Genomic DNA, 115,343 nt, shown 5'->3' with positions numbered 1-115,343 from the left:
TCGGCCACAATGTGTTTGAACACTTCAGCAAGCGGTTGCTCGTCACCAAAGGCGGCCGCCTTGTTGGCCTCGTTCCAGCGGGTGTTATCGACCTTGCTCCAGTCGATGCCGTAACCTGCGTGCGTCAGCAGTTGCTCGAAGAAAATTCGCTGCGCGCGTCCGCTGCCGTAACGGAAAGGATGCAGCAGGTTTATTTCCGAATAATAGTGTGCAAGCCGCGAATACAGTTCATCCTGCGGCAAATCGCGCAGGTACGCTTCGTTCTCAAGCGCCTGCATCAGAGTGTTGCCTTCGCGCTCAATGTAGTCGAAATGGCAAAACGGCGTGTCTTCCTTGAAGATATCCACTTCGCGCAACTCGCCCGCCCAGTCGAACAGGTCCTGAAACAGGATTTGATGGATGGCGCAAAGGTGCGGCAACCCCATTTTCGGCGGACCCAGCTCGATGGTCGCCGCGCGCAGCGGCGTCAGCGCAAGTTCGGCCTCGCGCAACTGATTGGCATTCTTGAGGTTGAAACGGTTTTTCAGCACGTCCTTTCCGGGATACAGATAAGGATCGTCGGCCACCGACAGCAGTTTATCGCTCATATTTCCCCCTCACTTCTTCAAGACGTGCTGCAATCTGCTCATCCGTTAAATCAATGAGTTCGAGGGTCAGTCCATCCAGCGCCGTGCTGCCTTGAAAGTTGAGGTTTCGTCTTTTGCGGTAGAACTGCTCTTTCTGTTTATCGGTCAGCTTCGTCGCCATACGGCTTCTCCCTTGCGCCAAGAACGTGGAGTTTAAGTATAGACAGGGACACTGATTTTGCCGTTGGACGGGCGGGAATTGCGGATGCGGCTGCCCAAAACGCGTCGTGGGCAGCCCTTGTCAACGCGAGGAAGCCGTTATGGCAGCACTTTGGCGGAAAGGATAACAATCGGCGTCGCCGGCACATTCTCGTACGGCCCGACATTTGTGGTTTTAACGGAAGAAATCTTGTCTACCACGTCCATGCCTTTGATAACCTTACCGAATACGGCATAACCGAAATCGGTCTGCCCGTGGTCGAGGAAAGCATTATCCGCCACGTTCAGGAAGAACTGGCTGGTCGCGCTGTCTTTATCGGACGTGCGTGCCATCGAAATGGTGCCGCGCAGGTTACGCAGTCCGTTGTCCGCCTCGTTCTTGATCGGCGGGTTGGTGCTTTTCTGCTGCATATTGGCGGTAAAGCCGCCGCCCTGAACCATAAAGCCCGGGATCACGCGATGGAAAATGGTGTTGTTGTAGAAACCACCCTGCACGTAATCGACAAAATTCTTAACGGAAACCGGTGCCTTCGCATTATCGAGTTCCAGCTCGATATTTCCCGCCGAGGTGGTCAACATCACATGGGTATCCGCAGCCTTGGCTGCAAATGCTGCCGGTGCCATCGCGGTGAGGGAAAGCAAAGCAGTGAAGGTCACTAAAGTACGTTTAAACATAACGGTTCCTTTCTCCAATAGACAAGCCACAAAACGCATTGATTCTAAAGACCCTCACCCCTTCGCGCCAGCCCTTTACCGTTATTTACGCAAAGTCCGCGGTGAGGGGTAATTCAGCGTGTAAAATCAACGGGTTCAGCCTTATCGAGATGTATTGTGCTCGAGGCGGGCCGAGTCTCGGCAATCACCCTGCCGTGACGAATCGAATAGCGGACCGGAACCTGTCTGCGCACGGCATCGAAGCCGCTGTCGGCAGGCAGAATAATCAGGTTGGCGTCGTGCCCGCTCTTGATGCCGTATTCCGGCAGATTCAGGGTTTTGGCGCTGTAGGTCGTAATCAGTTTCAGTCCGTCATTTATCTGCTCATACCCCATCAACTGACAGACATGCAGCCCCATTTGCAACACTTGCAGCATATTGCCGGTGCCCATCGGATACCACGGGTCGAAGACGTCGTCGTGTCCGAAACAGACGTTGATCCCGGCTTCCAGCATCTCTTTCACCCGCGTAATGCCACGGCGTTTCGGATAGGAATCAAAGCGGCCCTGCAAATGAATATTGACCAGCGGATTGGCGACAAAGTTGATGCCCGACATTTTGAGCAGCCGAAACAGTCTTGAGGTGTAGGCGCCGTTGTAGGAGTGCATGGCCGTAGTATGACTGGCCGTGACCCGCGCCCCCATGTTTTCGCGCAGCGCCAGCGCCGCCACGGTTTCCACAAAGCGCGACTGTTCATCGTCGATTTCATCGCAGTGCACATCGACCATACGCTGATATTTCTGCGCCAGCGCAAAGGTTTTGTGCAGCGACTCGACGCCATATTCGCGGGTGAATTCGAAATGCGGAATCGCACCGACGACGTCCGCGCCCAGCTTCAATGCCTCTTCCAGCAAGGCTTCGCCATCGGGATAGGAGATAATGCCCTCCTGCGGGAAGGCGACGATTTGCAGCTCCACCCACGGCGCAACTTCCTGCTTCACTTCCAGCATGGCTTTCAGCGCCGTCAGCGTAGGATCCGAGACATCGACGTGGGTGCGCACATGCTGAATGCCGTTGGCAATCTGCCACTTCAGGGTCATCCACGCGCGTTGTTTTACATCGTCGTGAGTCAGCAGCGCCTTGCGTTCGGCCCAACGTTCGATGCCTTCAAACAATGTGCCCGAGATATTCCAGGACGGCTCACCGGCAGTTTGCGTGGTATCGAGATGAATATGCGGCTCGATAAACGGCGGCAGCGCCAGACCGCCCTGCGCGTCCAGCACCTCTGCGCTGTCTTGTCCGCCGTGCGGCTGCGAGGTTATCTGTCGAATCTTGCCGTTTTCGATATCGATTTGCCACAGCCCCTGTGCATAGGGCATGCGTACGTTTTTGATGGCCCGCAGGCTGGATTGCGTCACCTTTACCTCTCTTTGCCGTCTGTGGTTTTTTTAGACTACTGCAAAACGTGGCCGATGACGCGATGCATACAAAAAAAGCATGAATCTTTTGTGCTTTATTAGCAGCATACCGGTAATGACAAAGGTTCTTATCGATCTGCAATCCGGCACGCAAAGCATGACCAGACAAATTCAGGACAAAAAAACCACGCCCTAAAGCATGGTTTTTTGTTTTGCCCGGTGGACGAAAGAATCAGGGTGCTACAAAACCAATGGCGTCATAGACCTTGCGGAGCGTCTCCTGCGCACGGGCGCGGGCTTTCTCGGCACCTTCGCGCATGACCTGCTGCAGATAGGCTTCGTCCGCACGGTAGGTGTTGTAGCGTTCCTGCAAGGTGGTCAGCATGCCGGTAACCGCTTCGGCAACCGCGCCTTTCAGGTGGCCATACATCTGTCCTTCGAATTCGGCTTCCAGCTCGGCAATGCTTTTGCCATTTACGCCAGAGAGGATATCGAGCAGGTTCGAAACGCCCGGTTTCGCAGCCTGATCGTAACGAATGACCGGTGGCTCTTCGGAATCGGTCATCGCGCGCTTGATCTTCTTGGTCACCGATTTCGGATCTTCCAGCAGGCCAATCACGTTGTTACGGTTGTCGTCCGACTTGGACATTTTCTTGGTCGGATCCTGCAAGGACATCACACGCGCACCGGATTTCGGAATAAACGGCTCGGGGATCTTGAACACGTCACCGTAAAGCGCGTTGAAACGCCCGGCGATATCGCGGCTCAATTCCAGATGCTGCTTCTGGTCTTCACCGACCGGCACCTGATTGGTTTGATAGAGCAGAATGTCGGCGGCCATCAATACCGGATAGTCGAAAAGCCCGGCGTTGATGTTGTCGGCGTAGCGCGCAGACTTGTCCTTGAACTGGGTCATACGGCTCGGTTCGCCGAAATAGGTGTAGCAGTTCAGCGCCCAGCCCAGCTGGGAATGCTCGGCAACGTGGGACTGAACGAAAATGGTGCTCTTTTGAGGATCGATCCCGCAGGCCAGATACAGGGCCAGCGTGTCGAGGGTCGCTTTGCGTAACTGAGCAGGATCCTGACGTGCCGTGATTGCGTGCAGGTCAACGATGCAATAAATGCAGTCATAGTCATCCTGCATTTTAACCCATTGACGCAGAGCACCCATGTAGTTACCAATGCTCAATTCACCAGAGGGTTGTGCGCCACTAAAGACGATGGGTTTACTCATTTTTTATGCTTCCTGATCCTTTAAGGGGGATAGCCCGAAGGTGGGCAAAAGGTCGGCAAAGCGTTCAAGAACCCGATCGGGTTGACTCTGCGCAATGGCTTCGCCGTAATTATAACCGTAGGTCATGCCGACACAGCAACATCCCGCTGCCTGTGCCGCCTGAATATCGTTGCGCGAATCGCCGACGAACACCAGTTCGCTGGCGCGCAGACCCAGATTGGCCAGCATCAGATACAGCGGCGCAGGATGCGGTTTTTTCTGCACTACGTCATCGCCGCCCAGAATCTGCGTAAAGAGTCCGTCGAGACCCAGAGAAACCAGCAACGGCGCGACAAATGCCGTCGGCTTGTTGGTAATCAAGCCAAGCGGAATGCCTGCCGCAGCCAGCGCGGTCAGGGTTTCTTTCACCTGCGGATAAAGCGTGCTGCCACGGGCGGCGGTCTGTGCATAATAACTGTCAAATCTGCCGCGTACCTGTTGCAGAAACGCCGGGTCGAGAGAACCTTCGGCCCAGCGCACGGCGCGCTCGACCATGACGTCGGCACCGTTGCCTATCCAGGTGCTGACGCGCTCGACGCCTGCCGCGGGCAGTCCAACATCGACCAAGGCCTTGTCGACCGCCTCGGCCAGACCCGGTGCGCTGTCGACCAGCGTTCCATCAAGGTCGAAGGCCACGCCCAGCGGTGAAAGCGGCTTAGCCATGAGACACGCTGGCCAGCTCGCTGCGCATCTTGTCGATGACGGCGCGGTAGTCTGGCTGGCCGAAAATGGCGGAACCCGCAACAAACATGTCGGCACCGGCAGCGGCTATCTCGGCGATGTTGTCGACCTTGACGCCGCCGTCGATTTCCAGACGAATGTTGTAGCCGCTTTCATCGATACGCTTGCGCACTTCGCGCAGCTTATCGAGGGTGCCCGGAATAAACGACTGACCGCCAAAGCCCGGATTGACCGACATCAGCAGGATAACGTCGAGCTTGTCCATCACGTAATCGAGATAGCTCAGAGGGGTCGCGGGGGTAAATACCAGACCCGCCTTGCACCCGTGCTCACGGATAAGCTGGAGAGTGCGGTCAACGTGGAAAGAAGCTTCGGGATGGAAAGTGATGTAGGTCGCACCCGCATCGGCAAACTGCGGGATCAGGCTATCGACCGGCGTAACCATCAGGTGCACGTCGATAGGTTTGTTGATCCCCTTCTCTTGCAGATACTTGTGCAAGGACTGGCAGACGTTTGGACCGATAGTCAGGTTCGGCACATAGTGATTATCCATGACATCGAAATGCACGACGTCACCGCCGGCTTCCAGTGCTTTCACGGTGTCTTCGCCCAGGCGGGCAAAGTCGGCCGCAAGAATGGATGGAGCAATCAAAAAATCTTTCATCTGCTTCTCCTACGTTGAAAATTCCTTAGCTATACAACGCTAATAGCTCGGTAACCTTGCTGCGCTGCAATATGTTGCTGCTGATGGTTCTCCGCGCCGTCACGACGTGCAGGTCGGCAGCGGCATACCAGTCGCGGGTCAATTCGGTATCATGATTTGAAATCAATACCGGTACCCGCTGGTTCTGCCAGCAACTGTTCGGCCAGACGGGCCAGATTTTGCTGGTCGGCCAGACTGAAGCTGTTGGTATGGTAGGCGGTAAAATTCGCCGTGGCAGAAAGCGGTACATAAGGGGGATCACAATACACCACGGATCCGGTCTGCGCCTTCAACAGAGTTTGCTGGTAATGCTCACAGACAAACTGTGCATTCTGTGCTTTTTCGGAGAACCAAAACAGCTCTTCCTCAGGGAAATACGGTTTCTTGTAACGTCCAAAAGGCACGTTGAAGGACCCGCTGAGGTTGTAGCGACAAAGGCCGTTGTAGCAGTGACGATTCAGATATAAAAACAGCAGCGAGCGACGATAGATGTCCTTGCAGGCATTGAACTCGTCTCTTAGCTGGTAAAATCGCTCTGACTGGTTGAATTCGGGAGTAAAAAGCTCTCGTGCGTCGCGAACGAACGCCTCGTGACGCGTTTTTACGATGTTATACAGGTTGATGAGATCGCTGTTGATGTCGGCCAGAATATAGGCGTCATAATCGGTGTTCAGAAACACCGAACCCGCACCAACAAAAGGCTCAATCAAACAATCTCCCGCTGGCAGATAACGTTTGATGTCATCAACCAGCGGATACTTGCCACCAGCCCATTTTAAAAAAGCGCGGTTCTTCTTCATGCCGTCAGTTAGCTACTTATACAATTCACAGCCGCGGATTGTACCCTGTTTTAGACAGCACATCGCGTACAGCTCAGATTCATTTTTTCAGGTCTTGCTGTACCTGGTGTACAGGCTTGACCCACGGTTTTTTCGCTTGAACGTCGGCAGGTAAACTGGCTATCGCGCGTTTGGCTTCCGCCGAGGACGCATAATTGCCGCTGACCAGAACAAACCAGGGTTTGCCGTCGCGTGCGGTTTGATAGACATAAAAGTTTTTAAGCCCCTGCTGACGAGCAAAGGTGTTCAAGGAGTTGGCTTGTGAAGCGCCACTGAGTTGCAGGGTGTAATGGCTGCCCGGTGCAGTTTTCAGTGCCGAGGCGCTGCCCGATTCCACGGCGACTTTCGCTGGTGCGGCGGTGTGACGTTCGGCTTCTTTACGCGTTTCAGGTTTACGTGCCGGTTCGGACGCCTTGGCGACGGGCGTTCTTGCCGGCGTAGTGTGTTCGTTGCGTGACGCACTGCGATGCTCCGCAGACGGCGCTTTTACCGGAGAACGCGGCGCAGCGGTAACGGCAGTGCTCGCCGGTGCGCGACCTTTGATGCTGCTGTTGACCGTTGCCGGACCGGTTGGCAGTGACGTCAGAGACTGCGTTCCTTCCTGCGCGGCGGCATCGACCTGGCCCTGCTGCTGGGTCAGGGCATCGTTCATGTCACCCGGTAAGTCGACCCGCTCTTTTTGACCGTTGTTGACTTGAGGCTGCGCCTCGGTCGGCGTCGACGAAACCGGCGGTAAACCAATGCTTTTCGGCTGATTACCGGCGGTCTGATCAGTATTTGCAGGCGTCTGGGCGTTCGGAGCCTGTACCGGCGCGGCTTCGATGCCAACTGCGGCTGAATTGCCCGCCGCAGGCGTGCTGTCACCGCCCGAAAGGCTGATGTCTTTTGGACCGTTTGACGGCGCGGAGGCAGTGTTTGAAGACGGTGATTTCAGCGCAGAACCGATTCCGAGAATCAGCAGGAGCAACACGATAATGCCGATGCCCATCATCAGATACTGCCGGGAAACCGGGAGTTTTGGCGCCGGTGAAGACGGCTTGCGCGAGCGCGGCGGACGGCGGTCGCTGGTATCTGGTTTAAGATCGTCTTCCGGTGGTAAATCGTCCATCTAAAATCCTCCAACCCGTCTAGATGCCCGTTCGGTAGCGAAGGGGCCGGCAAATATCCACTGCGGCGCTCTGCTGCCAAAGCGCGGGGAACTCAATGATTCAATGACGCAGAGAGGCGTTTTACGGCGTCTCGCAGTCTCTGATAGAGGCAAGCACCATGTCATGAGGCACGCCTTTACGTACTTCAGACTGCCCGACCGCCGTCGGCAATACCAGACGTAATTCGCCTGCCAGAACCTTCTTGTCACGCATCATGTGCGGCAGATACGCTTCGGCGGCCATCTCTTTCGGCCCGCTGACAGGTAATCCTGCGCGTACCAGCAAAGATTTGACGCGGGTAATGTCTTCCAGACTGAACTGGCCCAGACGGTGCGCGGTATAACAGGCCATAACGATACCGGCGGCGACGGCTTCGCCGTGCAGCCAGTTGCCGTAGCCCATGGCCGCTTCGATAGCATGACCATAGGTGTGGCCGAGGTTGAGCAGCGCACGCATGCCGTGCTCGTGTTCGTCGGCGGCCACAACGTCGGCTTTCAGCTCGCAGCAACGACGGATGCAGTAAGCCAGCGCGTTCATATCAAGCGCCAGCAGGGCATCCATGTTGTTTTCGAGCCAAACGAAGAAATCGGCATCCAGAATAATGCCGTATTTGATAACCTCGGCCAGACCCGATGAAAGCTCGCGGGCAGGCAGAGAGCGCAGGCAGTCCAAATCGACCACAACCGAGGCAGGTTGATAGAACGCCCCAATCATGTTCTTGCCTAGCGGATGGTTAACGGCTGTTTTGCCGCCAACGGAAGAGTCAACCTGAGAGAGCAACGTGGTAGGCACCTGAATAAAGCGCACACCGCGTTGATAGCTGGCCGCAGCGAAGCCGGTCAAATCGCCGATAACTCCGCCGCCGAGCGCCACGAGGGTGGTGTCACGACCGTGAGGTTTTTCCAGTAGCGCAGAAAAAACCTCATTAAGAACAGACAGGGATTTGTACTGTTCGCCATCAGGCAGAATCACCTGATCAACACGAACGCCTGCTTGCTCAAGCACTGAACGCACTTTGTCCAGATAGAGAGGTGCCAATGTCTGGTTGGTAACCAGCATGACTTGATCACCCGCCTTTACAGGCATAAAAGAAGCCGGATCGTCAAACAATCCGGCGGCAATCGTAATGGGATAACTACGCTCCCCCAACGTTACAGTAATCCTCTCCATGTCGTGCTCAATGACCTTTTAACTTGCACCCTCAGGCTGTGGTTGAAAACCAGAGTTAGTTGCTTTCAATCATGTTAATGATTTGATTGGCAACCACTTTGGCGCTTTGATCATCAGTACGGATAGTCACATCCGCAATCTCTTCGTAAAGCGGGTTGCGCTCTGCCGCTAGTGCTTCGAGCACTTCGCGTGGCGGTGAGCTTACCTGCAACAAAGGACGTTTCTTGTCACGTTGTGTACGTGCCAGCTGCTTTTCGATTGTAGTTTCTAAATATACGACGACGCCGCGGGCTGACAAACGATTACGGGTTTCGCGTGATTTCACGGAACCGCCACCAGTTGCCAGAACGATGCCTTGTTTTTCGGTGAGCTCGTTGATCACTTTCTCTTCGCGGTCGCGGAATCCATCCTCACCTTCCAAATCAAATACCCAGCCCACATCAGCTCCGGTACGTCGCTCAATTTCGTGATCGGAGTCAAAGAACTCCATATTGAGTTGTTGAGCTAACTGTCGACCAATAGTGCTTTTGCCGGCACCCATAGGCCCAACCAGAAAGATATTGCGTTTCTCTGCCATGTTTTTCGGTATTACTAAGACAATTCGTTGATGATAACCCGCCCCGCCAATCAAATTAGCGGCGGGACCTAAACTGAAACCTCATGAGCGATAGTGCGAGATCAGATAAAAATTATCTCAACACTCCTGGTAGTTTGGCAACCGAATAAACTGCATGTTAACTACATAGCGCGCCGCAGGAGGGAAACCATACGTTTTTATCGGCGCGTCGGCATTAAAAAAATCTCGGTGCTCAATTCGGTAACCCTTGTAAGCTAAATCGGCGGCAGCGTCAAACTCAGAAGCCTTTCGCCACACAAAAAGTTGCATAAGCTCAACGTATTTGTGCAATTTCAGTCAACAGTATACCCAAACTTTCGGCGTCTAATGGCTGTTGATTAACGTTGGGGTGATAAAAATCACCAATTCGCGACGTTGGTCATGCGTAGACTGTTGTTTGAACAGCCCACCCAACAGGGGAAGATTGCCCAGCCCGGGGACTTTATTCACGGTATTTATACCCTGCTGCTGGAATATCCCACCCAATACCAGCGTTTCGCCGTCTTTTACCGTGACCTGGGTTTTTATCTCCTGTTTATCGATGGACAACGCCTCGCCCTCCGCCTGCTTTATTTTTCGACCAGGCATGTTTTGACTGATTTGCAGTGCAAGCGTAATGGCGCCGTTGGGCAGAATCTTCGGCGTGACCTCCATTCCAAGCACCGCTTCCTTGAATTCGATAGAGGTTGCGCCGCTCGCCCCGCTCGACACCTGATAAGGAATTTCGGTGCCCTGCTTGATGCTGGCGGTTTGCAGGTTGGCGGTCATCAGGCGCGGACTGGCGATAATCTCCACCCTGTCCTTCTGCTCCAGCGCCGAAAGCTCGAGACTCAACAGCTTTTCGCCGATACGCGCCAGCGTAAATCCGGCGCTGATAAATGGATTGTCGACGCCCTGCCCGATATTGACCTCGCTCACCAGCGGCATTCGAGTGGCACCGGCGGGTGTGTTGACGCCCCATTTCACGCCGAGCTCACGAAGACTGTCACGGTTCATGGTGACAATGTGCGCCGCCAGCTGTACCTGCTGAATGGGATAGTCCATTGCCTCGACCCAGCGCCGGGCGTTGTCCAGCTCTGGCCGCGCATCACGGATTAAAAGTTGATTGGTGCGCGTATCGGCGCTGACCAGCGCGCGCAGCGAAAGCAGCGTCCCTTTCTGGGCGTTGAGCTGCGTGGCCACTGCCGTGACATCGGCGTGTTTCAGTCCGAGCGTCAGGTCGTGCAGCGGCCGCGCCTGTTTCTGTCTTTCGGCCTGTTCACTCTTTTTCTGCCGTTGAACCGCCAGTTCGGATTCCGGGAAAATCATTAGCACGTTGCCCTGCTTCTGACTGGTCAGTTTGCCCATGCGCATCACAACCTCGAGTGCCTGCTGCCACGCAATGGCATGCATCCGTAAACTGAGCGAGCCTTCCACGCCGGGGCCGAGCACCAGATTAAGCTGCTGATGTTCGGCAAGCGCACGCAGAATCAGGCTGACGGGTGCCTCATAGAACTCGAGGCTAATCGGCGCTGCCTTTTCTTGATGCGCTGCGCCTTGCGGTTTGGCGGCGGCATGTGCCTGTGTCATTCCACTGCCTGTAAGCAGCAGGCCGACAAGCAATAATAGTGCGCGAACGCGAGATTCATGATGCATCTGAAGGTCCTCCATGACCGGTCTTTGGTAGCGTTTGCCCTGCCAGTGTCAATATTTGCAACGCCTCGCCGCAGCGCGGCTGCGACAAGGTGAGTCGTACCTGATGCGCGCTGACGTCCTCGACGCGGCCGCCATCGTTTGGCAATTTTCTCCCCGGCTGCGCCTTGAACCACTCCCCGCCGACAGGCTAATCCAGCCCGTGAAATTGTCTGCACTGCCGATAATGCCGCTCAGCTGCGGAAATTTTGCCTCTTTGATTGATTCTCGACAGCGGGGCGCCTGACGAAGGGAAAAAGGATCGCGCAGCAGTGCGGCGGAAAACTGACTCTTTACCTGCTCCTTTTGCTGCGCGCTAATGCGCCCGCGATAGGCCGCCAGCCGCAGCGTGACGTCCAGGAGGGATTCCGCGCCGAAACTCTCCGCCGCCGGACTGACGGCCAGCTGTTCAATCGCCACCGGCGCGGAAGACGCCGCCAGCAACTGCTGTAGCATCGACACCAACCCGATATAAGGAAGCTGTAATCTGAACGTGCCCTGCTGCACGGCGCCTTCCGGTGTTGCCAGGTCTTTTTCGGGCAACCAATGCAGCATTCGCCCCCCGGCCGCATTTAGCGGCGCAAGGATATGCTGTGGCAATGGCGGTAGACTTGCCTGTTTCGGCAGGATGTCTGCAAGCTTAGATTGCCATTCGGCCCGTGAACTTTGTCGCAACAGCACCCGCTGCTGCTGACTAACCTGGCGCGTCTGCGTGTGAATCTGCTGTATCAGGTTTTCGGCAGTGACGCGCAGTGGCAGAATCCACAGCCAGTAGCCGCCTGCGGCAAAGGCGCTGAAAACGGCCAGCATCAGCCACGCCATCTGCCAGTGGGATCTGCTCGACAACCGCATGACGAGTTCGCGATATTCCGTTCGCATAATGTAGCCTCATTCGCCCTCTGCGGATTGCAGCGTGGCGTTAAGCGAAAAAGAGAGCTCTTCGGCGGGAAGCTGTTTCACTTCCCGCAGCTGAATTCGAGGAAACAGCGCGTCGTGCGGCAAGGCGCTATCGAGTGCCAGCACCGCTTCATAGTTTGCGCTGCGGCCTTCCAGCACCACGTTGGCTGCGTTCTGACTAAGCCGTGTTGCCCAGACCTGCTGCGGCATCACCTGTGAAAGATGGCGCAATAGCTGCACGTATTGCAGACTGCGGTCGAACCGCTGCTCCATTTGCACATTTATCTGCTCGGCCCGCCGATACGCCAGTTCAAGCGCATTGACTCGCTCGAACTGGCTTTGCAGCGCCGTGCGATAATCGCTTTGCCTTTTCAGACTCAGCTCGCGTTGCTGGTTAAGTTGCCGATGAAAGAAACCGGCCAGCAGCAATGCCGCTGCTATCGCCGCCATCCCGAGCATAAAAACGCGTGTCCATAATCGATAACGCCGCTGGCGCTGCCTTTCACGCCATGGCAGAAGATTTACGCGCAGCATCAGTTATCAGCCGCGCGCACTGCCAGACCGGCGGCAATGGCAAAGGCACCCGGATTCACGGGCAGCGGCGGCGACACCTGTTGAAACGCGTCAAACGCAGACCATCTGCGCATCCCGTCGGGCAAGGGATCATCGCCTGTGCTGGTGAAATAGAGCTCGTCATTGCAGAGTTTCCGATGGCGATAAAGGGTGGCTAGCTTTTCGCGAAGCCGGGCAGGCTCGTCAATGTCTTCATCTTCCAGCAACCCGAACTGAAACGGCAGGCCGTGCGGCGCGACCCACAGCCAGTGTTGCTCGAGACGATGCAGCAGCAAGGATTCGGCCGGCACGCCCGCCGCACTGGCCGCCGCCTGAATCGCGCAGGGCGTAAGTTCGACCGTCTCGGGAAACAGCTTCGCCTGTTTCAGACAATGCTGCCAGGAGTCCAGCTCTTCGCGCCTTGCCGCCGTTACAATCAACTCGGTCGAAGCCGCGGATTCACAGCGGTAGTCGAGCGTTAGAGACTCTACCGCCAGCGGGAGTTGTTTGGCGGCGGAGGTGCGGATGAAGGCGTCGCGGTGAGGTTCCTGCAGCCGGATGTCGGGTGTCGGCAGACGAATCTGAATTATCCGCTCGGCAGGAAGACAGATACGCAGAGAAAAAGTGCCCGGCAAACGGCGTCGCCAACGCGATAAAATGACGATTAATTGTTCAGTCTCATGTAATATTCCTTGCCGCATGACCTCCTGCGGCAACGGCTGCTGCCACCAGTGGCGCAACTGCCATCCGTTACGTCGTTTCTGAACGCCGATAGCTCTGGCACAGCCGTTTTGAATATCCAGACCCACTTGCCACGTTAAGTGTCGCATTGTATTACACTTCCTTGTCGGTAAAAGGATACCCAGCGAGTTCGGTGGGCATATCGCCGAGGCAGACTTGCTTTTATACTCTGCCTTCGACTACCGTACTGCGCGCGCGGCTGTTTATAAACTGCCCAAATGTCATTGAATGGGAAATATCAGGTGAAGTTCGTAAAGTATTTATTGATCCTTGTAGTGTGTTGCATTGTGCTGGGAGCCACCTCGATATATGGACTCTACAAATATATCGAACCACAGCTGCCGGACGTCGCGACGTTAAAAGACGTGCGCTTGCAAATACCTATGCAGGTTTACAGCGCCGACGGCGAATTAATCGCCCAGTACGGTGAAAAGCGTCGTATTCCTCTGAAACTCGACCAGATCCCGCCGGAGCTGGTGCATGCGTTTATCGCCACCGAGGACAGCCGCTTCTATGAGCATCACGGTATCGACCCGGTCGGTATTTTCCGTGCGGCTTCGGTTGCCATGCTGTCCGGCCGTGCAACGCAGGGGGCGAGTACCATCACCCAGCAGCTGGCGAGAAACTTCTTCCTGAGTCCAGAGCGCACACTGACGCGAAAGATTAAAGAAGCGTTCCTGGCTATCCGCATCGAACAGATGATGACCAAAGACGAGATCCTCGAGCTTTATCTCAACAAGATCTATCTGGGTTATCGCGCCTATGGCGTGGGTTCTGCGGCGCAGGTCTATTTCGGCAAAAACGTCGACCAACTGACGCTGAGTGAAATGGCCGTGATTGCCGGTCTGCCGAAAGCGCCGTCGACCTTTAACCCGCTGTACTCGCACGATCGCGCGCTTGCCCGTCGCAACGTGGTACTGGCACGTCTGCTGGATGAAAAATACATCACTCAGGCGCAGTACGACGACGCGCGTCAGCAGCCGCTGGTGGCGAACTACCATCCGCCGGAAATCGCTTTCTCCGCGCCTTATCTCACCGAGATGGTGCGTCAGGAAATGGTGAAACGTTATGGCGACAACGCCTACAACGATGGCTATAAGGTCTATACCACCGTGACCCGCAAAACCCAGTTGGCGGCACAGGATGCCCTGCGCAACAACGTGATGGCCTACGACATGCGTCATGGCTACCGGGGTCCGTCGAACCAGCTGTGGAAAGTGGGCGAGATGGCGTGGGATCAAAAGAAAATCGTTGCCTCGCTGAAAACGCTGCCCGTCTATGGACCGCTGTTCCCGGCCGTTGTTACGCAGATCGATAACACGCAGGCCACGGCTACCATGGCCAACGGCGACAACATCAGCATGCCGTTTAGCGGCATGAGCTGGGCCCGCGCCTTCCGTTCCGATGTCAGTCAGGGCCCGAATCCCAAGAAAGTGGGCGACGTGGTGCAGCCGGGTCAGCAGATCTGGGTGCGTAAAGTCGGCAATGACTGGTGGCTGGCGCAGGTGCCGGACGTCAACTCGGCGATTGTTTCTCTGAATAACGTTACCGGCGCAGTCGAAGCGCTGGTCGGCGGTTTCGACTTCAACCAGAGCAAGTTCAACCGCGCAACGCAGGCGCTGCGTCAGGTCGGTTCGAACATCAAGCCATTCCTGTATACCGCCGCGATGGACAAGGGACTGACGCTGGCGTCAATCCTGAATGACGTGCCAATCACCCGCTGGGATGCAGGCGCAGGCACCGAATGGCGTCCGAAAAACTCACCGGCAACCTATGACGGCCCCATTCGTTTGCGTCAGGGTCTCGGACAGTCGAAGAACGTGGTCATGGTACGTGCGATGCGCGCGATGGGCGTCGACTATGCCGCCGATTATCTGCAACGTTTCGGCTTCCCGCCTGAAAACATTGTGCATTCGGAATCACTGGCGCTGGGTTCGGCCTCCTTCACGCCCATGCAGCTGGTGCGTGGCTATGCTGCGCTGACCAACGGTGGCTACCTGATTGACCCTTACTTTATTGCCAAAATCACCGATGATTTCGGCAAGACCGTGTTTGAAGCCAAACCGCGAATCGCCTGTGAAACCTGCGACATTCCGGTGATTTACGGTAACTCGCAGAAGACGGCAGTGCTGTCGGACGACAATGTCGAAAACGTTGCGGTGTCGAGTGAAGCGAAAAATGACACCGTGCCGAAGCCTCAGCTTGAGCAGGTGACGCCAAATCAGGTGCAGAGCGACAGTGAGCAGCAGTATGCGCCACACGTCATCAGCACCCAGCTGTCGTTCCTGATTCACGATGCGCTGAACAGCAACATCTACGGCGAACCCGGCTGGATGGGCACGGCCTGGCGTGCGGGCCGCGACCTGAAACGCCGTGATATCGGCGGCAAGACCGGCACCACAAACAGCTCGAAAGACGCGTGGTTCTCCGGATACGGTCCGGGTGTGGTCACTTCCGTGTATATCGGCTTTGACGATCACCGCCGTGATTTGGGGCGCACTACGGCCTCGGGCGAAATTGACGATCAGCTCTCCGGCTACGAAGGCGGCGCGAAGAGCGCGCAACCGGCATGGGACGAGTATATGAAAACCATTCTCGACGGCGTGCCGGAGCAGATGCTCAGCCCTCCTCCGGGCATTGTGACCGTCAATATCGACAAGCGCAGCGGCAAGCTGGCTGACGGTTCCGGCGGCAGTCGTGCGGAATACTTCATCGATGGCACGCAGCCGACCGAGCACGCCGTGCACGATGTCGGAACTACCATCATGGATACCGACGGTCAGTCGAAAGAGCTGTTCTAACGCATCCCAGGCTTTTTAACGCCTCATAAAAAAGCCGGACTGAAGATGATTCAGTCCGGCTTTTTCTATTGAGGAATCTGTGTTTTGGGAATCGGAGCGCTTGGCGTCTGTCTTCGGCGCAAATTATCTTGCCTGGCGGGTCAGGAAATCGTGGGCCAGAAACAGCGCGCTAACGTTTCTTGCTTCGTTGAAATCGGGCTGCTGCAAGAGCTCCATCATGCGCGAGATGGGCCAGCGGGTTTGCGGCAGAGGCTCTGGCTCGTCGCCTACCAGACTTTTGGGATAAAGCGATTTGGCGATAACGATATTCATGCGGCTCGAAAAGTACGAAGGCGCCATTGTCAGTTTGGCCAGCACGTCAAAATGCTGCGCGCCATAGCCGACCTCTTCCATCAGCTCGCGGTTTGCGGCTTCGAGAACGCTCTCGCCCGGATCGATAAGCCCCTTGGGAAAGCCCAGCTCATAGCCTTCAATCCCGACCGCGTATTCATGAATCAGCAGCAGATCGTCGCCGATAATCGGCACAATCATCACGGCTTCCCGGTCTGAAGGACGCATTCGTTCATACACGCGCTGTTCGCCGTTGCTGAACGTCAGGTCGACAGACTCGATAGTAAACAAACGGGAGCGAGCTACAGTTTCAACTTTCAGGATCTTAGGTTTTTGCAGATGCTTATCCATATCGTCCCCAATGATAATATCCCCCTCGCTGCGACCAAACCTGACTACAGCCAGCCTTTACTGCCGAACACTTGATAACCCTATAATGCGTTAATGCTCACCCGTATCGCAATCTTTGAAGGTGATTATTCGTCACCCCTGCCTTTTTTGGCGAAATAGCGTAATATCTGGCCGCTTTCGGATGGCCTTTGGGTGATAACAAAAGTTGGCATATTTAAAAATAGGATTATGCCGATACCCTGTCGAGGGAGAATATTGTTATTATTTACAGTGGTATGAACCGATTCGTTCATCCGAATAGTATATTGATTACAATAATAAAACTTCTTCCTGATAAAAAGATACGTTCTAACTATTTTGAACCTTAAATTTCATATTTTTATTATGTGTAGAATTTTCAATCAGATGGCCTAACACATCTGAATCTGAACGGGGATAGGATGAGTACAGTCGTCGAGACGCTGATTTTATTGTGCGCAGTTTTGCTTATCGCGGGCTTTGGCCTGAGATTTGCGTTGCAACGCCGACGATTGGCTTCCTCCAGCATGCATTTCTCGAAACCGAATCAGCGCAAATTAACTCAGCAGGAGCGCGATGCCGTAGAGAAATACTTCCGCCAGAACGATCCGCTTAGCCAGACGCCCATGACGCACCGCAGCAATCTCGTTTTGCAGCGCGACAAGCTGGCGTTGACCGCCAAAAGCGAAAATGTCTACTCCGTGACCCGCGCCATTACCCGCTACGGCCTCGCCAGCGACGATCCCAATAAATGGCGTTATTTCCTCGAAACCACCGAAATTCATTTGCCTTTGTTCTGGGAGCAGTTCATCGCCCAGGAAAATCATGTCGAGCTTATCAAGACGCAAACGATCCCGTTGGTGATTTCACTGAACGGACATTCGCTGGTCGACCATATTTACGACCGCGCTTCGGTGACCTCGGCCGTGATTGCCACGCCGCCGCAAAACGCCTCGATTCGTCCTGAAGAGAACGATCACGTCGAATTGCTCAGTGTCCGTCACGAAACGCGGGAAGAACATCAGCTGACCCAATCGCGCGGATTACGGGAAGCTTTTGCGCTTTCCCTTATCCTTATCCTGATTTTCGCGACATTAGTGGGTCCTCCCGCCATCCTGCCGTGGATGAGCGCCGTCATCGTGCTGCTCGCCCTATGGGTTGGCTGGCGCATGATGTCTGAAAAGCTTGGCCGAAACCGCAAAGAGATCCACTGCCTGCGCGGCATGCCGAAACGCTGGGGTTTGTTTGGCGAGTCGAAGCAGGGCGATATCAGCAATATTTCACTCGGCGTTGTCGACCTGGTCTATCCGCCGCACTGGCAGCCTTTTATCAGCCGCGAACTGGGTCAGAAAACCGACATCGACGTTTACCTGAACAGCCAGGTCGTGCGTCAGGGCCGCTATCTTTCCCTGCACGACGAAGTGAAGCACTTCCCGTTGCAGCGCTGGGGCAGAAACCTGATTTACACCTTGGTGTCGCTGATTTTACTGCTGGTGATGCTGACCTACATTCCGCTAAGTCTGCCGCTCAAGCTAAGCGTTGCCTGGTTGCAGGGTGCGCAGAGTACGCAGGTCAACAGCGTGGCGGCTCTTGAAAAAACGCCGCTGCGCGTGGGCGATACGCTAAAGGTGCAGGGTAATGGCATGTGCTACGTCCCTCCCCGCCTGAGCGCGGCAAACAGTTCGCCGTTTATGCCTTTTGACTGCTCCGCCGTCTATTGGAACGAAGCGGCCCCGCTGCCGATGCCGGAATCCGAGACTATCGAAGCAGCCGATGACCTCTTGGCGACGGTGCGCACGCAGCTGCATCCGGGCAGCAATGGCGTCGAGCAGACGCTGAACCCGCAGCTGGCGACGGCCATCGAAAAATCGGGCATGATCCTGCTGGATGATTTTTCGGATATCGTGCTGAAAACCGAAGCGCTATGCAGCAACAGTGAAGATTGTGTGAGATTGAAGAATGCACTGGTGAACCTGGGCAACGCCGATAACTGGGTGACGCTTGTAAAACGCGCCAAATCGGGCGCCCTTAAAGGCATGAATGTGCTGCTGCGCCCGGTCAGTGCCGATTCGCTCAACGAACTGGTCAATACGGCGACCACCGCCTTCTATTCGCACGAAACCCTGCGCGCCGCCGAAGCGCTCAACAGCCCGCCGCCGGGCGGATTCCTTATCAGTAATGACGAAGGCAAGCAGCTGGTTCCCGAGGTCAAACCGCCGGTGTCGCTGCTGGCCTATAATCCGCTCGAACAGTGGAAACAGCTGCAAACGCTGTCATCCATGCTGCTGCACACCCCCTTCTCGGCGCAGGGCATCATTACCAACATCAGCATCGATGCCAACGGCACGCGGCATATTTCGCTGCACAGCGAACCGGATATCTCGACGCTGTGGCGTTATCTCGGCACCACCATCTTGCTGGTTATCGTGGTCGCCACGCTTATCGTCAACGTGGCGCTGTTGATTAAACGTCGACTCAATGACAAGCTGCGGATGGAAAAAATCCTGGCTTATTACAGTAACTGTTTTAATCCGACACTGATTACCCCGACGCCGCACACGCTCGACTAAGTGCGTCGTCGAATACCGAGTATACTTGCATGACGCTGGACCTGAACTGGAAAGACATCGACACCGTTCTGCTCGACATGGACGGAACGCTGCTGGATTTAGCCTTCGACAGCCGTTTCTGGCTCGAGCAGGTTCCGCTGGCCCTCAGCGAGAAACAGCAGATCTCGATGGCCGAGGCGAAACAGCATATCCATCAGGAATATCTGGCCGTACAGCACACAATGAACTGGTACTGCTTCGACTATTGGAGTAAAAAGCTCGACCTGGATATTTACCGGATGACCACGGAGAGTGGCAGCAATGCGCGTCTGCGCGACGACACCGGCCCGTTTTTACAGGCGTTGCGTCAAAGTGGCCGCCGAACCATCTTGCTGACAAACGCCCATCCGCATAGCCTGGCCGTAAAAATCGAGCACACCGGTTTAGACCAGCACCTTGATTTATTACTTTCCACCCACACATTTGGTTATCCGAAAGAAGATCAGCGCCTCTGGGCTGCCGTACAGCAGCAAACCGGTTTTGATCCGGCAAGAACGCTTTTCGTGGACGACGGCGAACCTATTCTCGATGCAGCGAAAACCTACGGGATCCGCTACTGTCTCGGAATAGAAAATCCCGACTCCACGATGGCGGCAAAGTCATTTCAGGGCCATCCTTCAATCAGTGACTACCGCAGTCTGTTACCTCTAGGTTAACCGCCGCGGCCTCAGCCGATGATGTCCCTGCCGAAACGGGAGGAGTCATGAAGGGAAAAGCACCAGAAAAGGAAGATAACGCCGTTCGTCTCGACAAATGGCTATGGGCTGCGCGTTTCTATAAAACACGCGCGCTGGCCCGCGAGATGATCGAAGGCGGTAAGGTTCATTACAACGGCCAGCGGGGAAACCCAGCAAGCTGGTTGAGCTTAACGCCGAAATCAAGCTGCGTCAGGGTAACGACGAGAAAGTCGTCATTGTTCTGGATGTCACCGATCAACGGCGCAGCGCAGAACAGGCACAGCAGCTTTATCGGGAAACGGAAACCAGCGTGGCGAATCGAGAGAAAATCTCGCAGGCCCGCAAGATGAATGCCCTGACGATGCCACATCCCGATCGGCGGCCCGACAAGAAAGAGCGGCGCAGCCTGATAAAATTTAAATACAGCGATTCTGAATAGCCCCTTCACGCGTCATTGGTGGCAGAACAGCCAAAGGCCGCGGGAATCGCCAAATTAGGAATGAATATGTCTACCCAAGATCAATTACATCGTTATTTATTTAATCATCACGCCGTGCGCGGTGAACTGGTTTCACTGAGCGACACCTTCCAGCAGATAGTGGCAGGCCATGATTATCCGGCCGAAGTGCAGAATCTGCTGGGCGAAATGCTGGTGGCTACCAGCCTGTTGACGGCCACCCTGAAATTCGACGGCGATATCACGGTGCAGGTTCAGGGCGACGGTCCTCTGAAGCTGGCCGTTATCAACGGCAATAACCTTCAGGAGATGCGCGGTGTTGCGCGTTTGCAGGGTGAGATTGCCCCCGACAGTACGCTTAAGCAGATGCTTGGCAACGGTTATATGGTGATCACCATTTCGCCGACCGAAGGCGAGCGCTATCAGGGCGTTGTGGGTCTGGAAGGCGAAACGCTGGCCGAATGTCTGGAAGACTACTTCATGCGCTCCGAACAGCTGCCAACCCGCATCTTCATTCGCACCGGCGAGTCCGAAGGCAAGGCGGCCGCAGGCGGGATGCTGCTTCAGGTTCTGCCTGCGCAGGAAACCGATGCGGAAGAGTTCAGTCACCTGGCGCAACTGACCACGACCATCAAGGCGGAAGAGCTGTTCACCCTGCCGGCGAACGAAGTACTTTATCGTCTGTATCACCAGGAAGAGGTCACGCTGTATGAGCCGCAGGACGTGTGCTTCAAGTGCACCTGCTCCCGTCAGCGCTGCGCCGATGCCTTGCTGACGCTGCCTGATGCCGAAATTCTGGAAATGCTTGAAGAAGATAAGGAAATTGACATGCACTGCGACTATTGCGGCAGTCATTATCTCTTCGATGCGATGGACATGGTGTCTATCCGTTCCGGTGCCAACAGCACTAATGACAGCATCCACTAAGTTTTTGCCGCATAAAAATCCAGCAAAGGAGCAGTTTATTAGCTGCTCCTGTTACACCACCTTGTGCTCTACTTCGCAAATCTACCAAAAATGTCCCAATAGCTTCATTTATTTGGTTACGGCCGTGTAAAACGACTATTGTTCTCCCTACAATATCGCGCAGACAGACGATGTATATAAGGAGCAGGGATATGTCTACTACACCATTTTCGGCCGACGAGCTCACCCAATACGGGATCTCGCAGGCAAGTGAAATTATTTATAATCCGAGTTACGAGCTGTTGTATCAGGAAGAGCAGGCTTCCGGTCTTGAAGGATTTGAACGCGGTCAGTTGACCGAGCTTGGCGCCATCAACGTGGACACCGGCATTTTCACCGGCCGTTCGCCGAAAGACAAATACATCGTCCGCGACGACACAACGCGCGACACCGTGTGGTGGTCAGATCAGGGCAAAGGCAAAAACGACAACAAACCGCTGAGTCAGGAAACCTGGCTTGAGCTGAAAAAGCTGGTCGGCGAGCAGCTGTCGGGCAAACGTTTGTTCGTGGTCGATACCTTCTGCGGCACCAATGAAAATTCCCGTCTCAAAGTGCGTTTCGTCACGGAAGTGGCGTGGCAGGCACACTTTGTCAAAAACATGTTTATTCGCCCTACCGACGAAGAGCTGGTGGATTTCAAACCCGATTTCGTGGTGCTCAACGGCGCGAAGTGCAGCAATCCCAACTGGCAGGAACAGGGTCTGAACTCTGAAAACTTCATCGCATTCAACCTGACCGAGAACGTGCAGCTGATTGGCGGCACCTGGTACGGCGGCGAAATGAAAAAAGGGATGTTCGCGGTGATGAACTATCTGCTGCCGCTCAACGACATTGCTTCCATGCACTGCTCGGCCAACGTCGGCGAGAAAGGGGATGTCGCAGTGTTCTTCGGCCTTTCGGGCACCGGTAAAACAACACTTTCCACCGATCCTAAACGCAAGCTTATCGGTGACGACGAGCACGGCTGGGACGACGAAGGCGTGTTTAACTTCGAAGGCGGTTGCTACGCGAAAACCATCAATCTGAGTCAGGAAGCCGAACCCGATATCTTTGGTGCCATTCGCCGTGATGCCCTGCTGGAAAACGTCGCAGTGGATGCCGAAGGTAAAATCGATTTCAACGACGGCTCAAAAACCGAAAACACTCGTGTGACCTACCCTATCTATCACATCGACAATATCGTCAAGCCGGTGTCGAAAGCGGGTCATGCCACCAAGGTAATCTTCCTGACGGCCGATGCCTACGGCGTACTGCCGCCGGTTTCCTGCCTGAATGACGAACAGACGCAATACTATTTCCTGTCCGGTTTTACCGCCAAACTGGCCGGTACCGAGCGCGGTGTAACCCAGCCGACGCCAACCTTCTCCGCCTGTTTCGGCGCCGCTTTCCTCACCCTGCATCCTACGCAGTATGCAGAAGTGCTGGAAAAACGCATGAAAGCTTCCGGTGCGAAGGCCTATCTGGTCAATACCGGCTGGAACGGCACCGGTAAACGTATTTCACTGAAAAATACCCGCGCGATTATCGACTCCATCCTGAGCGGTGAAATCGACAATCAGCCGACGACACAGCTGCCAATCTTTGATCTGGCCGTACCGCAGACGTTGCCGGGTGTAGATACGCAGATTCTTGATCCGCGTGCCACCTACCCGAGCGCCGACGAATGGCAGACCAAGGCGGAGGCGCTGGCGACGCTGTTCGTCGAGAACTTCAGCAAATATACCGACACCGATACCGGCGCTGCGCTGGAAAGTGCCGGGCCCAAGCTGTAATGGCAACGCTGACAATCCGCAACCTTGATGACGAGGTCAAAGATTTGCTGCGGCTGTCGGCGGCTAAAAACGGGCATTCCATGGAAGAAGAGGCCCGAACCATTCTTCGGCAGGCGCTGCAAGGCAGCCCGCCAAGCTATGGTTTGGGCAGTCGCCTGCAACAGCGATTCTCGCAAAGCGGAGGCGTCGATCTCGCGCTTCCTCCGCGTGGCGAGCGCTCCCCTGCGTCGGAAGAAAAGCCGTGATTGTGCTCGACACCTCGGTCATTGCCGAGTTAGTGCGGCCAAAACCGCACAAGCCGTTGCTGGAATGGCTGGATGCCCAGGATGCACAGCAGCTGTTTTTGACCGCCCTTTCTGTCGCCGAACTTTTCACGGGTATTGAAGCGCTGGCAGAAGGTCCGCAAAAAACCAGATTTCAACGTTATTGCTTGAAACGCTGAATCAGGATTTTGCAGGCCGACTGCTGGCCTTTGACGCACACAGCGCGCTGATTTATGCCCGGCTCTTTGCCGAGAATCAACATGCTCCCGCTCCGCTCAATCAAACTGACCTGCAAAACGTCGCCATCTGCCAGCAGCATCAGGCTCGCCTCGCGACCCAGGATCTTGCCCGCTTCGCATCGACAGGTCTCAGCCTGATTAACCCCTGGGAAAACCGGGGCAGTCCGCGATGGAGAGAAGACTCGGCAGAGTATTTCATCATGAGTCGGAAATCCTGACGCCTTTGCTCGCTTCAAATGCAAAGGGCAGGCACGTTTAACGGTGCCTGCCCTTTTTGCTTTCAACCCAACGCGTAATCTCTTTCGCTAACTGATTTCACTGTTTTTGACCGGATTCGTCGTCGCCGTCGTCGCCTCTTTTACCGAGTGCGGCAGATAAGCCCTAAACCTGAGCCCGCCGCGCGGACTCTTGCCGATATCAAGCGATCCGGCGTGCGCATCGATGATACGCTGCACGATAGCCAGCCCAAGGCCGGTACCGCTGATGGTACGCGCGCTGTCGCCACGAACGAACGGCTGGAACAGGTGCGCCAGCTGGTCCGGTTCAATGCCGGGACCGTCGTCTTCAACCTGGAACCAGCTACGGTTCAACTCGTGACCGCTGCTGACTTTTATCCAGCCATTACCGTAACGCGCCGCATTGACTACCATATTCACCGCAGCACGCTTGATGGACAGCGGATGCACATTTACCAGCACCTCGCCTTCGACCAAATCGGTCTCTATCTCGCGCTCATACCCGCTTTCTGCGGCCACCACTTCGCCAAGAATCGAGTTGAGATCGCAGATTTCAGTCTGCATCTCCTGACCGGTACGCAGATAATCAATAAATTGCTCGATGATGGCATTGCTCTCTTCGATGTCTTTATTGATGGACTCCGCGAGGTAGCCGTCTTCGCTACTCATCATCTCGGTGGCGAGACGAATGCGCGTCAGCGGCGTACGCAGGTCATGACTGACACCCGCCATCAGCAGCGTGCGGTCATCAGCCAGCTGTTTTACGCCCGACGCCATCTGATTGAATGCCCGCGTTACCGAACGGACTTCGGAGGCGCCATATTCGCGTAAAGGCGGCGGAATAATGCCCTTTCCGACTTGCAGCGCGGCGTGCTCCAGCTCCACAAGGGGTCGGTTCTGGATACGGATAAACAGCCATGCGCCGCCTATCGCCAGCAACATAATCGCCAAGGTATAACGGAACAGCGGCGAGAAATCGCCTTGATGAATTTCGGTAAGCGGCACGCGTACCCAGATGTCGGGAGACAACCAGGTCTTGAGCCAGACGACAGGGGTATTCTTGTTGACTTCGACACGGACGTCGGTCGGACCGCCAAGCTGCTGAGCCATTTGCTGGCTCAGAAACTCGTAGTGCTGCGCCCAGCGTAACCCGCTCTCTTCGGCAGCAGAGTTGGTGTACAGCGAGATGCCCAGCTCACGATAGATTTCGCGGCGAAACGCCGGCGGCACTTCCAGCAGTGTGCCATCCTCAAGTTGCAGCTTGTCGGTCATCAGCATACGCACTTCGTAGGCCAGGACTTTATTGAACTGCTGCAAACTTGGCAGAATGGCGAAGTTCAGCACTACCAGATAGGTCGTCACCAGGCTGACAAACAGCAGGGTGACGATTAACAGCAAGGTACGGGCAAAGGAGCTACGCGGTGAGAAGCGTATTTTCCTCATGCCTTACTGCCGTCCGGGACAAAGACGTAGCCAAGACCCCAAACGGTCTGGATATAACGCGGATGCGCCGGATCTTCTTCCACCATACGGCGAAGACGCGAAATCTGCACATCAATGGAACGCTCCATCGCCGAGTATTCACGGCCACGCGCCAGATTCATCAGCTTGTCGCGGGACAGCGGCTCGCGAGGATGGCTCACCAGCGCTTTCAGCACCGCAAATTCACCGCTGGTCAACGGCATAGGCTCGTCTTCACGGAACATTTCGCGGGTGCCGAGATTCAGTTTGAATTTTCCAAACGAAATCACCGCTTCTTCCTGGGAAGGTGCGCCTGGCAGTTCATTCGCCTGACGACGCAGCACGGCACGGATGCGGGCCAGCAATTCACGCGGGTTGAACGGTTTTGGAATGTAGTCGTCGGCACCGATTTCCAGGCCCACGATACGGTCAACTTCTTCACCCTTGGCGGTCACCATGATGATCGGCATAGGGTTGCTTTGACTGCGCAGACGGCGGCAGATAGACAGCCCGTCTTCGCCCGGCAGCATCAGGTCAAGCACCATCAAATGGAAGGATTCACGCGTCAATAAACGGTCCATTTGTTCAGCATTGGCAACGCTTCTTACCTGGAAGCCCTGCTCGGTCAGATAGCGTTCTAAAAGTGCGCGTAGACGCATATCGTCATCAACTACCAGAATCTTGTGATTCTCTTGCATTTTATTACTCCCAAAGGCGCTAATACCCGAAGCTCGTATTGTAAAAAAGCTACGGCTAACAGACAGCTTTTAATGGTATATATTCTAGTCGAAATTGTAACAATGCTTATGCTTTGCCCAATTTATCAATAATTTTTGGTGATTTCAGCCGATCTTACAGCAAAAGCTACGCCCTTTCGGGGTCTGTTCATATCTTTATGCTTTTTACATTTTTTGGGCGACGCTTCCCATATTGATAAGGGGCGGGAATCGGCTATTCCTTGATGTTCCGCGCTGAGTTATTCTGCCCTCATGCTTTATCTCCACCGACCAAAACGAAGAAGCCGATGAAAACCAAGCTGATTACGCGCGAAGGCTACCAGAAACTCAAACAGGAACTCGACTTTCTCTGGCGCGAAGATCGCCCCGAAGTCACGAAAAAAGTCACGTGGGCAGCGAGCCTCGGCGACAGAAGTGAAAATGCCGATTACCAGTACAATAAAAAGCGCCTGCGCGAGATTGACCGCCGTATCCGCTATCTCACCAAATGCATGGAAGAGCTGCGGATTGTCGATTATTCGCCGCAGCAAGACGGCAAGGTGTTTTTCGGCGCACAGGTCGAGATAGAAAACGAAGAAGGCCAGACGCTGAGTTTTCGCATTGTCGGTTATGACGAGATTTTCGGCCGCAAGGATTACATCTCCATCGACTCGCCGATGGCACGCGCCCTGCTGAAAAAAGAGGTCGGCGACAGCGCCATCGTCAATACGCCGGTCGGCGACGCCGTCTGGTATGTCAACGAGATAACCTACCCTGCCGCCGGGTAACCTTCCATCTATCTCAAAACGCCAGCGTCGGCATGGAGATGACTGGCATTTTCAGCGTTCAAAACGTATAACTGTCCCCCTGTTTTCACCTAAAAATTCTCTATAACTATGAATGATCAACTGAGCCGCATCATCGCGACAGAATTGCAGGTACGCCCCGAGCAGGTTGCTTCGGTCGTCCGCTTACTGGATGAAGGTAATACCGTGCCGTTTATCGCGCGGTATCGTAAGGAAGTCACCGGCGGGTTGGATGATACCCAACTGCGTCAGTTGGACACCCGTCTTGGTTATTTGCGTGAACTTGAAGACCGCCGCCAGACTATCCTCAAGTCCATCGAGGAACAGGGCAAGCTAAGCGACGATCTTGCAAACGCCATCAACGGTACGCTGAGCAAGACCGAACTGGAAGACCTTTATCTGCCGTTCAAACCCAAGCGCCGCACGCGTGGGCAGATTGCGATTGAAGCCGGTCTCGAGCCGCTGGCCGACCTGCTGTGGCACAATGCCGACCAGGTGCCGGAAGACGCGGCCGCCCCTATATTGATGCCGATAAAGGCGTTGCCGATACCAAAGCCGCGCTCGATGGCGCGCGCTATATCCTGATGGAGCGTTTTGCCGAAGACGCGACACTGCTGGCCAAAGTCCGCGACTATCTGTGGAAAAATGCTCACCTGACCTCACGCATGGTCGAAGGCAAAGAGCAGGACGGCGCGAAGTTCCGTGACTATTTCGATCACCATGAACCGATTTCACAGGTGCCGTCGCACCGCGCGCTGGCGATGTTCCGCGGCCGCAACGAAGGCGTGCTGCAACTGGCGCTGAATGCCGATCCCCAATTCGACGAACCGCCGCGCGAGAGTTACGCCGAGCAGATAATCATCGACCATCTTGGGCTAAAACTGAACAACGCACCTGCCGACGTCTGGCGTCGCGCGGTCGTGAACTGGACCTGGCGCATCAAGGTGTTGATGCACCTTGAAACCGAGCTGATGAGCACCGTGCGCGAGCGCGCCGAAGATGAGGCCATCAACGTCTTTGCACGTAACATGCACGACCTGCTGATGGCCGCACCGGCCGGCATGCGGGCAACCATGGGTCTCGATCCGGGTCTGCGCACCGGGGTGAAGGTGGCGGTTGTCGACAACACCGGCAAGCTGGTCGGCATCGACACCGTGTATCCACACACCGGTCAGGCGGCGAAAGCGGCGCAGCAGGTTGCCGCACTGTGCATCAAGCACAACGTCGAGCTGGTCGCTATCGGCAACGGTACGGCTTCACGCGAAACCGAACGCTTCTTTATTGAACTGCAAAAGCAGTTCCCGCAGGTTACCGCGCAGAAAGTGATCGTCAGCGAAGCGGGCGCGTCTGTCTATTCGGCTTCCGAGCTGGCGGCGCTTGAGTTCCCTGACCTTGACGTCTCGATTCGCGGTGCCGTCTCCATCGCTCGCCGTTTGCAGGATCCTTTGGCGGAACTGGTGAAGATCGACCCGAAATCCATCGGCGTGGGTCAGTATCAGCACGACGTCAGCCAGAGTCTGCTGGCGAAGAAGCTGGACGCGGTCGTGGAAGACTGTGTGAACGCCGTTGGCGTAGACCTGAACACCGCCTCAGTGCCACTGTTGACTCGCGTTGCCGGATTAACCCGCATGATGGCGCAGAATATCGTTAACTGGCGTGATGAAAACGGCCAGTTCCGCAATCGTGAACAACTGCTGAAAGTCAGCCGTCTCGGCCCGAAAGCGTTCGAGCAGTGCGCGGGCTTCCTGCGCATCAATCACGGCGACAACCCGCTGGATGCCTCGACGGTTCACCCTGAAACCTATCCGGTAGTGCAGCGCATTCTGGCCGCGACCGAAATGGCGCTGAAAGACTTGATAGGCGACGCCAACGTGCTGCGCGGCCTGAAAGTCAGCGAGTTTGCCGACGCGCGTTTCGGCGTACCTACCGTGACCGACATCATCAAGGCGCTGGAGAAACCCGGGCACGATCCGCGTCCCGAGTTCAAGACCGCAACCTTTGCCGAAGGCGTCGAAACCATGAACGACCTGACGCCGGGTATGGTGCTGGAAGGCACGGTCACCAATGTCACCAACTTTGGTGCCTTTGTGGATATCGGCGTGCATCAGGATGGTCTGGTGCATATCTCGTCGCTGGCCAACAAGTTTGTCGAAGACCCGCATACCGTGGTGAAAACCGGCGATATCGTCAAGGTCAAAGTGATGGAAGTGGATCTCCAACGCAAGCGTATCGCGCTGACCATGCGGCTTGACGAGCAACCGGGCGAAGCCCCTGCGCGTCGAAGCAGCGCACCGTCAGCTCCGGCTGCCGGTAAAGGCCGTGACGCCCAGAAACGCGCCGCACCGGCCGCACCGGGTCGTGGCAACAGCAGTGCGGGTAACAATGCGATGGCCGATGCGCTCGCCGCGGCGGTTCGGCAAGAAAAAGTAAATCTCGCAGGGCGACACAGACCCTTTCTCCTGTATCGGCCCGATGCCGGGCAGCGAGGAGAGCATTACCGTTGCCTCGTTTAATTCGAATCATCGTCTGGACACAGGCGGTGATTTTTTTGCTTAAATTCCTTAATTTTTCCTGATTACTCGCCGAAATCTGCGCTGCGTCAATAATCTCTCCTCTTTCACGACTAGGATAGTCACCTCTCGAAACTACCCACACTATCACGCGAAAATCCGGCGGGAATGATTATTATTAACCTTATTATTCAATAAGTTAATAAGATTATTTTTTGCAGCCAGGTAGCCGGTGCCATCAGCAAGAGGATTCACCATGCAGTTTCTGACTCGGCGTAGCTACAAAATCATCGGTTTCTCCCGCGATATCAGCCCGAGTTATCGGCAAAAACTGCTGTCGCTCGGCATGTTGCCGGGCGCGGTGTTTAACGTTATGCGCGTGGCCCCGTTTGGCGATCCCCTGCATATCGAAACCTGCCGCACGCAGCTTGCCCTGCGAAAAAAGACCTGCTTTTCCTGAACCTCGAGCTGCAATCGCCGGGCAATGCTTCCACCCAGGGGCAGCCATCATGACTCTGTCGATGAAAACGCGTGGCCTCAAGCCGCTCACTGTGGGGCTGATTGGCAATCCGAATTCCGGCAAAACGACCCTGTTCAATCGTCTGACAGGCTTACAGCAGCGGGTCGGCAACTGGTCTGGAGTCACCGTCGAGCGCAAGGAGGGCCACTTTTCTACCGGCGCACATCGTGTGAAGCTGGTGGATCTGCCGGGCACCTATTCGCTGACCACGTTATCCCGCGAAACCTCGCTCGATGAGCAAATCGCCTGCCGCTATATTCTCGGCGACGACGCGGACATGCTTATCAATGTTATCGATGCCTCCAACCTCGAGCGCAATCTCTATCTCACGCTGCAACTGCTTGACCTGGGCGTGCCGTGCATCGTGGTACTGAACATGCTCGATATCGCCGCCTCGCGGCATATTAGTCTGGATATTCCAGAGCTTGCCCTGCAACTGGGGTGCCCGGTGATATCGCTGGTGGCGACCCGCGCCAAAGGGATCAATGCGCTGAAAAACGCCATCGACTCGCTGCCCGAGCCGCAACCCCTGCAACGCATCAATTATCCCCCGCGTTGATGCACGGCATGGTTGAACTCGCCGAAGCCATGCCCGAGCACCTTTCGAGACAGCGCCGCGACTGGCTGGCGATTCACATGCTCGAGGGCGACATTTTCAGCGCCGACCATGCCGGAAAGGCGCGTGACGGGTTGGCGCATGTGCAGGGCAAGCTGGCAGACAGCGGCATGTTTGACCTGCCACTGATTATCGCCGAAGCGCGTTTCACGGCCATCGTCACCCTGTGCGACGGCGTCAGTAAAACCCGGGACAGCACGCCGCATCGACTGACACAGAAACTGGACAGCATCGTCCTCAACCGCTTTCTCGGCATCCCCTTCTTTCTGCTGGTGATGTATCTGATGTTCGTGCTGGCCATAAATCTCGGCGGCGCGCTGAAACCCCTGTTTGAAATCGGTTCAACCACGATTTTTGTCGAGGGGATCCAGTGGCTGGGTTTCATGCTGCACTTTCCACTCTGGCTGACGCTGTTTCTGGCGCAGGGCGTGGGAGGCGGCATCTGCACGGTGATGCCGTTGATTCCGCAAATCGGCATGATGTATCTGTTTCTCGCGTTTCTTGAAGATTCCGGTTACATGGCGCGCGCCGCGTTTGTGGTGGACCGCTTAATGCAAACGCTGGGTCTGCCCGGCAAATCCTTTGTGCCGCTGGTAGTCGGTTTTGGCTGTAACGTGCCGTCGATCATGGGCGCAAGAACGCTCGAAGCGCCACGCGAAAGGTTGATTACCGTAATGATGGCGCCGTTTATGTCCTGCGGGGCAAGACTGGCTATTTTTGCGGTGTCTTCGGCGGCGTTTTTTGGTCGGCAGGGCGCGAGCATCGTGTTTTCGCTCTATCTGCTGGGCATTGTGGTCGCGGTGCTGACGGGGCTGCTCATGAAACATACGGTCGTGCGGGGTGAAGCATCGCCCTTTATCATGGAACTGCCGGTTTATCATGTTCCTCAGTGCAAAACCTTGCTGTTGCAGACCTGGCAGCGGTTGAAAGGTTTCATCCTGCGCGCGGGCCGCGTCATCGTGATTGCCTGCGTGCTGATTGGCGCGCTCAACAGTTTTTCACTCAAAGGCGACATCGCCACAAACATCAATGATTCGGCGCTGGCGAGCGTAAGCCGCGTATTGACTCCGCTGCTTTCCCCCTCGGCGTGCATCACGATAACTGGCAGGCTACGGTCGGCTTGATAACGGGCGCAATGGCGAAAGAAGTCGTTGTCGGCACCTTGAACACGCTGTACACCGCCGAACAACTCAAACAACGCCCTTTCAATCCGGCCGAATATCACCCTCTCGCCGCCCTTCGTGGCGCGGTAACGGCAACGAGTGACAGCCTGCTTGCCACCTTTAGCCTGCGCGTGCTCGCCAATCCCATCCTCGCCAGCAAGGGCGAGGGAGAAATGGCGGTCGGCGCAATGGGGGTAATGAGTGAAAAATTCGGCACGGCGATTTCAGCCTACAGCTACCTTATTTTCGTGCTGCTTTACGTGCCCTGCGTTTCGGTCATGGGCGCCATCGCACGGGAAACCCATCGCCGCTGGATGATATTTTCGATTTTATGGGGATTGAATGTGGCGTATTCGCTGGCGACGCTGTTTTATCAAACGGCAACGTTCTCAAGCCATCCGCAGCAAAGCCTGATAACCCTGGGCGGAGTCTTGCTGGTTAATGCGCTGATCCTTATGGGCCTTCGCGGTTCGCGCAGCCGCGTTTTGTCAGACTTGATGATGGTGTCGCAAGACGGGTTATCAAAGGGGCCGATATCGGCAGGAGGATGCAAGGGCTGTGCGGCGGGCAAGAAGTGTGGAATATCCTGAGAGATAACAACGCGATGAAATGAGGGTAACCTTGCGGGCTACCCTCACCTTCAGGCATGGCGCTTTATTTGAAAGCTTCGGCAGTTGCGCTGATTTTGTTGTCGTTATTAGCTTCGATGACAACGTAATATTTACCGCCCTTCTCTTCCACCAGCTTGTTGATGGCGCGTTTGGCATCCATCGGCGCGGTTTGTTCATTAGAGATAGAAACGGTGCCCAGACTGGTATAGTTGTGTTTTTTCGCTTCTTCTCGACTAATTTCCTTGGCCGCCATGGCGCCCGCAGAGAAAGTGCTGACTAACAAAGCCGCGACAACCATTTTTTTGTAGTTCATGACATTACCTCTTTTATGCGTGATTTATTGTAATAGCAGTCAAGATAGCTAACGCCGGATTGTTGCGTCGGTAGTGAACTTCCTGCTCAAATACCGCAATGTTTCCCAGAGACGCAAACCTTCGACCTAGTCTGATTTATCAGGCTTATCGGTCTACAGGCGTTACCTTATTGAGTATTAATCACCCTTGGGAATAATCCATTAAAGAGGTTGAAAGCCGCCAATTAACCTTCATTTTGTGATGCCACTCACTTTTTATTTACCGGTCAAAATATACTTACATCAAATCATGGGCGCCGAGGAAATCTTCTATCAGTGAGCAGAACGCATCGGGATGGGAAATAAAGGGCGCATGAGAGGATTTGGCAATAATCGCCGAGCGCGAACCGCGGCCATTTCTCATCCAGCATCGGCACAATCTTGCGCGGCACCAAGCCATCCAGCGCGCCATAAAGACGCAGTAACGGCAGCGTCAGTGTTTGCATAGACTGCGTTAAATCCACATGATTGAGAATATCCAGGCCCCCACTTAGCACCTCGACCGGCGGAATCGCCAAATCCAGCACCATCGACTTCAACATTCTCGCATCCTGCCGCGCGCTTTCACTGCCCAGAGTTTGCAGCGCCAGAAAACGCTCGACGGTACGCTGAAAGTCTTCGCTCAGTTGATGCTGAAAGCCCTGTAACACGTCAGGGCGAATGCCCGGCCAATCGTCATGCGCGGCAAAACACGGAGAAGAGGCAACGGTGATGAGCGCCTCGACCCGCTGCGGCGCGACAAGTGCCGCCTGACTGGCCACCAGCCCGCCGAGCGACCAACCCATCCACACGGCTTTTTCGGGTGCCTGCGCCAGCACAACCTCTGTCATTTCCGGCAACGACAGCGCGCCAAAATCCTGACTGCGGCCATAACCCGGCAGGTCGAGCAGATGCAGACGAAAATGCGGCGTCCATCGCTCGGCAATGTAACGCCACACCTCGGCGTTCAGTCCCCATCCATGAAGCAGCACAATATCGCGCGATCCTTCACCTAAAGTCTGCCAATAGAGGCGTTTCATCATGTAATGTCCATGTTGGTTATCGTTTATTTCCCTTCCCGGCACGGGATGCCGTGAGGTCTTTTCAGAAGGAGCGTTACCTTGTTGGCCGCCATTTTACCTGCGCACTCTACGCCATGTTAACCATCGCGAGCCGTTGCTGGCTGTGTCAGCAGGCATTGCGTCTTGCCCGGCACGGCCTGTGCAGTCTGTGTCTTCGCCATCTCGCGCCTATTCCTCCCTGCTGTCCGCGCTGCGGATTGCCGAGCCAGAGTCATGCTTTACCCTGCGGCCGCTGTCTGTACAAGCCACCGCCGTGGCAGGCATTGATCTTCGCGGGGGTATATCAACCCCCTCTTAGTGACCTGTTGTTAAGGCTCAAGTTTTCTTCGTCACCGGAGCTTGCCGAGCCGCTGGCGAGGCTGCTCCTGCTGCGCTGGCTGGCGCGTTATCGCGAGGGCAGCGTGGTAAGGCCGCACATCCTGCTTTCCATTCCGCTGCATCGACGACGCTATCGTTCGCGAGGCTATAATCAGGCCGAATTGCTGGCGCGTCCTCTGGCTCGCTGGCTGGGTTGCGACTATCTGCCCTTTGCCCTTGAAAGAACGCGCGCCACGCCACCGCAGCAACGGCTTTCCGAAACGCTGAGAAAGCGCAATCTGCGGCAGGCGTTTCGCTGTACGCAAACGTTGAAAGATAAACATATTGCGTTGATTGATGACGTGGTCACAACCGGCAGCACAATTAGCGAAGTCAGTAAGGTGTTGAATAAAAAGAACATTGCCTCGTTACAGATTTGGTGTATTTGTCGCACCTTGTAGTCAGTCTGTTAAAGGGCGTATTATAACCAACTGGAGAAGTCAACTATTGAGCCAATGCCATGATCATTATTACCGATGCTGCCCAAGAGCACTTTGCCAAACTGCTGGCAAATCAGGAAGCAGGCACCCAGATCCGCGTATTTGTGATTAACCCAGGTACGCCTACTGCGGAATGCGGTGTTTCCTACTGTCCACCGGATGCCGTGGAAGCCACGGACACCGAGCTGAAATTCGAGAAGCTGTCGGCTTTCGTCGACGAGCTGAGCGCGCCTTATCTGCAAGATGCAGAAATCGACTTCGTGACCGACCAGCTCGGCTCACAGCTGACGCTGAAGGCGCCGAACGCCAAAATGCGTAAAGTGTCCGACGATGCCCCGCTGATGGAGCGCGTCGAGTACCTTTTGCAGGCACAGATTAACCCGCAGCTTGCCAGCCACGGCGGCCGCGTGTCACTGATGGAAATCACCGACGAAGGCATGGCTATCCTGCAATTCGGCGGCGGCTGCAACGGTTGTTCAATGATTGATGTGACGTTGAAAGACGGCATCGAGAAAGAGCTGCTGCAAGCCTTCCCTGAACTGAAAGGCGTGCGTGACCTGACCGAACACCAGCGCGGCGAGCACTCCTTCTACTAAATTGCCTTCCTAACCTCGTCAGTTTCACGACCTGGTTTTAAAGCCACTGCGCCGTCCCGTCGGCACAGTGGCTCTCTTCCCTACTCCTTGCACGCCTTCCTGCGCTTATCCAGATCCTTCAACACCTGATTGATTCTCTCATCGCCAAACATTACGTTCAGCGGCTGACTCAGCTTGCGTCGCCAGTTGGGGTATTCTTTATCGGTACCGGGCACGTTAACCGGCGTATTCATGTCCAGCCAGTCTTCCGGCTGAAGCCCCAGCAAGGCGCTGGCGCTGGCGGCCAGATAACGCTGCAACCCCAGATTCAGGACAGGATTCATCTCCATTCCCTCGGCCTCAACAGGAAAATCTGTGGGCACGCAGTGCTCGCGATGCAGCGCGTCGAGCAGCGCCTGCCGCGTTTTGGCGCGGTCTTCCCCCAAATCCGCCAGCACCTTGGCATCAGGATAAATGCCCAGCGTTTCACCCAGCGTTAAATCGTCTGCCTGCCAATAACCGCGCAGCGTCGGCAGGTCGTGCGTGGTGATGGTCGCCATCGCCTGCTCCACGTAATCCTCCGGCGCGACAAACACCCGTTTTTTATCGTGCTCGAAATACAGCACTTTATAGGAATAAACGCCGCTGTCCCGCAGGCTGGCGACAATCTCCTTCGGCACAATTCCGAGATCTTCGCCGATGACCATGCACTGATGGCGATGACTCTCCAGCGCCAGCACGGCGAGCAGGTCGTCGAGCGGATAACTGACATACGCGCCTTTGTCTGCGTTTTCACCTTTCGGGACCCACCACAGGCGAAGCAGACTCATTACATGGTCGATGCGCAATGCGCCGCAACTGCTCATGTTGGCACGCAGCATATCGATAAACGGCTGATAGGCTCTGGATTTCATGATATTGGGGTCCATGGGCGGCAATCCCCAGTTCTGCCCCTGCGGCCCTAACTTGTCGGGCGGTGCGCCGACTGTCGCGCCAACACAATACAGTGCGCGATTGCACCAGGTTTCCGCGCCGCCTTCGGCCACGCCTACCGCCAAATCCCGATACAGGCCGAGCGGCATGCCCCGATCGACGCCTGTCTGATAGCATTGCGCAAACTGGTCATGTGCCAACCACTGCAACCAGAGATAGAATTCCACCTCGGCGGCATGTTGTTGGCAAAACTCGGCCACTTCGGCGCTTTGCGGATCCTGATACGCCTCGGGCCACGCGGGCCATCCCCATTGATCGGCTGCCGATCGGCTGAAAAAGACGTGCAGCGCATCGAAAATCGCCTGCTGCTTCAGGCTCTCTCCGCCCAGCAGGGCAAAACTGCGGAAATCCCGTTTGCGCTGGCTGGCTTCCGGTATTTGCCGAAAGGTCTGCCATGCCATGTCGAGTGCAGGCAGTTTCAGCGCCATCACCTGTTCATAGCTGACATAATCCAGCGCGCGCGCCTCGGCGAGTGCCTGCTGCGTGGCGGGTAACGCCCACCAGCGCTGCGCCTGTTCACTTTCCTGAAATTCCTGTACGGCATTGACGTCAATATACGTCACATTTAACCAGCGGCGAGAAGAGGGACTGTAAGGGCTGGCGCTCTGCGGATTGGCGGGATACAGCGCGTGAATAGGATTCAGCCCGACAAAGGCTCCGCCGCGTTCGCCCAGCGCCTTGACCATCTGTTTTAAATCGCCAAAATCACCTACGCCCCAGTTGGTGTCGGAACGCAAGGTGTAAAGCTGCACGCACGCGCCCCACAGTTTCTGTTTTTCAAGCAGCGCCTGAGGTTCATAACAACGTGCAGGAGCGACAATGATTCGACAGCCCCAGCTTTTCTGCTGCCAGAAAAGGGTAAGATGATGATAGCCTTGACTAATCTCTGCCGCGAGCGTCAGCGGTGCACCAAATTTTCCGCGCCCTTCCGCGCTGTCGCCGTTTTCCAGCGCCAGTTGCCAATGAAACTCGCCCTCGCCGCGCGGTTCAAGCACCAGCGGTTGACCCACGATAAACACTTTTACCGGCGGCAGCGGGCCGGGATCGGGTTCGTCGTCGGCGCGGCCCATCGCGTCGAGCAGCGCCCGTAAGGTCGCCTCCGAAACCTGCTGTTCTTCATCGTCCATATTGATAAAGCGGCTGGAAATGCCCGCTCGTTTTGCTGCCTGTTCGAGTTGCTCGCCCTGCATACCTGCTCCTTAACGCGTGGCCTGCCAAATTCGCTGTTGATAATCACCAATCGAACGGTCGGAACTGAACATGCCGACGCGTGCGGTGTTGAGCAATGTGCGTCGGGTCCATTCTTCGCGATCGCGATAGAGCGTGTCGATTTTTTGCTGCGCTTCGCAGTACTGCGCGAAGTCGGCCAGCACAAGATAGGGATCGCCGCCGTCAAGCAGGCTGTCCAACAGTGGAGCAAACGCGGTTTTGTCGCCGTTGCTGTAATAGCCGCTGGCCAGTTCATCGATAACCGCCTTGAGTTTCTTGTCTTTCCTGAGCAGCGTTTTCGGCTTGTAGCCTTTTTTCTGTAGCGCTTTCACCTCATCCACGGTAAGCCCGAAGATAACGATATTTTCTTCGCCAACCTGTTCGGCAATTTCGACGTTTGCGCCGTCAAGCGTGCCCACGGTGAGCGCGCCATTAAGCGCCAGCTTCATATTGCCCGTGCCCGATGCTTCTTTGCCCGCCATCGAAATCTGCTCGGAGACATCGGCGGCCGGAATCATCAGTTCGGCCACCGAAATCCGGTAATCGGGAATGAACACGACCTTGATACGGTCGGCGACCAGCGGATCGTTGTTGATCTTCTCTGCCACCTGATTGATCGCAAAAATGATGTTTTTCGCCAGATAGTAGCCCGGAGCGGCTTTTGCGCCGAAGAGAAATACCCGCGGAACCCTGTCCAGCCCGGGGTTGGCGCGAATCTGCTGATAGAGATAAATAATGTGCAGCAAATTCAGATGCTGACGTTTGTACTCATGCAGGCGTTTTATCATTACGTCGAAGATGGCGTCGGGATTCAGGGTGATGCCAAGATGTTGATGAACGTATTCGGCCAGTCTGGATTTGTTGTCGTGCTTTATCTGCCGATAGCGCTTGCAGAATGCCTTGTCTTTTACATAAGGCTCGAGTCCCTTCAGCGCATCAAGATTGGTGACCCATTCGGTATTCAGCGTCTGGTCAATCAGTGCGGAAAGCGCGGGATTGCACTGCTTGAGCCAGCGCCTTGGCGTAATGCCGTTGGTCACGTTGTGAAACTTTTCCGGCCATAGCGCGTAATATTCCGGGAACAGGTCTTTAATCACCAGATCCGAATGCAGCACAGCCACGCCGTTCACGGCAAAGCCTGCCACTACGCACAGGTTCGCCATTCGCACCCGCTTGTCATAATGGACGGCGAGTTTGGCCCACACGGCTTCATCGCCCGGCCAGCGTTGCTCGACCCGCTTCTTAAAGTTGGCATTAATCTGTTTGATAATGGCAAAGTGGCGCGGCAGCAGGCTGCGAACCAGTTTCTCGTCCCAGGTTTCCAGCGCTTCCGGCATTAATGTGTGGTTGGTGTAGGCAAACGTGCGGCGGGTGATGTGCCAGGCCTCGTCCCAGTCAAGCTGATGTTCGTCAGTCAAGATGCGCAGCATCTCGGGAATGGCGATGGTCGGATGGGTATCGTTGAGCTGGATAACCTCGTAATCGGGCAGCTCGCGAAGAGGCCGCCCCAGAAAATGATGGCGACGAAGAATATCTGCAATCGAGCAGGCACACTGGAAATACTGCTGCATCAGGCGCAGGCGTTTGCCTTCTTCATGATTATCATTCGGGTACAGCACTTTAGTCAGCTTTGCGGCGTCGATGCCCTGCTGTTCCGCCTGCAGGAATTTACCGTCATTGAATTTTTGCAGATCAAAAGGATGAACGTGAGTGGCTTCCCACAGCCGCAGCGGTTGGGAAACGCCGTTGCGATAGCCGATAACGGGCAGATCCCACGCCTCGCCGCGCAGCGAAAACTCCGGTTTCCAGTACGATTTCCCGTCTTCGTCCTTGACGATTTTGCCGCCGATCCCCACTTTCACCGCCAGCGCGCTGTTGTGGCGAAACCACGGATATTGCGCGCGATACCAATCATCCGGCGCTTCATGCTGTTTGCCGTTCACGAAACTCTGGCGAAAAAGCCCGTACTGATAATTGAGCCCATAACCCATCGCCGGTTGGCCGACGGAGGCCATCGAGTCAAGATAACAGGCGGCAAGACGCCCCAATCCGCCGTTGCCCAGTGCGGGATCCACCTCTTCTTCGAGCAAATCTGCCAGATTGAGGTCGAACGTTTCGAGAATTTTTGCGACCTTGTCGTACCAGCCGAGATTAATCAGGTTATTGCCGGTCAGACGCCCGACCAGAAATTCCATGGAAATATAGTTAACGTGTCTTTTTGCCTTGGCATTGCCTTTACCGCTGTCCGGCTGCGGTGGAAGCTGCTCGGCAACGGCGGCGCTGACGGCGTGCCACCACTGGTGTCGGGTCATATCCTTTGCCGCAGTCAATCCAAAAGCTTGCCACTGGCGGGTCAAAGCCGCCAAAAAACTGTCCTGTTTAAACGTCTGTTTTGGCATAGGGCTATTGCTTTCCTTTAAGTGAAACTGATTCGAATGCTGGGGGCAGCAAGGCGATTCCAATCGAGCGAGATAAATTCTGGGGAGGTGGAATGTTTCTCTGACACTTATCTTTAACACTTATATATATAAACCCAATATGGCAAAATTGCTCACCGGTTGAGCGGCTAAAAATCCAGACATCGCCTTGGTTTAAGCGAATTTCACGCGGTAATTGGTTACACTGGCCGTAAAATTTATTAACTGACGCATCCCGTCATCACGAGGCAAAGCAGCATGGAACAGTTTGAAGCAATCAGCGTTGAGCAGGCCCGCAACCGCCTGAACGAAGGCACGGGCGTGATGGTAGACATCCGCGATATTCAGAGCTTTAACAACGCCCATGCGCCCGGCGCGTTCCATTTGAGCAATGACAGTATCGGCACCTTTATGCAGCAGACCCCGTCGAGCACGCCGGTGATGGTCATGTGCTACCACGGCATCAGCAGCCGCAATGCGGCGCAATATCTGCTGACGCAGGGATTCGATGCGGTGTACAGCGTAGACGGCGGTTTCGAAGCCTGGTCAAAAACCTTTCCGCAGGATGTCGAAGCCTGATTGACCCAGCCTGGCTTTTTACTTTTACACGAGACGATTAGCGGACCCGCAGAACACTATGATAAGAATTATCAGCCTGTCCAACCCCGCATTGCGCAGGCGTTTGTCGATTACATGGCCACCCTCGGGGTTCAGTTGCAGGTAAAGCATGACGGACAGGACGTCCAGCTCTGGCTTGAAGACGAGTCCAAACTGGACAAGGTCGAACCCGAGCTGAACCTGTTTCTGAAAGATCCCCTACATGCGCGCTATCAGGCGGCGAGCTGGCACACCGGCAGCACGCAGTCCAGTTTGCGCTACGAGCATTACTCTTACTGGCAGCGCATTCGCAGTCAGGCGGGGCCGTTGACGAGTGCGGTCATGATCCTGTGCATTGCGGTGTACATCCTCCAGCAGATTTACGGCGACCCAACGGTCATGGGCTGGCTTGCGTGGCCGGTCGACAGCAGTCAGTTTATCGAGCTTTGGCGCTGGTTTACGCCGGCTTTCCTGCACTTCTCCCTTCTGCATATTCTGTTTAATCTTATGTGGTGGTGGTATCTCGGCGGACCGGTCGAGAAACGGCTGGGCAGCGGCAAACTCTTTACCATTGCGCTTATCTCCGCCTTGCTCAGCGGTTGGGGACAATCTATCTTCAGCGGTATCTACTTTGGCGGCTTGTCGGGCGTGGTGTACGCGTTGATGGGTTATGTCTGGCTCACCGGCGAACTCAAGCCGGAGCGCGGGCTCTCGCTGCCGCGCGGGTTGATGGTCTTTTCCATCGCCTGGCTGGTGCTCGGCTACTTTAATGTGATGGGGCTCGCCATTGCCAATGCTGCACATGTCTTTGGACTGGTCGTCGGCCTTATCATGGCCTTTTGCGATACGCGCACGCCGCGCACGAAACGCAGTTAGGGGATTTGGGTGAAACAAACACAACGTCATGACGCCATTGTCGAATTGGTGCGTCAGCAGAGTTACGTCAGTACCGAGGAACTGGTCGAGCATTTTGCCGTCAGTCCGCAGACCATTCGTCGCGACCTCAATGATCTGGCGGAACAGAACAAGATACACCGTCATCACGGTGGGGCCGCGCTGCCTTCCAGTTCCGTGAATGCCGCCTATAACGACCGCAAAGTGATGTGGTCGGATCAAAAGGCGCGTATTGCCGCGCGCGTTGCGGGGCAGATCCCCGATGGCTCGACGCTGTTTATCGACATCGGCACTACGCCCGAAGCCGTGGCGCACGCGCTGATCAACCATAACGATCTGCGTATCGTGACCAATAATTTAAACGTCGCGACCCTGCTTTCGCCAAAAGAGGATTTCCGTATTCTGCTGGCAGGCGGCGAAGTGCGAAGCCGCGACGGCGGGATTATGGGCGAAGCCACGCTGGATTTTATCTCTCGGTTCCGTCTGGATTACGGCATTCTGGGCATCAGCGGTATCGATATGGACGGCTCGCTGCTCGAGTTTGACTATCACGAAGCGCGCATCAAACGGGCGATAATCGATAATTCGCGTAATGTCATGCTCGTCACCGATCACTCCAAATTTGGCCGTAACGCCATGGTCAATCTCGGCAATATGAGCCTGATAGACTACATGTTTACCGACCAGCAACCGCCGGAAAGCGTAATGGCGCTCATCAAGAAGTTCGACGTGCATCTCGAGCTCTGCTAGGCCAGCAAACTTCCACACCCGGAAAACACCCCCCGTTTTCCGGTTTTATCAAAAGGAATAGGCGGCTGTCGAAAGCGGCAAAGATGACACTCAAGATATTTCTCCCGTCCGCTGTCAATAATCTGCTTTTTAATCCGCATGCTCTACGAGTTAACTATTTAAGTTCTCAATCTCCCCTCCCGCTTTTCGCAATGTTTTCTTTATCTCATTCTGTGGGCGTGCCTCACGCAGTAACGGGAAGACCTCTCTTCTACACAATGCTAAACGCGCAATAACGAAAAATCGGTTTAAAAATTCCACTTTTGGAAGATGATTGCCTGTTAAATCAGGGTCAAAATGTTACCTGCATCACGCATGAATGTTTTTATTTGGTTAACTCTTGGCTTGTTTGTTGGTTTTCGACTACAATCATGAGCGAAAACGAACATTAAAGAGCTATTACGAACATCTGGAGGAAGATGACGTGGAAACCAAAGACTTGATCGTAATCGGTGGCGGCATCAACGGCACCGGTATCGCTGCGGATGCGGCTGGCCGTGGGCTGTCCGTACTGCTGCTTGAAGCGCAAGATTTGGCCTGCGCGACCTCTTCGGCCAGTTCAAAACTGATCCACGGCGGCTTGCGCTATCTGGAACACTATGAATTCCGTCTGGTCAGTGAAGCGCTGGCCGAGCGTGAAGTGTTGCTCAAACTGGCACCCCATATTGCCTTCCCGATGCGTTTCCGCCTGCCGCACCAGTCACACTTGCGTCCGGCGTGGATGATCCGCACCGGTTTGTTCCTTTACGACCATTTGGGCAAGCGTACCAGCCTGCCCGCCAGTAAAGGCCTCAAGTTTGGCGAGAATTCGGCACTGAAACCTGAAATCAAACGCGGTTTCGAATATTCCGACTGCTGGGTCGATGATGCCCGCCTAGTTGTGCTTAATGCGCAGGAAGTCGAAGAGCGCGGCGGCGAAGTCCGTACCCGCACTCGCGTAACGCGTGCATGGCGTGAAAACGGCCTGTGGATGGTTGAAGCGCAGGAAATCGATACCGGCAAGACTTTTACCTTCCGCGCCAAAGGCCTGGTCAATGCAGCCGGTCCGTGGGTGAAAGAATTCTTCGATGACGGCCTGAAACTGAAATCGCCGTACGGTATTCGTCTGATCAAAGGCAGTCATATTGTGGTGCCGCGCGGTTCACAGCGAGCCGCAATCTTACATTCTGCAAAACGAAGACAACCGCATTGTCTTTGTGATCCCGTGGATGGACGAGTTTTCCATTATCGGGACCACCGACGTGGAATATCAGGGCGACCCGAAAAACGTCAAAATCGATGACGACGAAATCAACTATTTGCTGAAAATCTACAACAGCTACTTCAAAAAGCAGCTGACCAGCGAAGACATTGTCTGGACCTACTCCGGTGTGCGTCCACTGTGCGATGACGAGTCGGATTCGGCGCAGAAGATTACCCGCGACTACACGCTCGACGTGCATGACGATCAGGGCAAAGCGCCGCTGCTGTCTATCTTCGGCGGCAAACTGACCACCTATCGCAAGTTGGCCGAGCACGCACTGGAAAAACTGTCTAAATACTATCCGAATGCGGGTCCGGCGTGGACCAAAAATGGTGTCTTGCCGGGCGGTGATTTCAAGGGCGATCGCGATACCTACGCCGCCGAGTTGAGCCGTCGTTACAGCTGGTTGCCGCAAGCGCAGGCACGCCGCTATGCACGCACCTACGGCAGTCACTCGGAGCAGATCCTCTCCGGCGCGACCAGCCTGCAATCGCTGGGTGAGCATTTCGGCCATAACTTCTATGAAGCCGAACTGCGCTATCTGGTCGAGAAAGAGTGGGTTGTGGAGCTGGATGATGCTATCTGGCGTCGTACCAAGCTCGGCATGTGGTTGACGAAACCCGAGCAGGCACGTGTGGCCGAGTGGTTGAAGGAACATCGGCAGGAACGTAAAGGGCTGTCTCTGGCGTCCTGATCCGCGGCATGTTTTGCTCTGAAACCCGTAAGTCGTTCGAATCAGTGAAACCTCTCCCATCCGTGGAGAGGTTTTTTTGCACTTTGCAGAGGGATGTTTTAAAGCCGGACGGGTTTGATATTCCAGATTTTTTCGGCGTATTCGCTGATGGTTCTGTCAGACGAGAAATACCCCATATTGGCGATATTCAGCAGGGCGCGACGTGACCATTCGTCCGGCTGTTTATAGAGTTCGTCCACTTTATCCTGCGTATCCACATAGCTGCGATAATCCGCCAGCAGCTGATAGTGATCGCCAAGATTGACCAGGCTGTCGAACAGGTTGTGATAGCGTCTAGGATCCTCCGGGCTGAACACACCCGTTGCTATCTGCGTCAACACCTTGTGCAATTCTGGATCCTTGTCGTAATACTCATGCGCGTTGTAGCCGTTTTTACGCAGCGCCTCGACTTCGGGCGTCGTATTGCCGAAGATAAAGATATTTTCCTCGCCTACATGCTCCAGCATCTCGACGTTGGCACCGTCCAGCGTGCCGATAGTCAGCGCACCGTTCAGGGCAAACTTCATGTTACTGGTGCCCGATGCTTCCGTTCCTGCCAGTGAGATCTGTTCGGAAAGATCCGCCGCCGGAATAATAAGCTGCGCCAGACTCACACTGTAGTTTGGAATAAACACTACTTTCAGTTTGTGCTGCATGCGGGGATCGTTGTTGATCACGTCGGCGACGTCGTTGATCAGATGGATTATCTGTTTCGCCGCGTAATAGGCCGAGGCCGCCTTGCCGGCAAAGATAACCGTGCGCGGCACCACGTTGGCGTCGGGTTCGTCAATGATGCGGTTATAACGGGTAATCACGTGTAACACGTTGAGCAACTGGCGTTTATATTCGTGAATGCGCTTTATCTGCACGTCGAACAGACTGTGCGGATCGATAACCACGTTCAGCTTTTCGCCGACATAGGCCGCGAGACGCTTTTTGTTTTCGTATTTGGCCTTTTGCAGCGCCTTGAGGAAGCTGGGATAGTCGATATCCTGCTTCAGTTCGGCAAGCTGACTGAGATCGGTACGCCAGGTGTGGCCGATAGCGTCGTCCAGCAGCGCGGCCAGCGGCTTGTTGGCCAGACCCAGCCAGCGGCGCGGCGTCACGCCGTTGGTCATGTTCAGGAAGCGGTCAGGATAGATTTTGGCAAAGTCGGCAAACAGCGACTGCACCATCAAATCAGAGTGCAGCGCCGAGACGCCGTTGACTTTATGGCTGGCAATCACCGCCAGCCACGCCATACGCACCTTGCGTCCGTTGTACTCGTCTATAATCGAGACGCGGGATTTCAGGGCATCGTCGCCCGGGAACACCTCTTCGACGTGGTTGAGGAAGTGTTCATTGATTTCGAAAATAATCTGCAGATGACGCGGCAGGATCTTGCCGAGCATATCTACCGGCCAGGTTTCCAGCGCCTCCGTCATCAGCGTGTGGTTGGTGTAGGAGAACACGCGGCTCACCGTGTCCCATGCCGACAGCCAACTCACCTTGTGTTCATCCACCAGCAGACGCATCAGTTCGGGAATGGACAAGACCGGGTGCGTATCGTTGAGGTGAATGGAAATCTTGTCGGCCAGATTATTGAACGTTTTGTGGGTGTTGTAGTGACGGACCAGAATGTCCTGCACCGTCGCCGACACCAGAAAATATTCCTGCCGTAACCGCAGCTCGCGGCCCGAATAGGTCGAGTCGTCGGGATACAGCACGCGCGACACGTTTTCGGAATGGTTTTTGTCTTCCACGGCGGCAAAATAGTCGCCCTGATTAAACTTGCCGAGGTTGATTTCGTTACTGGCCTGCGCGCCCCACAACCGCAGCGTGTTGGTGGCATCGGTATCAAAGCCGGGAATGACCTGATCATAGGCGACCGCGACCACCTCTTCCGTCTCCAGCCAGCGGGTTTTCGAGCCTTCATGCTGCAATCTGCCGCCGAATCTGACCTTGTAGCGGGTATTATAACGCTGGAACTCCCAGGGATTGCCGTATTCCAGCCAGTAATCCGGCGATTCGCGCTGTTCGCCGTTTACGATATTCTGCGCGAACATGCCGTACTCATAACGAATACCGTAACCGCGTCCCGGCAGCGCCAGCGTCGCCAGCGAGTCGAGGAAACAGGCAGCCAGACGCCCAAGGCCGCCGTTACCAAGCCCCGGATCATTCTCTTCACCAATCAACTCTTCGAGGTCCAGCCCCATTTCGTCGAGCGCCTGCTTGATATCATCGTAGATACCCATTGAAAGCAGCGCGTTCGACAGGGTCCGCCCGATTAAAAATTCCATCGACAGGTAGTACACCTGTCGCACATCCTGTGAAAGCTGCGCGCGATTGGAACGCAACCAGCGCTCGACCATGCGATCGCGTACCGCAAACAATGTGGCGTTCAGCCAGTCATGCTGGTTGGCAACGGACGGATCCTTTCCAAGAATAAACATCAGCTTATAGGCAATGGAATGCTTAAGCGCCTCAACGCTGACGGTCGGCGAGGTATAGTTAATCGGTAAAGTCATAGCGTTACGTTCCCAATTCAAGGTGGTTCAGAGACGTTGATAGAGACTTTTATACGCCTGTGCGGCCACTTTCCAGCTGAAGTCGATACCCATGGCATGCTGCTGCACATGTTTCCAGTGCTTGGGACGTGTCCACAGCACAAAGGCTCGTCGAATCGCGCCGCCCAGCGCCTTGCCGGTGCTGTCTTCAAATACAAACCCGCTGGCAGTGCCGTCGGCCAGATTTTCCAGCGAGCAGTCGGTAACGGAGTCCGCCAGTCCTCCGGTGCGGCGGACCAGCGGCAGCGTGCCGTATTTCAGGCCATACAGCTGAGTCAGGCCGCAAGGCTCGAAGCGGCTCGGCACCATGATGACGTCGGCACCGGCAATAATGCGGTGCGAGAAGGCTTCGTGATAACCCAGCTGCACGCCGACCTGACCCGGATGCTCGGCGGCAACGGCCAGAAACGCCTGTTGCAGCACGGCGTCACCTGCGCCCAGCACCGCCAGTTGCCCGCCCTGCTCCAGCAGTTCCGGCAGACCTTCGAGTACCAGGTCCAGCCCTTTCTGGCTGGTCAGGCGGCTGACGACGGCAAACACCAGACGCGAGCTGTCGACATCCAGCCCCATCGCGCGCTGTAAATAGGTTTTGTTGATGGCTTTGGCGCGCAGATCTTCCGCGCTGTAGCGCGCAGAAAGCAGCACGTCATTGCTCGGCTCCCAGATTGCCTCGTCGACGCCGTTGAGTATCCCGGTCAACTTGCCTTCGCTCTGTCGTTCGAGCAGCAAGGATTCCATGCCATAGCCAAACGCCGGCTGGGTTATCTCTTTGGCATACGTCGGGCTGACCGTGGTCACGTGATCGGAGTAGAACAGTCCGGCCTTGAGGAACGAGATCTGCCCATAGAATTCCAGCCCGTGCATCTGGAAGAATTCCTGGGGAATTTGCAGCTGCTGCAGGTGCTGCGCATAGAACAGCCCCTGGAACGCCAGATTGTGAACGGTAAAGACCGTTTTTGCGGGACGTCCGCGCGCCACGATATAGGCAGAGGCCAGACCCGCGTGCCAGTCGTGCGAATGCACAACTTCGGGCCGCCAGAACCCGTCCAGACCGCAGGCCAGCTCACAGGCTATCCAGCCCAGCAGCGCGAAACGCAGATGGTTGTCCACGTAGGCGTTGGAAGACTGATCGTGATACGGACTGCCCGGACGATTATAAAGTTCAGGCGTATCGATGACGTAAATCCCGACGCCCTCAAACAGCGCGTAGCGGAGATCGACATGACCGGCAAAGGTATCAATCGACGCAACCAGCTGCGTATCCCCGATGCCCTTTTTGACATCCGGGAAGCCCGGAATCAGTACGCGAACGTCATCACCCTCGGCGATTTGCGCCGCAGGCAGTGCGCCGGCCACATCGGCCAGCCCGCCCGTTTTCAACAGAGGAAACAGCTCGGAACAAACATGTAAAACCTGCATTCTCGCTCCTGAATTTTCATCGCGCCAGACACCTCGAATGGCGCGAACTGAAATAAGTGAATAACTCCATCGGATGGCCGGCTTTATAGTTTCGCCAGCATGCTGCGGGTCACCAGGACAATCCCGCTCTCCGATCGATAAAAACGCTTGCTGTCTTCCTCTGCATTCTCTCCAATCACCATGCCTTCGGGGATATGGCAAGCCCTGTCTATCACACAGCGACGCAAACGGCAGGAGCGGCCGACATTGACATCAGGTAATAGGATGCTTGAGTCGATATTGCAAAATGAATTAATGCGCACGCGTGGAAATAGCACCGAATGCACCACCACAGAGCCCGATACGATACAGCCGCCCGACACCAGCGAGTTCATGGTCATGCCATGACTTCCGGATCGATCCTGCACAAACTTGGCAGGTGGCAGCGGTTCCATGTGGGTTCTAATCGGCCAGTTGGTGTCGTACATATCCAGTTCCGGCGTTACCGAGGCCAGGTCCAGATTGGCCCGCCAGTAGGCGTCAATCGTACCCACATCGCGCCAGTAAGGCGGCAACTCGCTGTTCGAGGTGACACAGGACAACTGGAACGGATGCGCCCACGCCACGCCCTGCCGCGTAATCTCGGGGATCAGATCCTTGCCGAAATCGTGACTGGACTTGTCGTTGGCCATATCTTCTTCCAGCAGTCTGAAGAGATACTCCGCATTGAAAATATAGACCCCCATGCTCGCCATTGCCTTATCGGGCTGACCGGGAATGCAGGGCGGATCCTTGGGTTTTTCCAGAAACGACTTGATCTGGTAGTCGGCGGTGATGTCGATCACACCAAATTCGGTCGCTTCTTCTATCGGGACTTCAAGACAGGCCACCGTGCACTCGCCGCCTTTTTCGACGTGATCGATAAGCATGCGCGAGTAATCCATCTTGTAGATATGATCCCCCGCGAGGATCACCACATACTCCGCGTTATAGCGACGAATGATATCCAGATTCTGATACACCGCATCGGCGGTCCCCTTGTACCAGTTTTCGGTGGTCATGCGCTGCTGGGCGGGAAGCAGGTCGACAAACTCGTTCATCTCTTCATTGAGAAAAGACCACCCGCGCTGAATATGCTGTACCAGCGTGTGCGACTGGTACTGGGTTATCACGCCTATCCGGCGGATCCCCGAGTTGAGACAGTTCGATAACGCAAAATCGATAATGCGAAACTTGCCGCCAAAATGAACAGCCGGTTTGGCACGGGTATTGGTCAAATCCTTGAGACGTGATCCTCTCCCCCTGCCAGGATCAGCGCTACCGATTTGAGAGGCAGTTGCCTCGCCAACATCATGCGGTCATTGAATTCTAACGTAGCCATAGCTGAACCCTTCCTGATGCCCTGCTAACCTTGGGTCAATACGCAGAGCGTTTTAGCCGTCACTCGCCAAGACGAGCCTTCCCTGACGTTTTGCTGTTCATTGTCAAAAGGCGCAACACACTGCCAGCGGCCCTCTGGTAATGTCATTTCAACGTCATTTAGTGATGAATTGACCACCAGTAACCAGCGATCGGATAAACGAATTTGCAGACACTGCTGTCCGCAGAGTTCCCAGTTTTTTTATTCATCGGCTCACCCGAGCCGTCCAGCCATTGCACATCGTCTGACGTTTCCTGCCACCACTGATTGTTCATCAAGGCCGGAATTTTTTCGCAGGGCAGAGAGCGCGCTGACGTACTCGACGAGAGACGTGTCGGCACTCTGCCAGTCAAGCCAGGTCAGGGCATTGTCCTGACAGTAGGCATTATTGTTGCCCTGCTGCGAATGACCGAATTCGTCACCCGCCAGCAGCATCGGCGTGCCCTGCGATAAAAACAGGGTGGCGAGCAGCGCGCGCTGGCTAAGACGGCGCTGCATCGCCACGGCGTCGGAGACATTCAGTCCCTCTTCGCCATGATTCTGACTGTAGTTGTTGTCATGCCCGTCGCGATTATGTTCGCCATTGGCAAAATTATGTTTGCGGCTAAAACTGAGCAGATCGCGAAGCGTAAAGCCGTCGTGCGCGGTCAACATATTGATGGCGGCGCAAGGCAGGCGGCCATCGTGTCTGAACAAGTCTGCCGAAGCGGCAAAACGCTGCGCAAAGCCGCCGAGCGAGAGATCACCCAGCAGCCAGAATTTGCGCATGTCATCGCGAAAGCGATCGCTCCATTCGGCGAAAGGTGCCGGGAAATTCCCGACCTGATACCCGTTTTCGCCGATGTCCCAGGGTTCGGCAATCAGCTTGCAGCCGCTTAACAGCGGGTCGGCATTGATGGCGAGGAAAAGCGGCGACACTTTGCTGTAGGCTGGCGTTTCGGCCAAGCAGGGTGCCGAGATCGAATCGAAAACCGTCAACGTGAAACTCCTCGACCCAATGGCGCAGGCTGGCTATCGTCCAGTCGACAATGTCCTTGTCCACCAGCCGCATCGCATTGCCGCAACCGGTCATGTTGTTGTCGCTGCCGTCGTCGTTGAGCCAGTACCAGGAACGGTTATCCAGCCCGCGCAGCGACACCGTCGGGCCTTCGATGTCCAGCTCGGCGGTGTGATTGAACACGACGTCGAGCAGCACTTCGATGCCCGCCCGATGCAGCGCCCTGATGGCGGTTTTAAACTCGCGGGCGGCACTCACGCCGTCGAGCTCGCTGGCATAGCCAGGCTCCAGCGCCCACGGCGCCAGCACGTTGTAACCCCAGTAATTACTCAGGCCGAGCCGTTGCAGGCGCGGTTCATCGGCATGATGCTGCACTGGCAGAAGTTCCAGCGCAGTAATGCCGAGTTTCTTTAAATAGGCAATCATGACCGGATGGCCGAGTGCGGCATAGGTGCCGCGAATATCTTCGGGAATATCCGGATGCAGCTGGGTCAGACCCCGTATATGCGCCTCATAAATTACCGTTTCGCCCCAGGGAATCTGCGGCGCAACGTCGTTTTGCCAGTCAAATTCCTCATGGGTGACAATCGATTTGGGCACCGCTTTGGCACTGTCGCGCGGGTCCGGTTTGTCGATACCGCCGTTTAACCGCGGATCGTTGCGCAGTTGGCCCTCAAGCGCGCGGGCGCTCGGGTCGATAAGCAGTTTGGCTGGATTAAAACGCAACCCCTTGGCCGGGTTGAATTTGCCGTGAGCGCGGAACCCATAGCGCTGGCCCACTTTGCCGCCCGGCAGATAGCCGTGCCACAGGTTGCCGGTTCGCGCGGGCAGAATATGACGTTTTTCATTGCCCGACGCATCGAACAGGCACAGTTCAATCTTTTCAGCACCGGCCGAAAACAGGCAGAAATTGACGCCTTTTCCGTCAAAAAGTGCGCCAAATGGCGTGGCTTTACCGGGCTGAAGCGTGGTCATTACCAGTCCTCCCGTCGCAGGTAAATCGTGGCCAATGGCGGAATGACCAGCGAAATGGAGTGCTCGCGGTGATGACTCGGCTGCGGCTCGGTTTGCACTTCGCCCTGATTACCCACGTTGCTGCCGCAGTAATACTGCGAATCGGTATTGAGGATTTCCTGATAACGCCCCGGACGGTCCACGCCAATGCGATAGTCCTGACGCGGCACCGGCGTGAAGTTGCTGACCACGATAACTTCATTGCCGCTCTCGTCGCGGCGAGCAAAGGCAAAAATCGAGTTCTCATGGTCGTCTACCACCAGCCACTCGAAACCGCGCGGGTTATAGTCCAGCTCGTACAGCGCCGACTGCTCCTGATAACAGTGATTGAGGTCGCGCACCACGTGCTGCACACCGCGATGCCAGCCGGTAGGGTCATCAAGAAGATGCCAGTCGAGACTCTGGTTGAAGTTCCATTCGCGGCCCTGCGCAAACTCGCAGCCCATAAACAGCAGTTTTTTACCCGGATGCGCCCACATAAAGCCGTAATAGGCGCGCAGGTTGGCAAATTTCTGCCACGCGTCGCCGGGCATTTTGTGAATCAGCGAGCCTTTGCCGTGCACCACTTCGTCGTGGGAAAGCGGCAGCATGAAGTTTTCGGTGTAGGCGTAGGCCATGCCGAACGTCAGCAGATTGTGATGATATTTGCGATGCACCGGATCAAGCTGCATGTAGCGCAGCGTGTCGTTCATCCAGCCCATGTTCCACTTGTAGTGGAAACCCAGCCCGTTGGCTTCCGGCGGCAGGGTCACGCCCGGATAGTCGGTGGACTCTTCGGCGAGGGTGACAGCGCCGCCCAGTTCGCGGCCGATGGTCTGGTTGGTATAGCTCAGGAAGGCGATGGCTTCGAGATTCTCGCGTCCGCCGTAATAGTTCGGGATCCATTCGCCCTGTTTGCGGCTGTAGTCGCGATAGATCATCGAGGCGACGGCATCGACACGCAGGCCATCGATGCCGTAACGTTCAATCCAGTAAAACCCGTTTCCCGCCAGATAGTTGCGTACTTCATGACGGCCATAGTTATAGATGAGCGTGTTCCAGTCCTGATGATAACCTTCGCGCGGATCGGCATATTCATACAGCGCAGTGCCGTCAAACTCGGCCAGCCCGTAGGCATCGCTCGGGAAGTGGCCGGGCACCCAATCCAGAATCACGTTCAGACCGGCGTCGTGCGCCGCATCGATAAAGGCCTTGAACTCTGTCGGCGAACCATAGCGGCGCGTTGGCGCGTACATGCCCAGTGGCTGATAACCCCAGCTGCCGTCGAACGGGTGTTCGTTGATAGGCATCAGCTCGATATGCGTGAAACCCATCCATTTGACGTAAGAGACCAGTTGCTCGGCCAATTCGCCGTAGCTTAGCCAGAAATTGTCATCGGTATGGCGACGCCATGAGCCAAGGTGCACTTCATAAACGGAAACCGGCTGATTCAGGGCGTTGGCTTTTTTCGCGCCGGAGAATGGGCAACGGGCGCAGGCAGGTGGCGAATAACCGACGCGGTATCCGGGCGCATCTGCGCCTCGAAGGCGTAGGGATCCGCGCGCAGGCTCATATTGCCGTGGCAGTCGATAATCTCGAACTTGTAGAGTTGGCCTTCTTTCACGGCCGGAATGAACAGCTCCCACATGCCGTTTTCACGGCGCAGACGCATAGGGTGGCGACGGCCGTCCCAGAAGTTGAATTCGCCGACGACGGAAATACGGGTCGCGTTGGGCGCCCAGACGGCAAAGCTTACCCCTTCCACGCCATCGAGTGTAATCGGGTGTGCGCCCAGCTTTTCGTACGGGCGCAGGTGCGTGCCTTCAGACAGCAGCCAGACGTCAAGCTCCTGCAACAGCGTGCCGAAACAGTAGGCATCGTCGATAATATAGGTGTCATCGCCCCAGCGAACTTCCAGCTGGTAGCGGAAAAATTTCCTGCGGCGGCCCATCAGGCCGACGAAAAAGCCGCGAGTGTCGGCGCGACGCAGTTCCGCGACCCGACTCTGCTTTTGGGTATCAATGACCCAAACCTGATCGGCATCCGGTAAAAGAGCACGCACTTCCAATCCTGCGGCGACTTGATGCATCCCTAACAATGAAAAGGGATCCGCATAGCGGCCGGAGATAATTTGGTTAATGACGTGCTGGTCGGGAAGTACTGGCATGGTGTTTCATCCTGTGATTAATTCATCAACAAAACCAATAGCGATCATTGTGTCGGCCCGATCGTGTTTTCCTTTAGCGTCGTGCTTTCATCCTGAAAATAAGCCCATTTGCCAGATTAAACCCGTGAAAATTACCCTTCTCCTTAATATGCTCAGTTTCGGCCAACAATGTCTGCTCTCATTCACAATTTTTAAAAAAACAGACAAATGCCATACTCAAATTCTTAAGCAGCTTCTACTAAGCATAGCCAAAGCTTTCCAACTGCAACGCATGAATTTCAACAAATTTTTATCAAAAACATCACACTGCCAATCGTCTAAAAAACAGACTAAAACACAGCCTTGCGGCAATAAAAAAGGGACACCCCCGGGCATCCCTTTTTCTGGTACTGATTTAAATTTACAGCAGAATACGCAGCATACGGCGCAGCGGTTCGGCAGCGCCCCAGAGAAGCTGGTCGCCGACGGTGAAGGCCGACAGGTATTCTGGTCCCATATTCAGCTTGCGAAGACGGCCGACCGGCGTATTCAGCGTGCCGGTCACGGCAGCGGGAGTCAGCTCGCGCATTGACAGCTCGCGGTCGTTCGGGATCACGCGAACCCAGTCGTTGTGCGTCGCCAGAATCTGTTCGATTTCTGGAATCGAGACGTCTTTTTTCAGTTTCAGGGTAAACGCCTGGCTGTGGCAGCGCAGTGCGCCGATACGTACGCAGAGGCCGTCAACCGGAATAATGTTGGAGGTGCGCAGGATCTTGTTGGTTTCGGCCTGCCCTTTCCACTCTTCCTTGGTCTGACCGTTGTCGAGTTGTTTGTCGATCCACGGGATCAGGCCGCCTGCCAGCGGAACGCCGAAGTTGTCGGTCGGCAAGGTGCCGCCGCGCGTCAGTTCAGTGACCTTGCGCTCGATGTCCAGAATGGCGGAAGCCGGGCTTTCAAGCTCTTTGGCTACAGCGTTGTGCAGCATGCCCATTTGGGTCAGCAGTTCGCGCATGTGACGCGCACCGCCGCCGGAAGCCGCCTGATAGGTTGCAACCGATGCCCATTCGACAAGATCGTTTGCGAACAGGCCGCCCAGCGACATCAGCATCAGACTGACGGTACAGTTACCGCCGACGAAGGTTTTGATGCCTTTGTCGATGCCTTCCTGAATCACGGCCTTGTTGACCGGATCAAGAATGATGATGGCATCGTCTTTCATTCTCAGCGAAGACGCGGCGTCAATCCAGTAGCCCTTCCAGCCGGTAGCGCGCAGCTTCGGATAGATTTCATTGGTATAGTCCCCGCCCTGACAGGTGATGATGATGTCCAGCGCGGCAAGCGCATCGACATCAAAGGCATCCTGCAGCGTGCCCTGATGACCGGCAAAGACCGGCGACGGCTGACCGTGCTGCGAGGTTGAGAAGAATACCGGACGAATGGCGTCGAAATCGCGCTCTTCTGCCATGCGTTGCATAAGCACAGAACCGACCATACCGCGCCAACCGATGAAACCTACATTTTTCATAATTACTGTCCTGCCCTGAGGGTAATAACTGCATGTATTGCGCGTCTGCACCTTTTTGGCTCATTTTTCCGCATTTGAAGAGGAAAAGTGCAGCCTGCTGCCCCGTAAGCGCGCGAGTGTATACCTTACAAAATGTACGCCGGGTGGCAAGTGAATTTAATCGATACCAGCCGCTTTGTTAGCAGCGCTGCTTATATTGAGGGATGAGGGCGGGCAAAATACCCCTCCTCCGCGTCGAAGCGCAGAGGAGGGTAGTTACTCAAGATAAAACACGGGTTTCAGTGCCTGACTGACCGGGCTGTTATCCGGATTGGACGGCATCAGTTCGCTCATCGAAGCCCACCAGCGTTGGCAGACTTCGGTTTGCGCCACGGCGTCCCAGCGCGCCTGCGATTCGATTTCCACCACGGCAAACAGCAAATCTCGGGTGTCATCCAGAAAAATGCTGTAGTGATGCGCGCCGTGCGCTTTCAGCGTCTGTTCAAGCTCGGGCCAGATAGGCGCATGCCGCCGCGCATACTCTTCATGCGCGTGCGGATGAACCTGCATGACGAAGGCTTTACGCAACATGGCGTTTATCCAGATGCAGCGCCTCGGGCCACGGCGTTACGCCAAAACGTTTGCCGAGCGCGATAAGCTCCTGTGTGGAAATGGTCTGCTTCATCCCGCCCATCGAGATGACTTTTACCAGCACTTCCGAGGACTTTTCGGCGGTGTCTATCAGACCAAACGTCTCGTCCAGCGTAGGGCCTGCACCAAAAATGCCGTGGAACGGCCATAGCACCAGACTGTGCGATTTCATCTGCTCCGCGGTTTTCTCGCCGATGCCGTCGGTGCCCGGAACCATCCACGGCACAATCCCCACGCCGTCCGGGAACACCACCAGACATTCAGTGCTGCCTTCCCACAGTTGGCGGGTGAAACGGGCGGCGTCCAGCTCAAGCACATAGCTCAGGGCAATAAAGTTGGTCGCGTGACAATGCATGATCACGCGGTCGCTGCCGTTGGTCAGCTGTTTGCGCACGCAGTGCGACTGGAAATGCGAGGCCAGTTCGGACGTTGGCACGCCGCCGTTCACCAGCCCCCAGTGAATTTGATACGACAATCCGTCCGCGCTGACTTTCAGCAACACCAGACTGTCGGCCGGATCCAGCTGCACGTTGCGGAAAAACTTGCCGGAGCCGGTAACCAGAAACCAGCAGTTGCCCAGCGCGGGCGCAGGCTGGGTAAGTTCGATGCGGCGCGGTTCGGCAACAAAATCGGCCTGGAACGGTGCCACTTCCTCTTCGAGAAGACGCAGGCTGATATTGCCGCCGTTGCGTTCGTCCCACCCCTTCAACCACATATCGCCGGTGGCCTTCACCATTCCCTGCACAAACCACGAAGAAAGAATGCTTTGCATGATAAATCCTTAACGTTGACGGAGTATTTGTTGTTCGTAACGGCGCACATCGGTTATCCAGCCTGCATCGGCGGGCACGTCGTTGCGCAGACAATAGGTTTCCCACACCGCCTGCCACGGCAGCGATTTCTGTTCTTCGAGCAGCGCCAGACGCAGGGTGTAGTCGCCTTCGTTTTCGGCCTTGCGCAGTTGATCGACAGGTTCCAGCAGCGCGCGCAGCAGCGCTTTTTTGGCGTTGCGCGTACCGATGACCCAGGCGGCAATGCGGTTAATCGAGGCATCGAAGAAGTCGAGGCCGATATGGACCTTGTCGAACAGCTGGTTTCGAACTATTTCGTTGGCGATGGCCTGGGTTTCGTCATCCAGAATGACCACGTGATCGCTGTCCCAGCGCACCGGACGGCTGACGTGCAGCAGCAGACGCGGAACATAAAGCATCGCGGTGGAAATCTTGTCGGAAATGACTTCGGTCGGATGGAAATGGCCGGCATCGAGCGTGAGCGCGGTCTGGCGGCTGGCGGCGTAGCCCAGGAAAAATTCGTTGGACCCGACGGTGTAGCTTTCCGCGCCGATGCCGAACAGCTTGCTTTCGACCGCATCGATGTGCTGCGCCGGATCCAGTTTCTCTTTGATTATCTCGTCGAGGGAATTCATCAGGCGCTGGCGCGGACCCAAACGGTCAACGGTCAGGTCTTTCATGCCGTCCGGCACCCAGATATTCATCACCGACGGCGTGCCGAGCTGTTCGCCGAACGAGGCGGAAACCTTGCGGCTGGCCTTGCAGTGCTCAATCCAGAACTGGCGGATTTCCGCGCTGGCGCTGGAAAGCGTAAACCCGTCGGCGCTGTGTTCATGGGAGAAACAGGTCGGGTTGAAGTCCAGCCCGATGCCGTCTTTTTGGCCCATTCGACCCAGTTGCTAAAATGTTTCGGCTCGATATCCGTGCGCTCGACCGGCGAATCACTTTCAAGGTAGATAGCGTGCAGGTTGAGACGTTTGGGACCGGGGATAAGCGACATCGCCTTGTCCAGATCGGCGCGCAGTTCAACGGCGTTGGTGGCACGACCGGGATAATTGCCGGTCGCCTGAATACCGCCGGTCAGCGCGCCCTGCGGATTCTCGAAACCGCGTACATCATCGCCCTGCCAGCAGTGCATCGAGATTGGCAGAGTGTCGAGTTTTGCCAGCGCGGCATCGACATCCACGCCCACGGCGGCAAAGCGTTGTTTTGCCAGTTCAAATGCCTGGTCGATAAGCTTGGTCATAAGCAGAATTCCTTTTGGGTTGGCTCAGCGCCTGAAAACGCGGCCAGTGGGCAGCGAAGACGCTATCGGAATGCGGATAGATTTGATGTGGCGGAAAATGTTCGGCAACGTGCTGGCGGAAGGCGCCGACGTCTTGAATGTCGCCCAGCGCGATAAGCTGACAGCCAATATTGCCGAGCGTCGATGCTTCAATGGGACCGGCCATCACCGGCAGATTGCAGGCGTTGGCGCACAGCTGATTGAGGAAATGGTTCTGGCAGCCGCCGCCGACGATATGCAGCTGGGTAAAGGGTCTGCCGCGCACGATGGCCAGCTCGTCAAGCACCTGACGATAAAGCAGCGCCAGACTGTCGAAGATGCAGCGCGCCAGTTCGGCGGCCGTCTGCGGCTGAGGCATGGCATTTTCGACACAGGCGTCCTGAATCTCGCGCACCATGCTGGAAGGGTTGATAAAGCGGTCGTCGTTGGGATTGACGAGCCAGCGGCAGGCGGGTTGCCGAGAAGCCTCGTCGATAAGCGGACAGAAATCGTCGATGTGCAACTCGTCGCACACGCGCTGCAACAGCCATAGACCCATGATGTTTTTCAGCACCCGATAGCGGCCTTCTGCACCGCCTTCATTGGTGATATTGGCCTCGAGCGCCGCGCGGCCGGTAAAGGGTGCGGGGCTTTCGAAGCCCATCAGCGACCAGGTGCCCGAAGAGAGATAGGCCGCATCGGCTTCCGCGAGCGGCGTACCGAGCACCGCGCTCGCGGTGTCGTGAGTGGCGACGGCAATCACGGGCACTGCCTTGCCGTGCGCGTTGGTCCAGCTTCCTACGGTGTGGCCAGGCTGTGACGGGCGGCCAAACCACGCCGCTTTCGCCCCCGCCCAATGCAGCAGTTTGCTGTCCCATTCGCCGCTTTCGATATTCAGCATCTGGGTGGTCGTGGCGTTGGTGTATTCCCAGCACAGCTCGCCGGTCAGACGATAATGCAGATAATCGGGGATTTGCAGCACGTGCGCGATAGCGTCAACCAGCTCGGGCTGGTGCTGAGTCACGGCACGCATTTGATACAGGCTGTTGAACGGCAGAAACTGAATGCCGGTCTGTTTGTAAATCGCCTCGCGGCTCAGTTCGGCCTGCGCCTTTGCCATTACACCATGCGTGCGCCTGTCGCGATAAGAGACAGCGGGTGCCAGACGCTGTCCATCGGCATCCAGTAACACAAAATCGACACCCCAGGTATCGATGCCGAGACTGTCCAGCGTGATACCTTCGTCGTCCAGCTGCTGCAAACCGGCCCGAATGGCCTGCTCCAGCGCGTCAACATCCCAGCATTCATGTTCATCGATATGTACCAGATGATTGGCAAAACGGCTGACTTCGCGCAGCGTCAGCAGGCCCTGTTCGAGGTCGGAGCGGGCCAGCATGATGCGGCCACTGGAGGCCCCAAGGTCAATAGCAACAATATGGCGAAGGGTCATTGGATTTCTTCCCGGCTGATGAATGACACCAGTCTAAAATCCGCCAGATTTCCCGCCTTTTCGTAACTGCCAATGCACAACACAGGCTGGCAATTGCGCAAAGATAGCCTTGAAGCAGCTCACACTTTTTTCTTTTGCTCCGGCCCCGGCAAGCTGTGACGCTTGCCGCATTTCTGAATCATTTCCCCTGCTTCTTGAAAAATCCGTCTGCCAAGATGATTTCACCGTCAAAAATTCAAGGTAAAGTTCTGCGTGCATTATTACCATCGGTTACGAATTTATTAATGAGGTGTTAAAAATGACCATCTTGCACAGCGTTGATTTTTTCCCGGCCGGTGGATTTTCAATTGCCGTGGAGCCTCGCGCGCCACAGAGCGCCTTTCCCGAACATCATCATGATTTTCATGAGATTGTGCTCGTCGAGCAAGGCAGCGGCATCCACGTCTTTAATGGTCAGCCGCAGACATTATGCGGCGGCTGCGTCTGTTTCGTGCGGGATCACGACCGCCATCTGTATGAACAGACCGACAATCTGCACCTGACCAATGTGCTGTATCGCGGTCCCGACGCGTTCCGTTTTCTTTCCGGATTACGCGACCTGCTGCCGCAGGAAAGTGACGGCAATTATCCGTCGCTTTGGCGAATCAACAATAAAGTGATGGCGCAGGCCAAGGCGCTGATCGCGCAACTGCCGCGCAAGGCGGAACTTTTTCGCTGGAAGAGCAGGCCGAACAGGAGTTGCGCTTTATGCAGTTGCTGGTGTTGTTGCGCCAGGGCCGCAGCATGCAGGAGAGCAGCAATCAGGAGAGTCGTCTGCGGCATCTCCTCGACTGGCTTAACGAACATTACAGCGAAGAGATTGACTGGGACGAGGTCGCGAGCCACTTTTCGCTGTCGCTGCGCACGCTGCATCGTCAATTGAAACAACAGACCGGTAGCACGCCGCAGCGCTACCTTAACCGGCTGCGCCTGCTGCAATCGCGGCATCTGCTGCGCCACAGCGACATGCGGGTGACAGACATTGCCTTTCAATGCGGTTTCGGCGACAGCAACCATTTTTCGACGCTGTTCAAGCGCGAATTTGGCTACGCGCCGCGCAATGTCCGCCAGCATATGAACTGAATGCGAGGCCCTATGACCCTTCGTCTGCCGAAAGCCGACTATATTCCCTCGGACCTGATGCCGGTGGCGGTCGCCGATCGCGCGCCGCAGCCGTCCTTTCCGCCCCACACCCATGAATTTTGCGAAATCGTGATTGTGTGGCGCGGCAACGGCCTGCACGTATTGAACGATCGGCCGTGGCTCGTGACCTGTGGCGATATTTTCTATATTCGCGAGACGGACTGCCACAGCTACGATGCGGTCAATGATTTGGTACTCGACAACATCATCTACTGCCCCGAGCGCTTCAAGCTGGGGCTGAACTGGTCTGAAATGCTGCCTCGCGAGGAGGAGGAAGGTTCCGCACACTGGCGATTGACCACGCGCGGCATGGCGCTTGCGCGTGGCGTGATTTTGCAGCTGGTGCAGGAGTGTCGTAAAACCGACGTGCTTTCCCTGCAACTTACCGAAGCGCTGTTTCTGCAATTGGCGCTGATTCTCAAACGCCATCGCTACGCCGCCGACCGCGCCTATGCCCTGCCGGAAGGGGAACAGCTGGATCTACTGATGTCGGCCATTCAGGCGGACGTCGGCAAAAATCTCTGTCTGGCCACTTTTTGCCGGCAGAATGCCCTATCCGAACGGGGATTAAAGCAGTTGTTTCGACAGCAAACGGGAATGAGCATTGGCCACTATCTGCGCCAGCTGCAACTGTGTCAGGCGAAGCATCTGCTGCGCAGCAGCGAACGCCTGATTGGGGAAGTTGCTGCCTCCTGCGGCTTTGACGACAGCAACTATTTTTCCGTGGTATTTACGCGTGAAACTGGCATGACGCCAAGCGCGTGGCGTCAGCAATTCAGGACGCCATCCCCAGCCCTACTATATTCGCCGCCATCACGATGACCAGACAACCCACGCTCAATACGCCCACCGGACGCTGACCGACGTTTTTCCACTCTTTCATGATCAACCCGACCAACCCGCCACACAGCACATAGAAACTCATGTGCAGCATCCAGCTGATGAAGTCGTACTGCGCCGGAATTCTGGCGTGGCCCCAGGCATAGAAGAAGAATTGCAGATACCACATGGTGCCGCCGAGCAGCGCAAAGCAGACATTCGCCAGCAGCAGAGGTTTCGCCACCGAGAAATCGGCCTTGACTGACAGCTCTTTTTTGGTTGCCAGACGAATGAAGCAGTAGGCCAGATTGACGATGGCCCCGCCGCCCATAATCACCACGTAGCTTGGCAACGCCACATAAAGCGGGTCGATGCCGAGCGCCGCGGCAGCCTCATGCATGGGTTTGGCGGCGTCCATGGCGAAAGACATGCCTGCGGAGAAAATACCGCACAACACCGCGAGAACCAGCCCTTTTTTCAGGTTGAACTCCTGCGCGGTCACGCCCATCGCCCGCTCTTTCAGCAACCCCGCCCGCGAAACGATGGCGACGCCCACCAGAGCAACCAGAACACCCAGCAAGGTTAACCGCCCGCCAGCCGAGCTGAACAGTTCGACAAAACGGCCTTGCAGCAGAGGTGTCATGAGCGTGCCGACCACCAGCGTCACGCCAATCGCGATACCAATCCCCATCGACATGCCGAGATAGCGCATGGTCAATCCGTAATTGATGTTCCCGATGCCCCACATGGCACCAAACAGAAACACCGGCAGCAGCGTGGAAAGGCTGAACGAGCGATAATATTGCCAAAAATCGGGCAGCAGAATGGCGCTGACCGCCCACGGCAGGATGAGCCACGACATGACGCCGCCTACCGACCACATGGTTTCCCAGGACCAGTTGCGTACTTTTTTGAAGGGAGCATAGAAACAGGCCGCACTGGTGGCGCCGATAAAGTGCCACATAATGCCTAGCAGGATTGCGTTATTCATTTTTGTTTATTCCTTCGTAGAGTTGAGGCGAACAGGAAATAAGCGGCTTCCTGCATACGAAGGAGTCTAAGGAGTTGTCACCACGCGCAACCTCTGTATGGTTGCCCACCCTACGATAATTCTGGCGAAATTAACGAGATTTCACCGACAGCGATCACAAATTCTCTTTCTGCCCGTTTTTGGCCGTTTTCAGCTCCCGCCTTGCCCCAAAAGGCCAAAGAGACGTTTTGCAGGGTAGATTGTGCCAACCCGCCCATTTTTGCCATGCTGACCATTTCTGTGGCAATAACGAAAAGGTCGCGCGCCGAAAACTGCGTCATGTTGAAGGAATAAACACCCGCTATCACAGGAGAATCTGCCCATGACTATTATTCAACAGCGCATGTATATCGACGGCCAGTTTGTAGAAAACCAGAGTGACCAATGGATTGATGTGATTAATCCCGCCACCGAGCGTGTTATCTCGCAGGTGCCGGAAGGCCGCGCCGAAGATGCCAGACGCGCCATCGATGCCGCGCACGCCGCGCAGGACGGCTGGGAGGCACTGCCTGCGGTTGAACGTGGCGTGTATCTGCACAAGATTGCGCAAGGCATTCGTCAGCGCGAGGCAGAAATCACCGACACCATTATCGCCGAAGGCGGCAAGACGCGCGGATTGGCGCAAACCGAGGTGCTGTTTACCGCCGACTACCTGGACTACGTCGCCGAATGGGCGCGCCGCTATGAGGGCGAAATTGTTCAGAGCGATCGGCCGAACGAAAATATCCTGGTGTTCAAGAAAGCCATCGGCGTTACCACCGGTATCTTGCCGTGGAACTTCCCGTTCTTTCTGATTGCCCGTAAAGCCGCGCCCGCCCTGCTGACCGGCAACACCATCGTTATCAAACCCAGCGAACCGACGCCGAACAACGCCATTATCTTTGCCGAAATCGTCGACGAGATTGGCCTGCCGAAAGGCGTCTTCAATCTGGTAACCGGCACCGGCCCTGTGGTCGGCCACGAGCTCGCCGCCAACCCGAAAGTCGGCATGGTCAGCCTGACGGGCAGCGTAAACGCCGGAATTCAGACCATGATAGCCGCCGCGCAAAACGTGACCAAAGTTTCGCTGGAGCTGGGCGGCAAGGCACCGGCCATCGTCATGAACGATGCCGACCTCGACCTCGCGGTGAAGGCCATCGTCAGTTCTCGCGTGATCAATACCGGACAGGTATGTAACTGCGCCGAACGTCTATATGTGCAGGAAGAGATTTATGACCAGTTCATGACCCGGTTGAGCCAGGCGTTCGAACAGGTGAAATTTGGTGATACCGCCGAGGAGAACGATCTGGATATGGGGCCGCTCATCAGCGCCGATGCCCTGCAACGGGTTGAGGACAAAGTCGCTGCCGCCGTCGAGCAGGGCGCGAAAGTGCTGCTCGGCGGCAAACGGGCCGGTGACAGGGGCTTCTTCTTCCAGCCCACCATCCTGACCGATGTGCGTCAGGACATGGACATCATGCAGCATGAAATTTTCGGCCCCGTACTTCCCGTCACCACCTTCAAAACGCTCGAAGAAGTGATTACGCTGGCAAATGACAGCGAATATGGCCTGACGTCGGCTATCTACACGCAAAATATCAATACCGCGATGACGGCGCTAAAAAACTCAAGTTTGGCGAAACCTATGTGAATCGGGAAAACTTCGAGGCGATGCAGGGCTTCCATGCGGGCTGGCGTAAGTCCGGGATTGGCGGCGCGGATGGTCGTCATGGTCTGGAGGAGTATTTGCAGACTCACGTCGCCTATCTTCAATATCAGTAGGCTTACGCCGCTACCCGCGCAGCGAGACGTAAAATAGCGGGGGTTTTCAATACGTCAGGTGATTGGCGATTCGAGCGGCCAGACTCTATGATGGGGTCAGCGGCCGCGTGCGATAACATTGTCTTGCAGAGTGCGGCGCAGACGGTGCGGAAAAAGCGCACCGTCATTAATAGTCAATCACAAGGAATCTGTCATGAAGACCCCTGCTTTGTTTGCCGCCTGCGTGGCGTTCGCCTTGACCGGCTGCGCTGCCCCGCGACCCGCGCCGCAAGCGCCTTTTCCGCCACAGGCTACTGAAGTAGCCGCCAAACCGACGCCTGCCCTGACCTGCAAAACCGGCAACCCGATGAGGCAAACCACCCTGTACTTTGGGTTAAGTCGTCATAACGCGGCACCGGTCAGCGCCGCACAATGGCAGACCTTTGTCGATAAAACGGTGACGCCGCGCTTCAAGGACGGCCTGAGCGTGTTCGATGCCAAGGGGCAATGGCTGCGCAGCGAAGGCGTGGTGATTAAGGAAAACAGCAAGGCATTGGTGCTGATTCATGAAGACAGCGCCGAAGCGCAGAAGAAAATCGGCGAGATCCGCGCTCTGTATAAACAGCAGTTCCAGCAGGATTCCGTCATGCAGGTCGACAATTCTGCGTGTGTTGATTTCTAGACAAAAAAACCCGGCGCAGTGGCCGGGTTTTTACTTTATGCCAATAATTTACAACACTAATCCCGCGAACGCGGCGGAGAGCAGGCTGACCAGCGTCGAGCCATAAACCAGTTTCAGCGCGTAGCGAGACACCACGTTGCCCTGATTTTCATTCAGCCCCTTAATCGCGCCCGCCACAATGCCGATGGACGCAAAGTTGGCGAAAGAGACCAGGAATACGGAAAGAATGCCCAACCCGCGCGGCGACAATTCGGTCGCGATTTTCTTTAAATCAATCATTGCGACAAATTCGTTGGTGACAAGCTTGGTCGCCATGATGCTGGCGGCTTTGAGTGCGTCAGGCGCAGGAATGCCAATCAGCCAGGCAAACGGATAAAACACGTAACCCAGAATATGCTGGAAGCTGATGCCGAAGATGGCGGTAAACAGGGCATTGATGGCGGCAATAATGGCGATAAAACCAATCAGCATCGCCATGATGATGACCGCAACCTTGAAACCGGCCAGAATATATTCGCCGAGCATTTCGAAGAAACTCTGATCTTCGTGCAGCTTGTCGAGCTTGATGTCCGGCTCGTCGCCGACAGGCGTCGGGTTGATGATAGACAGGATGATAAAGGTGCTGAACATATTCAGAATCAGCGCAGCAACCACGTATTTCGGCTCAATCATCGTCATATACGCGCCCACGATGGACAGCGAAACGGTCGACATCGCCGCTGCCGCCATCGAATAAAGACGACGCGGTGAAATCTCCGCCAGCACCCCTTTGTAGGCGATAAAGTTTTCCGACTGACCCAGAATCAACGTGCTGACCGCATTGAAGGATTCCAGTTTACCCATGCCGTTAATCTTCGACAGCAACGTGCCGACAATGCGGATGAGCAGCGGCAAAATACGTAAATGCTGCAGGATACCGATCAAGGCCGAAATAAAGATAATCGGGCAAAGCACGCCAAGGAAAATAAACGCCAGCCCCGCCTTGCTCATTCCGCCAAAGACAAAATCGGAACCCTGCGCCGCGTAGGTTAAAAGGTTTTCAAAGAATCCGGAGACGGCGGTGACGATGGCCAGACCGCTGGTCGCATGCAGGAAGAACCACGCCAGCAAACCCTCGATAACAACCAGTTGCAGAATGACCCGCGGACGGATTTTTTGCGATCGTTACTGAAAATGAACGCGAGGAAGAAGATGACGGCGAGAGCCAATATAAAGTGCAAAACGGGGGGCATAGAAGGTTATCCAGCAGCCAATAATAATTTGGCCGTATTGAGCCACAATTTTGAGCGCCTTTCATCCTTCTTGAAGCTTTATTTACTTAATGGCGGGAGACTTAAGGGAGAAGACAGCGTCCTGACGCCAGTAAGGCAGGACAGAACGCTGTCAGACAGACTAGATAATATTGGAAAGTATCAGGCAACCCACCAGACCGGAAACAGAAATAATGGTTTCCAGCACGGACCAGGACTTGAGGGTTTCACCGATGGTCAGGTTGAAATACTCTTTAAACAGCCAGAACCCCGGATCGTTGACGTGAGAGAAAATCACGCTGCCCGAGCCTACGGCAATCACCATCAACTCCGGGCTGACGCCGGTGGTGGCGATAAGCGGCGCGGCAATACCGCCCGCGGTAATGGCTGCAACGGTCGCCGAACCCAGCGCCAGACGCAGCACTGCGGCGATGGTCCATGCCAGCAGAATAGGCGACAGCGTGCTGCCCTGCATCAGTCCCGCGATGTATTTATCTACGCCGCTGTCGACCAGCACCTGCTTGAAGGCACCGCCACCGCCGATAATCAGCAGCATCATGGCAATAATCTTGATTGAATCCGAGATGGTGCCCATCACTTCATCCATCTTGCGACCGCGATTCAGCCCGAAGGTGAAGATGGCGATAAGCACGGCAATCAGCGTTGCCATAACCGGATCGCCGAAGAACTCGGCGTAGGACAGAATCGGGTGACCTTTCGGCACGATCATTTCGGTAATCGCGCGGAAGGCCATCAGAATCACCGGCACCAGCGAAGTGGCAACACTCACGCCAAAACCAGGCATTTCGGCTTCGGTAAACACTTTCGGGTTATACAAACCCTGCGGAACCGGCTTGTCGATACCTTTCAGGAAACGGGCAAACACCGGACCGGCCAAAATAACGGTAGGAATGCCGAGAATGGCGCCGTACAGCAGCGTCTTGCCCATATCCGCGTGGAAAATGGTCGCGATCGCCGTCGGTCCGGGATGCGGAGGCAGGAAACCGTGCGTTACCGACAACGCCGCCGCCATCGGCACGCCGACATACAGCAGCGGCAAACGGGCAGCCGAGGCAACGGAGAACACCAGCGGCAGCATCAGCACGAAACCGACTTCATAGAACCAGCGCGAAGCCGACGATAAAACCGGTGACAACCAATGCCCACTGAATGTATTTGACGCCGAATTTGTCGATAAGCGTGGTGGCAATGCGCTGTGCACCGCCGCAATCGGCCAGCAGTTTACCCAGCATGGCACCAAAGCCCATGATGAGAGCCAGACTGCCCAACGTGCCGCCCACGCCGTTTTTGATTGAAGTAATGACTTTATCTACCGGCATTCCCTGCATCACGCCAACAGCCAGCGCGACGAGGATCAAGGCAATAAAACCGTTTAATTTGAATCGGATCATAAGTAACAGCAGCAGTGCGACACCGACTGCAACGATGACTAATGGCATAACTTTTCCCCTTCCGCCCTTCTCTGTCCCGCCAAACCTTAACGCCCTTCCTTGAAAGCCAAGGCATCGCGGTCCAGATAACAGTGCGCGAGTGATATTTTTTTGTAAGTTTGCGTGTTCAGCGCAGGTCGAATTGCAAGACAGCGCTAAAATTTATACATATCCCTTTGTGATATTAGTCACACCTCCATTTGTTACCGGTATCATGATACCGGTAACATGCTAATATAAGGAATGACCCGCTCGGGTAAATTCTAAATATGGGACAGAGATCAAACTTATGGCAGGACAAAGCATCATTTTGATGGGTGTGTCTGGCAGCGGTAAAACCACCGTCGGCGCAGCCGTAGCACAAGCAATTCATGCTAAATTCATCGACGGCGACGATCTGCACCCTCGCGCCAATATCCAGAAAATGGCCAGCGGCCAACCTCTGAACGATGACGATCGCGCTCCCTGGCTGGAACGTTTAAGTGATGCGGCTTACAGCCTCAAACACAAAAACGAAACCGGCCTGATCGTCTGCTCCGCGCTGAAGCGTCGCTACCGCGATGCGCTGCGTAAAGGCAACGAGGGGATTATCTTTCTTTATCTCAAAGGCAGCGAAGATGTGATCCTGCAACGTCTGAAAGCGCGCGCAGGGCATTTCTTCTCGCCAGATATGCTGAAGAGTCAGTTTGCTGCACTGGAAGAGCCGGGCGAAGACGAGCCGGATGTCGTGCGGGTGAATATCGACCATCAGATTGAAGGGGTGGTGAAACGCTGCGTGACGGCGCTGGAAAACGCACACGCCATCACGATTGCTGCCGAGGCCTGATAGACGCCGACGTCGTGCGGGAGACAGATTAAATACTGCCGCCCGCCGAAATCGTAAAGCCGACATCGACCATTTTTGGCACGACCTCTTCTCCGCGTAGCCGCGCCAGTAAACGTTCGGCGGTTATCTGCCCCATACGTTCACGCGGCGTCAGCACGCTGGCAAGCCTCGGCTCCATGGCCTGACCCATATTGTGGCCATGGAAGCCGGCTATCGCCATTTGTTTCGGAATATGCAATCCCTGCCGCAGACATTCGAAAAACGCCCCGGCCGCAAGGTCATCGTTGGTACAGAAGATGCTGTCGATTTGAGGATAGTCGCGCTGCGCCTGCTTGAGCAGTTCGGCTCCGGCGGTATAACTCGACGATCGCGTCGTCATCACGCTGTAAGGCTGCAACCCCGATTCCCGCATCGCCTGCTCATAACCCTGCTGCTTGATTAAGGTTCGTTCATCCTGACGTGCGCCGAAATAGACCACGTGACGATGCCCGTGGGCAATAATCTGCTGGGTCATTTGTCGTGCGGCTTCAAAGTTGTTGAAGCCTACGGCGAGGTCGACGCAGGGCGAGATGCAATCCATCATTTCAACCACGGGGATCCCGGCGACTTCTATCATCTTCAAGGTTCTTGCAGAGTGATTACGTTCGGAAAGAATCAGCCCGTCGATGTTATAGGAAAGCAGCGAGGTCAGCCGTTGCTCTTCCCGCTCGGCGCTGTAACCGTAGTGCGCGAGCATGGTCTGATACCCGTGAATATCCGTGATGCTCTCGATACCGCGCAGCACTTCCGCAAAAACCTGGTTGGTCAGCGAGGGCAGCAATACGCCGATGGCGCGACTCTTGGCATTGGAAAGAATATCGGGCGCACGATTCGGAATGTATCCCAGCTCGTCCAGCGCAGTGGCTATCTTCTCCTGCAACAGCAGAGAAACCTGTTCGGGGTTGCGTAAATAACGGCTCACCGTCATTTTGGTTACACCCACCCGATCGGCGACGTCCTGAAGCACTGGCCTTTTTTCTTCATTTTCAATGAACTGGGATAGAGGGAACAGGGAGGAATTTTAGCAAGAAATGACACACTTTGGGACAAAAAAAAGCCAGCACCCGGCTGGCTAAAATAATACTGGAAGCAATGTGAGCAATGTCGTGCTTTCCAGGGACCCGTTTGACTATGGTGAATAGCCACCCCGGAACGCATGACAATAATAATCATTATCATTCGCACTTGTAAAGCACTTTTTTCGTTCGATTTTTAAATTGCTTAAATAAAATAGACTGATAAATTAAGAGGTTATTACCCTCATCCCTTCAAGGAGCCGTCGATGAGCCAGATTGAAATCCGCCATGTCGAACCCGAAGATTATGCCCAGTTGCATAAGCTTTATAGTGAGGAACAGGTGTTCGGCGACACGCTGCAACTGCCGTTTCCTGCATCCGGTCTTTGGCAGAAACGGCTCGCAGACATCGCTCCCGGCACCTACAATCTTGTCGCCTGCTTTGGCGAGCGCGTCGTGGGGCAGATAATGCTTCACGTGAATCCTTCAATGCGCCGCCGTCATACGGCAACCTTTGGTATGGGCGTGCATCCTGAATTTCAGGGACAAGGCGTAGGCAGCAGGCTGCTTGCCGCCGTGCTGGATCTTTGCGACAACTGGCTGGGCATCAGTCGCGTGGAACTCACGGTATTTGTCGATAATCCGGCGGCGATTGCGCTGTATAAAAAATTCGATTTCGTGCTGGAAGGCACGTCGGAAGGATTTGCCATGCGCGAGGGCAAACTGGTCGCCGCACACCACATGGGCCGAGTGCGTATCTAATGTGTTCTCCCCCTCTCGCCAAAGCGCAGGCGGGGAAATCACTCCAGGACGCGTGTTTTATCTTTCTGCATCAGACGCGCTACCAGCGCCGCACTGAGCAACACCGCGAAAGCGGCGGCCAGATAAATCGACGGCACACCCGCGTGGGTTATCAGAATTCCCGCCAGCGGGCCTGTTATCCCCAGCGAAAGATCCATGAAAGCCGTATAGGTCGCCAGCGCACTGCCCTGATTCTGCTGAGGCAGACGTTTTACCGCCACGACGCCCAGCGCCGGAAAGACCAGCGAGAAGCCTGCACCGGTCAGCATCGCGCCTGCCAGCGCCATGGGCGGGATAGGCGCGGCCCATACCATGAGGAGTCCCGTCGCTTCGAAGAAGAAACACGCCAGGGCGACGCGCTGCCCGCCGAATCTATTGATAATATTTGGAAAAAGCAGCCGCATGCAGACAAAGGCCGAGCTGAACAGCGTCAGGGCAAAAGCGCCGCCGCTCCATCCCCTCGCATCATAAAACAGCGTGATAAAGGTGGCGATGACGCCAAAACCGCAGGAGGCCAGGCCGAGCACCATGCCATAGGGCAGCACGTTGCCAAGTACCTGGCGGAAAGGAATTACGCTACTTGTGCCACGCTGTACGCCCTCTTTGCTCATCGCCAGCAGGAGCGCCGCCAAGGCAACGCCGATAATCAGTCCCGCCAGCAAGGCGAGGCCGCCGAGGTGAAATATCCACACGCCGAGCGGTGCGCCGACCGCCATCGCCCCGTAGGTCATTACTCCGCTCCATGAGATAACCTTGCCGATATGCAACGAGCCTACACGGCCAATTCCCCAAAGTGTTGACCCCGTACCGGCAAAACTTTGCCCCACGCCCAAAACGCCCCTGCCGATGCACAGTAAAACCAGACTGGTGACTGGCGAATCGGCTTGCCACAGCGCCAGAAGATAAAAGACGCCGCTTAGCAGGCAGCCGGAAAGGCCGATGAGCACCACCTTTTTGGCGCCCAGCAGATCGGCGTAGCGACCCGCGTGAGGGCGACTCAGCAGCGTGGCGAAATATTGCATACTGATGGCGACGCCCGCCCAGAAGGCACTGAACCCCAGACTGTCATGCACATAACCCGGCAGTACCGCCAGCGGCAAACCGATGGTCAGGTAATTGGCAAAATTCAAAACCATAATGCCGAGGATCTGGAGATTGACGTTGGCCGGTCGGGCCGTTTGAGCTGCGCTGGACGACATTGAAATGAGAAATCTCGATTAGATTCAAGACAGTCTGCCGCTAACACTGCCGGCAAACCCCTGATAGCCACTGTATTGAGAATAGATTATTTATTCAACGTCATGCCAATATCGAGCCATTAAACATGAGTATCAGTAACTTATTAATTCAGATTGTTAAGCTGTATTTTAAAAAAGGAATTTTTTAATGGATCGATTAATTCAAGTCCGTTAAGAGAATCATTAATTATTTACATCACGCAAGTTTATATTATTTAATTATTCAACCTCCTTATTTAATTGAATTTAATAACCCCAGCCACATTATTGAGCAACATCACAAATAAACCACAAAGTTCAAAAACAGTTTTTTATATCTCCTGTTTGCCAGTACCGTGGAAGTCCTTCCGGGATAAAAATCTATTTATTTAATTCAATCATTTAAAATAAGGATGAGATAATGACGCGCAAATATTTAGCAGTACTTGTTTCCACGCTATTAATGGGGAATGTTGCCAACGCCGCCGAGATTTATAATAAAGATGCAAATCAACTGGATTTGTACGGAAAAGTGGTCGGGCTCAACTATATTTCGAGCAATGCCGATGCGCATGGCGATAAATCCTATGCACGCCTCGGTTTTAAAGGGGTAACGGAAATAAGTAAAACGTTAAGCGGTTATGGTCAGTGGGAATATAACATCAAAACCAGCGCACCCGAATCAGCGCCAGGCGGCAGTGCAACTCGACTGGCATTTGCCGGGTTGAAGTTCGCCGATATCGCTACCTTCGATTACGGCCGCAACTTTGGCGTGCTTTACGACGTGGAATCCATGACCGACAACAATCCTGAATTCGGCGGTGACAGCTGGGCCAGAACCGATAACTTCATGACCGGTCGCGGCAATAATCTGGCCACCCTGCGCACCAGCAACTTCTTTGGCGCCATCAGCGGCCTGAATCTTGCCCTTCAATATCAGGGTAAAAACGAAGGAAGCAAAGGCACGGAAAACCGAGACACCAGCGTCGAAAACGGCGACGGCTGGGGCGCGTCCACTTCATACGACCTTGGCAGCGGCATCCATATTGCTGCGGCCTATGCAAAATCGGACCGCACGGATGCGCAGTCTGCCGACAAGAATGGCCAGTCTGCCGATGCCTGGACTGCCGGCTTGAAATACGATGCCAATCAACTCTACCTCGCCGCCATGTATGCCGAAACACACAACATGACGCCTTACGGAAAAAATCAGTTTGCCAACAAGACGCAGAACGTCGAGCTTGTCGCGCAATACCTGTTTGTTGACGGCTTCGCAGAAGGTCTGCGCCCTTCAATCTCTTACATTCAGTCAACCGGCAAGGCACTGAATGAAGTGAAAGACGATAAAGATGCCACCAAGAGTTACAAAGGCGGAAAACATGCGTTGGTTAAATATGTTGAAGTCGGCACCAGCTATTACTTCAATAAAAACATGTATACCTACGTCGATTATAAAATCAATCTGTTGAAGAAAGATAACTATACGCGCCTGGCGGCCGTGAATACCGACAATATTGTGGGTGTAGGCCTGGTCTATCAGTTCTAATCTTTTTACTGGTTTACTGTGATAAATCTGCATCACAAAAAATACCGAACCGGCTTGATGGCCTGGTTCGGTATTTTATTATGCCGTATCCACGTTATCTTCACTACTCGGCTAATTTAGTCAACCTTGATTTCAGTGACGACTCCATTTTTTTGAACTCGAGTGCATATTCATAAAATATTTCACCCGCCTGCGTCAGGCTAAAAGGGCGAGTTCTGATGATGAGCTTCTCTCCCATGGTTTTCTCAAGGAACTGACTCGAATGGAAAGCGCAGAAGTGGTGATGTTCAAAATCTTGGCTGCTTTATCAAAATTTCCATTATCGATGATAGCCAGAAACCCATTAATACTCTTAGGTTCTAAAAACATGTTAACTCCTTGTTAGCTTTTTAGGATTGAGATCATTTATCAAGACTTTATCTTGTTTAATAGTTTGTAATACGACATAGAGGGATCATAAAAAGACAAGTTATCTCAATAACTCAACGAAAAATAATTTCAATCACAGCTTTCTTTCTTCTCTGCCATGTTTAAATTACATTAAGATAACAACCATCATTTATCTTCTCGTTACTGGCGGTAAAATTGCCACAAATTAATTTAAAACAATAGCAAATTTCGCTTAAAATTCTTAAAACGAATGAAAACAGGCAGCGAAGGGTTACTTATTAAATTGAAATAAACATTAGAATTGTGGAAAGAATGATAATCTTCATCACTTGTAAATTTAATATAACTTAATTATAGGTGCATAAAAAAATCCTGAATGGACGCCATGCCACGCAGGATTCATATCGCGAGGTAATAATTAAGAGGCTATTTTTTCTATTTTTTTCCTGAGACTGCTCTCAAGATCGCGCAACTTGAGCGCATGATTATAAAAAATCTTACCGCTTTCAGTAAGAATGAACGGTCGCTTACGAATCAACAATTTTTCACCAATGATACGTTCAAGGGTGCTCATTCTTATTGATAATGCAGAGGTAGTGATACCTAATGTTTTCGCGGCGCTGGCAAAACTTCCGTTTTCGACAATAGCAAGAAAGCCTTTAATTCCTTTAGGTTCGATAGTCATAAATAATCCTTGTACTCAATTTTCCTTGGGAGAATATCTCGAATAATATAGTTTTATGTGTATCTATAGAAAATCAACATACCTATAGGGCTTATCCATAACAATATGGATAATATAGATAAAAGCAGAAAATAAACTTTAGAAAGTGTGGATAAATAATGATTCAGATATCCACAACTCAATTGCCATAATACAACACTGAAAGGTCATCTTTAATTTGAAAACGGTAAAATCAGACAGTTTGCGGCATTACCTTCTGCTTTCTCATTCAGACTGCTGATAAGAACACCGCGAACTACAAAAACCCATTGCCAGAAGTAGACTAAATGTCTATTGTGGATAATAATTCCATTAATTAGGAAAGCGTCCATGAAGTGCACCGATATCGATGTGTCACGCCTCGCCGAGGAAATTACCGCTGCACATGCCTTGCTGCGTCCACAGGTTGCTGTTACTGCCCTGACCCACAGTCCGGCGCTGTCGGCGCACACCGGCTGCGAAATCTATCTTAAGTGCGAACATCTCCAGCATACCGGTTCGTTCAAGTTTCGTGGTGCCAGCAACAAAATCCTCAAACTCAATGATTCGCAGCGTAACAAGGGCGTGATCACCGCCTCCTCCGGGAATCACGGTCAGGCGCTGGCGCTGGCGGGCCGTCGCGCTGGTGTTGCGGTTACCGTCTATACCACCACCAGCGCTTCGCCGCTGAAAATTGACGCCATCAAAGCCTATGGCGCGCAGGTGATTTCGCTGGACACCGACCCCCTCTCCGTCGAACTTGAAGCGGCCAGACAGGCGCACCAGCAGGAGACACTGTTCATCTCTCCCTATAACGATGCCGATATCATCGCCGGTCAGGGCACGATTGGCGCGGAGTTGGTCGAGCAATTACCCGATGTGGATGCGGTATTTGTCGCGGTCGGCGGCGGCGGCCTGATTTCGGGCATCGGCGCGGCGTTGTCACAGCGTAAACCGGACACGGAAATCATCGGCTGCTGGCCCGCCAATGCACCTACCCTGCAACGATCGCTTGAAGCAGGCCACATTATCGAGATGGAAGAACAGGAAACCTTATCCGACGGCACCGCAGGCGGCATCGAGCCCGGCAGCATGACGTTTCCGCTCTGCCAGAAAGTGATCGACAGAACCGTGCTGGTCAGCGAACCAGGAAATCCGCGCGGCCATGAAATCCGTAGCGCGACATGAGCGCTGGATGATTGAAGGCGCGGCAGGTGTTGCGTTGGCGGGAGCCATTAAACTGGCAGCAGATTATCAGGGCAAAAAAGTCGCCGTTATTCTCTGCGGCCGCAACATCCTGCTGGAAAAGTTTCTGGATGCCGTACAGTGAAAATCTACAGTCAGACCCAGATAGTCGGCGCAATGGAGATGAACGTCGCCGCACAGCGCCTCGTCGACGGATTTATTGCCTATTCGCGCGGACAGGTACAGGTTCCGCCGGTACAAAATTTTATCTTTGGGCAGGCCAACGGCGACTGTTGTGTAAAATCCGCCTGGATTGAAGGCAGTGAACATTTTACCGTCAAAATTTCGACGGGCTTTTATGACAATCCGGCAAAAGGATTGCCCAGCAATGACGGCATGATGCTGGTGCTGTCGGCCAAAACCGGACAACCGCGCGCATTGTTGCAGGATGAAGGCTGGTTGACCTGCATCCGTACCGCTCTGGCCGGGCAAATTGTTGCCCGCGCGCTGGCGCCACGTGTCATTACCGGCATAGGTATTCTCGGCACCGGCGTTCAGGCGCGGATGCAGCTGGAGCAACTGATGGCGCTGACCTCGTGCCGTCGACTGACCGTCTGGGGCCGCAACCACATGGCGCTCGAGAGCTATCGCGAATTCGCCACTTCACTGGGTTTTGAGGTCGAGACGACGCAGGACGCGGAACAGGTCGCGCGCCATGCCAATCTGATTGTCACCACCACGCCCTCACGCGAGGCGCTGCTGCAACGGGCGTGGATCCAGCCGGGTACGCATATCACGGCCGTCGGCGCAGACGGTGGCGGCAAACAGGAGCTGGATGTCGATTTGGTCGCGAGTGCAGAAGTGATTGTGGTCGACTCAATCGAACAATGCCGTCGATACGGCGAGATTTCCCATGCGCTGAAACAGGGGCTTATCAGGCAGGAACAGCTGATTGAACTGGGTTGGCTGCTGGCTGGAGAAACGCGAGGCCGCGAGAATGACCAGCAAATCACGCTGGCCGATTTGACCGGCGTTGCCGTGCAGGACGCGCAAATTGCGGACTATGCCATGCAAGCCTGCGCCGAGGCACTGCCGGGCTTATAACGAGGAGGTTTCGCGTAGGGCCTTCACATATTTATAGACGGTGGCCCTGCCCATCGACAGCACGTTTGCCACGTAATCGACCGCGCTTCGGCCTTCGAAAGCCCGTTCGTGATACAGCGCTTCAACCAGCTGACGTTTATCCTGTCGACTCAGGCTGTTCAGCGCCAGATTGTTTTTATGCAGCCAGGCATGCAGAAAAGTGTTGATACGCTCCTGCCAGTCGTCACGAAACAGCGCATCGGGTTGCGGCATGAGGCGGCTGGCCTGAAAGAACAGGTTCAGCGCATCGCGCGCCTGTTCCAGCACCGAATAGTTGAGGTTAATGCACAATGCCATCACCGCCTCGCCCTGCTCGTTGCGCAAAATACTGGTGATGGAACGCAGGCGTTGCCCGTCCCAGTTCAGCTTCTCGTAAGGCCCGATGCTTTGCACCGACATCGCGTCATCCGGCAGTTCATCCAGCGCAGAGTCATCGCCAATCTTGCGCTTCGACAGGTTGTTGGCGATGTGTACCACGCGCTGAGTCGCGAGATCATGGAGAATCACTTCGGCGTGCGGAAACAGCAGCGTCGCAATACTGTCAGCGATAACCTGATAATTGACGGGCTGAAAGGCGTTGGCGGTGCTCATAGGCATTTCCGGTTCTGACTGGAGCGCCTGATAATACAGCATTAAGCCACGCCTCGACATCCCCACGGCAAATGCGCAACCGCGCAGCTACTCTTTATCAATCCGTGATTATTTTCATTTTTTGCGTGACCTGCCGCATCCCTAAAAATAACAGTCCGTATCCGCACAGATTATGCCGCCGAAACAATAGGCAAATCGACGGCTTGCTGATAGGTTGATATCTCACTATGTTGCTGAATTTTACACAGGAATTCGCCAATGAAATTAAGCCTTGAAGCCCTGCTGATTCTGGATGCCCTCGAACGTCATGGCTCGTTTGCGGCAGCGGCAGCCACCTTGTTCAAAACGCCCTCCGCGCTGAGTTACACCATTCAGAAGATGGAGAGCGACTTGAACATCAAGCTGCTCGACCGTTCCGGTCACCGGGCGACCTTTACCAGCACCGGAAAACTGATGCTGGATAAAGGGCGGGTGCTGCTTCAGGCGGTGAGTGAGCTGGAGCAGGAAGCCCAGTATGTCGAGAGCGGCTGGGAAAGCAAACTGACGCTGGCGCTTGACGCCTCTGTGCCTCTGTCACTGCTTACGCCGCTCATTGATCTGTTTTATCAGCAACATCAGCACACGCAGCTGCACTTTACCCATGAAGTGCTGGCCGGCACCTGGGAGGCGCTGCTTTATCATCGTGCCGATATCATCATTGGTGCGGTTCGTGAACCGGTCACGCGCGTCGGCATTGGCTGCTTCCCGCTCGGCCTGCTGGATTACGTGTTCGCCATTTCGCCTCGCCATCCGCTTGCCGCTCTTGAAGAACCGCTGGATCGCGAAAATGTGCGCCAATATCGGGCCGTGGTGATTCAGGATTCTTCGGTACACGCCAGCGGCGCAGATTTACGCATTCTCGATCGGCAAAAAATCCTGACCGTGCATGATTTTACCGCCAAAGTGACAGCGCAGGCGGCCGCGCTCGGATGCGGTTATTTACCGCGCTACCTTGCCGAGCCTTATCTGCAGTCAGGAGATCTTGTCGAAAAAACGCTGGATGCCGAATGTCATCAGGACATGGCTTATCTGGCCTGGAATGAAAATTCCTGCGGCAATGCTGCAAAATGGTGGATTGAGCAATTGAAAGACTTCAGCGGCTTCGGCGACATTTATTCACGCCCTGCGTGATGCCAACTCCGGCCCTGGCCTCTCATCTGAAGACGACATTGCCATAAAACGGCCACACGAGATTCTAGATTCCGTCATCCTGCTGAAATAGAAATGTCATTGTCATGTCCTATGGTCGAGCTAATTCAACCGGAGGACATTCTATGTTTAGCATGGACCACGTACTTCAGGATCTTGCCCCGCAGCGTAAAACCCCTTCCTGGCAACTCAATCTGTTAAAACAGCTGTTTCGCGAGAAGGAGTTTCAGCAACTGGCAGAGCATCATCGCCATCTGAAAGGCGTCGATATGGTCGAACAGATTCTTGACCACTTTCAGATCCGCTGCGAACTTTCTGACCGCTGTCTGGAGCAGATCCCGAGTTACGGGCCGGTGGTCATTGTCGCCAATCATCCTATCGGTACGCTGGAAGGTCTGGCGCTGTTAAGCGCCGTCGCCTCGGTGCGCAGCGATGTCAAAGTTGTCGCCAATCGGCTGCTGTCGCAAATTGAATCTTTGAGCAGTTTGATTATCCCGGTCGACAACATGAAAAACCGCACCGGACGCGCGCCCATAGCCACCATGCAGGCACATCTTGAAAATCAGGGCGTACTGATTGTGTTTCCGGCGGGTGAAGTCTCTCGCATGACGTCCAAGGGCGTGCGCGACGGCCGATGGCACAGCGGTTTCATAAAACTGGCTGCCAGAACGCGTGCCGCTATCGTGCCGGTACACATCAGCGGTAACAACAGCGCGCTGTTTTATCTTGGCTCGATGATTTACAAGCCGATTGCCACGCTGCTGCTGGTTCACGAAATGTTCGGGCATCGTGGTAGTACATTGAAATTGCAGATTGGCGCGCGCATTCCCTATGACAGCTGGCATGATGGTCACTCGCGGGCAAAGGATCTCGCCGCACGCTTTCGCAAGCACGTCTATCGTCTTGGTCAGGGAAAATCCGCGCTGTTTCGCACCGAATCGGCTATCGCGCGCGCCGAAGACCGCGCCGTTCTCAAACATGCGCTGGAAGCCAGTGAAGTGCTGGGGCAGACGCCCGACGGAAAGTTGATTTATCTTTATCGTCGTGGCGAGGAAGACTCCGTGCCAATTCTGCGCGAACTGGGTCGTCTGCGGGAAATCGCCTTCCGCGCCGTGGGCGAAGGTAGCGGTCGTCGCCGCGATCTCGACGGCTATGATGACGACTATTATCATCTGGTGCTGTGGGATCCGCAGGCGCTGGAAATCGTCGGTGCCTACCGCTTTATCCCTACCGCCCTGCAGCTCGACCCGCAGAAAGCCGAGGGCATTTACAGTCAGAGTCTGTTTCATTACGGACACCAGATGGACCCGATTCTGGCGCAAGGCATCGAGCTGGGCCGCAGCTTTATTCAACCCGCCTATTGGGGAAAACGGGGACTGGATTATCTGTGGTTGGGCATTGGCGCGTATCTGGCGAAATATCCGCAATATCGTTATCTCTTTGGCCCGGTTTCCATTTCTGGCGGCTTGCCGCTGGCTGCCCGTGACCTGCTGATTGCTTTTTACCGTCTGTACTTTGCCCCCGACCTGCCGCTTGCCACCTCAAGACGTCCTTACCCTGCTTCGCTTCCCGACGTGCTGGCCCAGTTCAGCGGCGACAGTTATCCGCAGGATTTGCAGCGTCTGAAACGCCTGCTCGCCAATTTGGGATGCAGCATTCCGCCGCTTTATAAACAGTATTCAGAACTTTGCGAAACGGGCGGCGTGCAGTTTATCGATTTCGGCAGCGATCCTGCTTTCAATAACTGTATCGATGGCCTGGTGCTGGTCGACCTGGCAAAACTGAAACCTTCGCGGTATGAGCGTTACATCGCGGTCCATCAATCAGGTGCGGTACCGGTGCGTGAGAAGGTCAATAACTAAACAATGGCTCACACAACAACGAATAATAGGTGAATGAATCACGAGTTGGCGGGCGATGGATTGACAGCGTAGAGGTGCGCACTACAGTAGAAAAGAAAGGCATTTTACCGGCTCGATATCGGTTATGCTGGATTTACATGGGGATTCCCATGCTTTGCTTACCTGTGTCTACGCTGGAACTTTAATGAAATTGACTATCCTGATGATGAGTTTGCTCTTGCTTGCTGGCTGCGGCACTGGCGCGGCGGGATCGCTTTTTAAAATCATTCCCGCCAGCAACAACGTTTGCCCACATGGCAACGATGTATTTACCAACCAGTGCAACAGTTAGTGGTTAAATGGCTCTTCACGAGCCAACACTTTATCGATGATTTTCAACACGCCTTCCTCATTGTTGGAAACGGTTGAATAGCTCGCTGCCTGTTTGGCAGCGGGCATGCCGTTAGCCATCGCAAATCCGAAGCCTGCCTGTTTCAGCATTTCGACATCGTTGCCGCCATCGCCGAAGGCCACGACTTCGCTATCCTCGATGCCCCAAATCTCTTGCAGCATACGCAAGCCGTTGGCCTTGTGACGCCCCGGAATGATCAGGTCAGCCGAACCGTGTCCACTGGAAACCGAGGTAATAATGTCGCCCAGCGCCTCGTCGAGAGAGGTCATAAACTTCGCCAGATGCGCATCGTCGATATTGGTCGCGAATTTGAAAATCTGGTCGTCGATTTCCTGATAACTTTCGATTTTCTTCAGGCGGTGATAGTAGTTCTTCATCTTCTGATAAAACGCCTCGGGCTGCGACGCCAGAATGTAGGCGCTGTCTCTGCCGCAAATCACGGTATTCAGGCCCGGCGTGGCATCGATAAACGCGAGGATTTTGGCGACCGATTCGCGACTCAGTTCAGCTACGGACAAGTCTTTGCCTTCGTTGACGATATAAGCGCCATTTTCGGCCACAAAGGCGATATCGGCTTCGATTTCAGGGTAGAAAGACTTCAGCTGGTAGTACTGATTGCCGCTGGCGACCACAAACTTGATCCCCTGCGCTTTGAGTTGATGATATTGCGCCAGAAATTTCTCTTTATTGTATTTTTTACTGTCGTCGAGAAAGGTTCCATCCATATCTACTGCAATGAGTTTTACCGACATAAATCCCTCGCCTTATGTTCAAAATGTAAGCTTCATCATAGGGGCTATCGGTTAAGGTTTAAAGAAAAAGACCAGTCCCAAACGGGATCTGGCCTTGAAATGAGGATAAAAAGCGGAATTTATCGCTGCATATTCAATAAATTGAAACTTAGAAGCCGTAGCGGATGGCGTCTTTGCTTTTTTGCATTAATCCGTCGATTTTATCGGAGTAAAGCTCCAGCCCTTTGCCGTCTCCGGCCTGTGAGCATTCACGCCGTTTGGCGTTATACGCTTTCATCAGTTGTGCCTGTGCAAAACCGGGCTTACCGTAACACGCCATGCTTTTTTCCCAGCAGGCGATCGCCGCATCGGTATTTTGCTGTTCAGCGTAGCTTTTACCCAGTTCATTAAGCGCTTTTGCACAATCGGCAGGGGCCAGGTTTTGAGCAAGAATAGCGTCGATTTCAGTCGTCATGTCAGCCTCCGGGGAACCTAGTGGAAGAAGTTAAGTAAATGACCAAATACCAGCCCGACGCTTATCACGTCCGAGTCGCTGAAGGTCACATTGGATAAACCGAATTTACCGAGCAGCGGCAGCAACAGTGCAGGCAGCAGGGTAATAAACAGCCCGTGGAAGATACCGCCGATAATCGCCCCGCGACGTCCGCCGACCGCGTTACCAAAGATACCGGCGGTGCCTCCGGCGAAGAAGTTGGTCAGCATGCCGGGCAAAATCATCGCCAGACCGATGGTCGGGAACAGGAACATGCCGATAATCGAGCCGATGGTGGTCGAAATGAATCCGATAATTACCGCGTTGGGCGCATAAGGGAATAGAACCGGACAGTCCAGCGCCGGAATGGCATTCGGAACGATGCGCAGCGCAATGCCACGGAAAGCCGGTACGATTTCTGCCAGCAGCAGGCGCACACCGGCCAGCAGGACATAAACCCCCACCACGAACTGTATGGCCTGCAGGAAGGCGTAAACCATATAGTTAACATTATTGGATAATGGCGCAATGACCTCAGGACCCGCCACGGCAGCCGGGATCAGGTAGATAGGGATCATTACAACCATCATCGACAGGTAGGTATCCTGCAGGAAGGAAAAGGCCTGAGGCAGTTCGAAATCTTCGGTGCTTTTACTGACGTCGCCGGTCACTTTCGCCACGCCAGCCTGAATGATATAGCCAATGGTGCAGAAATGGCCGAGGGCGATATCGTCGGAACCGGTAATCTTGCGCACGATAGGCTGCGCCAGAACCGGCATGCCGACCGCCATGACACCGGCAATCACGCCGCCTATCACAATCAATTCGGTCCCGCGCAGGCCGCCCATATAGCCAATGACGGAGCAGACCGTAGCCATCCACAGCGAAGCCTGACCGGTAAGAAAGATATATTTAAAACGGGTAAAGCGCGCAATCAGGATATTTACGATAAAAGCCAATACCATGATTAATGCCGTTTCACGCCCGAGGGTTTGCTGGGCAATACCGGCGATGGAGCCGACGTCGGTTACAATACCCCGCATGTTGAATCCCTTCTGGAATATCTCACCCAAAAAGGTCAATGTATTAACAATAATGCTGGCGCCGGACAGTAAGACTAAAAATCCAAGCAGTGTTTTCAGTGTGCCGGTAATCACTTGCCCCGGGCTTTTTTCAGGGCAATCAGCCCGATCATAGCAATCAGGGATATTAAAATTGACGCCTGGCCGAGTACGTCGTTTACAATAAAGTGAAGGAAAGACATATAAAGTCCCCTGTAGAGTTCACGGTGATCGAGCTATTGGGTAAGATGCTTATATATTATTTTTTTGGCTATCTATTTTAATTAACTGGGTGTATTCGCCATAAGGCCCATTTCTTGCAGCACAGGCGTAATTTTTTCTTTAATTTCATTTTTGTCGACGAGGCGCTTTAAATAGATAATTTTGGCCGTGACATTATAGTGAGCGAACTGCGAACGGAAGTTTTCACCGGTGAAAATAATGTCTGCGCGGGTAGAGGTCGCGCTCGAAATATCGCAATGTGACAGGTCGGCATCAATACCCAAGTCTTTCAAGGCCGCTTCGATACTCATTTCACAGGCAAAACTGCTTCCGAGACCTGCACCGCACACCGCTAGAATTGATAACTTTTTCATGGGTTTTCCTTAGGATAGAAGAGAGTTAATATTGCTCGATAGCCTGCAGGACAGCATCCTTGCTTCGGCAGTTCCTTAACTTTTCCACGACCTCATCATCACAAAACAAGTGTGAGAGGCTGGCTATCATTTCGATATGGGAATTACTGTCGATAGCCGCCAGTGCAAAGACGATATAAACCGGATCGTTATCTTCACTGTGGAATTCAACGCCGTTATTAACAATGACCAGAGATAATGCAGTACGAATTACGCCTTCTTCGGGCCGTGCATGTGGCATGGCGATCCCTTCGCCCAGTACATAATAGGGGCCGATTTCGCGATGCATGTCATAGATGGCCTGAAGATAGCGCGGTTCGACGGCACCGGTTTCTATTAAAGGTTGAACAGCCAATGCGACAGCACTTTGCCAGTCTTGCGTCTGTTCAACGATGCTAATATTACTTTCATTAATCCAGTCAGTTAACATTTTGCCTCTTAATAATCTTTCATTAGAAAATAAAAATGACTTATCTCAGTATCATAGTTAACGCTATTCAAAACTGTGATCCAGTCACGCCTATTTATCATTGATAAAAAATAATAATATGGACTTTCTGAAAATAATGGCATAGCTATCAAAATAAATTGATATATATGTCAGTTAACATAATTAGACAATAACGTAATAATGACTCTATGCGTCTGCACTCGCGGTATTAAGGCAAATTATTTGCAATCCATTCCTTGATGGCATAAATATCTGCCGGACGTTCCTGATCTGAATAATAGACCGGACCCAATTCCATTGGCTGCGCTTTTTCGGCCAGAACTTTTAGTTCGGGAATATATTCCGCGCCTAAATGTCCGGGAAGACGATCCCCTAATCGCGCTTGATATCGTGCACCGGCACTGTCGGGCGAAATCTGGCACCAGATTTCCAGCACCTGCGTAACCCCGGCCTGAGTCAGATACGTTTCCAGTACCTCTTTAGGCTGAAAACCGAACCAGGCATCGACAATAAAGGAAGAACCTTGCGGCGCATCGCCAATAATCGACCAGATAACCTGATAACTGGCTTGACCCAGCTTGCGGTTGAATGCGCGGTCTACCCCTTCGAGCCGTTGCAGAAAAGGATTTTTGACGCCATCCAGCGACAATGACAACCAGCCAGTCTGAGCAGAGAGTTCAACGGCGAGACTGCTCTTGCCGGAAGCAGGGATCCCGTTGACCAGAATGACCCGTTTACCCGCCTTGGTCAGCGCATCGACGTTAAAAACTTCTCTTTTCTCAGACATGTTCCACCTGTTCGGTTGAGGCGTTTTTACCCTTTTGCGCCGCTTTGTAATGTTTCTGAATCACCGCCTGCAACTCTTTCAAACGCGGCACCGCGACCGTTTCCAGTTTGGTTCGGGTTGTATCGTGGTCCAGGGAAATGCAGTCTTTCCACAGTGAACGTCCTGCAATAACGCCCGACGCGCCGGTACTCATGGCGTCTTCGACCTGTTTCAGGAAGGTGGTGTGATCAACCCCTGCCGACAGTACCGCCCAGGGCACGTCGCCCGCAAGCTTGGTGATGGCTGCGCAGGCATCTTTTGAACCCGGATAAGGCAGTTTCAGCACTTTGGAACCGGCTTTTAAACAGATTTCCGTTCCGCCATAAATCAGCTCCGGCACTTTGGCTTTATACTCTTCGTCCGTTTCGCTATCCAGTTTATAGGTCAGAAACTCAACCACCAGCAGCAGATCTTCGCGAGAGAAGTCGTCGATGCACTTATGCAGAATATCAATATTGTGCTGATTGGCTTCCGGTTTATCGGAGCGCAGATACACCATGATTTTTCCGCCGGTGGCACCCAGCTCGCGAACCGCGGCGGGCATCCACATCTTTCGCCAGGCGAGAAAGGCGGTAACCTTCAGGGGAATTATCCCAGCCGGAAGCATCCAGCCCGATGAGCAATGCGGTGTCGCGGGCGATAATGCCATCATCAACCAGTTGTGGAACGGCGCAGATAGGGTCCACCAGAACGCAGGACGCCTTGCTGGCAAGATATTGCGTAATGTCGGCTTTAATCAGGCCAAGCTGTTTTTCGGAAATGGAGGCTTGCTGCTCGGGGTCACTGGCAAGCAGAGTACGCATGCCGCCGCGTTGGTCGCAGGCAATGACCAGCATCGCACCGTTCTGGCCACAGATTTGCTGATAACCGCGTAATTCGGAAGTGGACAACTTTGACATGAAACGCTCCTTTGCGTGAAATTTATTACAGATTAAAAAATCTCGATTACACTGGATGCTCTGTCGTTTCCCCTGTTCGCAAGGGAGGTCGAAAAATCATGAACAACGCCGGTTCTAAAGGGTTTGTGCCCTATATGGAACATTGCTTTATGACCGCCATTGAGCAATAATCCCTCAATCGACGCTTTGAGTGTAATTCATTACTGAAAGGAATTTCAAGCTGAAAGAGCCAATTTTGCAAGATATTGCAGCAACGCGCACATTAATGCATATGGTGGCGAAGCTGCATTACGAGTCCGATATGTCGCAAGTCGAGATTGCCCGCAAGCTGGACGTCTCCACCGCGACGATTTCGCGTTTGCTAAACAAAGCCCGCGCGGCAGGTATTGTTCGCATAGAAGTCATAGGTTTATCTTCGCCGGAAAATATGACGGCCGACCTTGTTCAGCGCCTTGGCTTAAAGCATGCCTATGTCGTCGACGCGCCGCCGAATAACGTGCTCGACTCCCTGCGCACGCCACTGGCGTCTTTGCTGTCTCAGGCCGGATTAAGTGCCGGATCGGTATTGGGTATCGGCTGGGGACGTGCGGTAAGAGAGGTCACACTGGCCGGATTGCCGCGTCTGCCGGGCGTGTTGACCGTCGCGCTTAACGGCGGCATGCAGCAGGCTGCGCCGCATTTTCAGATTACCGAATTTGTGCGCCGTGCTGCCGAGCAAATGGAAGGCACGCCGTATTTCCTGCACGCGCCCTATATTTCGTCTCCTGCGCTGCGCGAGGCGTTTCTGGGTGATCCCAGCGTTCAGGAAATTATTTCTCTTTGGGACAGGCTGGATGTCGCGATAGTCGGTATCGGCCTGACCCATGAACCCCGTCCGAGTGAGAGCAGCACCGCCACGCCGGGCGAGCAGGCGCTCAGCCATGCCACGGGCGACGTGCTGCGCCATTACATTATGGAATCGGGTGAAATTCTGCATTGGGAAGGGGAAGAACGGATGATTGCGGCGTCGGTCGAGCAGCTGCGCCGCACGCCGTTGACGATTGGCGTTGCCGCAACGCCGGAAAAAGCGGCCGGTATTATCGGTGCCGTCCGCTCGGGGATGATCAATTCGCTGGTCACCGACGTCAACACCGCACAGGCCATTCTGGACCGCTTGCCGCTAAATTGAGACCGTGGTGTTTATAGAGGCGCGTAAAACTACGCGCCGAAAAATAGGGCCTTTTGGCGCACGTATTCATTGCAAGACATAGAAATGAGGGAGGGGATCGTGAAAAAAGCAGGAATAAAACAGGAGAGAGTCTGACGTCCTTTGCGATTGGGATTTTGCATTCCACTTAACAATATCAACGTCTGTCATACCCTCAAAAACATGGACATGATGCATATTTTCAATCTGGGCATCAGGTTTTGGGAAATGATTTGCCCTATCTTTACCAAAGAAATCGACGATAGTTTGCTACTGCATTTGAATGGCGATTTCAGGCCTTGGAAGATTTCCCCGCTCACCGCTTAATGTCTTGTAGTTTGTTCGCATAACCTGCGGCTAAAACCCGCACTGACTGCAAAACTGTACATGTCTTACTCGGCATGGGCAAAGAGTCCATCATGAACCTCGCCGGAGGAATGCTTTCAGACTCTTTGCCGAATATCCTTTTACCTTGAGGACGGCTCTTACTCACCGCGTCCGGCAATTAAATCCTGCGCGCAGGCCCAGGCCGAGCTCCAGGCCCACTGGAAGTTGTAGCCGCCGAGCCAGCCAGTAACGTCGACCACTTCGCCGATAAAGTACAGACCGGCGATGCCGTTGGCGGCCATGGTTTTCGAAGACAGCGCGCGGGTATCGACGCCGCCCAGCGTAACTTCGGCAGTTCGATAGCCTTCGGTGCCGTTGGGCTGAACCTGCCAGGTTCTGCAACTGCTCCACCAGCGCTGTCTGCTGCGGGGCATTCAGCTGTTTCAGCGTGACATCCGGAATCTGTCCCAGCGTCTGCAAACATTCGACCAGTCTTTTCGGCAACTGGAGAGACAGGGTATTTTTCAGGCTCTGATTAGGATGGTCCTGACGTTGCTGATTCAGGAAGGCCGCCAAGTCTACGCCAGGAAGTAAGTCAACGCTCACAAACTCACCAGGCTGCCAATAGCTCGACAGCTGCAACACGGCCGGGCCGGAAAGGCCACGATGGGTAAAGAGGATGTTTTCGCGAAATACGGTGCCGTCCTGCGCAGTTAATACAGCAGGCACCGACACACCAGACAGCGTTTGCAAATGCTCAAGCAGCGGTTTATGCAGTGTAAAAGGCACCAGACCGGCGCGCGTGGGCAGAACCTTGAGACCAAACTGCTCGGCAAGACGATAGCCGAAAGGAGACGCGCCAAGGCCGGGCATAGACAGTCCGCCACTCGCCACGACGAGTGAGCGAGTGCTTACTTCTTGACCATTGAGTCGCAAAATATACCCCGACTCGCGCTTCTCGACCTCGGTAATTTCGCTGCGCAGGCGGAAAACCACCTGTCCTTTCTGGCACTCCTGCTCGAGCATCGCCACGATTTGCTGGGCAGAATCGTCGCAAAACAGCTGGCCGAGCGTCTTCTCGTGCCATGCGATGCCATAGCGCGTGACCAAGTCGATAAAGTCCCACTGGGTGTAGCGGGCAAGGGCAGATTTACAGAAGTGCGGATTTTCCGACAGATACGCAGCAGGTTCGGTATAGAGGTTGGTGAAATTGCAGCGGCCGCCGCCGGACATCAGAATTTTGCGGCCCAGCTTTTTGCCGTTGTCGAGCAACAAGACCTTGCAGCCGCCCTGGCCGGCCTGCGCAGCGCAAAACATTCCTGCCGCACCGGCACCAATGACTACAACGTCGTACTGTTCCACATAAACCTCTCAAAATTGGGCACACACAAAGAAAAACACGCTGACAAATGAACAAAAAGCGTTCAAATCAGCTTCTTGCGCGGCCGATTGTAAGCTCTGTAGCGTTGATTAGCCAGAATCCTGCGGATTAATCTGCGACGGTAAACAAATGTTTCAGAAGTAAAATCACATAAAAATCAATAACTTTAAAAACTACGCTTTGCATATCATTGATTTTTCTCCTACGTTTAGACAAAAAAATGTCATATTTTTCTTTTCCACTCACCCTGTTCTCGCAGATAATGCGCGGCGTTCATGTCCACAAACTGGCGTAACAATTATGCTGCATTTATTCGCCGGGTTGGATTTCCATACCGGCCTGTTATTGATACTCGCATTACTGTTTGTGTTGTTCTACGAAGCCATCAACGGCTTCCACGATACGGCAAACGCAGTGGCGACAGTGATTTACACGCGCGCTATGCGTTCGCAACTTGCGGTTGTGATGGCTGGCGTATTCAATTTCTTCGGCGTCATGCTTGGCGGCTTGAGCGTGGCTTACGCCATCGTCCACTTGCTTCCGACCGATCTGCTGTTGAATGTGGGTTCCGCACATGGCCTTGCCATGGTGTTTTCGATGCTTCTGGCAGCGATTATCTGGAATCTGGGAACCTGGTATTTCGGCCTGCCGGCCTCCAGCTCCCACACACTCATTGGTTCCATTATCGGCGTGGGTCTGACCAACGCAATAATGACCCACAGTTCGGTAATTGATGCTCTAAACATTCCGAAAATGATTGGTATTTTCCTGTCGCTGATTATCTCGCCACTGGTGGGGATGATTATTGCCGGGACCATGATTTTTCTGCTCCGTCGCTACTGGAGCGGGAATAAGAAACGTAAACGTATTCACCTGACGCCGGCTGAACGCGAAAAGCAGGATGGCAAGAAAAAGCCGCCATTCTGGACGCGTATCGCCCTGATCCTTTCCGCCATCGGGGTAAGTTTCTCCCACGGCGCGAATGATGGTCAGAAAGGCATTGGTCTGATTATGCTGGTGCTGATTGGTGTGGCACCTGCCGGTTTCGTTCTGAATATGAACGCGACGGGCTACGACATTACACGTACGCGTGATGCCGTGACGCACCTGCAACAGTATTATCAGCAGCACAACCAGGCACTGCCTGAAGTGGTTGCGCTGACGCCGCTGGTGCCCGCTCCGGCGGACAACAACGTGCATGCAACGGTTGATTTCCACTGTAACGACAGTCTGGCCATGGAGGCGATTACTCGCACTCAGGGTCTGCTGACCAACCTGCAAAGCTATAGCGATCTGGCCCCTGAACAACGTAGCCAGATGCGCCGTATGCTGATGTGTGTTGCCGATACCGTGGACAAAACGGCGAAGCTGAGTGAAACCAGTTCTGCCGACAAGCGCTTCCTGAATGACTTGCACGGCGATCTGCTTGAAACCGTCGAGTATGCGCCAATCTGGATAATCGTCGCGGTCGCTCTGGCGCTTGCGCTCGGTACCATGGTGGGCTGGAAACGCGTTGCCACGACCATCGGCGAGAAGATTGGCAAGAAGGGCATGACCTATGCGCAGGGCCTGTCTGCACAGGTTACGGCGGCAGTCTCGATTGGTGTAGCAAGTTACACCGGGATGCCGGTCTCCACCACCCACGTGCTTTCTTCTGCCGTAGCCGGTACGATGATTGTCGATGGCGGTGGCGTGCAGAGCAAGACTATCAAGAACATCGCGCTGGCGTGGTTGCTGACGCTGCCGGTGTCTATCCTGCTCTCCGGTGTGCTGTACTGGCTGGCGCTGAAGCTGGTTTAACTTCCGGCCGGACAACGTAAAAAGGCGGTGCATGAAAATGCGCCGCCTTTATTTTTGCTTTCCGTTTTCCACATTCACTAGGATTTCATGCTCGAAAAGTATTCCGATGTCTCGGTGAACTAATACCACATCAGCATGGCCAGCATGCTGACAAGAATTAATCCACATAGCGCGGTGGTCAGTACAAATTGTCCGCGAACCCTTTCACAGCGCCGAATAAATTCGGGGTCATGATGATCGACATAACGTTGGGCATAGATATAACGCACGAGTCTTATTTGCTTGCTGGGTTGTCCATGCGCCGTAAAAAAACCGCCGCCATCGACATATTGATAAAGTAGCGGATCGCACCCTCGCAATACCACCAGCAATGCACGCAGAGAAGAATAGTAACGCAGCATATTCACTACACAAACTACACACAAAGCCCAAAATAGCGCATTGGGACTGATCATGTTTCCCCCTTAAGGCGACGTCCAAACCCACCCTCTACACGCTGCGAGTTTCCCGCCCTTTCTCTCCGCTTTTACTTATATCCCCTGGGCCTTGTTCCGCCCGCCCCCAGACCCCTTCCGGGCTTGCCACATCCGCCTCTCCCGACCAGTTTGGCAGCAGGTAAACTGTACGCCCGCTTCTTATTGATTGTAGGAAATGAAATAAAATTCGGGGAGCAAAAAAGCAATATTTCTCGCCATAAGTCTGGCTGAACAAAGTGATGCAGGGTATTCGGCGGATGAATGAGGCCATTACGATCGACGTTTTACAGCTATACTTGAGGTATGCTAGGTTTTCAGCCTGTTGTTTATGCAATGATTAATGCAGGCAACGGTACCAGGACGAAACGCAAATAATCCAAACAAACGTTAAATGACTTATGGAAGGAGTTTCTTATGGCTTATAAACACATTCTCATTGCGGTTGACCTTTCTCCAGAGAGTAAATTGCTGGTCGAGAAAGCGGTCTCACTGGCCCAGCCCTACAATGCCAAAGTGTCTCTTATCCACGTCGATGTGAACTATTCAGACCTGTACACCGGCCTGATTGACGTTAACCTCGGCGACATGCAAAAACGTATTTCCGAAGAGACGCACAATGCGCTGACCGAAACTGTCGCAAAATGCGGGCTATCCGATTGCCGGTACATTGAGCGGCAGCGGCGATTTGGCACAGGTGCTGGTTGATGCCATCAAGCAGTATGAGGTGGACCTGGTCATCTGCGGCCACCATCAGGATTTCTGGAGCAAGCTGATGTCTTCGGCTCGCCAGCTGATCAATACCGTGCATATCGATATGCTGATTGTGCCTCTGCGCGACCCGGAAGACGACGACGAATAAGGCTACGCCGCCAGATTGTCACGCTGTGGAGGTGCAAATTTGCACCTCCCCCTCTCCTGTTTTCATCATAAAATGATGTAGCTCAAATTTCGCTTTATTAAATTTCGATCAACTTAAAACCTGCTATACAAAGCCTTTCATTTCCCTTATAGCTAGTGAATCATTTGTGAACAAATGGAATTTGTTAGCCTATGGATACGCAATCTTCCGGCAAAAAATGGCCTCGACCATTGCCACGCCATTACAATATCGAAACCACTGCCCAACTCTGCGGCGTGCTTCCCGTCAACCTTCGCACCTGGCAGCGCCTCGGGCTTATTCAACCTCGCCACGACGAGCGCGGAAGTCGCTGGTACAGCGATAACGATCTCACTCGCCTGCATACGATCGTCAAAACGATTTCAGCCGGTATTCCGATCGCCGAGATCCGCCCGCATGGCACGACGACGGAAGAGACATTGCCGTCCGGCGACAAGGTTGCCCGTCATAACAGCAGCTGGCGCGGTTTGCAGGCGGAAATTCTCCACTGCCTCGGCGAGGGGAATGGCTTCGCCTGCGCCGTCTGCTCTGGCGATTTGGACGAGAGTATCCGCTGACCTATCTGGTCAATCGGGTGCTGCGCCCTATCCGCGCGTTTCTCACCACCAGCAGGCAGCCGGCGCTGATTCAGCAAAAAGGCCTGTTCGACAGCATTATTCTCGAATATGCGACTTACATGATGCGGGTACTGCGCACCAAAACCCGTGCTCAGGTGTTGCTGCTGGCGATGCAGATAGACGATCCGCTGGAGCTGTGGCTGGAGTCGCTAAGACTGTCTGGCGAGGGGTTAAACGTCGAGATTGTGCATGACGAAGTGAAGGAACCCGAGTTGTCGGGCTTCGGGATGGAGCATTATCTGATTTGGTCTGACCGCCCGCTGGACGAAGCGCCAGCAGGCCATCTTTGACTTCTGGTTACAGCAGGGCCTGCCGGTGATGTTGCTGGGCAAGGCCGCGCGCTCTAAAGTGGCGTATAAATATCAAAGCGGTGACTTTTCGTCGTAACCGCCGCCTGCGCAGGAATATCGGCCATGGGCGGCGCGTAGTCGGGGCGTTTCACCACGATACGTTTGGTCGCCAGACGCCGCGCAGGTTCGAGCAGGCCATCGGCATCGTCATCGGCGCCCACCAGTCCCTGAAACACCCGCATCTCTTTCTTCACCAACGCGCTTTTCTGACGATGCGGATACATCGGATCAAGATAAACCACCTGCGGACGCGGCGTGATTTCGCCGAGCGCAGTCAGGCTCGAGCCGTGCAGCAAAGTTAACCTTTCCTGCAACCACGGGCCGATTTCCACATCGCGATAGCCGCGCGACAGTCCGTCGTCCAGCAAGGCCGCCACCACCGGATTACGTTCAATCATTCTGACCCGGCAACCCAGCGCGGCCAGCACGAACGCGTCGCGCCCAAGCCCCGCCGTGGCATCGACCACATCAGGCAGATAGCTGCCCTTGATCCCGACCGCCTTGGCAACCGCTTCGCCACGACCGCCGCCAAAACGACGACGATGCCCCATCGTGCCGCCCACGAAATCGACATAAATCGCGCCCAGTTTGGGTTCGTCCCGCTTGCGCAGTTCAAGTCGCTCGGGCGTCAGCACCAGCGCCATTATCGCGTCGGGATCGGAAATCAGTTTCCAGCGATCGGCCAGAATAGATAAGGCGCCTGCATCGGCGCCTTCTTCACAGGTTAAAAACACACTCACGGGAGGCGGTTATCCTTCAACACTCTGCTCTTTGATATCATAGTGGCGCAGCATAGCATCCAGCTGTGGTTCACGGCCACGGAAGCGTTTAAACAACTCCATCGGCTCTTCGGAACCGCCGCGCGACAAAATATTGTCGAGGAACGACTGACCGGTTTCGCGGTTGAAAATACCTTCTTCCTCAAAGCGCGAATAGGCATCGGCAGACAACACTTCGGCCCACAGATAGCTGTAGTAACCCGCCGCATAACCCCCGGCAAAGATGTGGCTAAAGGCATGCGGGAAGCGGCCCCAGCTTGGTGAAGGCACCACGGCGACCTGTTTTTTGATCTCGGCCAGCGTTTCGAGAATCTGCGCGCCCTTTGCAGGGTCGTATTCGGCGTGCATACGGAAATCGAACAGGCCGAACTCCAGCTGACGCAGAATAAACAGCGCCGCCTGATAGTTTTTCGCCGCCAGCATTTTCTCCAGCATCGCCTGCGGCAGCGGCTCGTTGGTCTGGTAATGACCCGAGATAAACGCCAGCGCGTCCGGCTCCCAGCACCAGTTTTCCATAAACTGGCTTGGCAGTTCGACCGCATCCCACGGCACACCGCTGATACCGGCTACACCCGAGGTTTCGATTTTGGTCAGCATATGGTGCAAGCCATGACCAAACTCGTGGAACAGCGTGGTGACTTCATTATGGGTAAACAGCGCCGGATTGTTGCCGACCGGACGGGTAAAGTTACAGGTCAGATAGGCAATCGGGTGCTGCAACTCCCCGCCGGTACGACGCAGGCTGCCGACGTAGTCATTCATCCACGCCCCGCCGCGCTTGTTTTCGCGGGCATAGAGGTCAAGATAGAAACTGCCGCGCAGGTCGCCGCTGTCGTCAAACAGGTCAAAGAAACGTACGTCTTTGTGCCAGGTATCGACGTTGGTCCGCTCTTTGGCAGTAATGCCGTAGATGCGCTTGACCACCTCGAACAGACCCGACAACGCGCGATTTTCCGGGAAATAGGGGCGCAGCTGCTCATCGTTAATCGAAAACAGATGCTGTTTCTGTTTTTCCGCAAAATACGGCAGGTCCCAGGCATTCATCTCGTCAACGTTGAAATGCTCTTTCGCAAAGGCGCGCAACTGAGCCAGTTCCTGCTCACCCTGCGGACGCGCGCGTTTGGCCAGATCGTTGAGGAATCCGGTAACCTGCTGCGGATTTTCGGCCATTTTGGTCGCGAGCGACATGTCGGCATAAGACTCAAAGCCCAGCAGTTGAGCCAGCTCATGGCGTAGCGCCAACTCTTCCGCCATGACATCGCTGTTGTCCCATTTGCCGGCATTGGGCCCCTGGTCCGACGCACGGGTCGCATAGGCGCGATACATCTCTTCACGCAGCGCGGCGTTTGTCGGCATAGGTCATGACGGGCAGATAGCTCGGCGCATCCAGCGTCAGCAACCAGCCTTCCTGGTTCTTTGGCTTCGGCGAGGGCCCTGGCCGCAGCCAGCGCGCTTTCCGGCAGACCGCTCAACGTTTCGACATCGGTAATCAACTTGCTCCAGCCCATCGTGGCATCCAGCACGTTGTTGCTGTAGGTCGACCCCAGTTCGGAAAGACGGGAGGTGATTTCGCCGTAACGTTTCTGTTTTTCGGCAGACAGCCCGATACCGGAAAGCTCGAAATCACGCAGCGCGTTATCGACTGCTTTTTTCTGTTCCAGTGTCAGACCGGCAAAGTTGCCGCCCTCTTTCAGGTCGCGGTAAGCCTGATACAGTCCTTCATTCTGGCCTGCCCAGGTCGCGAACTCGGACAGCAACGGCAGACACTGCTCATAGGCGGCGCGCAGTTCCGGGCTGTTTTTCACGGAATTCAGGTGTCCTACCGGCGACCAGATGCGGCTAAAGCGGTCTTCGCTTTCGGCAATCGGCTGACACAGGGTTTCAAACGTATAGGGACCCGGCTTGGCGACCACCTCTTCAATGGTTGCACGACAGGTATCAATGGCAGATTTCACTGCGGGAACAATGTGTTCCGGGCGAATGGCAGAGAAAGGAGGTAAATCGAACTGTTCCAGGAGCGGGTTGTTAGACGAATCGTTTTGCGTAGATTGGGTCATAGGGCAGTCCTGTTTATCCTTAGGGGGCCGAGACAGGCGGTGCTTACGTCGACGCGTCCTGCCGCGGTTCTGAATTGGGTGACACCTTCAATATGGCGTAAAAACTAACATGAGGACAAGTCGGGATAAATTCAAGGGCGGGCCGCGGTTATGTCGTTCGAGGCATCGAGACATAATGCCTGTAACTTTTTACCCGCCAAACAGTTTATACTGTCTGTCATGAAGTCCCTGCCGCCGCTTTCTGGCTGCCACTCGCAAACCAGAAAAGTTGCGTAGGCGCGGCATCCTTGCACAGTATAAACTTTCGGTAACCTACTGATTTTACTGTCACTATAAATTATTCGGAAAACGTAAAAACATTATGTTGAGTTACCGTCACAGTTTCCATGCAGGCAATCATGCCGATGTTCTAAAGCATACCGTTCAGAGCCTTATCATCGAGTCTCTGAAAGAAAAGGAAAAACCTTTTCTTTATCTCGACACCCATGCAGGCGCGGGTCGTTATCAGCTAAGCAGCGTTCATGCCGAGCGTACCGGTGAATACCTCGAAGGGATCGCCCGTATCTGGCAGCGTGACGACAAGCCTGCCGAGCTTGATGCCTATATGTCGGCTATCAACCACTTCAATCGCAACGACACCCTGCGCTATTATCCGGGTTCGCCGCTGATTGCCCGTCAGCTGCTGCGCGAAGACGACAAACTGCATCTGACCGAACTGCATCCCAGCGATTTTCCGTTGCTGCGCAGCGAGTTTCAGAAAGACGATCGTGCTCGCGTTCTGCGCGGCGACGGCTATCAGCAGCTCAAGGCGCAGCTCCCCCGCCTTCCCGCCGTGGTCTGATCCTGATGGATCCGCCCTACGAGCTGAAAACCGACTATCAGGATGTGGTAAAAGGCGTTCAGGAAGGCTACAAACGTTTCGCGACCGGCACTTACGCCATCTGGTATCCCGTGGTGATGCGCCAGCAAATCAAACGTATGCTGCGCGACCTTGAAGCGACCGGCATTCGTCGTATTCTGCAAATCGAGCTGGGCGTGCGTCCTGATAGCGATCAGCGCGGCATGACCGCTTCCGGCATGATTGTCATCAACCCGCCGTGGAAACTCGAGCAGCAAATGAAAAACGTGCTGCCGTGGCTGCTCGAAACACTGGTGCCGAATGGCAATGGACATCAGCTGGTAAAATGGGTTGTGCCCGAGTAAATTCCGGCATTAATCCCCGCATAGATTTCGCGTTGCCGTAAAATGGCAGCCAGGAGAATCCCCGGAAACTTGTCCGTTAAGTGGCTGGGGAAAGAACAAAACCTATTGCAATCATCGTTGCAAACTTTGCGACAAAGCCGTTTCTGGCGCTAAACTCTATGCCATCAGATTTTAGCTATCTTGGGAACGCGCTTCCCGGCTTATATCATTCTCAACCTACGGAAAATTCGATGACTAAACATTATGACTACCTGGCCATTGGCGGCGGCAGCGGCGGTATCGCATCAATCAACCGCGCAGCCTCGTACGGACAAAAATGTGCCATTATCGAAGCTAAAGCCCTTGGCGGTACCTGTGTCAACGTCGGCTGTGTTCCAAAGAAAGTGATGTGGCATGCCGCTCAAATTTCCGAAGCTATTCGCAACTACGGCCCTGATTACGGTTTCGATACTCAGGTGAACGGCTTTAACTGGAAAACACTGGTTGCCAACCGTACAGCGTATATCGACCGCATTCATACCTCCTACGACAACGTACTGGGTAAAAACAAAGTTGACGTCATTCACGGTTTTGCCCGCTTTGTCGATGCGCATACCGTTGAAGTCAATGGCGAAACCATCACGGCCGATCACATTCTGATCGCCACCGGCGGCCGTCCGAGCCACCCTGATATTCCGGGTGCAGAGTACGGCATCGATTCTGACGGTTTCTTTGACCTGACTGAAATGCCGCAGCGCGTCGCGGTTGTGGGTGCAGGCTACATTGCGGTGGAAATCGCCGGTGTAATGAACGGCCTGGGCGCAGAAACCCATCTGTTCGTGCGTAAACATGCACCGCTGCGTACTTTTGATCCGTTGATTGTAGAAACGCTGGTCGAAGTCATGAATACCGAAGGCCCGGCGCTGCATACCGAGTCTATTCCGAAAGAAGTGGTCAAAAATGCCAACGGCAGCCTGACGCTGAAACTGGATAACGGCAAAGAGTTTGAAGTCGACTGCCTGGTCTGGGCTATCGGCCGCGAGCCGGAAACCGACAATTTCAACCTGAAAGCCACCGGTGTCAAAACCAATGAAAAAGGCTATATCGAGGTTGATAAGTTCCAGAATACCAACGTCAAGGGCATTTATGCCGTGGGTGACAACACCGGTGCCGTTGAACTGACGCCGGTTGCAGTTGCTGCGGGTCGTCGTCTTTCAGAAACGCCTGTTCAACAACAAGCCTGACGAGCATCTGGATTACAGCCTGATCCCGACCGTAGTCTTCAGCCATCCGCCAATTGGTACTGTGGGCTTGAGCGAGCCGGAAGCCGAAGAGAAATACGGAAAAGACAACGTTAAAGTGTATAAATCCTCTTTCACCGCCATGTATACCGCAGTGACTCAGCATCGCCAGCCTTGCCGTATGAAGCTGGTCTGTGTGGGTAAAGAAGAGAAGATTGTCGGCATTCACGGCATTGGCTACGGCATGGACGAAATCCTGCAAGGCTTCGCCGTGGCTCTGAAAATGGGTGCCACCAAGAAAGATTTCGACAACACCGTTGCCATTCACCCAACGGGTGCGGAAGAATTCGTGACCATGCGTTAATTTCGGGTCATTTTTCTTTCTGAAAAATCTTGTCGGCTGCCGTGTGCTCACTGCAGCCGATTTTTTTGGCTTCTTTTCGTCCTGACGGGCCTGCGCAGTTTGGCCGGAACATATAAAATGCCGTCGTCGTCAAAATAGCGGGATTTAATCACTTCCTGCATATCGTCGATAATCGAACCGCCGAGTTCCATCATCAAAATAGCCTGTGAATCCGGATTTTTCAGCAAGATTTCCCGCCTTAACGCAGCGTCTTCGAAAAAGGTGTTCATCGCCACTCTTTCGCTTTCCGTACCCATTTTTTTCAGAAAATTATTTTTTATTTGCAGGCCGCGATGGTTGGTCAGGAAATTGGTGGCCGGTGTGCCCCGCGCGATTTCCAGCGCTTCATTCCTCTTGTTCAACAGTGCCTCGGGAACATTTTCATCACGGAGATAGAAAAAATCCGGTACGGCTTTCCCGCCTTCTTTGATGGCCGCATGCATTGTCTCGTGCAACAGGATATGTTGCTGTTTTTGCAGGGTCATATCATGGCCGAAGAAACGATCGGCGAAGGACATTACCTTTTTTCCGGGCGAATAATAGGCAGGGACATTGACTCTTTTAGGATCAAAAATCGACACTCTTTCAATGCTGAGCTCATCGTAGAGAAGATAATTAACCTTCTCCTTGAGTGCTTGCAGCGTGGTTTCGACCTGCCTGATTTCCGTTTTGGCAACGCCGATACCCTGTGCATACCCCAAATGCCACCCGACGATGGTTTCTCCTTTAGGCGTTTTCAGCACCTTTTCGGCATCTTCCAGCGTTTGCCTTGCCCGAAAAAGCGTGTCGGTGATGATATTGGCTTCGGCCCGGTTGTAACGGGCAATCGCCGTGTCTCCACGCGCATGCACTTTTGTGGTCCCGCAAAGAATATTCCAGAATCCGCCAGTGCGAGGCTTGGTCGCGGCACCGGTCGCGGAAGGTGAAGGATTCATGTTATGAATTTTTTGCTCGGGCAAAGTGTCCTCGCCGATATCCAGCCCTTTTTTGCCAAAGTTCTCTGCAACGCCTGCCGCGCCGAATAACGCATTGATTCCGCCATCAACAATATGGCCAAAACCCTGATCTCTTTGCGCTTCGGTATCACCATAAATCGCCTGATAGGTTCCCAATTCAGCCTGGACCACACCAATTTCAAATAATGCGAGACTGCCCACGCCGGGCAAGACGACTAAAACGACGTTGGCCATTTCGGCGGCGGGTTTGAGACTCATCAAAATCTTGTCTTTTAATATTTCCCCGTCGCAGGTGGTCAGCGTTTCGACGTCCCGCATCGTCCGCGATTCTGCCTGTGCCGTTATCCAGGAAAACAGGTCCTGATTAATCCGCTGTGGTGTGTCATTGATGTATCGCGTGTCCCACTGATGCCTGCCCAGTCTTTCAAGCGCGGTGCTGACACCCGAAAATAATCTGCTGTCCTGACAATCGATCAGTGAAAAGTGACTTGCCAACGCTTCACGGGTGTCTGCCTGACTGGCTTGCCTCACCACCCAATTTTTGAGTTCGTTGTGGTCGTTGAATTCGAAAAAATTCTGCCCGTCGGAGGGCATATAGAGGATGACTTTGTGGTTGAAGCCATTGATCAGAATCATGTCGGTGGCGATATAGCCGTAAAGGGTAAAAGTGGAAACGCTCAGCGCGCCGCGATCGGAAAAGAGTCTTTCGAGCTCTTCCATCGACATAGTGGTTAAATGGTTTACATCTCCGAGCGTGGCCAACATGACGGATTGCAGACCCTCTTCGGAAAGCGCATTTCTCTCTTCACCCAGCAGCGCAATAAATTGCCCCTTACACATCGTGCGAAAATCTGCCGCGTTGGTATGCCAAAAATCCCCTAGATGACGCAGAAAACGGTGGCTAAAGTTGCTCTCTTTAACGATATTCAGAAAATCTTCGGGTAAAAGGCGGACTTCGTTATTCTTGCCGAAATGATCGGCGGTAGGACCTTCGGTGTAGATGCCCGCATTGAGCTTGAGCACGTCGGCATTGAGTTGGTCACTGGCACTGAAGTTTTCCAGCAGTATTGCCGTCAGCGTTTTGGCCTCTTTAGGCGGCCCCACATGCTCCCATCCTGTAAAGGTTTCAGAGGAACTCGCTGCAAAATCAAAGCGCAGGAACCAGGTTGTGTCGGGGTTGAGTTCGAGGCCATAGCGGGTACGAATCATCATTTTCAGGTATCCGGCGGCCAGTTCGTAAAGCTGCGGATAACCTTTCCTGATTTTATTGACGACATCCTGATAGGCATTTCTATTCTGAATACGCTGTTGTTCGGCATTTATCTCCTGTTGTGCCAAAGACAGGGTGCTGACACTTTCTGGCGATGCAGACCATTGATCAAGGGTATCCAGCTCAATCCCGATGCCGGTTTGCGCCTTTACGCCCTGCCAAGGAAGCATCTTTGCCAATAAATTGTCGAAGCCTTGATCGATAACGTGAAGTATTGCCTGGGGTTGATTAATCTCGGGCGCTTTCATAAACGAAACGCAACTGTCGGGAGTGGGAGAAGCACGTGAAACGCCAGAGTATGGCAAAACGGGTGTGAGCAGGCGAAGTGCGGCTTCAATGGCGCGTACGGGGCCATCAGGTTGCAGCATCAGCGCTGGCTGAGTGGGTAAGAGGCCGTGTCCGGGTTGGAGTCTCGGCGAGATCAGCGCCATTTTCCACTGCTGGCTGGAATGTTGCTCGGCAGGTTTTTTATAGGTCGAAAACATGCATTTTTTATTATTGCGGACTTGCTCAATCGTTAATTGGTTCCTGAGTAATACCTCTTTGTTAATTGGCTGGCTTTTATAACAATAAGTATTTTTTGAAACCGTCATTTTACCCGGCAACATGGATGTCCTTAATTGATTAAATCACTTTTCCGTTACGCCTGGCCCGTGGCCCTGATGCCGCTGACAGCTTATAATTATTTATGGGCACTATTCTTTAGGTAACCACGGTAACCACATGCTGTTATCCGTATTTTTTGTCTCCCACAGGTCGTCTGCCAACTCCATTAATAGCGTCGCTTGGGTATCGGGATTTTTTAGCAGCAATTCACTTCTTAAATCGAGATTGACGAGAAATTTTTCAATGGCTTCTTCAATCGAGCCGGCCGCCATTTTATTGATAAAATAATGATTGTGAGCGGTTCCTCGGCGTCTAAGCAGATAGTCGGCATCGACCCTTGCCTGAGATATTTCCAACTGCTGATTACGCCGGTAAATAATTCCTTCTTCTCTATCGATACGAGAGAGATAAAAGTAATCCAGAACCTTGCCCCCGTTATCTTTGACGCCAGCATGCATCGACTCGTGAATGACCGCATGGAGCCTTATTTTGGGTGCGGCCCGAAAAAACGTGTCATCGAAGGCAATCACATCTTTATTGAAATTGTAATAGGCGTAAGTGTTTACCCGTTCGGGATCGCAAATAGTGACCCACTTGATACCCTTGTCAAAGTTTTGCAGCCACTGACGTCGGATATCCAGTTCGGTAATCGTCTGTTTCATGACGTCGAGCTTTGAAGCGGGCAGCAGGTCGGCATTTTCATAGCCAAGATATTGCGCCACTATTTCTTCCCCGGCTCTGGTCCTGATTTTCTGCCCTGCCAGACGGAGCGTGTTTTCCATATCCGCCAGAGTCGTCGTCATTCTTGCGCCATATAATGCATTTTTGGCATTGAGGGCGGCGAGCCCACGCGCATTCACCACCGACTGCTTGAATAGCCGGTTAATAAAATTCCCACGTGCAGGTAATACCGGTTTGGGGGGTTGCCAGTGTTGCATGCCGCCAAAAAGCCCGCGTTGTGGATAATGGTCGGAATCGCCATCGGCACGCGCAATATTAATCGGTTCGACTTCGCCAGGGTCAAAGTCGGCATCGCCTTCCAAAAACCTTTCACTCGCGCCCAGTCCGCCGAACCAAGGTATTAACGCCACCGTTGAAGATATCTGCCAATCCCATTTTCCTCTGGCGCTCGGTGTCGCCATTAATGGCGAGATCAACCCCTAACCCTGCCTGCGTTATTCCGACCCCCATAAGGACAAGCCCGCCGACGCTTGGCAAAAACAAAGCGCTTAACGCCGCCATGTCTGCGGCTGATTTGAGGTTGGCGAGCAGCTTTTGTTTAAAGACTTCGTTATTGGTGGTGGTCAGCGTTTTTGCATCACTTAGGGTGCGTAATTCCGCTTGTCGGCTTAGCCAGGTAAAAACATCACCCGAAATCGATTGAGGTTCGTAATGAACGTATTTGGGGTCCCAATTTGTGTTGGCTATCTGATGGAGTGCGAAATCAACGCCTGCAAAACTGTAGCCATCCTGCCGGTCATACAATGAAAAATGGTTTGCCAATGCTTCGCGTTTTTCCGGGTCTTTTGCCTGCGTGACAATCCAGTTTCGTAATGTCTGTGTATTGCCAAACTCGATAAAGCTATCGCGGTCGGAGGGACAATATAAAATCATCTCTCCTTTGGCATTATGAATCAGAAACATATCGCTGGCATGATAGCCGTAGATATCAAAGGTCGAGAGCGTTAACCCAGGCCTTCGCAACACCTTGCGTTCGAGTTCGGCTACCGTCATGTCGGGTATCGAACGAATATCCCCTAGCGTCGCCATCATCGTATTATGCAGACCGACCGAGGATAAACGAGAGGTATTCTGACCTAGCAGGGCAATGAATCGTCCTTTACTGACCGTGCGAAAAGCGCTGCTGTTTTTTAGCCAGAACGCGTTGAGCTTGTTGAAATAGAGGCGGCTGAAATCACTCTCTTTCACTAAGTTAAGAAAATCTTTAGGTAATAATTTTACTTCATTGGCTGCGCCAAAAGACTCTGCGTGGCGGTCAGCGGTATAAATACCGGCATTGGCGCTGAGTTCATCGGCGTTGAGTTGATCTTCTGCTCCATAGTTGGCCAATAATCGCTCCGTCAGCGTTTTTGATTCTCGCGGGGAAACATTGTGTTCCCAGCCTGTATAGGTGGCGGAAGACACTGGAGGCATAGTCAAATCGATGAAACCAGGTGCGGTCAGGGTCGACCTCGAGATGGTATTTTTTCAGCAGACTTTTTTTAATATATTGGCTGGCCAACAAATACAGTTGAGGGTAGTTGTCTCTTAGTCTGGCCACCGTTTTGCTGTAATTAACGCGCTCGAAAGCTACCGGCCGTGGCGTTGCGCGAGGCGACAACGGCATGGGTAATACAGGACGAGCCGCGACCCCCTGCCACGGCAACAGGTTGTTGAATAAATGATTTATTTTTCTATCGACATTGCCTAGCAGGGTCTGGCTTCCAGCCGCCAATGCATCGGCGATGCCGCGCCCGTGATAAAGTGTGGATGCCTGAGTCTTTGCCAGAGGTGAAGTCCCGGCATATCGTCCTGGCGTATGAGGCAACAGGCTGGCATAGATCTCAACGAGGCTCGCAAGAAACCTTGGCGCAGTGACGAATAGCGCTTCAGGGCAATGTATTTCCTGCATCACGGCACGATTATCGCGGTGTATCGTCGCGGTGTTTACCCGCGCATTCGCCGTATGCCACGTTATCGCCTGCTGTTTATTTCTCAGCAAGGTTCTTTCTCTACGTGTTAATACCTTATCTTTTTTACCTGATGAGCGAGTCCGATTAGAATATTCGTAATCAGCCGATGAAATCTGTTTTTCACAGTTATCGAGATTATCTAATGCCAACAATGAGGCAAATTTATTGACCACGCCAAACTCATTAACGTTAATTTGAATATTTGGACTCATTGCCGCAACCTTTTCCATCATGACCTAAATCCTTTTAAATTACTTGTCCTAATGGCGTATACATTTAACCGTTAGCGGTGGGCTTTTATTACTTGTTCGTCAAAAAATGAAACGCATTATTATTTATAAATAATGAAGACGATTGTCATAATATTTAGGTGTGAGCAACACGGAAAAATTCATTGAAGAATTCTTTTTAAATAAGTCAGAACGTCATGACCTTCATATTTCGTCAGAGAGTATAAGGCAAAGAAAGCGCCTGTAATTATATAAAGCGCTTCTTTGAATAAACCTTATTCTTTATGAGTGGGATTTCAATCGTGTTTCAAGGAAATCCAGAAAGGCACGAGTGACTTCACTGCGCTGACGATGCTGCGGATAGACGGCACTTAATGTCAGTGGCTCCGGGTAAAAATCTTCGAGTACCGTGACCAGCGCGCCCGTTTCAAGCGCCTCACCAACAATAAATTCCGGCAACAGCGCCAATCCCAGACCGGCCACCGCTGCGTCACGCAGTACCTCGCCATTGTTGCTGACGATAGGCCCATGTACGTCCAGTAACTTGCGCTTGCCTTCCTGCATGAGTTCCCAGCCATTTTGCCCCTCGCGGCCATAACGCAGACAGGCGTGATGCAGAAGATCCTCCGGCAGCAAAGGCGAACCGGCGCGTTGCAGATAATCGGGACTACAGCAAATAACGCGCTTGAGCACGCTGAGGCGACGGGCAATCAACGTTGAGTCAGACAGCAAGCCGATACGAATCGCGATATCAAAGCCCTCGCCAATCATATCGACGTAGCGGTCGCCCAACTCCACCTGAAACTGCACGGCGGGATGCTGACGCAGAAACTCGGCAATCAGCGGCGAGAGATAGCTCATGCCGAATGACATCGGAATACTGACGCGAAAGGATCCTTGCAACTCTCTTGTGCGCTCGGACACCGCCAGTTCCGCTTCGTGAATATCATCAAGAATTTTCTGTGCATGGCGGGAAAAGACCTGTCCGGACTCGGTAACAGACAGCTTTCGCGTATTGCGAATAAGCAGCCTCACGCCAAGCGAATCCTCCAGCGCCGCCATGCGCCGACTAACATACTGTTTGGACAACAGCAGTTGCTCGGCTGCCGCCGTAAAATTTCCCGCCTTTATTACCGTCATAAAGATTCGTAGATCTTCAATTTGCATGGTATTCGCCCGGTTTGTTGTCGCGTCGTTCATTGTCAACCAAAGGGTGACAGTGTTTGTCACTCAAGCCATCTGTTACGCAAATCAGTTTACGTTTAATCTCTTTACATCGGAAGGGCAAACGTCCTTCCCCCAATAACCCAGGAGCACATCATGATTGAGCAAAGACTGTCAGAACAACGCGGATTAGGTGACCACGGCTGGTTGAATTCTCATCATACCTTCTCTTTTGCGAGCTATTTCGACCCGAAACAGGTTGGCTTCTCTGACCTGCTGGTGATAAACGATGACCGTGTAGCGGCCTCTCGCGGCTTCGGCGCTCACCCACACAGCAACATGGAAATCATCTCCTATGTGCTGGAAGGCGAATTGGCGCACAAAGATTCCATGGGTACCGGTTCGGTTATCGTCCCGGGTGATGTGCAGTTGATGAGCGCAGGGTCAGGCGTTACCCACAGCGAGTTCAACAACTCCAAAACCGACGGCGTGCACTTCCTGCAAATCTGGATTGTGCCGTCTGAAAATGGCACTGAACCGGGCTACCAGCAGGTTTCGGTTGCCGATGCCGAAAAACGTGGCAATCTGCGCCTGATTGCTTCTCGGGCGGGCGGTGAAAATGCCCTGCGTGTCCGTCAGGACATCAAGATTTACTCGGGTCTGTTTGATGGTGACGAACAGCAGACTATCGACCTCGACGCTGAACGTTATGCCTATATCCACGTGGCTCGCGGCAGCGTGACGGTCAACGGGATTGCATTCAAAGCCGGTGACGGTGCCCGTGTTCGTAATGAAGCGTCGCTGACCTTCACCGATGGCGATAAAGCCGAGGTCCTGCTTTTCGACCTGCGTCCGGTAGAAGTAAATCACCCAAAACGTTAAACGCTAATTAACATCACTGAATTTAAAGGCCGGGGATAATATCCCGGCCTTTTTTATTTTTAAATTCAACATAAAAAACACGATTTGCTCTCGGCTAAAAATTCATAAACTCCATACATCTTTCAATTTTAATCTCTACGTTTAAGCCGTGAAGACTCGGCAATGTTTTTTTAGGATGAGTGCGAGAGAAAGCTTTTTCCACAGAAAGAGGTCTTGATGCCCTTCCAGTTCCTCTTATCCAGGACGCGCCTTGCGAAAATCATGACGATGCCAGCGTGACCAATGGTTTTTGGAAATTTGATGGCGCGACAGGGACAGAAAAATGTAGCGGGATATCGAAAAGGCGGTCGAGGAATCGATGACTGGCCAAGAGCAGTCTCGGCCCTGAAAGGCATAGGCGGCGACGCTAAATCTCTGACCACTCGCGGAGCAGGTTGTGATAGAGGTTCAGCAATGACAAAACTTCTTCACTTTCGCCGTGACGTGCCTTGAGTGTCTGAATGTTGCTATCGAGCTCAAACAGCATGCCGCGTCTCTTGTCATCGCGAATCATCGACTGGATCCACATAAAGGACGCCACTCGCGTTCCCTGTGTCACCGGCGTCACACAGTGCAGACTGCTTGAAGGATAGAGGATCATATCCCCTGCCGGCAGCTTGACCGAGTGTTGCCCGTACGTATCGTTGACCACCAGTTCGCCGCCTTCGTAGCTGTCGGGTTCGCACAAAAACAGGGTGGCGGACAGATCAGTACGCATCCAGCCTGCTTCACCATTGTTTCTTACCGCGCCATCGACATGAAAACCGTAGGTTTCATTTTGCTGATAGCGATTGAACAACGGCGAGGAGATATTGCGCGGCAAGGCGGCGGCGAAAAAGAGCGGACTGTTTTGCAGCGCTTTCAATACTGTTGCCTGCAACCGCTGATAAATCTCGCTGCGGGTATCAATCTGCTGATTATTCTTGACCTGTGCGCCCTGATTACCGACGGTTGCGCGGCCATCTATCCACGGGGCCTTTTCCAGTTCACGCGCGAAGGCAGCGACTTCGCTGGCGGTCAATACTGCGGGAATGCGGTACATCATAATGGTTGTCTCATGTGAAAATGTGGGGCTGTCCGCCCCACGCTTTCTATTGATGGTCTGGCTTAGAAGTGAACGTTCGCAGTCAGCAGGAAGGTTCTTTCTTCGCCCGGATGGTAGCGATAGCCGCTCTTGTTGATTGAGGCGACATAATCTTTATCAAACAGATTATAAACATTGAGCTGCAAATCTACGTTACGGTTAATGGCGTAACCGACTTTGGCATCCGCTACCCAGTAGCCTTCGGTATAGGAAGGAGTGCCTATTGCGCCATCGGTGCCACGGCTCAAGCCACCCACGTAACGTGCGCCGCCGCCCACGGACCAGGCATCGCTAACCTGATACTGGTTCCACAGGGTAAAGGCGTGTTTTGGCGTGTAAGGCAGAGATGAAGAACCTTCGGCCGTTTCAACTGCGCCGGTTTTCACAGAAGCGTGCTGCTGGGTATATCCCGCCATAACCTGCCAGGCCGGAGTAATATTGCCGGTCGCAGACAGTTCATACCCTTCTACGCGCTTGCTGCCGTATTGGGAATAAGTGCCGTCGTCGTTGGCTTCTACGTCATTATCGATTTGCGTGCGGAATACCGCGGCCGCCAGTTGCAGACGTTTATCCATGAATTCCCACTTCGAGCCCACTTCGGTCGTCTTGGCTTTCTGCGGTTTGAAATCGGTGCGGTTGGCGCTGTTGCCCGTGCCGCCCGCCGCCAGCGCGAAGGTGCTGCCGCCCGGAGGCTGCTGGGAAATCGCGTAGTTGACATAAACGTTGCCGTTTTCGGTCAGGTGATACAGCGCACCCACTTTCCAGTTGACCAGATTGCCGGACTTGTTGGTATCCACGGTGGTAATCGGCGTGTTTTTAGGTACGCCCGCCGGACAGGCCAAGGCTCCGCGTCCGGTCGCGCCACAGGCCGTCGCGCTGTCGTAGGAGGTGTGGTAATTGTCGAGACGCACGCCGCCATTAACCTCAAACGATTTGGTCAGTTGAAGCGTATCAAAGGCATAAACGCCGAAGGTATCAGTGGTGCCGTTGGCGTTTGCGCCATTGCGATCCAGACCGCCGAGGGTGACGTTGCTGTTCGGATGGTAAATATTGACCGACGGCGGCGTCAGCGCATTCACGCCGTAGTTGGTTTGCTGCTCGCGGGTGAATTCCACACCTGCGCTGACATCATGACCAATCGATCCCGTCTGGAACTTCGAGGTAATATTGGTCTGGTTGGTCAGAATTTTATTGCTGACGTCCTTGGTATTCGACAGACGACCCAGCGACCAGGAACCCACATCCGCCGTTGGACGTGTAATGTTACTATCTGCCGCCATAAAGGCGCTTAACAGGTAATCCTGTTTAATCTGCGACCAGCGGGTGGTGTTGCGAATCGTGGTGTTGTCCGAGAAATCGTGTTCGAAACGCATGGTCACGGTGTCAGTGGTCGAATCGTCGTAATCCGAATCGGTTCCGTAGAAGTTGTGGCTGTTGACCTTGCCCGAATTGTTCAGTGCAGCGGTTGCCGCAGACGGGGCCGAATAGCCCGGCAGGCCGATGGTTGGCACTCCGCCGTCCGGCGTATTGTGCTGCGTCACATGCATGTAGTTCAGGAACAGGCGATTGGATGTGCCCAGACCAAAGGCAATGGACGGTGCCACGCCGTAGCGCTCGTTCTGCACTTTATCGCGGCTGGCGTCGTGCGTTTTTTCACCCATCAGGTTCAAACGAAACGCCGTGGTGTCGTTGATCATCTGGTTATAGTCGAGCGTGCTGCGGCGGAACCAGGCGCTGCCCGCACTGACAGAGGCATCGATGCCGGTATCGGTGCGGGGCTGTTTGCTAATCATGTTGATAGAACCGGTCGGCGCACTGCGGCCATAGTCGCTGCCCGAAGGGCCTTTGATAACTTCGACCTGTTCGGTATTGAACGTATCGCGTGACACGCTGCCGATATCGCGAATTCCGTCCACGTAAATGCTGTTGGAGGTATCGACGCCGCGCATGTAAACCGCATCGCCGGTAGACGAACTGCCGTTTTCACCTGCATAGAATGCGCCAACGCCCGGCACGTTTTTCAACGCGTCGGTCAGATTGTTCACGCCCTGATCGTTAAGAACCTGCTTTGGAATAACGGTAATCGTACGAGTAGTATCAATCAGCGGACGGGTAAATTTCGGGTCCGCAGATTCTCCCGGTGCATAAAGCGAAGGTGCCTGCGCTTCAATCACTAACGTATCGTCTGATTTTTTATCTGAATTATCAGCCGCCTGAGAAAAAGCAGGCGTAGTGATACCGATGCACAGACCGGTAAATAACGTAAGCGAATTGAAACTACTGAAAGGCAAGGTGAGATTTTTGTCCATTTTCTTCGTTATAAGTATTTATTAATTAGCCGACTCAACCATCAAGAGCACCTAACCGCCCGAATAAAATCCCTCAGGTAAACAGTTATTCCCGGAAAAACGTGATGGCACATCAAATGATAAAGATAATAGTTATCATTTATGTTCTTATTTTTATCACGAAAAACTTGCGAAAAAAATACATTTCTTTACGGTTTGATTACACTTTGTGCGTTATGAGAACAATTTGAAGTAAAACCGGCGAAAATGGAGGAATTTTAGGAAGGATTGCAGGCTGGCTTTAGGCCAGCCGAAGGGGAAATTACTGATGGACAAGATTCGAGATTTCAATGAGATTGGCATCGGGGTCACGAATATAGACAGATAAAATAGTGCCCTGCGCACCCGTTCGCAGGACAGGGCCCTCTTCTATGGGAATACCGTGTTCATTGAGTTCAACCACAATCTCGTCAACAGGCGTGGCGCTGATAAAACACAAATCCGCCGAGCCTGGCGTCGGTGTTTTGGCCTTGGGTTCAAACTCGTGACCTCGCGGGTGCAGGTTGATTTTCTGCTGACCAAAGGTCAAGGCCTTGCGGTCGCCCTTGAACGTCACCACCTCAAAGCCCAGTACATGTCGATAGAATCTCACCGTGGCATCGATATCCGCCACGGTTAACACCAAATGATCCAGATGGGTAATTTTCATCGCTTTTACTCCTGTAAGGTATCAGGAAGATTAGCAACGCATTTTATTCTTCGCGAAGATCCTGCCAGGCGACGTAGGCGAACGCGCCGACAAGGCCCACATGCTCAAAGAAACCGTTCATGACCATCGCGCGCTCGGGGCCGGAAATCGCCCAGAAGTTGTTGGCCATAAAATTTGCGGCAAGGGTAAAAATTCCCAGCGCGATGGCGCCCAACCAGCGGTAACGTCCCGAAAGAATCAGCAGCGAAGCGCCGAGTTCGAGCACAATCACGGCCGCCGCCATCGGTGCCGCCGGTGAAAGTCCAAAATGCTGCATTTCGGCAACGGCAGACGAAAAATCAAACAGCTTGACCCCTCCCCCTGCAAATACGCGGCGCAGATAGCCAGTAGAGCCAGCCAGCGCACACTGATATACGGCACGGCTGAAGATTTCATTCCGGAAACAGGTAAATTACGCATGGTTCTCTCCCGCCAGACCCGACCTCGCGGCCAGGTTCGGCAACTGGACATGTGGATTGAATAAGTTAGGCCTTACGCTGCGGAGCCTTATGCACCAGCGTATAGGCGTAGTCCACGCCCATTCCATATGCGCCGCTGTGTTCACGCACCAGATCCATCACGGCGTCGTAGGTTTCTTTGCGAGACCAGTCGCGCTGGTATTCCAGCAAGACCTGCTGCCAGGTTACCGGCACCGCGCCAGCCTGCACCATGCGGTCGATAGCGCGTTCGTGGGCGTCCACACTGGTTCCGCCGGACGTGTCGGTCACGACATAAACCTCAAAGCCTTCGTTCAATGCCATCAATGCCGGGAAGGTCAGACAGACCTCTGTCCACAAGGCAGAAATAATCAGTTTCTTGCGGCCGGTGGCGTTAACGGCGGCGACAAAGGCCTCGTCTTCCCAGGAATTCATTGAGGTTCTCTCAATCGGCTTGACGTCGGGATGCACCGCCAGCAGTTCCGGCCAGATATAACCGCTAAAACTTTCTGTTTCCACGGAGGTATAAATCACCGGCACATTAAAAACCTTGCCTGCCTTGGCGAGCGCAACGGTGTTGTTTTTAAGCTGCTGGCGATCGATATTGGCTACGCCAAAAGACATTTGCGGCTGATGGTCGATAAAAATCAGCGCGGAATTCTGTGGGTCAAGCAGTTCGAATCTAGACATGGTCATCGCCTCTCGGAAGTATTGTTAAGTTATTAACTTGTGAAATTTTGTTTGCTTTCGTGTTGCCTGAAATAACAATAAGAGAGATTGGGAGAGGCAGATAGCGGAAAGAATTTGCCAACTTGTTCAAATAATTTTCACAACCGGAATGCATAATTAAAGACTTATAATTCAATGAACTAATTCATATAAATTCTTTAAACAAGTCCGCGGGTTTATTTAAATAATATTGACCCGAGGAAGAGAGGAGCATTTTTTATCGGGTTAATATCCACCGCAATGGGGTATCATTTATTTAATATTTTAAATCGACATTAGTTATCTCACTCCAAACGCTGATTACCCCATGACGCTGACTTCGCACGCCCCGCTTTATCAGGTATTTGATGGTCATAACGATCTCTTGCTGCGCCTTTGGCTGCACGACAACGATCCGGTTGCACAATTTCTCGATGGCACACTCGACGGCCATCTGGATTTAACACGTATGCACCAGGGCGGGTTCGCAGGTGGGCTGGTTCGCGGTGTTTATCCCGCCTGCCTCCTACATGCCGAAGCTGAAACCGCATGCCGCGCCGCAGCCTCATCATCCGCTCGAAATAACGCATCAGCAGATAGCTCTGCTTCAGCGCATAGAGAGTCAGTCGGCGGGACGCGCGCGCATTTGCCGCACGGCAGCCGAAATTGAACAATGTCTCGCACAGGGCGTATTGGCGATGGTGCTGCATATAGAAGGTGCGGAGGCCATCGACGTATCGCTCGGCAATCTGGACGCACTTTACGAAGCGGGACTGCGCAGCATCGGTCCGCTGTGGAATCTGCCCAATCCGTTTGGCGTAGGTGTGACCGGCGATTTTCCGGGTTCACCCGACAGCGGTGACGGACTGACGTTGGCCGGTCTTGGTCTGCTGCGAGCCTGTAACCGGAAAAAATTCTGATAGACGTGTCGCACATGAATGAGAAGGCGTTCTGGCAAACCGCACGCTTTAGCGATGCGCCGCTGGTTGCCACGCATTCCAACGCCCATGCGCTATGCGCCCAGCCCCGGAATCTGACGGACAGACAGCTGGCGGCAATTGCGGAAAGCGACGGTTTTGTCGGCGTGAATTTCGGCAATGCGTTTCTGCGCGCAGACGGCAAGCGCGACGCCGACACCCCGCTGGAAAGAATTGTGCAACATATTGATTACCTGATCGAAAAAGTGGGCGAAGATCGCGTTGGACTGGGTTCCGATTTCGACGGCATCAGCGTTCCCGAAGCGTTAGGTGATGTAACGGGTCTGCCATTACTGTTACAACAAATGAAACATGCCGGTTACAATAATGCGCTTATTGAGAAACTTGCCTGTCGCAACTGGTTAAAAGTATTAAGGCAAACCTGGGGCGAGTAACGCAGGAATGCCTTTGTAGCGCGCTTTTCAGGCTATCCCCCTACAGTTTGCGTGGTTGATATCACTTTCGCTTAGGAGGAACATCTGCGGCGCCAAATTTCTATATTTGACAACGAGCACTTCATCTGCCGGAATTAATCCTGGCAGGATGTTTTTTTAACCTGTAACACCAAGAGGAGTCGACCATGACTACATGGACCAAACCTAAATTTGTTGATCTGCGTCTGGGCTTAGAAGTTACGCTGTACATCTCTAACCGCTAATCCCTCATGCCCGTAGTTCGCTGCGGGCATTTTTCTTTTTTTCACTTCCTGGTCTACACATGCTGATTAACGTTCTTGGTTCCGCTGCGGGCGGTGGCTTCCCACAGTGGAACTGCAACTGCAACAACTGTCAGGGCGTGCGCAACGGCACCATGAAAACCTCGGCGCGTACGCAATCTTCGATTGCCATCAGTGATGACGGTATCGATTGGGTGCTCTGTAATGCATCCCCCGACGTTTGCCACCAGATTGCCGCCACGCCCGACCTGATTAAACACGGTGTGCTGCGCGGTACTGCGATTGGCTCGATTATTCTTACGGATAGCCAGATTGACCATAGCGCGGGTTTGCTGAACCTGCGTGAAGGCTGTCCGCATCAGGTGTGGTGTACGCCTGAGGTCCATCAGGACCTGACCACCGGATTTCCGGTCTTTACCATGCTGTCCCACTGGAACGGCGGACTGGTGCATCACGCCATCGATCCTGACGAGGCGTTTTCCACGGCGGTCTGCCCGGCGCTGAAATTCACCGCGATCCCGTTGCTCAGCAATGCACCGCCGTATTCCGAATACCGCGGCAAGCCGCTGCCGGGCCACAATATTGCGCTGTTTATCGAAGACACCCGCACCGGCAAGACACTGATGTATGCCCCGGGTCTCGGCGAGCCGGACGACGCGCTGATGGGCTGGCTGAAAAAGCCGATTGCCTGCTGATTGACGGTACGCTTTGGCGCGACAACGAGCTGGCGAATACCGGCGTGGGCCGCAACACCGGCAAAGATATGGGTCATTTGGCGCTGGCCGAGAAACAGGGTCTGATGGACCTGCTCTCTTCACTGCCCGCCGAGCGCAAGATCCTTATTCATATCAACAATACCAACCCGATTCTCGATGAATCTTCTGCCGAGCGGCAGGCGCTGAACGAGCAAGGCATCGAAGTGAGTTGGGACGGCATGCGCATTGAACTTTAGGACACCCGACATGAATACATTTGATTCCTCGGCCGCGCTGATGACGCCGCAAGAGTTTGAACAGGCACTGCGCGCCAAAGGCGCCTATTATCATATTCATCACCCTTATCACATCGCGATGCATAACGGCCAGGCCACGCGCGAGCAGATTCAGGGATGGGTTGCCAACCGTTTCTATTATCAGACCAGCATCCCGATGAAAGATGCGGCGATCATGGCCAACTGTCCGGACGCCCAAACCCGCCGCAAGTGGGTACAACGCATCCTCGACCACGACGGACAGGGCGACAGCGAGGGCGGAATCGAAGCCTGGTTGCAGCTGGGTGAAGCCGTGGGCCTTGACCGCGACGTCCTGCTTTCCGAAAAAATGGTGCTGCCGGGCGTGCGTTTTGCCGTAGATGCCTACGTCAACTTTGCCCGCCGCGCAGTCTGGCAGGAAGCAGCGTGCAGCTCGCTGACCGAACTCTTTGCCCCGCAGATTCACCAGTCGCGCCTCGACAGCTGGCCGAACCACTATCAGTGGATCCAGCCGGAAGGCTATCACTACTTCCGCAGCCGTCTGAGTCAGGCAAATCGCGACGTCGAGCACGGTCTGGAATTGGCGCTGGAGTACTGTAATACCGTAGAGAAACAGCAACGCATGCTGGAGATTTTACAGTTCAAGCTGGACATTCTGTGGACCATGCTCGACGCGATGACCATGGCCTATGAACTCGACCGCGCGCCTTACCACAGCGTCACGCAACAGCCGGTATGGCATAGAGGCAAGCTGTTATGATCGAAATCAACGTCAATCAGGTGCCAATGTTTCGTCGTGGATTCCGCCTGCAATGGGAACCGACGCAGGATTGTCATGTGATCCTTTACCCTGAAGGTATGGCAAAGCTTAACGAAAGCGCCGCCATGATTCTGGAAAATGTCGACGGAAAACGTCTGCTTTCCGAAATCATTGACGGGCTGAATCAACGTTTCCCGGAAGCGGGCGGCGTGGATGATGACGTTAAAGAGTTCTTTGCCCAAGCCTACGAACAAAAGTGGATAATTTTCCGTGAACCTGCTTAAACCTCAAGTCAATCCGCCGCTCTGGTTGCTGGCAGAACTGACTTACCGTTGTCCGTTGCAGTGTCCCTACTGCTCGAACCCGCTTGATTTTGCCAGGCAGGACAAAGAGCTGACCACCGAACAATGGATTACGGTGTTTGAACAGGCGCGCGCCATGGGCGCTGTGCAGATTGGCTTCTCCGGCGGTGAACCGCTGGTGCGCAAGGATTTGCCCGAGCTTATCAAGGCGGCACGCGATCTCGGTTTCTATACCAACCTGATTACGTCGGGGATTGGTCTGACCGAGAAGAAAATCGATGCCTTTGCCGAAGCCGGTCTGGACCATATCCAGATAAGCTTCCAGGCGAGCGATGAAACCCTGAATGCCGCGCTGGCCGGGTCGGCCAAGGCTTTCCAGCAGAAGCTGGATATGGCGAAAGCGGTCAAGGCCCACGGTTATCCGATGGTGCTCAACTTTGTTTTGCATCGCCACAATATTCACCAGATCGATAAAATCATCGAACTCAGCATCGAGCTTGAGGCCGACGACGTCGAACTGGCGACCTGTCAATTCTATGGCTGGGCGCAATTAAACCGCGAAGGTCTGCTGCCTACGCGCGAGCAGATTGCCGATGCCGAAGCCGTGGTCGCCGACTAC

82 protein-coding genes and 26 pseudogenes (2 of these 108 running past the window's edge) are annotated in these 115,343 nt (G+C 54.1%); 46 read left to right on the top strand and 62 right to left on the bottom strand.

What is annotated here, in order from left to right:
* From O1V66_RS18735 to pilM, 15 genes and pseudogenes are all read right to left on the bottom strand, one after another.
* A protein-coding gene (locus tag O1V66_RS18735) for a putative adenosine monophosphate-protein transferase Fic (RefSeq protein ID WP_045048647.1) crosses the window boundary here: on the bottom strand, nt 1–587 show its 5' portion. Its footprint begins 7 nt before the window's first position; 587 of the gene's 594 nt are visible here — the first part of the coding sequence; it begins with the start codon at nt 585–587; its stop codon lies beyond the left edge, outside the window.
* Nucleotides 577–747, bottom strand: a complete 171-nt coding sequence (locus tag O1V66_RS18730) for a YhfG family protein (RefSeq protein ID WP_072045097.1) — start codon at nt 745–747, stop codon at nt 577–579. The genes O1V66_RS18735 and O1V66_RS18730 overlap by 11 nt, the downstream gene beginning before the upstream one ends.
* Before the next feature lie 137 nt (nt 748–884).
* The gene (ppiA, locus tag O1V66_RS18725; RefSeq protein ID WP_045048648.1) at nt 885–1,460 is read right to left on the bottom strand and encodes a peptidylprolyl isomerase A; all 576 of its coding nucleotides are present in this window, start codon (nt 1,458–1,460) and stop codon (nt 885–887) included.
* Nucleotides 1,461–1,573: 113 nt separating this feature from the next.
* Complete coding sequence (locus tag O1V66_RS18720; protein ID WP_045048649.1) at nt 1,574–2,857, bottom strand: cytosine deaminase; 1,284 nt, start codon at nt 2,855–2,857, stop codon at nt 1,574–1,576.
* 232 nt (nt 2,858–3,089) lie between these two features.
* Nucleotides 3,090–4,091: a tryptophan--tRNA ligase gene (gene trpS / locus O1V66_RS18715; RefSeq protein WP_269127965.1), complete on the bottom strand. Its 1,002-nt coding sequence runs from the start codon at nt 4,089–4,091 to the stop codon at nt 3,090–3,092.
* A 3-nt stretch (nt 4,092–4,094) separates the two neighbouring features.
* Entirely contained in the window at nt 4,095–4,793 is a 699-nt protein-coding gene (locus O1V66_RS18710; protein WP_045048651.1) for a phosphoglycolate phosphatase, read from the bottom strand.
* Complete coding sequence (rpe, locus tag O1V66_RS18705) at nt 4,786–5,475, bottom strand: ribulose-phosphate 3-epimerase (RefSeq protein ID WP_045048652.1); 690 nt, start codon at nt 5,473–5,475, stop codon at nt 4,786–4,788. The genes O1V66_RS18710 and rpe overlap by 8 nt, the downstream gene beginning before the upstream one ends.
* Nucleotides 5,476–5,500: 25 nt before the next feature.
* Nucleotides 5,501–6,314 (bottom strand): annotated as a pseudogene (gene dam / locus O1V66_RS18700) (adenine-specific DNA-methyltransferase).
* 79 nt (nt 6,315–6,393) lie between these two features.
* Nucleotides 6,394–7,461: an SPOR domain-containing protein gene (locus O1V66_RS18695; RefSeq protein ID WP_045048654.1), complete on the bottom strand. Its 1,068-nt coding sequence runs from the start codon at nt 7,459–7,461 to the stop codon at nt 6,394–6,396.
* Nucleotides 7,462–7,582: 121 nt separating this feature from the next.
* Complete coding sequence (gene aroB, locus O1V66_RS18690; RefSeq protein WP_045048655.1) at nt 7,583–8,671, bottom strand: 3-dehydroquinate synthase; 1,089 nt, start codon at nt 8,669–8,671, stop codon at nt 7,583–7,585.
* 55 nt (nt 8,672–8,726) lie between these two features.
* Nucleotides 8,727–9,248 carry a shikimate kinase AroK gene (gene aroK, locus O1V66_RS18685; RefSeq protein ID WP_009635755.1) on the bottom strand — a complete coding sequence of 174 codons (522 nt, stop codon included), beginning with the start codon at nt 9,246–9,248 and terminating at the stop codon, nt 8,727–8,729.
* Between the two features lie 363 nt (nt 9,249–9,611).
* Complete coding sequence (hofQ, locus tag O1V66_RS18680; RefSeq protein WP_072045101.1) at nt 9,612–10,856, bottom strand: DNA uptake porin HofQ; 1,245 nt, start codon at nt 10,854–10,856, stop codon at nt 9,612–9,614.
* Nucleotides 10,857–10,970: 114 nt separating this feature from the next.
* Nucleotides 10,971–11,837, bottom strand: a complete 867-nt coding sequence (locus O1V66_RS18675) for a hypothetical protein (RefSeq protein ID WP_269127964.1) — start codon at nt 11,835–11,837, stop codon at nt 10,971–10,973.
* A gap of 9 nt (nt 11,838–11,846) precedes the next feature.
* The gene (locus O1V66_RS18670) at nt 11,847–12,389 is read right to left on the bottom strand and encodes a PilN domain-containing protein (RefSeq protein ID WP_045048658.1); all 543 of its coding nucleotides are present in this window, start codon (nt 12,387–12,389) and stop codon (nt 11,847–11,849) included.
* Nucleotides 12,389–13,237, bottom strand: coding sequence for a pilus assembly protein PilM (pilM, locus tag O1V66_RS18665; protein ID WP_045048659.1), 849 nt, complete (start codon nt 13,235–13,237; stop codon nt 12,389–12,391). Before pilM ends, O1V66_RS18670 begins: the two co-directional genes overlap by 1 nt.
* Before the next feature lie 153 nt (nt 13,238–13,390).
* Between pilM and mrcA the strand changes: the two genes are divergently transcribed.
* Nucleotides 13,391–15,949: a peptidoglycan glycosyltransferase/peptidoglycan DD-transpeptidase MrcA gene (gene mrcA / locus O1V66_RS18660; protein WP_045048660.1), complete on the top strand. Its 2,559-nt coding sequence runs from the start codon at nt 13,391–13,393 to the stop codon at nt 15,947–15,949.
* A gap of 123 nt (nt 15,950–16,072) precedes the next feature.
* Here the strand turns inward: mrcA and nudE are convergent, their stop codons facing one another.
* Nucleotides 16,073–16,630 carry an ADP compounds hydrolase NudE gene (nudE, locus tag O1V66_RS18655; RefSeq protein ID WP_045048661.1) on the bottom strand — a complete coding sequence of 186 codons (558 nt, stop codon included), beginning with the start codon at nt 16,628–16,630 and terminating at the stop codon, nt 16,073–16,075.
* Between the two features lie 440 nt (nt 16,631–17,070).
* Between nudE and O1V66_RS18650 the strand changes: the two genes are divergently transcribed.
* The 8 genes and pseudogenes from O1V66_RS18650 (at nt 17,071) to O1V66_RS18615 (ending at nt 23,849) form a co-directional block, all read left to right on the top strand.
* On the top strand, nt 17,071–19,218 hold the full coding sequence (locus O1V66_RS18650; protein ID WP_045048662.1) for an intracellular growth attenuator family protein: 2,148 nt from the start codon (nt 17,071–17,073) through the stop codon (nt 19,216–19,218).
* 29 nt (nt 19,219–19,247) lie between these two features.
* A complete protein-coding gene (gene yrfG / locus O1V66_RS18645) occupies nt 19,248–19,913 on the top strand; it encodes a GMP/IMP nucleotidase (protein ID WP_045048663.1) in 666 nt (221 codons plus the stop codon).
* 47 nt (nt 19,914–19,960) lie between these two features.
* Nucleotides 19,961–20,373 (top strand): annotated as a pseudogene (gene hslR, locus O1V66_RS18640) (ribosome-associated heat shock protein Hsp15).
* A 66-nt stretch (nt 20,374–20,439) separates the two neighbouring features.
* On the top strand, nt 20,440–21,318 hold the full coding sequence (gene hslO / locus O1V66_RS18635) for an Hsp33 family molecular chaperone HslO (RefSeq protein WP_045048665.1): 879 nt from the start codon (nt 20,440–20,442) through the stop codon (nt 21,316–21,318).
* Nucleotides 21,319–21,509: 191 nt separating this feature from the next.
* Nucleotides 21,510–23,129: a phosphoenolpyruvate carboxykinase (ATP) gene (gene pckA, locus O1V66_RS18630; protein ID WP_045048666.1), complete on the top strand. Its 1,620-nt coding sequence runs from the start codon at nt 21,510–21,512 to the stop codon at nt 23,127–23,129.
* Nucleotides 23,129–23,374 (top strand): FitA-like ribbon-helix-helix domain-containing protein, encoded by a 246-nt coding sequence (locus O1V66_RS18625; RefSeq protein ID WP_045048667.1) that lies wholly within the window; start codon nt 23,129–23,131, stop codon nt 23,372–23,374. The genes pckA and O1V66_RS18625 overlap by 1 nt, the downstream gene beginning before the upstream one ends.
* Nucleotides 23,371–23,571: a PIN domain-containing protein gene (locus tag O1V66_RS18620; RefSeq protein WP_269127963.1), complete on the top strand. Its 201-nt coding sequence runs from the start codon at nt 23,371–23,373 to the stop codon at nt 23,569–23,571. Before O1V66_RS18625 ends, O1V66_RS18620 begins: the two co-directional genes overlap by 4 nt.
* Nucleotides 23,556–23,849 (top strand): PIN domain-containing protein, encoded by a 294-nt coding sequence (locus O1V66_RS18615; RefSeq protein WP_269127962.1) that lies wholly within the window; start codon nt 23,556–23,558, stop codon nt 23,847–23,849. The genes O1V66_RS18620 and O1V66_RS18615 overlap by 16 nt, the downstream gene beginning before the upstream one ends.
* 87 nt (nt 23,850–23,936) lie before the next feature.
* Here the strand turns inward: O1V66_RS18615 and envZ are convergent, their stop codons facing one another.
* Both envZ and ompR read right to left on the bottom strand, forming a co-directional pair.
* Nucleotides 23,937–25,310, bottom strand: coding sequence for a two-component system sensor histidine kinase EnvZ (gene envZ / locus O1V66_RS18610; RefSeq protein ID WP_045048669.1), 1,374 nt, complete (start codon nt 25,308–25,310; stop codon nt 23,937–23,939).
* Nucleotides 25,307–26,026: an osmolarity response regulator transcription factor OmpR gene (gene ompR / locus O1V66_RS18605; RefSeq protein ID WP_009635740.1), complete on the bottom strand. Its 720-nt coding sequence runs from the start codon at nt 26,024–26,026 to the stop codon at nt 25,307–25,309. Before ompR ends, envZ begins: the two co-directional genes overlap by 4 nt.
* Nucleotides 26,027–26,352: 326 nt before the next feature.
* Between ompR and greB the strand changes: the two genes are divergently transcribed.
* From greB to feoB, 4 genes and pseudogenes are all read left to right on the top strand, one after another.
* Nucleotides 26,353–26,832 (top strand): transcription elongation factor GreB, encoded by a 480-nt coding sequence (gene greB / locus O1V66_RS18600; RefSeq protein WP_045048670.1) that lies wholly within the window; start codon nt 26,353–26,355, stop codon nt 26,830–26,832.
* A 108-nt stretch (nt 26,833–26,940) separates the two neighbouring features.
* Nucleotides 26,941–29,363, top strand: a pseudogene (locus O1V66_RS18595) (Tex family protein).
* Nucleotides 29,364–29,616: 253 nt separating this feature from the next.
* On the top strand, nt 29,617–29,820 hold the full coding sequence (feoA, locus tag O1V66_RS18590) for a ferrous iron transporter A (RefSeq protein WP_269127961.1): 204 nt from the start codon (nt 29,617–29,619) through the stop codon (nt 29,818–29,820).
* A gap of 61 nt (nt 29,821–29,881) precedes the next feature.
* Nucleotides 29,882–32,249, top strand: a pseudogene (gene feoB / locus O1V66_RS18585) (Fe(2+) transporter permease subunit FeoB).
* Nucleotides 32,250–32,313: 64 nt separating this feature from the next.
* Here feoB and O1V66_RS18580 read toward each other — a convergent pair.
* On the bottom strand, nt 32,314–32,583 hold the full coding sequence (locus O1V66_RS18580) for a YdgH/BhsA/McbA-like domain containing protein (protein ID WP_045048673.1): 270 nt from the start codon (nt 32,581–32,583) through the stop codon (nt 32,314–32,316).
* A gap of 277 nt (nt 32,584–32,860) precedes the next feature.
* Nucleotides 32,861–33,641, bottom strand: a pseudogene (bioH, locus tag O1V66_RS18575) (pimeloyl-ACP methyl ester esterase BioH).
* Nucleotides 33,642–33,757: 116 nt separating this feature from the next.
* Between bioH and gntX the strand changes: the two are divergent.
* Nucleotides 33,758–34,441: a DNA utilization protein GntX gene (gene gntX, locus O1V66_RS18570; protein ID WP_045048916.1), complete on the top strand. Its 684-nt coding sequence runs from the start codon at nt 33,758–33,760 to the stop codon at nt 34,439–34,441.
* A 59-nt stretch (nt 34,442–34,500) separates the two neighbouring features.
* On the top strand, nt 34,501–35,076 hold the full coding sequence (nfuA, locus tag O1V66_RS18565) for a Fe-S biogenesis protein NfuA (protein WP_045048674.1): 576 nt from the start codon (nt 34,501–34,503) through the stop codon (nt 35,074–35,076).
* 80 nt (nt 35,077–35,156) lie between these two features.
* On the opposite strand, the gene malQ is transcribed toward nfuA, so the two are convergent.
* Both malQ and malP read right to left on the bottom strand, forming a co-directional pair.
* A complete protein-coding gene (malQ, locus tag O1V66_RS18560; protein ID WP_045048675.1) occupies nt 35,157–37,238 on the bottom strand; it encodes a 4-alpha-glucanotransferase in 2,082 nt (693 codons plus the stop codon).
* 9 nt (nt 37,239–37,247) lie between these two features.
* Nucleotides 37,248–39,656 (bottom strand): maltodextrin phosphorylase, encoded by a 2,409-nt coding sequence (malP, locus tag O1V66_RS18555; protein ID WP_045048676.1) that lies wholly within the window; start codon nt 39,654–39,656, stop codon nt 37,248–37,250.
* A gap of 276 nt (nt 39,657–39,932) precedes the next feature.
* On the opposite strand from malP, the gene glpE reads away from it, so the two are divergent.
* The 4 genes and pseudogenes from glpE to glpD all read left to right on the top strand — a co-directional run bounded on the left by glpE (nt 39,933) and on the right by glpD (nt 43,891).
* Nucleotides 39,933–40,253: a thiosulfate sulfurtransferase GlpE gene (gene glpE / locus O1V66_RS18550; protein ID WP_045048677.1), complete on the top strand. Its 321-nt coding sequence runs from the start codon at nt 39,933–39,935 to the stop codon at nt 40,251–40,253.
* 58 nt (nt 40,254–40,311) lie between these two features.
* Nucleotides 40,312–41,147 (top strand): annotated as a pseudogene (gene glpG, locus O1V66_RS18545) (rhomboid family intramembrane serine protease GlpG).
* A 9-nt stretch (nt 41,148–41,156) separates the two neighbouring features.
* Complete coding sequence (locus tag O1V66_RS18540) at nt 41,157–41,915, top strand: DeoR/GlpR family transcriptional regulator (RefSeq protein ID WP_269127960.1); 759 nt, start codon at nt 41,157–41,159, stop codon at nt 41,913–41,915.
* Between the two features lie 463 nt (nt 41,916–42,378).
* A pseudogene (glpD, locus tag O1V66_RS21950) lies at nt 42,379–43,891 on the top strand (glycerol-3-phosphate dehydrogenase).
* 98 nt (nt 43,892–43,989) lie between these two features.
* On the opposite strand, the gene glgP reads toward glpD, so the two are convergent.
* The 10 genes and pseudogenes from glgP to rhaB all read right to left on the bottom strand — a co-directional run bounded on the left by glgP (nt 43,990) and on the right by rhaB (nt 59,075).
* Nucleotides 43,990–46,437, bottom strand: a complete 2,448-nt coding sequence (gene glgP, locus O1V66_RS18530; protein ID WP_045048681.1) for a glycogen phosphorylase — start codon at nt 46,435–46,437, stop codon at nt 43,990–43,992.
* Nucleotides 46,438–46,464: 27 nt separating this feature from the next.
* A complete protein-coding gene (glgA, locus tag O1V66_RS18525) occupies nt 46,465–47,895 on the bottom strand; it encodes a glycogen synthase GlgA (RefSeq protein WP_045048682.1) in 1,431 nt (476 codons plus the stop codon).
* A gap of 83 nt (nt 47,896–47,978) precedes the next feature.
* Nucleotides 47,979–49,255: pseudogene (gene glgC, locus O1V66_RS18520) on the bottom strand (glucose-1-phosphate adenylyltransferase).
* Nucleotides 49,256–49,279: 24 nt separating this feature from the next.
* Nucleotides 49,280–51,266, bottom strand: a pseudogene (gene glgX, locus O1V66_RS18515) (glycogen debranching protein GlgX).
* Nucleotides 51,266–53,451, bottom strand: a pseudogene (glgB, locus tag O1V66_RS18510) (1,4-alpha-glucan branching protein GlgB). The pseudogenes glgX and glgB overlap by 1 nt, the downstream one beginning before the upstream one ends.
* Before the next feature lie 400 nt (nt 53,452–53,851).
* The gene (gene asd, locus O1V66_RS18505) at nt 53,852–54,955 is read right to left on the bottom strand and encodes an aspartate-semialdehyde dehydrogenase (protein ID WP_045048686.1); all 1,104 of its coding nucleotides are present in this window, start codon (nt 54,953–54,955) and stop codon (nt 53,852–53,854) included.
* Between the two features lie 255 nt (nt 54,956–55,210).
* Nucleotides 55,211–55,525, bottom strand: a complete 315-nt coding sequence (rhaM, locus tag O1V66_RS18500; RefSeq protein ID WP_045048687.1) for an L-rhamnose mutarotase — start codon at nt 55,523–55,525, stop codon at nt 55,211–55,213.
* Nucleotides 55,515–56,357 (bottom strand): rhamnulose-1-phosphate aldolase, encoded by an 843-nt coding sequence (gene rhaD, locus O1V66_RS18495; protein ID WP_045048688.1) that lies wholly within the window; start codon nt 56,355–56,357, stop codon nt 55,515–55,517. Before rhaD ends, rhaM begins: the two co-directional genes overlap by 11 nt.
* A gap of 9 nt (nt 56,358–56,366) precedes the next feature.
* Nucleotides 56,367–57,622 (bottom strand): annotated as a pseudogene (locus O1V66_RS18490) (L-rhamnose isomerase).
* Nucleotides 57,619–59,075 (bottom strand): annotated as a pseudogene (gene rhaB, locus O1V66_RS18485) (rhamnulokinase). Before rhaB ends, O1V66_RS18490 begins: the two co-directional pseudogenes overlap by 4 nt.
* 313 nt (nt 59,076–59,388) lie before the next feature.
* On the opposite strand from rhaB, the pseudogene rhaS reads away from it, so the two are divergent.
* Both rhaS and rhaR read left to right on the top strand, forming a co-directional pair.
* Nucleotides 59,389–60,212: pseudogene (rhaS, locus tag O1V66_RS18480) on the top strand (HTH-type transcriptional activator RhaS).
* Nucleotides 60,213–60,224: 12 nt separating this feature from the next.
* Nucleotides 60,225–61,094: an HTH-type transcriptional activator RhaR gene (rhaR, locus tag O1V66_RS18475; RefSeq protein WP_045048692.1), complete on the top strand. Its 870-nt coding sequence runs from the start codon at nt 60,225–60,227 to the stop codon at nt 61,092–61,094.
* Here the strand turns inward: rhaR and rhaT are convergent.
* Both rhaT and O1V66_RS18465 read right to left on the bottom strand, forming a co-directional pair.
* Complete coding sequence (rhaT, locus tag O1V66_RS18470; RefSeq protein WP_045048693.1) at nt 61,048–62,082, bottom strand: L-rhamnose/proton symporter RhaT; 1,035 nt, start codon at nt 62,080–62,082, stop codon at nt 61,048–61,050. The two genes, rhaR and rhaT, sit on opposite strands and share 47 nt — an antisense overlap.
* 110 nt (nt 62,083–62,192) lie before the next feature.
* Complete coding sequence (locus O1V66_RS18465; RefSeq protein ID WP_045048694.1) at nt 62,193–62,402, bottom strand: hypothetical protein; 210 nt, start codon at nt 62,400–62,402, stop codon at nt 62,193–62,195.
* Between the two features lie 41 nt (nt 62,403–62,443).
* Between O1V66_RS18465 and aldA the strand changes: the two are divergent.
* Both aldA and O1V66_RS18455 read left to right on the top strand, forming a co-directional pair.
* Nucleotides 62,444–63,882: pseudogene (aldA, locus tag O1V66_RS18460) on the top strand (aldehyde dehydrogenase).
* A gap of 193 nt (nt 63,883–64,075) precedes the next feature.
* Nucleotides 64,076–64,543: a DUF3574 domain-containing protein gene (locus O1V66_RS18455; protein WP_045048696.1), complete on the top strand. Its 468-nt coding sequence runs from the start codon at nt 64,076–64,078 to the stop codon at nt 64,541–64,543.
* A gap of 48 nt (nt 64,544–64,591) precedes the next feature.
* On the opposite strand, the pseudogene O1V66_RS18450 reads toward O1V66_RS18455, so the two are convergent.
* Together O1V66_RS18450 and gntT are read right to left on the bottom strand one after the other, a co-directional pair.
* Nucleotides 64,592–65,775 (bottom strand): annotated as a pseudogene (locus O1V66_RS18450) (NupC/NupG family nucleoside CNT transporter).
* A 160-nt stretch (nt 65,776–65,935) separates the two neighbouring features.
* Nucleotides 65,936–67,253, bottom strand: a pseudogene (gntT, locus tag O1V66_RS18445) (gluconate transporter).
* 280 nt (nt 67,254–67,533) lie between these two features.
* Here gntT and O1V66_RS18440 point away from each other — a divergent pair.
* Complete coding sequence (locus tag O1V66_RS18440) at nt 67,534–68,070, top strand: gluconokinase (protein WP_045048699.1); 537 nt, start codon at nt 67,534–67,536, stop codon at nt 68,068–68,070.
* A 28-nt stretch (nt 68,071–68,098) separates the two neighbouring features.
* On the opposite strand, the gene gntR is transcribed toward O1V66_RS18440, so the two are convergent.
* Nucleotides 68,099–69,100 (bottom strand): gluconate operon transcriptional repressor GntR, encoded by a 1,002-nt coding sequence (gene gntR, locus O1V66_RS18435; RefSeq protein WP_269128366.1) that lies wholly within the window; start codon nt 69,098–69,100, stop codon nt 68,099–68,101.
* A gap of 291 nt (nt 69,101–69,391) precedes the next feature.
* On the opposite strand from gntR, the gene O1V66_RS18430 reads away from it, so the two are divergent.
* Nucleotides 69,392–69,886: a GNAT family N-acetyltransferase gene (locus tag O1V66_RS18430; RefSeq protein WP_045048701.1), complete on the top strand. Its 495-nt coding sequence runs from the start codon at nt 69,392–69,394 to the stop codon at nt 69,884–69,886.
* A gap of 38 nt (nt 69,887–69,924) precedes the next feature.
* Here the strand turns inward: O1V66_RS18430 and O1V66_RS18425 are convergent, their stop codons facing one another.
* Nucleotides 69,925–71,124, bottom strand: a complete 1,200-nt coding sequence (locus O1V66_RS18425; protein ID WP_045048702.1) for an MFS transporter — start codon at nt 71,122–71,124, stop codon at nt 69,925–69,927.
* 439 nt (nt 71,125–71,563) lie between these two features.
* On the opposite strand from O1V66_RS18425, the gene O1V66_RS18420 reads away from it, so the two are divergent.
* Nucleotides 71,564–72,688: a porin gene (locus O1V66_RS18420; RefSeq protein WP_045048703.1), complete on the top strand. Its 1,125-nt coding sequence runs from the start codon at nt 71,564–71,566 to the stop codon at nt 72,686–72,688.
* Nucleotides 72,689–72,883: 195 nt separating this feature from the next.
* On the opposite strand, the gene O1V66_RS18415 is transcribed toward O1V66_RS18420, so the two are convergent.
* Both O1V66_RS18415 and O1V66_RS18410 read right to left on the bottom strand, forming a co-directional pair.
* Nucleotides 72,884–73,057, bottom strand: a complete 174-nt coding sequence (locus O1V66_RS18415) for a LysR family transcriptional regulator (RefSeq protein ID WP_269127958.1) — start codon at nt 73,055–73,057, stop codon at nt 72,884–72,886.
* A gap of 439 nt (nt 73,058–73,496) precedes the next feature.
* On the bottom strand, nt 73,497–73,763 hold the full coding sequence (locus O1V66_RS18410; protein WP_045048705.1) for a LysR family transcriptional regulator: 267 nt from the start codon (nt 73,761–73,763) through the stop codon (nt 73,497–73,499).
* A gap of 390 nt (nt 73,764–74,153) precedes the next feature.
* On the opposite strand from O1V66_RS18410, the pseudogene O1V66_RS18405 reads away from it, so the two are divergent.
* A pseudogene (locus O1V66_RS18405) lies at nt 74,154–75,111 on the top strand (threonine/serine dehydratase).
* Entirely contained in the window at nt 75,108–76,070 is a 963-nt protein-coding gene (locus O1V66_RS18400; RefSeq protein WP_045048707.1) for an ornithine cyclodeaminase family protein, read from the top strand. Before O1V66_RS18405 ends, O1V66_RS18400 begins: the two are co-directional and overlap by 4 nt.
* Here O1V66_RS18400 and O1V66_RS18395 read toward each other — a convergent pair.
* Entirely contained in the window at nt 76,065–76,700 is a 636-nt protein-coding gene (locus tag O1V66_RS18395; RefSeq protein ID WP_045048917.1) for a helix-turn-helix transcriptional regulator, read from the bottom strand. The genes O1V66_RS18400 and O1V66_RS18395 overlap by 6 nt on opposite strands.
* A 258-nt stretch (nt 76,701–76,958) precedes the next feature.
* On the opposite strand from O1V66_RS18395, the gene O1V66_RS18390 reads away from it, so the two are divergent.
* From O1V66_RS18390 to O1V66_RS18380, 3 genes are all read left to right on the top strand, one after another.
* A complete protein-coding gene (locus O1V66_RS18390; RefSeq protein ID WP_045048708.1) occupies nt 76,959–77,870 on the top strand; it encodes a LysR family transcriptional regulator in 912 nt (303 codons plus the stop codon).
* Nucleotides 77,871–78,013: 143 nt separating this feature from the next.
* Nucleotides 78,014–79,750: a bifunctional ornithine lipid synthase OlsF gene (gene olsF, locus O1V66_RS18385; protein ID WP_045048709.1), complete on the top strand. Its 1,737-nt coding sequence runs from the start codon at nt 78,014–78,016 to the stop codon at nt 79,748–79,750.
* 184 nt (nt 79,751–79,934) lie between these two features.
* Nucleotides 79,935–80,081 (top strand): hypothetical protein, encoded by a 147-nt coding sequence (locus O1V66_RS18380; RefSeq protein WP_160292259.1) that lies wholly within the window; start codon nt 79,935–79,937, stop codon nt 80,079–80,081.
* On the opposite strand, the gene O1V66_RS18375 is transcribed toward O1V66_RS18380, so the two are convergent.
* The 7 genes and pseudogenes from O1V66_RS18375 to O1V66_RS18345 form a co-directional block, all read right to left on the bottom strand.
* Entirely contained in the window at nt 80,078–80,893 is an 816-nt protein-coding gene (locus O1V66_RS18375; RefSeq protein ID WP_045048710.1) for a Cof-type HAD-IIB family hydrolase, read from the bottom strand. The genes O1V66_RS18380 and O1V66_RS18375 overlap by 4 nt on opposite strands.
* A gap of 148 nt (nt 80,894–81,041) precedes the next feature.
* Entirely contained in the window at nt 81,042–81,347 is a 306-nt protein-coding gene (locus O1V66_RS18370; RefSeq protein ID WP_045048711.1) for a hypothetical protein, read from the bottom strand.
* A gap of 38 nt (nt 81,348–81,385) precedes the next feature.
* Nucleotides 81,386–82,629 (bottom strand): annotated as a pseudogene (locus tag O1V66_RS18365) (PTS sugar transporter subunit IIC); the annotation flags it as partial.
* An 81-nt stretch (nt 82,630–82,710) separates the two neighbouring features.
* Nucleotides 82,711–83,022, bottom strand: a complete 312-nt coding sequence (locus O1V66_RS18360; RefSeq protein ID WP_045048713.1) for a PTS sugar transporter subunit IIB — start codon at nt 83,020–83,022, stop codon at nt 82,711–82,713.
* Nucleotides 83,023–83,047: 25 nt separating this feature from the next.
* Nucleotides 83,048–83,491, bottom strand: coding sequence for a PTS sugar transporter subunit IIA (locus tag O1V66_RS18355; protein WP_045048714.1), 444 nt, complete (start codon nt 83,489–83,491; stop codon nt 83,048–83,050).
* Between the two features lie 229 nt (nt 83,492–83,720).
* Nucleotides 83,721–84,299, bottom strand: a complete 579-nt coding sequence (locus tag O1V66_RS18350; protein ID WP_045048715.1) for a P-loop nucleotide/nucleoside kinase family protein — start codon at nt 84,297–84,299, stop codon at nt 83,721–83,723.
* Nucleotides 84,292–85,237: pseudogene (locus O1V66_RS18345) on the bottom strand (tagatose-bisphosphate aldolase). The gene O1V66_RS18350 and the pseudogene O1V66_RS18345 overlap by 8 nt, the downstream one beginning before the upstream one ends.
* Before the next feature lie 235 nt (nt 85,238–85,472).
* On the opposite strand from O1V66_RS18345, the gene O1V66_RS18340 reads away from it, so the two are divergent.
* Nucleotides 85,473–86,405, top strand: coding sequence for a sugar-binding transcriptional regulator (locus tag O1V66_RS18340; protein WP_082051035.1), 933 nt, complete (start codon nt 85,473–85,475; stop codon nt 86,403–86,405).
* 503 nt (nt 86,406–86,908) lie between these two features.
* Here O1V66_RS18340 and O1V66_RS18335 read toward each other — a convergent pair.
* Nucleotides 86,909–88,067, bottom strand: a pseudogene (locus O1V66_RS18335) (BaiN/RdsA family NAD(P)/FAD-dependent oxidoreductase).
* A gap of 364 nt (nt 88,068–88,431) precedes the next feature.
* On the opposite strand from O1V66_RS18335, the gene pitA reads away from it, so the two are divergent.
* A complete protein-coding gene (gene pitA / locus O1V66_RS18330; RefSeq protein WP_045048719.1) occupies nt 88,432–89,931 on the top strand; it encodes an inorganic phosphate transporter PitA in 1,500 nt (499 codons plus the stop codon).
* 119 nt (nt 89,932–90,050) lie between these two features.
* On the opposite strand, the gene uspB is transcribed toward pitA, so the two are convergent.
* On the bottom strand, nt 90,051–90,386 hold the full coding sequence (uspB, locus tag O1V66_RS18325; protein WP_045048720.1) for a universal stress protein UspB: 336 nt from the start codon (nt 90,384–90,386) through the stop codon (nt 90,051–90,053).
* Nucleotides 90,387–90,821: 435 nt separating this feature from the next.
* Here uspB and uspA point away from each other — a divergent pair.
* The 3 genes and pseudogenes from uspA (at nt 90,822) to O1V66_RS18310 (ending at nt 92,212) form a co-directional block, all read left to right on the top strand.
* A pseudogene (gene uspA / locus O1V66_RS18320) lies at nt 90,822–91,266 on the top strand (universal stress protein UspA).
* Between the two features lie 191 nt (nt 91,267–91,457).
* Nucleotides 91,458–91,862, top strand: a complete 405-nt coding sequence (locus O1V66_RS18315) for a MerR family transcriptional regulator (RefSeq protein ID WP_269127957.1) — start codon at nt 91,458–91,460, stop codon at nt 91,860–91,862.
* The gene (locus O1V66_RS18310; RefSeq protein ID WP_414058488.1) at nt 91,763–92,212 is read left to right on the top strand and encodes a hypothetical protein; all 450 of its coding nucleotides are present in this window, start codon (nt 91,763–91,765) and stop codon (nt 92,210–92,212) included. Before O1V66_RS18315 ends, O1V66_RS18310 begins: the two co-directional genes overlap by 100 nt.
* A 53-nt stretch (nt 92,213–92,265) precedes the next feature.
* Here the strand turns inward: O1V66_RS18310 and rsmJ are convergent, their stop codons facing one another.
* Both rsmJ and prlC read right to left on the bottom strand, forming a co-directional pair.
* Nucleotides 92,266–93,012, bottom strand: a complete 747-nt coding sequence (gene rsmJ, locus O1V66_RS18305) for a 16S rRNA (guanine(1516)-N(2))-methyltransferase RsmJ (RefSeq protein WP_045048723.1) — start codon at nt 93,010–93,012, stop codon at nt 92,266–92,268.
* A 9-nt stretch (nt 93,013–93,021) separates the two neighbouring features.
* Nucleotides 93,022–95,108, bottom strand: a pseudogene (gene prlC / locus O1V66_RS18300) (oligopeptidase A).
* Between the two features lie 361 nt (nt 95,109–95,469).
* Between prlC and O1V66_RS18295 the strand changes: the two are divergent.
* Nucleotides 95,470–96,311, top strand: a pseudogene (locus O1V66_RS18295) (23S rRNA (adenine(2030)-N(6))-methyltransferase RlmJ).
* A gap of 230 nt (nt 96,312–96,541) precedes the next feature.
* Nucleotides 96,542–97,895, top strand: a pseudogene (gene gorA / locus O1V66_RS18290) (glutathione-disulfide reductase).
* A gap of 47 nt (nt 97,896–97,942) precedes the next feature.
* Here gorA and O1V66_RS18285 read toward each other — a convergent pair.
* The 5 genes from O1V66_RS18285 to O1V66_RS18265 all read right to left on the bottom strand — a co-directional run bounded on the left by O1V66_RS18285 (nt 97,943) and on the right by O1V66_RS18265 (nt 104,856).
* Complete coding sequence (locus tag O1V66_RS18285) at nt 97,943–100,645, bottom strand: dermonecrotic toxin domain-containing protein (protein ID WP_152623644.1); 2,703 nt, start codon at nt 100,643–100,645, stop codon at nt 97,943–97,945.
* A gap of 210 nt (nt 100,646–100,855) precedes the next feature.
* The gene (locus O1V66_RS18280) at nt 100,856–101,923 is read right to left on the bottom strand and encodes a hypothetical protein (RefSeq protein WP_269127955.1); all 1,068 of its coding nucleotides are present in this window, start codon (nt 101,921–101,923) and stop codon (nt 100,856–100,858) included.
* Nucleotides 101,817–102,911, bottom strand: a complete 1,095-nt coding sequence (locus O1V66_RS18275) for a dermonecrotic toxin domain-containing protein (RefSeq protein WP_330873424.1) — start codon at nt 102,909–102,911, stop codon at nt 101,817–101,819. The genes O1V66_RS18280 and O1V66_RS18275 overlap by 107 nt, the downstream gene beginning before the upstream one ends.
* Nucleotides 102,796–103,692 (bottom strand): hypothetical protein, encoded by an 897-nt coding sequence (locus O1V66_RS18270; protein ID WP_269127953.1) that lies wholly within the window; start codon nt 103,690–103,692, stop codon nt 102,796–102,798. The genes O1V66_RS18275 and O1V66_RS18270 overlap by 116 nt, the downstream gene beginning before the upstream one ends.
* A 279-nt stretch (nt 103,693–103,971) precedes the next feature.
* The gene (locus O1V66_RS18265; RefSeq protein ID WP_045048727.1) at nt 103,972–104,856 is read right to left on the bottom strand and encodes a LysR family transcriptional regulator; all 885 of its coding nucleotides are present in this window, start codon (nt 104,854–104,856) and stop codon (nt 103,972–103,974) included.
* 153 nt (nt 104,857–105,009) lie between these two features.
* Between O1V66_RS18265 and O1V66_RS18260 the strand changes: the two genes are divergently transcribed.
* Nucleotides 105,010–105,735, top strand: a complete 726-nt coding sequence (locus tag O1V66_RS18260; protein WP_045048728.1) for a pirin family protein — start codon at nt 105,010–105,012, stop codon at nt 105,733–105,735.
* Between the two features lie 406 nt (nt 105,736–106,141).
* Here O1V66_RS18260 and ybiX read toward each other — a convergent pair whose 3' ends face one another.
* The 4 genes from ybiX to O1V66_RS18240 form a co-directional block, all read right to left on the bottom strand.
* Nucleotides 106,142–106,819 (bottom strand): PKHD-type hydroxylase YbiX, encoded by a 678-nt coding sequence (gene ybiX, locus O1V66_RS18255; RefSeq protein WP_045048729.1) that lies wholly within the window; start codon nt 106,817–106,819, stop codon nt 106,142–106,144.
* Between the two features lie 62 nt (nt 106,820–106,881).
* Nucleotides 106,882–109,167 carry a catecholate siderophore receptor Fiu gene (locus O1V66_RS18250; RefSeq protein ID WP_045048730.1) on the bottom strand — a complete coding sequence of 762 codons (2,286 nt, stop codon included), beginning with the start codon at nt 109,165–109,167 and terminating at the stop codon, nt 106,882–106,884.
* A 301-nt stretch (nt 109,168–109,468) separates the two neighbouring features.
* Nucleotides 109,469–109,855 (bottom strand): VOC family protein, encoded by a 387-nt coding sequence (locus O1V66_RS18245; RefSeq protein ID WP_045048731.1) that lies wholly within the window; start codon nt 109,853–109,855, stop codon nt 109,469–109,471.
* A 43-nt stretch (nt 109,856–109,898) separates the two neighbouring features.
* A complete protein-coding gene (locus O1V66_RS18240; RefSeq protein WP_269127952.1) occupies nt 109,899–110,171 on the bottom strand; it encodes a DoxX family protein in 273 nt (90 codons plus the stop codon).
* Here O1V66_RS18240 and O1V66_RS18235 point away from each other — a divergent pair.
* Entirely contained in the window at nt 110,163–110,378 is a 216-nt protein-coding gene (locus tag O1V66_RS18235) for a hypothetical protein (protein ID WP_269127951.1), read from the top strand. The genes O1V66_RS18240 and O1V66_RS18235 overlap by 9 nt on opposite strands.
* A gap of 1 nt (nt 110,379) precedes the next feature.
* Here the strand turns inward: O1V66_RS18235 and O1V66_RS18230 are convergent, their stop codons facing one another.
* Entirely contained in the window at nt 110,380–111,021 is a 642-nt protein-coding gene (locus O1V66_RS18230) for a hydrolase (protein ID WP_045048733.1), read from the bottom strand.
* A 346-nt stretch (nt 111,022–111,367) separates the two neighbouring features.
* On the opposite strand from O1V66_RS18230, the pseudogene O1V66_RS18225 reads away from it, so the two are divergent.
* The 6 genes and pseudogenes from O1V66_RS18225 to pqqE all read left to right on the top strand — a co-directional run.
* Nucleotides 111,368–112,411 (top strand): annotated as a pseudogene (locus tag O1V66_RS18225) (dipeptidase).
* 185 nt (nt 112,412–112,596) lie between these two features.
* Nucleotides 112,597–112,674 carry a pyrroloquinoline quinone precursor peptide PqqA gene (gene pqqA, locus O1V66_RS18220; protein WP_038328232.1) on the top strand — a complete coding sequence of 26 codons (78 nt, stop codon included), beginning with the start codon at nt 112,597–112,599 and terminating at the stop codon, nt 112,672–112,674.
* Between the two features lie 59 nt (nt 112,675–112,733).
* Nucleotides 112,734–113,644: pseudogene (pqqB, locus tag O1V66_RS18215) on the top strand (pyrroloquinoline quinone biosynthesis protein PqqB).
* Between the two features lie 10 nt (nt 113,645–113,654).
* Nucleotides 113,655–114,422: a pyrroloquinoline-quinone synthase PqqC gene (pqqC, locus tag O1V66_RS18210; RefSeq protein WP_045048735.1), complete on the top strand. Its 768-nt coding sequence runs from the start codon at nt 113,655–113,657 to the stop codon at nt 114,420–114,422.
* A complete protein-coding gene (pqqD, locus tag O1V66_RS18205) occupies nt 114,419–114,706 on the top strand; it encodes a pyrroloquinoline quinone biosynthesis peptide chaperone PqqD (protein WP_045048736.1) in 288 nt (95 codons plus the stop codon). The genes pqqC and pqqD overlap by 4 nt, the downstream gene beginning before the upstream one ends.
* A protein-coding gene (gene pqqE, locus O1V66_RS18200) for a pyrroloquinoline quinone biosynthesis protein PqqE (RefSeq protein WP_045048737.1) crosses the window boundary here: on the top strand, nt 114,693–115,343 show its 5' portion. Its footprint extends 495 nt past the window's final position; only the first 651 of its 1,146 coding nucleotides appear in the window; it begins with the start codon at nt 114,693–114,695; its stop codon lies off the right edge, out of view. The genes pqqD and pqqE overlap by 14 nt, the downstream gene beginning before the upstream one ends.

The organism is Rouxiella chamberiensis (assembly GCF_026967475.1).
Classification (GTDB): Bacteria; Pseudomonadota; Gammaproteobacteria; order Enterobacterales; family Enterobacteriaceae; genus Rouxiella; species Rouxiella chamberiensis.
This window is presented reverse-complemented; position numbering and strand designations above follow the sequence as displayed.

Bases quoted from the DNA above. Each gene is read 5' to 3' on its own strand.
- malQ (WP_045048675.1), bottom strand. From the start codon at position 37,238: ATGCAGGGCGAGCAACTCGAACAGGCAGCAAAACGAGCGGGCATTTCC.
- O1V66_RS18350 (WP_045048715.1), bottom strand. From the start codon at position 84,299: ATGTCTGAGAAAAGAGAAGTTTTTAACGTCGATGCGCTGACCAAGGCG.
- olsF (WP_045048709.1), top strand. From the start codon at position 78,014: ATGTTTAGCATGGACCACGTACTTCAGGATCTTGCCCCGCAGCGTAAA.
- O1V66_RS18390 (WP_045048708.1), top strand. From the start codon at position 76,959: ATGAAATTAAGCCTTGAAGCCCTGCTGATTCTGGATGCCCTCGAACGT.
- hofQ (WP_072045101.1), bottom strand. From the start codon at position 10,856: ATGACACAGGCACATGCCGCCGCCAAACCGCAAGGCGCAGCGCATCAA.
- O1V66_RS18410 (WP_045048705.1), bottom strand. From the start codon at position 73,763: ATGACTATCGAACCTAAAGGAATTAAAGGCTTTCTTGCTATTGTCGAA.
- envZ (WP_045048669.1), bottom strand. From the start codon at position 25,310: ATGAGGAAAATACGCTTCTCACCGCGTAGCTCCTTTGCCCGTACCTTG.
- O1V66_RS18315 (WP_269127957.1), top strand. From the start codon at position 91,458: ATGGATACGCAATCTTCCGGCAAAAAATGGCCTCGACCATTGCCACGC.
- O1V66_RS18675 (WP_269127964.1), bottom strand. From the start codon at position 11,837: ATGCGAACGGAATATCGCGAACTCGTCATGCGGTTGTCGAGCAGATCC.
- nfuA (WP_045048674.1), top strand. From the start codon at position 34,501: ATGATCATTATTACCGATGCTGCCCAAGAGCACTTTGCCAAACTGCTG.
- O1V66_RS18420 (WP_045048703.1), top strand. From the start codon at position 71,564: ATGACGCGCAAATATTTAGCAGTACTTGTTTCCACGCTATTAATGGGG.
- malP (WP_045048676.1), bottom strand. From the start codon at position 39,656: ATGCCAAAACAGACGTTTAAACAGGACAGTTTTTTGGCGGCTTTGACC.
- O1V66_RS18375 (WP_045048710.1), bottom strand. From the start codon at position 80,893: ATGTCGGTAAAACTCATTGCAGTAGATATGGATGGAACCTTTCTCGAC.
- glgP (WP_045048681.1), bottom strand. From the start codon at position 46,437: ATGACTTTACCGATTAACTATACCTCGCCGACCGTCAGCGTTGAGGCG.
- O1V66_RS18360 (WP_045048713.1), bottom strand. From the start codon at position 83,022: ATGAAAAAGTTATCAATTCTAGCGGTGTGCGGTGCAGGTCTCGGAAGC.
- pqqA (WP_038328232.1), top strand. From the start codon at position 112,597: ATGACTACATGGACCAAACCTAAATTTGTTGATCTGCGTCTGGGCTTA.
- feoA (WP_269127961.1), top strand. From the start codon at position 29,617: ATGCAGTTTCTGACTCGGCGTAGCTACAAAATCATCGGTTTCTCCCGC.
- O1V66_RS18370 (WP_045048711.1), bottom strand. From the start codon at position 81,347: ATGACGACTGAAATCGACGCTATTCTTGCTCAAAACCTGGCCCCTGCC.
- O1V66_RS18730 (WP_072045097.1), bottom strand. From the start codon at position 747: ATGGCGACGAAGCTGACCGATAAACAGAAAGAGCAGTTCTACCGCAAA.
- O1V66_RS18395 (WP_045048917.1), bottom strand. From the start codon at position 76,700: ATGAGCACCGCCAACGCCTTTCAGCCCGTCAATTATCAGGTTATCGCT.
- O1V66_RS18425 (WP_045048702.1), bottom strand. From the start codon at position 71,124: ATGTCGTCCAGCGCAGCTCAAACGGCCCGACCGGCCAACGTCAATCTC.
- pitA (WP_045048719.1), top strand. From the start codon at position 88,432: ATGCTGCATTTATTCGCCGGGTTGGATTTCCATACCGGCCTGTTATTG.
- pilM (WP_045048659.1), bottom strand. From the start codon at position 13,237: ATGCGACACTTAACGTGGCAAGTGGGTCTGGATATTCAAAACGGCTGT.
- pckA (WP_045048666.1), top strand. From the start codon at position 21,510: ATGTCTACTACACCATTTTCGGCCGACGAGCTCACCCAATACGGGATC.
- gntX (WP_045048916.1), top strand. From the start codon at position 33,758: ATGTTAACCATCGCGAGCCGTTGCTGGCTGTGTCAGCAGGCATTGCGT.
- aroK (WP_009635755.1), bottom strand. From the start codon at position 9,248: ATGGCAGAGAAACGCAATATCTTTCTGGTTGGGCCTATGGGTGCCGGC.
- pqqD (WP_045048736.1), top strand. From the start codon at position 114,419: ATGATCGAAATCAACGTCAATCAGGTGCCAATGTTTCGTCGTGGATTC.
- O1V66_RS18440 (WP_045048699.1), top strand. From the start codon at position 67,534: ATGGCAGGACAAAGCATCATTTTGATGGGTGTGTCTGGCAGCGGTAAA.
- yrfG (WP_045048663.1), top strand. From the start codon at position 19,248: ATGACGCTGGACCTGAACTGGAAAGACATCGACACCGTTCTGCTCGAC.
- O1V66_RS18380 (WP_160292259.1), top strand. From the start codon at position 79,935: ATGAAATTGACTATCCTGATGATGAGTTTGCTCTTGCTTGCTGGCTGC.
- glgA (WP_045048682.1), bottom strand. From the start codon at position 47,895: ATGCAGGTTTTACATGTTTGTTCCGAGCTGTTTCCTCTGTTGAAAACG.
- O1V66_RS18285 (WP_152623644.1), bottom strand. From the start codon at position 100,645: ATGTTTTCGACCTATAAAAAACCTGCCGAGCAACATTCCAGCCAGCAG.
- rhaR (WP_045048692.1), top strand. From the start codon at position 60,225: ATGACCCTTCGTCTGCCGAAAGCCGACTATATTCCCTCGGACCTGATG.
- pqqC (WP_045048735.1), top strand. From the start codon at position 113,655: ATGAATACATTTGATTCCTCGGCCGCGCTGATGACGCCGCAAGAGTTT.
- O1V66_RS18270 (WP_269127953.1), bottom strand. From the start codon at position 103,692: ATGATGGAAAAGGTTGCGGCAATGAGTCCAAATATTCAAATTAACGTT.
- O1V66_RS18710 (WP_045048651.1), bottom strand. From the start codon at position 4,793: ATGGCTAAGCCGCTTTCACCGCTGGGCGTGGCCTTCGACCTTGATGGA.
- O1V66_RS18580 (WP_045048673.1), bottom strand. From the start codon at position 32,583: ATGAACTACAAAAAAATGGTTGTCGCGGCTTTGTTAGTCAGCACTTTC.
- O1V66_RS18355 (WP_045048714.1), bottom strand. From the start codon at position 83,491: ATGTTAACTGACTGGATTAATGAAAGTAATATTAGCATCGTTGAACAG.
- O1V66_RS18455 (WP_045048696.1), top strand. From the start codon at position 64,076: ATGAAGACCCCTGCTTTGTTTGCCGCCTGCGTGGCGTTCGCCTTGACC.
- O1V66_RS18260 (WP_045048728.1), top strand. From the start codon at position 105,010: ATGATTGAGCAAAGACTGTCAGAACAACGCGGATTAGGTGACCACGGC.
- O1V66_RS18465 (WP_045048694.1), bottom strand. From the start codon at position 62,402: ATGACGCAGTTTTCGGCGCGCGACCTTTTCGTTATTGCCACAGAAATG.
- O1V66_RS18430 (WP_045048701.1), top strand. From the start codon at position 69,392: ATGAGCCAGATTGAAATCCGCCATGTCGAACCCGAAGATTATGCCCAG.
- hslO (WP_045048665.1), top strand. From the start codon at position 20,440: ATGTCTACCCAAGATCAATTACATCGTTATTTATTTAATCATCACGCC.
- aroB (WP_045048655.1), bottom strand. From the start codon at position 8,671: ATGGAGAGGATTACTGTAACGTTGGGGGAGCGTAGTTATCCCATTACG.
- O1V66_RS18230 (WP_045048733.1), bottom strand. From the start codon at position 111,021: ATGTCTAGATTCGAACTGCTTGACCCACAGAATTCCGCGCTGATTTTT.
- uspB (WP_045048720.1), bottom strand. From the start codon at position 90,386: ATGATCAGTCCCAATGCGCTATTTTGGGCTTTGTGTGTAGTTTGTGTA.
- O1V66_RS18650 (WP_045048662.1), top strand. From the start codon at position 17,071: ATGAGTACAGTCGTCGAGACGCTGATTTTATTGTGCGCAGTTTTGCTT.
- O1V66_RS18670 (WP_045048658.1), bottom strand. From the start codon at position 12,389: ATGCTGCGCGTAAATCTTCTGCCATGGCGTGAAAGGCAGCGCCAGCGG.
- rhaT (WP_045048693.1), bottom strand. From the start codon at position 62,082: ATGAATAACGCAATCCTGCTAGGCATTATGTGGCACTTTATCGGCGCC.
- rhaD (WP_045048688.1), bottom strand. From the start codon at position 56,357: ATGCAAAGCATTCTTTCTTCGTGGTTTGTGCAGGGAATGGTGAAGGCC.
- greB (WP_045048670.1), top strand. From the start codon at position 26,353: ATGAAAACCAAGCTGATTACGCGCGAAGGCTACCAGAAACTCAAACAG.
- O1V66_RS18250 (WP_045048730.1), bottom strand. From the start codon at position 109,167: ATGGACAAAAATCTCACCTTGCCTTTCAGTAGTTTCAATTCGCTTACG.
- O1V66_RS18415 (WP_269127958.1), bottom strand. From the start codon at position 73,057: ATGTTTTTAGAACCTAAGAGTATTAATGGGTTTCTGGCTATCATCGAT.
- O1V66_RS18625 (WP_045048667.1), top strand. From the start codon at position 23,129: ATGGCAACGCTGACAATCCGCAACCTTGATGACGAGGTCAAAGATTTG.
- rhaM (WP_045048687.1), bottom strand. From the start codon at position 55,525: ATGTTGCGTAAAGCCTTCGTCATGCAGGTTCATCCGCACGCGCATGAA.
- asd (WP_045048686.1), bottom strand. From the start codon at position 54,955: ATGAAAAATGTAGGTTTCATCGGTTGGCGCGGTATGGTCGGTTCTGTG.
- O1V66_RS18265 (WP_045048727.1), bottom strand. From the start codon at position 104,856: ATGCAAATTGAAGATCTACGAATCTTTATGACGGTAATAAAGGCGGGA.
- trpS (WP_269127965.1), bottom strand. From the start codon at position 4,091: ATGAGTAAACCCATCGTCTTTAGTGGCGCACAACCCTCTGGTGAATTG.
- O1V66_RS18245 (WP_045048731.1), bottom strand. From the start codon at position 109,855: ATGAAAATTACCCATCTGGATCATTTGGTGTTAACCGTGGCGGATATC.
- rpe (WP_045048652.1), bottom strand. From the start codon at position 5,475: ATGAAAGATTTTTTGATTGCTCCATCCATTCTTGCGGCCGACTTTGCC.
- ompR (WP_009635740.1), bottom strand. From the start codon at position 26,026: ATGCAAGAGAATCACAAGATTCTGGTAGTTGATGACGATATGCGTCTA.
- ppiA (WP_045048648.1), bottom strand. From the start codon at position 1,460: ATGTTTAAACGTACTTTAGTGACCTTCACTGCTTTGCTTTCCCTCACC.
- ybiX (WP_045048729.1), bottom strand. From the start codon at position 106,819: ATGATGTACCGCATTCCCGCAGTATTGACCGCCAGCGAAGTCGCTGCC.
- O1V66_RS18240 (WP_269127952.1), bottom strand. From the start codon at position 110,171: ATGCAGCATTTTGGACTTTCACCGGCGGCACCGATGGCGGCGGCCGTG.
- nudE (WP_045048661.1), bottom strand. From the start codon at position 16,630: ATGGATAAGCATCTGCAAAAACCTAAGATCCTGAAAGTTGAAACTGTA.
- O1V66_RS18235 (WP_269127951.1), top strand. From the start codon at position 110,163: ATGCTGCATTTCGGCAACGGCAGACGAAAAATCAAACAGCTTGACCCC.
- glpE (WP_045048677.1), top strand. From the start codon at position 39,933: ATGGAACAGTTTGAAGCAATCAGCGTTGAGCAGGCCCGCAACCGCCTG.
- O1V66_RS18695 (WP_045048654.1), bottom strand. From the start codon at position 7,461: ATGGACGATTTACCACCGGAAGACGATCTTAAACCAGATACCAGCGAC.